Below are 115,343 nucleotides of genomic sequence, written 5' to 3' on the forward strand. Positions count from 1 at the left end.
GCTCATTCGGTAGTGATGAACTGTGAGATGGATTCGCCGATAGCAAGTAAAATCGATGGGGGACCGAGCAGCGAAGCGAACGATTTGAACGCACGTTTGAGACTCGGGCGGTCGTCCTCAGTGCCGAGGAAGAGAAGTGTTGGGTCTTCAGACACGACGTATACACTCATCTCGCGACCCTTTTCGGAATAGCAGGTGTCAGTCACCTCGATTACGCCAGCCGCTTCGAGATTCTCCAAATGATAGTGAACGTTCTGCAGGCTCTGGCCGAGTTGCTCAGCGATCCGTGCCGGTGTCGCTGGCGTTTCGTTGAGCAGTTGGAAAATCTCGTATGCAGTCTCCGAGGACAACGCTTCGATTACCTCTCGTGTCGTGTCGTCATCGAGACTCAAGACAGCGGGGTTATCGCTTCGTTCGACGGCGGCGTCAGTTTGTGTTGGAAGAAGTCGTGCCATGTGTGTGAGTAGCTGCTGTGGATCGAGAGCGTGGGATCTGGTCCAGTTGGTTGCCGTTCGAAACTATCATTTGTAATTGTTGGTAGGTGTTTATGTTGATTCCGGGACAGCAGTTAATCGCAGGTAATAGGCCGTGTAGACCGTATAAAAGTACGCGAATCCAACGGAAGACAGAGCGATTCCGAGCAGGAGCAATATCGGCATCGGAATCCCGATCTCAATCGGCAATACGTCAGCCGGTCCAGCGTCCGTCAGTGTCAACCGGAGGAGATATTCGGGGATGAAGAAGGCGTTCAACAGGACACTCCACACCAGTGAGAATCCAGCGACGCTTCTGAGATTTGAACGGACGAGTCCCACACTTTTTCGGAACGTATCAGTAACACTCTGGTTCTCGATGACAATCGCCGTATCGTAAAACTGCACGAACATAATGACAACGAGGATGGACAGCAGCCAGATGAGCATAGATCCGACGCCAGCAATGAAGGCAGCCATCTCGTTAATTGGGGCGAGTGCTATCGAGCCGATACCGAGGATGAACCCGATAAATCCGAGTCCGACAGCGGTCCCGAACACGATAAGTATGAACAACACAGTTGCAAGGAGAAGCGGGAAGTAATGTGTCCGCGCTTCAATAAAAAACTGGGTGAGCGACGTGTCCATTCCTTCGATCGCGGCCTGAGCGGTTCCGATGAAGCCACCGAGAACGAGCGGGAACACGATGAGCCATACGAGCGAGATACCCGCTGATAGTCGTGGTGATTCGATCAGGTGGTCCACGTACTGGAGTTGACTTACGGTCCCGATGAGGAGGCCGGCGACGAACAGGATCGGATTTTCTCGGAGGGCAACGGATCCGTCTTTGAATGCGGAGACTGTCACCATGCGTTCCCGAATTACTGTCGTCGCGTATTAGGCCGAGTGTAGTATCAAAATCAGATTTGAGCATTTTGCACGGTAGTACAGGCGACGAGCACAGATATCGCCAACGCTCCGTTGGGTAGTCATCGGGCCACCTTCTGGTGGCAGGACGGTGGAACCCAGTAGCTGTCGGATGGGGAGACTGTTAACCTGATTCACAAGTGTTTTTGACATCAAGCACATACCGATTAGTTGGGTTCTGGTCCCCACTCCACTTCCCCCTGAATCGTATCCGATTCACCGATCGGCTCGAATCCAGAACCCGTTGTCGTGGATGACAACTTCCGATGGTGTGTAGCACACCACTCCCCCCAGCTGCACATCATCTCTCCCAATCCTTTGCAGGTTGGACCAAAGAGTCGCGCAAGCGTGGCAGTGCCTAATTGAAGTTTTATCATCGAGTGAGCTGTGATACAGCGGAAAACCGACAGACAGCGTGAGGACATCACAAGCGCTTTCGTGGCTACTCGTCTCAGGATCAAGTGGGTTCCGTGCCGTGTCCAACCCATTGGGTGCACCCATCCCATCGATTGTTGCAGGGCTGAGCCCGTCGTCGAAGTAGACGACTTTGGGTGATGCATTGCATACCGCTTCTCCCACCCTAGCAACCCGCCATTCTGCTGGTGTACACAGCGGAGCCACAGAGTATTGTTGTACGTCCAAGCGCGTACGTCACTGGAAACATCGGTACGGGTAGTAGGGCTGGCTATTATCGTGGGGGATGAAGTCATGGTATTTGGTATCGTGACTCCACAAAGGCTATTTATGAGGCGTCTGTCACATGCGAGTGGGTTCTGGTCCCCGCTTCGAGCTCCCCTGACTGCTGGTCGTCTGACTGGGTTTCTCGGGTCCAGAACCCAGCCGTGCCTCTGACATAGCAAAATGGTGGGCGCTACGCAAGGTGCCCATTGCAGCCCACCATTCTCCCTCCAGACGAACGGGAAGTGTTGTATCGTATTCGTCCGATTGTAGCACTGTTGCCGTCACCATTGGCGTCTCCGATCATGAGTGATCACAGAGACCTGTAGGTGTCTCAGCATGGCACGAGTGAACGTCATCAGAACGGTGGCGAAGAATGTCAGTACCCGTCCCTTTCCCCTCACTTGAGACCTCCGCTCGACACGTCGGCGATGTTATTATCAGCGTCGATGTAGTACAGCTGGCACTATCCTATTCATTAAATCATCGATAAATGGCTTCATATAGTTAGAGAACGGTGGTTATCGATATGCTTCAGTGGCTCCGAGCACGTTTTACACAAGACTCTAACTCGGGTTCGGCAGCGACCATTGCTGTCGATACCTGTGTAGAGTGCGATGCACCAGCGCCACCTGGGGCCAGCCGTTGTGGCGACTGTTTAGATAACTGAGACGCTGTGCTCTGTCGCCCGGTACTGTTCAGTATCGACAGCCCACTCTCGAAGTAGTCGACAATCCCACTCAACCAGCTGATGCTACTAGAGCAGCTCAATGCGTTCATTAGTTGGACGACGGCGAACGAGTGGCATATCAAGTTGTGCTGACACTCGTTGTTTGTCGAAGTGGATAACACGGACGAATAGGTCGGCTACACCACGCGTTCGTCAGCGTGCTCAAGGGGCAACTGCCACCAAGCAACCAACCCAGCCCCGACGGCGAGGGTGACGCTCGCGGCTACCAGCATGATCAGTGCGGAGGTTCGGTCGGCGACGATACCGCCAACGGACCGGAAGCCGATCCCGGCGATCGCACTGACCATCGACACAGCACTGAGGCTGGTCGCACGTCCAACAGACTCAATTCGGTCGTTCAGGTACTGATGTTGAAGGGGGGTAGTAACGCTGTTTGCCATCCGGAGGAGGAAGATCGCCGGGAGGACGATAATCGGCTGGACGAGCACCGGGAGGAAAAAGAGTGCGACGATGAAAGGAAGTCCGAGAAACCACCGCCGGATTCCGACGTACTCTCGTATCAGGCCGGCGGCATTGCTTGCAACAGCGGAGACTACGTAGAACCCCGCATACAGCCAGCCGAATTGAGTGAGCGAGACGCCGACGGACCTGCTGACGGGCTGAGTGAACGTACTGGTCAAGTTCCAGAAGCCGAAAAACAGCGCTGTATATACGACGAACGATCTGAGCGATGCAGAGGAAAACAGTACGTGAAGCGCGGCTCGTGCCTCGCGGAGCGTGAATCGGTCGTCAGTATTGTCATCTGTTACGTCGGGTTCCGGAAACGTGTAGAGGACTGCAATGCTCACTACGAGGATGGCCACGTTCGCCACGAAGGGGTACACCCAGTTTAGGCCAGCAAGGTAGCCACTGAATAGCGACGTGATGGCAGTACCAACGTACCAGATTGCTTCCCCACGTCCCTTGACGGCAGTGAACCGATCTTCATCAAGGTCCTCGGAGAGAACGTCGTACAGCCACGCGCTCTCGGTGCCGGACCGAAACGCAAGTCCAACTGGCCAGACGACGTAGGCAAAAGCGAAGATGGGAAATGTCTCACCGAAGGCGAATCCCGAAAGCGCGAGAATCGTCAGCAGACTCCCGAGAACGAGGCTGTTGCGACGACCCAGTCGGTCGCCGACGTAGCCAGTCGGGATCTCGCTGACGACCCAGCTGCCCATGAAGATCGCACCGAGGATGCCGACCTCAGTGTAACTAATACCGTTTTCGACGAGGAACAGGATAATGATCGGGGAGACGAATCCCTCTGTCATCGTTGCCTGATAGAGGTAGTACTTTATTACGTCGTTATCACCGATAGGCAACAGATTGGCGGGGGCCATGGTAGAATTCACATAAGAAGTCTGAGATGGAAAAATGTCTACGCAAGGAATTTTGTGTAATAGAAATGTAATATCATCATGGCAACATTTATTTCGTTCCAGCTCGAATGTGTATTATTGACGACGGTTCCGAAAGTTCGAACGCGCTTCCTCGAGCGGCGTTTGCGGTCCTTAATCACCAGACCCGGGTCGACATCCTACTGACGCTGGTCGCCCCATGGGATGAGTCGGGGATTAACGACTACGCCCTCTCCTTCTCTGAGTTGCGTGAGGGTGTGGACTCACGACACAGCGGTCGGTTCAACTACCACCTCCAGCGACTGACCGATGACCTCCTCGTCCAGATCGACGGATGCTACGAATTCACTGACCTCGGCTGGCGCATCGCTCGGGCACTGACTGACACGACAGATGCCTCGCCGCCCGACGAGTCGTTCACAGTCGATGGCACGTGCTATCAGTGCGGCGGACAGTCACTTTCGGGACGGTACAGCCACGAGTGGGTCTGGATCAGGTGTTCGGCATGTGATGACTACGTTGCCGACATCCCGTTCCCTGCTGACGGGTTCACCGATCAAGATTCGTCTGCTGTCGCGGCAGCATGTGACCGGATCAGGCGTCGGTACACGAGGCTCGTTGGAGAGCGCGTCTGTCCGGAGTGTTTCGGTGGACTTGACCGCGAGGTCAGTGAGGTGGCACTGGGCGAGTGTACGTGGATTCGGTTTGTCTTCGAGTGTGCCGTTTGTGGCTACCAGACGAATCCACCCCTCGGTCGGCATCTCTTTGATCGCTCCGAAGTCGTAGCCTTCTATGACCGCCACGGCATCGACACGGAAGCAGAGCCATACTGGACATTCGGCCCAGCTGCAAGCGACGACTACACGACAGTCATCTCAGAAAGCCCGTGGCGATTCCGGACAGTGTGGCCCGCACCGAATGCGGAACTAATGATGGTCGTTGATGAGGAGATGACCGTCACCGAGGTCGTTGAGCGCGAGACGACTGAACACGACGTGGGCTATCCTGACTGATACAGCACTCGGGCAGGGTGTCATGAAACGATTCACACACCTCAGTAGCGCCTGAAAACCGGTGTCTGAGAGGCAGAGATTATTGCTTCTATTCAGAAACAGCAGTAGTAGTCTTCTCGACCGGTCTCAGAAAACCATGCCAACTGTTCTATGACACCCTGATAGATGGCAAGCGCAATTAACTCTATTCTGTCATTTGTAGGGTGACATCAGTCGTCTACGCTAGCCACCATGTGATACTGCGTCCTTTCGAATCCGAGCTTTTCGTAGAATGCGATGGCTCGGTCGTTGTCTACGTGCGGATCGAGACTGAATTCCTCACATCCGGCGTCGCGTGCCCAGTTTCTGATACGGTCGAACAGATCGTCAGCCAGTCCGGTTCCGCGATACGGTTCACTAACGTAGATATCACAGATGAACAGTCGGTCGGGGCGGTCGAAGACACTCGGCGCTTCGTCGATTTCGGCCGCGATATACCCGGCAAACTCACCATCGGTACCGGCGAGGGGAGTCCTGTCGGTGAATCCATCGACGGCGATCCACGTTCGGTACGCCTCCGAGTCAAGGCGATCGACGCGGAACGGAAGTTCCTCCGCAACGAGGTCGACATCGTCGGCGAGTGAGAAGGCATCGACAGTCGATTCGAGTTCGCGGTAGTACGGTAGCCAGAGCTCCTCGATAAAGCGCCGGACTGCAGGCTCTTTTGCTGAGAGTTCCACGATCTCCATACCTGTCCGGACCAGTCGCGGCACTATCTTTGTTACTCTCGGAGTCGACGATGACTTTGAGAGCAAGAAAGCAGAGACTGACAAATTCTTTGATTGTCTTGAGAAACAGCGTAGCATTGAACGTTTACTCCCGTAGCGGCTCTCTATGGACGGTCAATATGGCCTTCTCATGGAGCCGATGTTCTGTATAAGTAGATGGCACAGAGGGCGAGGGTTGCCTCAGCTACCTTCGCTGCGACAGCAAGCGGATTCAGGTTCCCTTGCATATAGAACGCGTCAAAGCTGAAACCCTGGAACGCAAACAGTGCAAGAATAGTGACAATAGCGTATCCCGCAGCGACAAGGTACAGCTCGGGTCGCCAGTATCGGCTACTGTATAGGAGGAATCCACCAAGAAATCCGAGCCCATTCAGAATAAACAGCGTCCCTACTGTCTGACTGAATCCCATGACACGTGGACCGAGCAGTAAGTGGATGCCAGCAGTGGTAAGAGTGGCTACGATTGCGAGGTATCCCACCGGATGCGATGGAAGCGTAAAAAACGAATCTTGCCGTTGTGTCGATTGAGCAACCATATCGAACAACTGTCACTGAAGTGTATTAAATCCATGTGCGTTTCTCGACATTACGGGACCAGACAGAACGCACATGATCGGCTGCGTTCCTGATTTAGCACTGGGAGGAAGAAGTCAGCTGTTCGTTCGACTGTCCCATCAAGTACGGAGACAGTCCAGCAAATCAGCACAATCCCTACCAGTACTGTGTTCGAGGCCGTATCTTCCTCAGCAGTAATACGTCCCGTTTTCTGCAGGAATCCCCTGTCCGTCATCAGCAGTCTCAATCCGAATCGCTGATTCGATCTCGATCTATCAACTCTGACCGTGACACTTGGATGAGACAATCGGAATGATATTCTGTTTCCTGTTGGAACACAATCCTACGGATGGTTTCCCGTCGAACGATCGCGCTCCTTCTCGGATCAGCACTTGTGATTGGCTATATCCAGTATGCTACTGTCTTTGGACCCGTCCAACCCACGCTGACTGTTGAAAATAACGACACGACAGCGTATCAACTGTCAGCGTACACTGTCGAAAGCAGCGAGCAGGCGATGTACCTGAACTTCGAGGTCACGACCAGGGATGGCGAACGCAGGCTCAAGACGCTCTCGCAGTTGGTCTGGCCGGATGGGGATCGAAACGTCACATTCGCCGACGAAGGGGTCCCCACACAACAGATCACCGTCGCTCCCGGCGAGACGGTGACGACCACGATTGATGGGTGGGTGCGTGGGGACGTGACGGTGTACCTCGGCGAGAGGATCGCCGATAACGAGACGCACGTCTATACAGAAACACGGACGTGTCCCCGAACTGGTCAGGAACACAGTGTGACCTTCAAGGAAGATGGCGGAATCAGTGCTAGCGCACTCTGTGCCTGATGATGTACTGGTAGGGATTTGCAAGAGAGACCACGAACGTCGTTACTAACTCTCGTCTGAGCGTGTGTCGCCCGATTCGATATGATCGTCTGGGATCGACACTGTCTCACGAGAGCCAGTCGAAAAGACGGTTCCGATCGCAACGGCGTGAATCGGTGCCACTACGGCAGTACTCAGAAAGCCGCCGGCGACCGGTACGGTCGCGAGTCCCCAGTAGGCGAGCCCAATACCGATGATGAGACCGGCGATGGTCATGCCCTGCCCTTGTGATCGATGATAGCTCTGCCTGAGCGCCGTCACAAAGCCACTGCCGGTGACTAGCAACGCAGGGAGCAAGAACAGACGGGTCAGGACGAACAGACCCACCGCCAACAACATCAGTCCAACCAGGAAATCAGGGATATCCACTGAGAAACCGCCCAACAGCTCCGGGATGGAGACGATCGCAGCCAGTGTGAGATACCTGCTCAACGCACGGGGGCCAGAGTGCGTATCGAGTACTCGTGTAATCGTCACCCAACCGGCGATTCCGACAGCGAGTGGAACGAGGACTTCGAGCCCGACAGCCCAGAGGAGATACCGTGTTTCGAGGTCGACCAACGCACCAACGTGTCGGACCGTTCGTGCAGTACCCTGGGGGAACACTGAATAGGTGACACTGACCGATTGACCGAGTGCGTCGGTCGCCACCGCTGGAATTGAATCGTGTTGGCGAAGCCAGTCGACGAGTGCAACCAGCATACCGATGACAACGAATGGGACAGCGAGCACAGGGTCGCGACGAATGCACCCGAGCGCAGACTTGAACACACCCAGGGTAGACAGTCGAGTCGTCGGGGATGGGTGTCCAAGCGAAGACACCGTCTCGCTTCCATCCTCCTCGTTCCCGGGCATTATGCTTCCTCCAGTGCGAGAACTCGGCCACGATTCGCCAGATACAGCATACCATCCCCGACCATCGGTGGCGAGAGGGGTACTTCCGAAGGATGGTACTCGAACTGTTTCTCACCCGTGGCGACGTCGAATGCCTCCAGTGCCCAGAGTGAATCCACGGCGTAGACGCGACCGTCAGCCACAACCGGTGTCGTTTCTCCGTCGAACGGAACTGTCCACCGTGTCTCGCCGGTTGCCAGCGAGAGTGCATGCAGTGACTCCCGCTCATCGGCAACGAATATCGTCCCGTTGGCTACTGCTGGCGTACTGTCGGTCACATTCCCGTCGAGATTGCGTTCCCACAGGAGTGTCCCATCGGATCGGGCACGCAACTGAACGGACTCACGCGTCGGAATGACGACGCCCTCGTCTGTCGCCACTGGCGGCAGAACTGTCATTTCTTCGAGTTCACGGTGCCAGTGTTGCTCACCAGTAGCAGCACGATACGCAGTGGCCTGTTGGGGCCACGCGGTGACAAACACAATGCCGTCGTCCACCGCGGGTCTGTTGTACGTCCCGCTGACCGACTCGTCTTTGTGATGCGTTCGCTGCCATAGAATCTCCCCATTGTTCGGATTCAGTGCTACGACCGAGTTCGTCCCAGGTAGTGCCGTGTATATCGTCCCGTTCGCAGTGACCGGAGTTGTTGACTCGGCCGGCCCGAAGAAACCGGGGCTAGACGATTGCGGTCCCGTCCATCGCTCGCCGCCGACGGTCATATTTGTGAAGGGGAGTTCCCGTCCACCATTCGCGTTAAGCCCGTAGATGCCGGCTAAACCGGCTATCCCGAGTGTCTTTGTCTGATAGATTGAAGCTGGGGCGATTGCTGGACTTGAGTGATACGGCCCCTGGAAGCTGAATCGTCGCGTTCCAGTCTCGGTATCGAGCGCAAGCAGTCCGTTGCCACCGACGTATAGCGTCTTCCCGCGGCGGATCGGTTGGGCACTCCCCCGAAACCAATCCGGTGCCCTGTGTGTCCACGCAACTGCCACATTGTCTTTTGGACCTGATACTGTGGGGTTGTACCCGGTTCCGGGAGGATCGTATCGGCCCATCGGCCAGTCGGAGGGTGTTTGACTACCAATATACTCCTGCGTCTCAGGAGACGTGAAGCCGCCTGAACCGATAATTCCCGGGGCGACTAATCCAAGAAATCGACGTCGTGTGGAGGGCATCGACTTGCTGGTACATTACAAGCAAAATTATTGCTGTCGGTCTTCTCACCGGATTCAGAAGCGGCTGAGTTTCGATAATAGGCGCTCTCTGGTAACTAACATCTGTTCGAATACCAAGCGTCGGCGGATACCATCAATATCCTCCCACTCAGCAAAACAGTTTCAGCCGGGCTTCAGCGGTCGATAACCTCGCCATCCCCAACAGCTAGTTCCGATTCGAGTTCGGCGATCAGTTCCGTTCCCTCGGCGTGGAGTTCGTTTGCCCGTTCCAGCGAGATGTCTCCGTTTTCGAGCTGTTCGATAATCTGTTCGAGCCGGTCGGTCTTGTTGGCGATTGTCTCGTCTTTCATAGTACCAAGATGTACAGGAGCAGAGCCACAACAAGCAGGCCCAGAGTGAGCAGGACGAGCAGCAGCCGTCGACGCTGGCGGCGATGGGCTGCAGCCTCCTGTTTTCGTTTCCGCTGCTGATCGTACTGGGTTCGTGCTTGCTCTAGCCGGTTCTCAAGGTCGGTCAGTTCATCGCGAACGTGCGTGTCGTATGTGCGGTCAAGCTCGACTTCGAGCGAGGACAGATCCGATTCGACTGTCCGTCTGTAGGCTTGGGTGAGTCGGTCATCCATCGTCTCTGTCGTCGTCTCGACGGTCTCTGTGTAGGCGGTGTTGAGACGCTCTTCGAGCGTTTCTAGTTCCGCGTCTAGTGTTGTCCGCTCCGGAACGATGTTACCCACCTCGGTCGGTGTCATCACCCGTTTGTCAGCCACTTCATCGGCCAGTGTGCGGTCATTCTCGTGGCCGACCCCAACTACGATTGGCGTCTCGGTTCTGTGGATAACACGGCAGAGTGGCGTTTCGTTGAACACCCGGAGATGCTTGTCGGACCCTCCGCCACGAGTAAGAACGATAACGTCGATCAGCGGATCGTCGTCGAGTTTACTTATCGCACCCATGATCGACATCATCGCATTGTCCCCCTGGACGCTCGTGTTCTGGACGACGATATCCACGTCGGGATACCGCTCGTGAATGCTGGTGATTGCATCCAGACGGGCATCGCTTGTCGCACTGGTGGCGATCCCGATCCGTTCTGGGAAGTCCGGCAGGGCTTGTTTGTGCTCCGGATCGAGCAATCCATCCGAGTCCAGCAGTTCCCTGTTTTGCTCGTAGATCTGCTGGTACGTGCCCTCACCGACCTCCACGATATCTTCGACGATGACGGACACGTTGCCTCCGTCTTCGTAATACGAGAGGGAACCTTTGACAGCTGCTTGCATCCCATTCTCGATCGTGGTGTCGATGGTCGCTCGTTTGTACCCAAAGAGCACGCAGTGGATCGTCGAACCACTGTGGACCAGATCGAGGTGGACATGGTCGTTCGAGGACACACCATAGTCGGAGATATCACCGACGACGTAATCGAAGGCGAGCTGGTCTGCACTCTCGACGACTGCACCGATATCCTCGTTCAGCGTATCGACGTAGGTAATTCGCTCCGTTTGGAGTGCTTCCTGCAGTGTCTCTAGCGACGTGTGCGTCGGTCCCGGCTCCGAACCCATTCGACTCCCCTGTAGTGCGGTTGTGTACTTAAGTCATGTACTATCTTGCTACAGCAATCCGGATACCCAGGCACAGCCCGCCAGCGGTGTATTCAGACAGCATTTTGTCGATTTGTATTGCTATTTGTACTGGGTAATTGAACCAATCGATTGAACTAGCTGATTGAACAGATTAGTTGAATCAGTTGGTTGAAACAGAAGTTTCAATCAATGGGTTATTTTAACTGGGGCTATAACAACCAGCTATGCTCTCATACAGCACCTACAGCGAGGCCGGCGGCGTCGGCAAGACGACGACCGCCGCGAACCTCGCCGTTGCACACGCCCGCGCCGGTCTCAAACCACTGGTCGTCCCACTAGATCCGCAAGAGGGAAACCTCTCACGGCTGTTTGGCGTCGACAAGGACCGCTCGAAGGACGTCGACCATCTCGCCCGGCATATGATCAACCGTCCCAAAGGTGACTTGGAGGACCTCATCGTCACTGCTGAACACGGCGTCGACGTCATCGCTGAACACAACCAACTCGCCGATCTCGGGGACTGGCTCCGCCGCGAACAGGATCAAGCCGCCGCTGTCGGGGATGCGTTCAATATTCACGCCGCGTTACTCAGCACGCTTGCCGATGCTGGCGTTCGTAACAAGTACGATGTGCTAATTTGTGACCCTCCGGCGACGGAAGGCCCACACCTACACAACGCTATCAACGCGACACGGTCGTTGGTTATCCCAGTTGAACCGAGTGCGAAAGGTCAAGCCGCTGTTGAGGGGCTAGAACAGCTCGTTTCCGGGCTTGAAGACACGCTTGAGATCGACGTGGGCGTCCTTGCCGCCGTCCCAGTCGGTGTGAAGGGGACGAACGACCAGAAGCGCGTCCTTAGCGAGATTCCGTACTCGACGCCAGAAATCTTCGGCGACCGTACCTCTCTAATGGAAGGGTCGTGGGCACAGCAGTGCTCGGCGTTCACGTATGTCCGGGATCATCGCGACCGCCGACGTGACTACGAGGTCGAAACGCTGGCGCAGTACGACCGGTTGGCTCGCTACCTCGAAGCGCAGGCCGGGATTGAAGCCCCGAACCCACCGGAACCCGGCGCTATCGAGGAGGTGGCGTAAATGGCGGGAATGAAAGAAGGTCCCGGAGAGGACCCGTTCGCCGAAGATACGACCGACGAGCAGGACGACCCGGCGCTGGACCCGACACCAGAAACGACAGCTGAATCTCAGACCGAATCCGAAAGCGACACCACCGACAGCATGAGTACAAACGAAATCCCGTACGTCATTCGCCGACAGACGGTCAAAGAAGACCGAGATAACGAACACGTCGCTTTCCTCCGTGACGAATACGCCGAATTAGAGGACCAAGTGAGAGCCGACGTGGCCGATGAACTCGGTATGCGCTCAAAGGATGTCTCGGTAACGGATCTGCGTGAGGCGTTCGTCGAACTGGCGGCAGAGAATCCCGACACTGTGGCGTCAATACTGGAGAGGTGGGGCTACGAGCACCTCAAATGAACGAGACCAGCCGCACTATTGGATACGCTGCTCGCACAAGAATGAGTCTCAGAGCGAGTGGATGACCCGCTGGTCGCTATTCACCGCAGCCGCCGCACAGACGATCGCTTGTTAAACAGACACTTTCCGTGCGACTCAGATCATCTAACCGACTCGCGGATGCAATTGTGTTTCTCGGTGAGTCGATGAAAAACACAGAGCGAGAGCGGTTCCATGACGGCTGAAACCCTCGATATCCAGCACCAGCATGGTATCAAAACCGATTGCCGAAACAGTTGTCACGACCTACCAACTAAGTGATGATTGCCTGTCAGCGTCGACGTCCAGTGTTACTCGAAGTTCCAGCATATCAGGGTGCCAACTCACGCGACTGCCTGCCCACTGCACGAAGGATCAGTGTTTCGACCACCGCGTCCATCGGTCGCTGGGTGCAAACAGTGGCCGTCACGACCTCTACGGTTCGTTGGTTTGGTATGAGCGACCGACACACTGCCGTTACTCCGTCGAGACTTGTTCTGAGGCATCCGCTCACTTCCCCGGAGGACCACAAGTCGGGACAAGGGGTGAGAAATCCCTTCGTATGATTATATGGGATTCATTAGTGAAATCAGCAACTACAATCAATTGGTCTTTGAATCCGAACAATAGACTATTTAAATGACACTTTCAGTTTAATACAGTCGAATGTCTATCGCCGATCCTAGGCTGTGACGAACGGTATGGAAATATATTTGAGAATTTCATATCCAAAAACACTTGTGACAGCGCTGATACAATTCTGCGAATGGAATCGCCCAACGAGCCACATGAGACGATGACATTCCCTGAAACGTTGCCGTCTCCTCAAGAGTCGATGCGCGTATTTCTCATCGGATTATTGATGGGCACTGCTGATGGCGTACCTGGCGTTTCAGGCGGAACAATTGCCCTCCTTACAGGTATTTACGGGCGGCTCTTGGCAGCAATTGCTGCTGTCACTCCCAGCCGCCTCGGAAACGGCGTCCGCGCAGTTTCTCCACTGTACGGTGGTATCTCACCAGCCCAAGTCGCCCGAGTTTGGAACGAAGTCGACGGGTGGTTTTTAGTCACCCTACTTGGGGGAATCAGTACAGCGATTATCCTCGTCGGTCAGGCAGTCGAGTGGGCAAACAGGCACACACCGGTTCTACTCTTTGGGCTATTCTTTGGTTTCATTGGTGCATCGGCAGTGATTCTTCTTCGAGCAGCTGCAATCCGTACGCTCCCTGAGATACTTGCAGCTATCACAGGGACTGTCACTGCCTTCGTGATCTCCGGGCAATCGCAAGCACTACTTGAAACTGGAAGTCTCCCTGTACTCTTCGTTGCAGGGGCTATTGCTATCAGCGCGATGATTCTTCCCGGACTCTCCGGCTCACTATTACTCGTGATCTTGGGCCAGTACACATACATGTATGCGAAATTGGGTGACTTCCTCGATGGTATTAGTACAGCAGTAACGACTGGATCTCTCGAGACACTCGTTAATGCGGGTGACGAGGTAGCGATATTCACCCTTGGAGGACTCGCCGGCCTCCTTACAGTCGCTAGAATAATTCGTCGCGCACTCGATGCGTACCAGCAAATAACCTACGCGTTTCTCATTTCGTTGGTCTTAGGCGCACTTCGAGCACCGATCACGACACTCAACAGCGCCGAATACTCGGTAACGTGGAGCGTTTCCACGATACAAACCTTTGCCATGACCGCGCTTATCGGCGCACTCATCGTGTTCATCCTCGACTGGTACGCCGTCGATATCGACCTCGAAGCCATCCGCTAGTCGCTATTGTCTTTATTATCCCTTTAAGTGGATGTGTTTCCTTGCGAGTAGTAGCGGGAGAATGGAAGAATGTATTTGTATCGGCATTTTTTAATCTTTACCTTCTATGTTTACTAGTATGAAAGAAAAACAGGGCCTCATAATTACTAGCTTAGGGTTCTTATTGATAGCAATTTTCTCTTTCTCTTTTAGTTCTGGGCACAAATATATCCAGATCGGGTATCTTGTTTTGGGCTTTTGGGCCCTTCTGAAATATATTAGGTTATGAGGAGTTCCGAAGATCAAAAATCCAAATTGGCGTTTGGAGAGTAATCTGAGGCAGTTTCTGTTCACTGTATCGGCCGAAATCGCGCATTACAGCCCCGCTAAACCCGCTGTAGTCTCAACTTCCAGAGCCACTGTTCCATATATCGATATACACTTTAAATCAGCATTTGCTGAACTACGTAGAGTCATAAGTCATCGTCTGACGCCGTGAAATTCGAGATCGCGCTCGCAGACAGTGAAGAATTGGACCTTGGGGTATGTCGGGCAGTCGGTTGCCTACCTAGCGATTGGGGTATGTGTCTTCCGGGTTGGGACAGCTAAAGCACGCGAACGGGGTGTTCTTGGGCACGATTAATGCGTGGGAGCAGTGGCCGATAGTGTAATAGATCCGAAGGTCGCATCTGTGCTACGTGATGACATGAAATATTTCCCCAACCTATGGCTTGAATTTACATGCCCAAACGACACTATCATGATATAACAGGCGTACGCTTGTAAGATACAATGATTGAATTGATTCTATCTAGCGGTTTCTCAATAGACAATATCGTCGAAAACGCCCTCCGTGAGCCGTAGTTCTCCGGAAGCATTTATAACGATCACAGTGTGTCCGAATTTTCACTCTCGCCAAGCAGTATCTCGGATCCGGATCACCGGAGTAATTACCTGATTCTCGACGGGTTTGCAGTGGGCTAACGCCATCACCGACTGGATGCCGGCACGCTCCACAAAATCCAACTCAATTCAGTCTCCATGTCCGCTGAGGTCGCTGGTTTCTGGCATAGGTATCAAGAAATCCGCCCGAGTTACGTTTCATCTTGGTTGAACACAACGCTTTGGTTAGAATAGGGTTACTTGAGGATGTCATAGAACCGTTCGCATACCAGCGATTACAGTAGATTTAACCAGCGATATAGAGTATAGGGGATAATAAGAAAGAACTATGAAGCGGATACAATCCGAACACCTCTCCACTGATGATGACATTCAGGAACGGTTCGATAGATGAGGAGGAACCAACACATAAGCTGGTTACGCAAAGTCCGTCAGGAGTCAAAGACTGGGACGAAGAAGGGATAATCGGTGTTGAGAATCGAGCTATGGAGGTCATATTGGATCATGGCTCGACCGTCCACGTTGAACTTGACCCCGCTCATGGACAGTTCGAAACTATCCAAAACAAGTTGACCCAGGTGCCGGAATCGGATCGGATCTTCGTCGCTTCAGAACACGAGCATCGGGCGGTACTCCCCGAGGATCGCACATCTGTCGACTCATTGCTAGAAATCCAAGCCGATGATACTGACGAGTGGTCTGACCGACTATTTAATATTGAGGCGTTTGCAGTTCTCTCCGACCAGTCCTGGACGTATCGTTCGGTCCCTCACGAAACGCATATTCGTGAGATCAATACCGCTGGCCACGACGGACTGGTCGAAGAACTGTGCAAAACGCTGGAGCAACTACGAGGCACGACTGTGAAGCCATTTGATGGTTCGTAGAAACACTCTCACGAAGGTTATCCCACGAATTGGCTACAGAATTGGGGGGGAGGGAGCCATCGAACGGTTCCCACAACAAAGAGCGGGGTGAACGCTGAGGTGGAATGGTCCCAGCAATCCTGCAGAGTCATCCTGCGGTAGACTTGTTCTTCAATATCGAGATGAAGACATTAGCGTTGTTTGAGTCCCTCCCCTTCGAGTTTCTCGAAGAGTTCGACGTGTTCGCCCCAGCGCAGACGGGGCGAACACGAGAGCACAAACTACCAGAGCTGATGCGTGGTTTCCTCCACTGCTATTACAAGGACATCTACGGTATTCGTCCGGTTGAGCGGGAGCTACAGAACACGCCGTCCGGCTGAGTTGTGGCTTCGATCGACCGCCGTCGAGAGACGCGGTCGATCGCTTCCTAACCGACCTCGAACACGTCGTCGACGAGGTCTTCAAACATCTTGTCGAGCAAGCCGCCCGCCGCGGTCTGCTCGACGTGACCCACTGTATCGATTCCAGCAGGGAAGCCAGAAAGGGTGACGCGGTACCCTCGCCCGATATGTTCCTATCCGAAGTACTGAGTTCAAAGGCAAGCGCTGTGAGCTTGCTGTGGACGGTCAACTGCCGCGAGAACTATACTACTTGCTCTGCCAATCTGAGTCCGTGGTCAAACACTGCAGCAATCAGAGGTATCGACGGTATTTTTGTAAAGGTGCTGACCACACAATTCATATCAATCTCAATATCCATAGCATCCTGAATACTGGCTGACGATACCGAAGACGGAATAGATAGAAGCACCCGCGCTACTTGTCGTCTTCTTTGGGCCGAATATCTCGAAGATCCAGTCGTCACTATCAGTATCGATTTTGGGCGGGACGAGACTGATCGCAGACGCGTGCCTGCCTGCGTCTAACGCAACAGAGATGTCACTGCTGGTGAATACATTCTTAATCGTACGAAGCAAATGGCCGTGCATGGGACTGCGTTGTGAGGTATTTGGACACGACTTCGGGGAGACGACGATAGAGGAGTCGTATGACGAAGGTAAGCGTGGCACTGTCCTAACTGTTCGGGAATACGAGTCTTGCGAGCGCTGTGAGCATATCCGAAATATCTCTGAGAATCAAGGCTTGATATCCCCCACAGAAGAATCGAGAGCGAATGGCGAGCAGTCGGACAAAGTCGAACACAGAACCGAAAACAAGAGGCCAGCGGGGGTGAAAGAGAATGCGGAGGTCAAGACTGAAGCGAGAGACACGGGGCAGGTAGCGGACGAAACGGAACCGAACGAACCACCCGCATCGACGGTGGCTGCGTCAGACAACGTGGCAGAAACATCCCCAGATGTGGAGGCGAGTGACGAGTCACCGTCGGTGACCGAATCGACGCTTCTGGAAACGACTGATGACGCCGTGATACTGTCGGAGACAGAGGAACCAGATGACGACAGCTACACGCCATCGAATAACGACGATGCAGTCATCATTGATGATGCTGCTACAGACACGACAGAACCGTCGTCTGAAACCCCCGAAGAACCGGGTATTGGAAACGATCGAGACAGGCGTTCGTACTCGGCGGACCGCTCAAAGAGTACCACAAACGACTCAGTTCCGATGTATCAGTGTCCGAGGTGCGAGTTCGAACTCCCCGTGAGTGAATCGTCATTCTTTACCGGTGACGTTTGCCCGCAGTGTCGGGTCGGCTACCTCGAGGACGTATCAGATGGTGAGTCGTAGGCGCTCGATTGGACGTAATTTCGTGGAGAGAGTCGGGGTCAGACAGTGTTTTCGCGGGGAGAGCCCGATCAGTAGTTTTGAAACAGCAGTTTTCGTACGTCGTCTTTCGTCCGGGCGCTCACCGTTGAACCGTCGGGAAGTGTGACTTCGTATGGTTCGTCGTTCTCGGCTGACCGGGTCCACTTCTCGTCATGTTCGGTTAGTAAGCGGTTAGCAGCGGAAAGGGTATCACTCAGAGTGTCGTCAGCTGCCGAGTTCGACTCGGCCGCGCCGGCGCTTTCGATGGTATCGGATGACGATGTGGTTTGTGTCGACGTATCGGGCTGTGCGACGCTACGTCCGTCGTCTGGCGTGCCCCCCAGCATAGTTGGGCCGGCGGCCACCTCCTCACCCCTCTCGTTCGCTCTTTTTTCAGGTTCGATATCCGCGAGGCGATCTGCAAGTTCACTCGTTCCAAGTGCTGCGAGCAGCTTCCCCCGCATCTCGTCGGCCTCAATACCGCTTCCGGGAACTTCCGGCACCTCGGACGCGATGTGTTGGAGTTCCGGATACTCAGCCGAGGCGATTCGTTCGTAGTCGGTACGGCTCAGGCCGTGCTCGTCTTCCAGCTGGTCCGGCGGTGTGTATGTATCGAGGAGGTAGTCAACGACATCTTGCGTACGAATGTGGCCGTACGTCTCGATGAACGCGTCTTCAAGATCCTCCCGGATCGACGTCAAGTCATCCTGTTGTATGTCCGTAATCTCGATCTCCGGCATCACCTCCAACATCGGTCGCCCACGGCATAACTCGTTCCCTAGACTGCGGTAACTGACGGAACCATTGTATAGCAGAGGCACGCATGGTCCAGTATGCGGTGTCCCCGCTGCAAATCCGATCTCAGCACGTATACGCTTGCGACCGCTGACCAGACAGCTATCGTCTGTGAATCGTGCGGCTTCGCAGACATCTCTGCGTCGCATCACAACGAGGCCTCCCCCCCAGAGTCCTGGGAGTTCGCTCTCGCTCGGTTCAATCAGAATCCTGATTCTAACCCCGGTAGACCCGAAAACACTGGCCGTACACCCAGCGTTCCGATTCCGGAACAGGACGAGCCCACAGACCGACCAGAGTTCTCGCTTGAACAGGCTGGTGTCGCGGTGGGAATATCTCTTGGATCAGACGTTGACAGGTTCCAGCAGGACGCGGCTGACGAATTGAACCGTGTTCTCGACGAGAGCGAAATTGAACAAGGCGAGGAGGTTACAGCCAAATCTGATGAGAACGATGGGAATAGCCAAGACACGGAGACTGAAGCCGACGAAAACGGGGAAGAAACTGAGTAGCATCCAGCGTCAGTTGTACTGCCCGGGACGGGACCAGTGGTATGTTCGACTGACGCCGGCCAACAGTGCTTATTCGAGCCCAGCCGTTATTCGGCTGTAGCGTCGGATTCTTCGGCCTGCTCGTTTTGCCCCTCGCGCTCTTCTTCCGACCGCGCTGCGACGAGTGCGCCCTGTGCGACACTATATAGTGGATTCTCGGCTTGGCGGACGTCGCTGATTGAGAAGGGTATCTCGGACTCGTTGATCCGTTCGGCGAACAACTCTTCGAAGCCGTCAGGACTGGATGTCCCACCAGTCACGACAACCGGGACATCCAGTCCCTCCTCGACATCTTCCTCATCGACTTCACTGATGATGTTCTCGATGACATAGTCGAGGAGATTGTCGTAATAGATACTCAGTGCACCTTCAATACCGCCGACGTCCGTCTCGAAATTGAGGGCGAAGTCCTCCTCCTTAACCGAGGTGACCTTATCGACGGGCGTGCCGGTCGCCTGTGCAGCCTGCTCGTCGATCCAGTCGCCACCGCGTGCGATGGAGAACTTCATTACGGGGACTGCATAGTACGACAGACAGACGTTGGTCATCCCAGCGCCAAAGCTGATACCGAGGCCGGTGAACTCACGGTTGGCAAGCTCGGAGTAGATGACGGCCATCCCCTCATTGATCGGTTCCGGGCTGTAGCCCATGTCAGTGAGTAGGGACTCAATCGTCTTTTGATGATATAGCGTCGAGACATCGGCATCGATTGGGTCCGCGGGAACCGAGAAAAACAGGCGCTCGTTCGGGAACTCCGGCTGTCCCACCACCTGTTCAGTAATGAGCTTAATCATCGGAATAGCTGACTGCTCGTCGCTTGAGAGAATCCCGGCTTGCATCGGGCGGCGTGTCTCCTCACTGAAGATGTTCGCGAAGTTCAGGGCGTCATCACCAACGATGTAGACCCGATCATCCTTGCGGATGTGGAGAACATCACTTCTCGACAGCATCTGTTCGGCCATGTCGCTGTAGTCAATTTCGACGAAGGAGTTCCGCTGCTGCACGAATACCGTTTCGTTACCATCTTGGCGTGCAGACAGGAGGTTCATCGTACCGACATCGAGACCTTGGGGCATACAGTTGTATTCCTCCCACCAAGTTGAAAAAACTATCTTGTTTTGTTGCAATAGGTTACATCTTATTTATGATAACGGACGGGATGGTTCGTAGGAACATATTAATACAATGTAAACCACACAACAAGAGAACCACCGCGGAGTGTCTAGTGAACAGACGACTTATTCAAAGAGCAATGACCGAAGACGAGCAACAATGCTTCGTTGCTCTTTGACACCGGTTTCCACATCGTCGTCTTCGCTCTGCTCGTTTCGAAACTGCGTGAGAGCGTTGACCTGTTCTTCGGTACCGGTGCTTCGTTCCGTCTTTGATTGGCCACCCTGTAATTGCCTGAGTCCATCTACTGCGTCATCAACGTCATTGCTGTCGGCTCGTGTCGTGGTCGCCTCGGAATTCTCGATAGCCGTCCGATCGAGATCAGAGTCTGTTTCTGGCATATCCAGATTTAGCCGCTTAGTTTTTGGCTGCTGTTCGACACCACCCCACGATAGTTCCGCTCCTTCTAGTGCCTGTTCGATATCGTCGTCCACATCTGCTTTGCTGACAGACTCTGACTCGCTCTCGACCGACTCAACTGGTTCAGCTGCATCGCTTGTGGTTGCCGCTTTCTCGAGGTAGTGTGCAACCAGCGCTGCTCCTGTGGAGGCCGCAAGCATGACTAAGCCAGAGGCGTAAACGCTGATTGTCCAGACACTACCGTTGATTCCGCCACTGTTCGTCCATCCATACGGAAAGACGCTAATCAGAATTATCGTTGCGGCGAGACAGAACAACGTGCCGGCGGCACTGACGACCCGGGTCTTGAAGCCGACTGGCAGGAGTACGACGACGCTCAACAGCACGGAGGGCAGTCCGACGAATCCGACGACGAGTGCAACCTCGCGAATCTGCCAGTACGGTGCGCTCCCGGACTCTAGAACGTTACTGTACAGAAAGAGGCAGAATCCGACGACGGCAAGCGTAACTCCAGCAAAAAAGAGTCCGAACCCAACATAGATATCTCGCTCTTTAGCTGGTTCACCGATATATTCGTGATAAATCGACGCAAGCGTGTCGCGATAGCCCGACACTGGGTCGGCAGACTCGGGGGACCTGTCCGATGTAGATGCAGAGCTCATTCCATTTGTTATTTGGTTCCGATGGGTGTTAAAGATGGGCTTACCCTATTTCGTTCGATCCTGCCTGCGGGGGACGATGGGGAGGCGACACGCTAGTTCAGGGGCGCGGGGGAGTCACCCCTTCCTTGATCGTGACCCCGTCGTTCTGAATGTGGACGAAGATCGTCTGTTCGGGCTCGTCGGAGACTGTCACGGCAGCGACTGACTCGTGTTGTCGATCGAGAACGGCCTTAACCCTGTAGCAGCCAGCCTGTAACAAGTTGACCGAACAGCCGGACTGGCCTGACAAGAGCTGATAGTGGGCTGTATGACAACACACCTCGCTGTCGTATATTTCTATGCGGACATCATGTTTGGTATCGCTGGTGTTTCTGATGTGGAGGTCTTCGTGCGCTAGACGCCACTGTTCGCTGTTCGTCGGGAAGAGTTTACGACTCCTGGAGGGCATATCGACATGTATCTATGCTGCAGTTACGAATATGTCTTATGGATGGACAGTACATCTCTGTGTCATTAGTCTAAATCCACGTGTAGTGTCAATGTGTACCGGTTTCCAATCACTATCCATTCACATTTAATCTGGCAAAGTAGATCCCCAGAATATTGGAAACGCAAGAATCCAAATGTCATCTGTGCCGTGCATCCTCTTCACGGATGACTCCACTGTCGTAGACACGGGCATCGCGTTGCGCCTTCCAAGCGGATATCCGCTGAAAAACTGGCGGTCCCTCGCGGTAGTTCTGGGTCTCGGCATGATGGCGGTGAGCGGCCCTCCCGGCCTCGTTGGGAAATCCTCAGGGCCCAGCGGCGCTGGCTACCAGTCACGTCCACACCGACAGCTTCGGCTCACAACTGGTGACGACGGTGACGTTCAACTCCATCGTAGACGATGAAATAGGACCGAGCCGGCCCGGCACCTCGGGGCGTTCTCCACGCTCAATCGGTGTACCAGTACGCCCAGAGGATCAACACGCCTTGCAGCGGCAACCGTGCCCAGCGGGCCAGCGCAGACGGATCGCTGCCACCCGTCCCCTCAATGGTAACCATGGAGACGGCCATATACACGTTCGCGGGAAAGATCGCGAGGAGCAATGCGATCGTCGCCCATGCAGCGTACGAACGCGTCCGGGGCACCAACAGGCCGAGCCCGACAGCGATTTCGGCGACACCGGACAGGTACACCAGCGCAAGTGGCGCCGGCAAGACCGGTGGCACGATTTGGACGTATAGGTCTGGCACGACAAAATGCAAACCTCCCGCGACGACATACAAGAGCGCCATCACGTAGCACAACGGCCGTTTGAACTGCCGCAAGCCAACACGCATCTACGGCCATGTATGGCGGCCAATGGAAAGCAAGTTGGGATTTGTCCTCCAGTCAGAACAGAGTCGCAGTCTCTCACCCCGGAAGAAAGAGATTAAGAATTGCGACGACCAACCCGGCGAGCCCCATCCGCGCTGCGGCAACGTACCACCGCTGGCCCGAAATCGAACCCATGTAAGCGCCGAACGCACCCAACACACCGATACCCAGGCCGACCGCGATGAGTGCCGCCTCTGCCATTGTGACAACGGTCCCCTCGACACCGAACGGGGTCAGTGGAATCAGAACACCGATGAGTGGCCCCAGGCCGCTCATTATGGCATGTACGAAGCGGGCACCGCTCTGATCGCGTTGAACGCGGGTATCGTCGAGATCTTTGAGCATCGCTCGCTCGATGCGCCTGATTTCGGCCCGGGTTTCAGCTCGTTCGATTTCCCAGACGCTCCAGACCGCAGAGGTCCCGAGACCGACTGCCGCGCCCAGCCCGATTTTGATTACAGTGTACCCATCGGGGACCCCAGAAAGGACAGCGCCGACGATGATGCCGATGCTCGTCAGCGTCCCGTCGAAGCCGTTCGAGATGAAGTACCGGCGCGAGATCGCACGGACATCTTCCTTCCCGAGAAGACGCCTGAGGAGTTGTCGAATGGACGCCACTGCGCATCAGGCATCCTGTAGCGTCCGTCGATCTCTCACGACGCTGTCACCGCAGGCAACCTGATCCACGGAGTGTACTGACCCACCGAGATTATCGATCGTTTCTTCGATCGCTTCGAAGTCCAGGTCTTCACTTTCGAACGTGAGCTTGACGTTTTGCACTTCCTGATCTAATTCGATCAGTGACGAAGTGACGCCCTCGACGCTCTCAATTTCGGCCAGTTGGTTGGTGAACGTCAGTAACGGCGGGTCATGTGGTTTCAGTACATCGATGACAAGGCGTCGGACTGCTGCCATATCACATCACGCGAGGGGGTACAGTAAAAATGTGAGGAGTGTTTAGTTTGTATCATTGTGCCAACCAGCAAGTTGGGCCAGTACACAATAATTGTTGATCGATATATGATCGGCTATAATCTCTCAAACAGAAGTCAAATTGCGCTGGCTTTAGTTGGCGGTTCACTGGCAATGATAATCATTATGAGTAGGATAATACGAGCTAATACATTAAGTGAATTTGGGCTTTGGAATTATTGGATGATAATTGGAATGATTTTTTTTAAATAGCATCCCTATATATTTGTTCTTGAAATACGTTCTAGTACTTCCTCTACTAGCCACAATTTTAATGATTGGACTTGTGCTGTGGAAAGATTATGCGGCGGTTGTCGATAGTCCAGCACCACTCTTCTTTGGGTGGTGGTTTGTACCGTTAGCAGTGGCGCTCGTCTTGGGTGTTGTTGAGTATCTCGCACGTGGGATAATCACATAGTACCATTCACCTGTATTTTACTGCTCTTTGTCGGCTGTTACGTGAATATCAATCAGGAAAGATGTTATTAGACCACACTGTGTAGCTCTCCGAACAGCATCTCTGAGAGACCATGCATCTGAAAAGACGTCGAAGGAACAGTTTGCTGCGCAGATAATGGCACAGCAGGATCTCAGAGACCACAATCGAGGCGGAGACGCAAGCAGGGAGCCCGCTCCGACCACCGCGCTACGTCCGCCACCGCGAAGATAGCTGACCGGCAGTCAAACAAGCGACTACCAGTATGTACGACACCATCCTGTTCCCGACTGACGGGAGCGACGCCGCAGAATCGGTCCTTGAATACGCACTACAGATTGCAGCCGAACACGAGGCGACGATTCACATCCTCAACGTCGCAGACACTGGCCGAGACAGCGTCACCGCAATCCGTGGTGAGGTCATTGACGTTCTCGAAACAGAAGGGGAGCGCATCGTGGCGGAAGCCGCACAATATGCGAAAGACGAAGGCGTCCCTGTCGTCTCTGCGGTCCTTCAGGGAGACCCGCACAAGTCGATAGTCGACTACAGCAAACAGTCCGACATTGACTGCATCGTTATGCCGACGCACGGACAGCGTGGGATCAAGCGAATCCTGCTCGGAAGCGTCACCGAACGTGTCATCAACACGGCAGCGGTTCCCGTCGTTGCGGTCAACCCTACCGAAGATCGACCATTCGTGTACCCCTCCAAGCACGTCCTCGTCCCAACGGATGGAAGCCGTGGCGCAGCACTCGCAGTGACAGAGGGGATCGATGTCGCGAGGGCAACGGGAGCAACCCTCCACCTACTTCACGTTGTCGAGACCGGCGGCCTCGGGCCGGATGCACGCTCTGTCTTGAGAGAGGGAGAGTTGACTGAACGGGCAAATGAAATTCTGGCCGAAGCGACCGAGAAAGTCGAGAAGACGTCGCTTGACTCGGTCACCAGCGTCATCGAACACGGGAACCCCGCGAAGGTGATTTGCGACTATATCGACGAGAACGAAATCGATCTCGCGATCATGGGGACACACGGACAGACTGATTTCAGCAGGTACGTCATGGGTGGTGTCAGCGCCAAGATCATCCGGCAGTCCCCGGTCCCGGTGACGTGGGTTCGCGAGCCCGAATCCGAATCAGATGAGCAATTCAGGTCGTGAATCGGCCAACTTGTTCCAGAGCACGAGCTTGATAAATCTCTCCGTGTGAAAGCTCGACAGCCCTCACGGTATGCGGGAGTGTTTAGTAACTATGGGGTGCATCTAAATCGGAACATGACCACAGACGACTCACAGTCCGGGGGGGGAACGAACAAGGTCGATGCCGTAATTCGAAAATACGATCTTGTCGGGATGGGTGCAGAACTCGAAGATCGGTGGGTCGGCGCCGACGGAGAGGAAGAAAGTACCCGAGACCTCGCTGACTATTTCAATCAATCGGTGCTCGAGTCCGCCATCGAAGGGAGCGACGCTCCGACATTGAGTGGGGACATCCAACAGGTCTATCAGTCACTTCGCGAAGACGACGCGGACGCCCCGCTCATACGCTCCCGTCTCGAACAGAGCGGGGTCGACATCGAATCGGTGATGGACGATTTTATTTCCCATCAGACGGTGTATCGCTATCTCAAGAACGACCGTGGGGCGGCCCGACCCGAGCAGACGCCCGCAGAACGGACAGAAAGCGCCATCGACTCAATACAGCGTCTTCGGGGCCGAACCACCGCTGTAACGAGGCAGACTATCGAGAGCCTCGAAAAGAACGACGCCATCTCGGCAGGCGATTTCAACATCATCAACGAGGTACAGGTGCTGTGTGAGGACTGCGGCCGTAGCTACGATATTGTGGCGTTTCTGGAACAGGGTGGCTGCGACTGCCACTCCGAATGAGGACTCGGGCCGTATTCTCAAAACGAAGCCGGTTCCCAAGTCAGTCGTTCTGTAAACCGACAATGCGCCACGCCAGCCAGCGGTCAGCCAAGCCTCGGGAACCGAGCAGTCTTACAGTCGACACCGCAGAACGCGTATTCCGAAACGTTGCCAGCACTATCTCTGGTCGTGACATTACGATACCGGACGTTTTCGTCAATTGATGCCCCGCAGTGATCGCAGTGTCGCGTTTCAATCGAGCTAATTACGATCCTGATAGATTGGCTCTCAACGCTTTCGGGCGTTGCACTCCGCGCCCGGTCTGCGTTTGCGATGTCTGCTGATTGTTGGCTACGGTACTCCTGCGTGTTTTGTGCGTTCATGATGTCGCTGATTATGGATTTGTAGTTAGTGTCGCAGCGCTTCGTGAGATGGGTCATCGCGACCCGAAAACCGTCGGCTGGTGTTTGGGAACCAGCCAGGACCGACGTTTTCCACCTGTGTGCCGGCGTTTGCCCGCACTGTGGTGGTCTACGTCAGTTTAAAATTTGAAAAATGTAAAAAACGTAAAGCCGGATGTGAAAGGATCTGCACCGATCAAGTGCCGGGACAGCGGGCTTGCCTGCCAAGCCATACAGTCAACGCCCGGGTTCATGTGCTTATCTTTAATGGATGTACACTTAATAGTTCTGTGAGTGGTGTTCACACTCGACGAATATAATTGGACGAGACCTGTGAGTACAGCAAGGCTGCACAACGTAGCCAGGGCCTGTAGCGGTCATCTCTCTAAAACGCCTGGCTCGCTTTGAGCTTGTGAGCGAGCCCATCTCAGTGGCGAAACCATAGGCACTAACCAAATGATTAAATACAAAAGTTCCGTACTGGACAGTATGGAACCGGGTACCAAAACGGTAGAAACGCCCCGGAAAGCGAGCCAATTAGCGACTGTAGCGTCCGGTTATACGATCTTTACACCTTTTCCCTGATAACCCACGTAGACCACCACAGTCCGGGCAGTAACCCGGTATAGGTGGAAAACGTCGGTGAAACGACAGTAGCGGCCCCAGAGTACTGTGTAACAGTAGACGGAACAAGTCTGACCCTGTCAACAACGAATCGCTACAAACAATGAATGGACAAACTGAGCTGGAGCAGTCACTAGCGACTGTTCGTTGCGCTATGGAAGCCAGCAGCAACACAGCCGCCGAACTAAATATCCAAAACAAGTCAACTCGAATCTTGGTCGGCGGGTCACCGAGCTACCGCTGTGATTACTGTGGACAAGTGATCAGCGAACAGATGCAGTTCAGCGGGGTTACGATACGTGATCCTGACGGAGGGCTAACAGAGCATTTCTTCTGTGAAGAGAAGTGCATGACATCACAGTACCCCGACATCTAACCTACCTGTTTTGATTGCGACCAGACCAAATCGTAGATATTCGACGATATGGTACATAATTCAAGATTTTCGGATTGTGTCCGACGGTATAGAAAAATCAAATGATAGGAAGTAGCAGCGTACAGTACAATAACTGAACTTTGTCCTCAAATAATAGGTCGAGTGCATCCACAGCTACACTAAATCTAAACAGATACTCTATTGCCTCGTTCTGAAACATTGGTCGATATATAAATATTCTCGAAATGTTAATATTGGACGGTACAGAATAAGGGACGGCTTTATGTATTTCCATCAGCCATGACAGTGCATGACATGCTACAACGCGAGCAAAGGAATTCTGTACGAAAACCTTCCAACAGACGTACCGAGACCCGAAGAAGAGGAGAACAAGCTGAGCGCCAGTGACGGTGGCGCAAGCCAAACGGTCGCTAACGACTGAATCCGGAACGTGTATGGTGTCCGACGCTGGGGACTAGCTTCGATCTCTACCTACAAAAGAACGTAGTGGTCACTCAGCGGATATTCTGTTCCGGAGTTGTTGTTTACCTCAGTAAACATTATCGGATAGGCTATAGATGGGTATATATACATCGATTTTGAGGGTAGATCTGGTTCCTGAGGTATCAATATCGACAAGTCAGTTTTGTCTGTGGATCGCTTTCCCTCTCGCGTTCTGTGCGGCTTCCATTACCGCTTCACTTAGTGTTGGATGCACATGGACGGTGGAACCGATGTCCTGAAGCTTTGCACCCATTTCGATCATGGCCGCGATTTCTGCAATCAGTTCGGATGCCTCCGGACCGACAATCTGTGCACCGATCACACGCTCAGTTTCTTTTGCGGCGACAATTCGGACAAAGCCTTCTGTCCGATTTGCTGTTAGTGCCCGTCCAGACGCCTGGAACTGGAACTCACCTGTAACTGGAGTAATACCCTCGTTCGCAGCTTCGTCCTCCGTCAGCCCCACAGTTCCGATTTCCGGATCGGTGAACACCGCAGCCGGGAGTGCACGGTAATCGACTGCGGCGGGCTCGCCGGCGATTACTTCCGCTGCAACTTCTCCCTCTTTCGATCCCTTGTGTGCCAGCATCGGCTCACCCGCAACGTCACCGACCGCGAAAATATGCTCCTTGTTCGTCCGACATCTGCTATCCGTTGGAATGAATCCCTGAGCATTGGTTTCGACGCCGGCATCGTCGATACTGAGCGTATCAGTCACCGGGCGTCTGCCGACGGCAACGAGTATTCTGTCGGCAGTGAGTTCTATCTCGCTATCATGCGCTGTCTCCTCCGCGGGAACAGCAGTCAGGACGGCCCCACCCTCCGATTCTTCCCAGCTGTCCGCCGTGTACCCGAAGTGGAAGTCGACGCCGAGACGCTCTGCTCGCTCCCGGACTATCGAGGCAATATCTTCCTGATAGCCGGGAAGCGCTTGCTCTAGCATCTCGATTACCGAGACGTCGCTCCCGAGTCGGCTGTAGACTGTCGCTAGCTCCATACCGATGTATCCGGCACCAACGATCACGAGTTCGTCGGGTACCGTTTCGAAGTTCAGAGCGCCATCGGAGGAAACGATACGGTCGTCGTCGAAGTCGAACCCTGGGACTTCAATCGGCCTGGACCCCGTTGCGATGATGCAGTGGTCGAATTTCAGTGATTCAGAGCCCTGCCCCTCTCCCTGATGGACGATTCTGATCTTGTTTTCATCAGCAAATTCGGCTGTTCCTTTCATCAGATTCACGCCGGCTGCCGTACATAATTGCTCGATACCGCTCGTTAGTTGGTCGACGAGTCCGTCTTTCCAGCTAATCATCTCGTCGAGCGCAACTGTTGGGTCTGCGTAAATCCCCAGTTCCTCCGCCTGGCCCGCCTCTGTTGCCAGTTCTGAACCGTTGAGCAGCGCTTTAGAGGGGATACAGCCACGGTTGAGACAGGCCCCCCCATACTCACCCTTTTCAACGAGCGTGACATCGAGATCAAGCTGTGCAGCACGGATTGCGGCAACGTATCCGCCAGGGCCCGCGCCGATAATCAGTACGTCAGTCGAGGTAGTGACATCTCCGACGACCATTATTCTAGTAGTAGCAGGTTTGGATTTCGTAGGTACTTCTGTACGGAGTTCGTGAACCGTGCGGCGTCTGCACCGTCGAGTACTCGATGGTCGAACGAGAGCGATAGTGTCATCACGTGACGTGGTTCTATCGTCTCTTCACCATCGGCTTCGACGACCCGTGGCTTCTTTTTGATCTCTCCCAGTGCCAAGATGGCGCTTTCCGGCTGATTGATGATCGGTGTTCCGTACTCCCCGCCGATCCCGCCGATGTTCGAGATAGTGAACGTCCCGCCACGCATTTCCTCCGGCGAAAGACTCCGTTCCCTCGCTCTCTGGGTTTTTTCGTTAGTTTCCGATGCGACTTCGAGCAGGCCTTTCGCATCAACATCCTCGACAACGGGAACCAGCAACCCGGCATCAGTTGCTGTTGCGACACCGATGTTGTAATACTGCTTTTCGACGATTTCTTCGTTTGCTTCGTCGAGGGAGACGTTTATCTGTGGGTTCTCTTGCAGGGCCGCGGCACACGCTTTCATCACGAACGGCATGTATGTCAGTCGGATATCGTGCTCCTCGGCCTCCTGCCTAAGGGTCGAACGAGCGTCGACCAGCGCAGTCACGTCGACCTCGTCCTGATGAGTGACGTGTGGGGCCGTAGATTTCGACTCCGTCATCGCGGCTCCAATCGTCTGCCTGATCCCGTTGTACGGCGTCCGAGACTCCGGGCGTGCCGACTCGTCAGCCGCTGCCCTCTCGGCGACTGCTTCTTTATCCTTTTTCTGTGCCTGCTGTTGGGCCTTTGCGTACTCTTGGACCGCTTCGAGCGTGACAAAGGGTTCTCCGTCCTTTCGTTCATCAGTGGGGACAGTATCGAGATCGATCCCTTCCTCCGCTGCGACGTGTCTGGTTTTCGGGACGGCCACCGTCGTCGCCCGGTCTGTCGTTTCTCTCGCCTGAACTGAGCTGACAGACTGCGTCGAAGGTGCCTGCTGTTTTTGTCGCTCTGCAGCAGCGGTCTGCTGGTTTGACTGCTCCTGAGTTGAGGAGTGAGAGCCCGTGTTCGCGTGCGCGCGAACATCTGACTCCGTTATGCGTCCCAGAGACGAGTCCGCAATGTTGGAGATATCGACGCCCAGTTCGCGGGCCAGACGCCGTACAGACGGCGGAGCGGCGACCTGGACGCGCTGTGTCACCGCTGGTTCTGACTGCGTATCTTCGGCTGGCTGTGTTGGTGCTTCGTCGGTTTGGTGCCCGCTGTCCGCAGTGGCGTCGTCTGCAGGCGTTGGTTCAGTTCCGTCCAGTTCGTCTTCACCATCGAGCTGGAAGACGATAATCACATCACCGACGGGGACGGTCTCACCTTCCGCAGCACGGAGTTCTTCGACGACACCGTTTACCGGAGATGGGACGTCAACGACGGCTTTGTCAGTCTCGACTTCCGCTACTGGCTGGTCTTCCGAAACTGAGTCGCCCGGCTCGACCCGCCATCGAAGCAGTTCGCCCTCAGCGACGCCTTCACCGACATCGGGTAGTTCGAATTCACGTACCATATTAGAACTCGACTGTTTCGCGGATGCCGTCCTGGATACGGACCGCCTGTGGTAAGTAGTAATCCTCTAGCGAATGGAGTGGCATGGGGGCATCGAAGCCGGCGATTCGTTTGATTGGCGCTTCCTGATGAACGAGCGCTTCTTCCTGAATCGTCGTTGCGATTTCCGCCCCTAGTCCCCCGGTCTTCGGCGCTTCGTGTACAATCGCGGCTCTTCCGGTCTTTTTGAACGAGTCAGTAATCGTCTCTGTATCGAGGGGTGACAGGGTCCGCAGGTCGATGACTTCGGCATCGATGCCGCGTGACTGGCTGAGATTCTCCGCAGCGATCAGGGCGGGGCGGGTCATTGCTCCCCACGTGTAAACTGAAATATCGCTCCCGTCACGCCGGACAGCAGCCTCACTCAGCGATACTTCATACGGTTTCGTCGGGACATCTTCACGGAAGGCGCGGTAGATCAACTTCGGTTCCAGGAAGATGACTGGATCCGGGTCGTGGATAGACGCCGCAAGCAGTCCCTTTGCATCGTAGGGCGTGCTCGGCGAGACGACCTTGAGGCCGGGCTCGTGCACGAAGAACGCTTCCTTTGACTCGGAGTGGTGTTCTGGGGCGCGAATCCCGCCGCCGTATGGAGCCCGTATGACCATCGGCACTGAATACTGCCCCTGGCTACGGCTCCGGAGGCGCGCAGCGTGACTGACGATCTGGTCGAACGCAGGGTACATGAAGCCCATGAACTGCATCTCGGGAACAGGCTTCATACCGGTCTGGGAGAGACCGATCGATGCACCGACGATGCCGGCTTCTGCCAGTGGCGTGTCGATGACGCGGTCTTCGCCGAACTCTTCGTACAGCTGGTCGGTGGCTCTGAAAACACCACCGTTCTTTCCGACGTCTTCGCCCAGAACGACGACGCTATCGTCCTGTGCCATCTCTGTGTACAAGCCGTCCTGTATCGCCTCCACGAGGGTGAGACTCTGGGCTTTCTGGCCCGCCTGTGTACTGGCTGTCGAACTCATTCCAGCACCTCCGAGAACGCGCCGTCGTCATACTTCTCGCGCAGCCTGTTCAGTTCGTCCCGCTGTTGTTCGAGCCGCGCTGGAACGTCCTCGTACACGTGCTCGACGATATTGTCCGGACTCGTCTCCGTCTGCTCCGCCGTTTCTATCGCCTCGCTGACTTCCTGTTCGATTCGGTCTTGGATCTCACTCTCGAGGTCGGAGTCGAGGATGCCCTCGTTGTACAGATACGTTTCGATGCGGTCCACAGGGTCGCGGTCCCGCCAGACTTCCTCCTCCGATTCGTCTCTGTAAACAGACGGGTCGTCCGCAGTGGTGTGCGCACCGAAGCGATACTGGACGGACTCAATAAGGGTTGGGCGTAGCTCCCCGGGACCCGGATTCCGGGCCTTCTCCAGTGCCTCACTGGCGACTTTGTAGACCGCCAGCGGGTCCAGCCCGTCGACTCGAACGCCGTCGATACCATATGCCTGTGCCTTTTCAGCGATGGTTTCGCTCGCGGTCTGTCGCTCTCGGGGGACCGAAATCGCCCATTGATTGTTGTTGCAGACGAACACTGCGGGGACGTCGAACACCCCGGCGAAGTTCAGTCCTTCGTGGAAATCTCCTTCGGAGGTCGCACCATCACCGAGATGACACAGGACAGCCGTATCGGTCTTTCCCTGTAGCTTGTGTCCCCACGCCATTCCCATGGCCTGTGGAACCTGGGTCGCAATCGGAATATACTCCGGCATCACGTTGACGTCCTCGGGGATTGCGTATCCTTCTCGATGACCCCTCAGTGGCTCGAAAAGGGATGCAAGGTCCATCCCGTGTGCGTACTTCGCTGCGTGTTCCCTGTAGGTCGGGAACAACCAGTCTTGCTCGGCAAGTGCCAGGCTCGTAGCGACCTGTGACCCTTCTTGTCCGGTCATTGGTGCGTACGTCGCTAGCCGCCCCTGTCGCTGGAAGCTGATCGCTCGCTGGTCGAAGTGACGAGCGAGCTTGATTGTCTCATACAGCTCAAGTAACTGCCTGTCTGAGATATCCGGAACAGACGCCTGTGGTAAGACGTCGCCTTCAGCATCCAGTATCTGGACGATATCCGAGTCTTCTCTGACGGCCGCTGGCACGTCCTTGCTTCCTGCTTCGTTTTTCATGTTCATTGTTTTCGATGATGTTTTATGTATTTGACAGCCGCTCCCTCAACAGACCCTGATAACCCGAACAGCCGCTGAGTACGGCTCTCCGAGCGTGTTCAAGGCTGGCGTTTTCCACCGGGCACAGGGACCACCTGTGTGCCGGCAGTCTACGCCAGTTTAAATGTCGAAAATGTAAAAAATGTAGCTGTGGAAGAGGGCAGTGCCCAATCCATTAACTGCCGGGACAGCTGACCTGCAGGGCAGGCGATAGGGTTCAAGCCCGGATGCATATGTGGAGTCTGACATGGTAGATACTTATTGTTTGTGCGATACTCGTTCACACGCCACAGTAGCTATCCCAGCGTGAACGGTGATAGATACTGGTCCGAGGAGTCGTGGCGACAGGAATACGTAAAATATAGTTGACTATTATATCCGCGTGTCCTATCTTGTGATGATGGTAACACAACATATATTCAGACGCTAATACGGCTAGGTCGATATAACGAGGTGCTGTGAAGAATTAAATACATTCAAACGTCTATAATTTCACGGGATCCGGATCCGCAGTATGGAAATCGGCTTGCTGATTATGGACCGTCAAGGACTCAACGACCCATCCGGCTCAACGGTCCGTACAGTTTCTCGCGTAGACCCTCTCCCGTGGCAATTGGCAGTTTCCAAGCCAGCGCTGGAGTACAGGAGCTACCCACCGAGGAAGTCCTCGCGAACCTGTTGGTCGTTGAGAAGTGCTTCACCACTGTCTTCGTGTCGGTTTTGTCCCTGCACGAGGACATACCCTCGGTCGCACCGCCGCAATGCCTCTTTGGCGTTTTGTTCGACGAGGAGAACGGCGGTTCCGGCGTCATTAATCTCGTCGATGCGGTCAAACATCTCATCGACGAGGTCTGGTGCGAGGCCTGCGCTGGGCTCGTCAAGCAGTAATAGATCCGGATCGAGCATGAGCGCACGGCCCATCGCTAGCATCTGCTGTTGCCCTCCGGACAGCGTCCCTGCCTTCTGCTCTGATCGCGTTTCGAGTATCGGGAACCGGTCGTAAACCGCCTGTAGCCGCTCTTCCGGGAACTGGTCCAGCGTGTATGCACCCATCTTGAGGTTCTCCGTGACCGTCAGCGGCTCGAACACGTTGTTGCTCTGAGGGACGAAGCTCAACCCATACGAGATGATATCTTCCGGCTGTTCGCCGGCGATATCGCGGTCATCGAATACGATCTCACCCCCCATATACGTCGTCAGTCCGAACACTGACTTCATCACAGTGGATTTGCCCGCACCATTAGGGCCGACGATGGTGATGTACTCCTCCTGCCCGACCTCCATATCGACGTCTGTGAGAATCTGCAGATCACCGTACCCGGCGTCAAGTTGCTGTACTGACAACAGACTCATATTTTCACCTCTTCTCCGAGGTAGGCATCAAGCACTTTGTCGTTGTTCTTGACTGCGTCCGGTTGTCCCTCTGTGAGAACACTCCCCTGATGCATCACGATGACCGTATCGCAGTTGTTCATGATAACGTCCATGTCGTGTTCGACGAAGAGGAAGGTGTAGCCCTGCTCTTTGAGCGTATGTAACCGGTCGATGAGTTTCTCCTCGAGCGTCGGATTGACTCCCGCAAGCGGTTCATCCAGCAGTACCATCTCGGGGTCGGTCATGAGCACACGCGCCATCTCAAGCAGCTTTCGTTGCCCCCCTGAGAGATTGCCGGCAGATTCATGCGCGACGTGCTCGATCTCGAACAGTTCGAGCATCTCCCAGGCCTGTTCTCGGAGTTCCTTTTCCTGTTCGACGACCTGTGTTCTAGCTCGTGGGAGGACCGCTCGCCAGACTGCTTCGCCAGCCTGATTCTGTGGTGCCAGCATCAGGTTTTCCAGTACGGTCATCTCCGATAGCTCTCGTGCGATCTGGAAGGTTCGGACGAGGCCCTGGTTTGCGACCTGATCCGACCGGTACCCCGTTATCTCCGTGTCGTTGAACTCGACTTCCCCTCCATCCGGACGTTGTACACCGGTAATCAGGTCGAACGTCGTCGACTTGCCAGCCCCATTCGGACCAATCAGACCGGTGATCGACCCCTTTTCGACGTGGAAAGAGACGTCAGCGACAGCGGTAATACCACCAAACGTCTTTCGTAGATTCTCCACTTTGAGTATCTGTTCTTGCTGTCCCTTCTGAGTCTGGTCGTTCCGTGCTGAGTGCGCGTTCTTACTCATTGTCGTCCTCGCGAGTCGCCTGTTGTGAGAGGGCAACGCTCGATGCGATTGCTTTTCGGTGGCCAAGCAGGCCGTCCGGATGCCGTTGCATGAGATACACCAGAACGATACCTAATAGCATGAGACGGAGCGCGGAGATGCTCACGTCTTGCACAGAATAGGCCAGCAGCGGCGTGATATCAAGGGTCCCCAGTTCGGCAAGCGCACCGACAAGCGTGTCGGGGGCGTTGCTGAGCTGGAGGTACTCTGCCACGACCCGGCGGATGAACGAAGGCCCCTCGAAGAGCAGGCTCGCAAACAGGGCACCGCCGACGATACTCCCCGTTGGTGACCCGGTCCCACCGATAAACAGCGCAATGAAGATATAGAACGTCTGTATCGGTTTGAACATCCGTGGCGATGCATAGCCCCCGGAGAGCCGCCAAAGGATGGCGATCAGGCCCATGAGCGCACAGCCGAGCGCGAACGTCTTGATCTTGAACAGGCGCGTGTCTTTTCCCAGCGCCTGCGTGACCTGCTGGTCCTCGCGGATGCTCTTGAGGACCCGTCCAAAGGGAGACTTCCCGATACGGATCATCAGCCAGTACAGAAGGCCGAGACAGAGACACAACGCAACCACGTACGCCCAGCCGATGACCAGCGTCTGCTCAATTCCCAGTGGTTCCACGGCGCTGAATATCGCTGCACCTAGGGCATTTGGCGCTGGGGCTGTTGCGGCCGGATCTGTGTAAAAGAGAATCCGGATCGGGTTCGATGGCAGGGACAGCCCCGTCGCACCGCCCGTTCCGAATGCAACGCCGGCGATGCGAGTGTTCGCAAACTCCGGCGCACGGAGTGTGAGGCGGACGATTTCCGAGAACGCGACAGTGACAATCGCAAGATAGTCGGCACGAAGTCGGATCGCAGGCAACGCTGCGAGGCCGCCGACGATCCCAGTCACGAGGATAGCACCCACAATCGCGACCGGGAGCGGTAGCCCGAAACCGGGCGGACTGGCCGTCACTGGGGCGGTCAGTATCCCCATCGTGTACACACCGATTGCCATGAACCCGGCCGCTCCGAGATTGAACAGGCCCGCGTATCCCCACTGGAGGTTCAGTGCCAGCGCTAACATTGCATAGATCGCCGAGAGGAACGCGACACGACGGAGCGTGTTGACTGTGCCATTCAGCTGGAATCCAAGCACGACACTGAAAAGCGCGTACAAGCCCCCGATCGCGAGTGCCAGGGCGATGAGCAAGCGCACGTCGTTGTTACCAAGCCAGCCCTCAGCCCACGTCTGGAGAGAGCCAGTACTCATGCCGTCGTCCTCCCACTGAACAGTCCCGACGGGCGTACGAGCAGCATGACGATCATGATAACAAACGCCGCAACCAGCAGGAAGCTGGCTGGAATCCAGACGAGCGCGAGTCGGCTCGCGATGCCGAGAATGACGCCGCCGACCATGGCGCCGTAGATCGAACCGACACCGCCGAGGATGACCGCTGCGAACACCAGTAGCAGCAGGTCCCACCCCATCGTCACTGTGAGCGTCCCCTGCTGTAGTGCGATAAGAAAGCCTGCACACCCGGTAAGCCCACCGCCGATAATCCAGGTGAGTTTGACAACGCGCTCCGTCGGGATGCCCGTGACTTTTGCGAGATCCTTGTTCGCAGCCATTGCACGCATCGCCGTGCCGATTTTGGTGTACTGGAGCAGAATGTGAGTGCCAAGCATCAGAAGTGCGGCGACGACGACCAGCGTAATCTGGTGTCCGCCGAACGTGACGCCCGCAATAGTGAACTGGGGGACGTTGCCACCTGTCAGCCCACGGCTGTCAGTCAGGAACGAGTAGGTGAGGAAATTACGGAGGAACAGTGCGACGCCGACACTGGCAATCATCAGCGTCACACCATCGGCACTGCGCATCGGTTTGAACACGATACGATCCAGCAAAAGCGAGAGGGCGGCTGTCAGGACCGCAGCGACGAGTAAGCCAGCCAGAAGCGCCAGTGGGGTATTGACGACATTGATCCCGAGCTCGTTCGAACCGACTGCGATTGGGCCACCGATAAGGATGAGCGATTCGATAGAGAACTCACCGAGTCCGGCAATCAGAAAGGCCGTCGCCCAGCCGGCGAACGCACCGCTCGTAATCAGATCACCGTGGGCAAAGTTCGCGAAGTTGAGAATACTGTATGTCATCGAGAGGCCGACGCCGGCCAGTCCAAGTGACATTCCAAGCACCAGCCCGTTCCAGAGATAACTCACGAGGTCTGTGACGGCAATTGTTCCAGTGCCTAACTGTCGAAAGATGTCGAATACGAGAAACACGCCGATAACTGCGAATATAGCGAGTACTGGGCGGTTGTATACCAGATTCTGTCCACGGCTGTAGTAGTCTCGTGCCGCCATACTTTGGTGCTCTGTACCCAGTGTTAAAAATCTTGATGTAAAATCGTCATAGAATCCCATGGAACCGAAGATATGCGTCGATTTCATGCTAGTATTACACACGGTACCAGTTGACACTACTAGACAGGTGACAGATAGATCAGACGGGCTTTGCAACCGCAGGTGTCGATAGCAGGATTTGGTGCACGATTGCGTACGCATACGCCCGCGACGAGAGATATGACACCGCTCATCGGATGACGAATATGAAACCGCTTGCTGGAGGGAAAGTCAGTCGCGACTCCCTGGTGTTGCCCTACAGAGAGTTCGTGACCGTTCGCATCACTTCCAGCGCCTCTTTCAGTTCAGCTGTGCTCGTGGCATACGAAATGCGCGCCTGCCCCTTGCCACTCGGCCCAAACGCTTCGCCGGGGACGACGATAACATCGTTGTCCAGCATCTTCTGAGTCCATCCGGCCGGGACGTGGGGCATCGCGTAGAACGCGCCCTTCGGCACTGGCGTGTCGAGACCGATGTCCTCTAACCCATCGAGAAGGACATCTCGGCGCTCCTCGAAGGCCGACACCATCTCCCTCACCGGTTCCTGTGGGCCGGTAAGCGCCGCTTCGGCAGCGTACTGTGATGGGGCACTGGCACACGCCTGCACGTACTGGTGCACCCGGAGCATCCGTTCGATTCGCTCCGAACTGGCCGCCACCCACCCGAGCCGCCACCCTGTCATCGAGTACGTTTTTGAGCAGGCACTGGCCTGAATTACCCTATCGGAGCTAGCGAATTCCGCCGGAGAATGGTGTTCACCATCGAAGACGATCTTCTCGTAGACCTCATCGGAGAGGCAAATGACTTCGTGTTCATCCGCTATCCGCGCGAACTCTGCCATGTCTTGCTTCGATTGCACTGCACCGGTGGGGTTCGCGGGGCTGTTAACGATAAACAGAGACGTGTTGTCCGTAATGGCATTCTCGACAGCAGCGGGGTCGAGGGTCAGGTCATCTCTGAGTTCGACCCGCTTTGGCTCGCCGCCAGCGAGTAGCACCAGTTGTTCATAGGCCAGAAACCCGGGGTCGGGGCAGAGCACTTCGTCGCCTGGCTCGACGTGGGCTTCGATCGCGACGTGAATCGCCTCGCTTGCGCCGGCAGTGGCGATGATGTTTTCCGGCGGTATGTCCTGACCGTTATCAGTTGCATAGCGGTCACTGATGGCCTCTCTGAGTTCTGGAATGCCCTTGTTGGACGTGTATGAATCACCCATCCCGTCCCGAATCGCACTCACCGCTGCCTCCCGGGCGTGTTCTGGAGTTGGGAAATCAGGCTGACCGAGACCCAGATTTATTGCGTCTTCGCCTGCCGCCTCGAAGACTTCTCGGATGCCGCTGATATCCATCTCTTCGACGCGTGCTGCGTACTGAGACATCAGTTCATGAGTATAACGGTATTTGATTATAGTCTTTCGGTTGTACGACAGGTACCGTCCCTCCACCTTGCCAGACGGTATGATGATAGTTTCTATCTGAGGTACGACAGTGGTACAAAGGCCACCTGAGTTGTCGTATCTGAAGAGTAATTGTAGTCAGGAGTGGGAACGCCCAGCGGTACTTCGATTACACCTCCACCTGCTCGATATTCTCTGTGCCGTCCTCTGTGTACCTGAAGTAGTTGTACACGGCGCTTGCCAGGTCCCCATTGTCGTCAAACTCAACTGGGCCCGAGACACCCTGATAATTGATTTCGTTTCCGTCAGCCGCCAGTGAAACGCCCTCCCCCAGGTTTTCGGGTCCGACTGTTTCGCCACCGGGATCTGTGACTGCCCGCATTTGATCGCGAATTGCGGCCCCGGCATCTTCACCGGCTGCCGCGCGTGCCAGCATCAGAACCGCCGCAGCATCGAACGACTGCTGATTGAACGGCCCCGGTGCAGAGCCGTACTCCTCTTCGTATGCAGATCTGAAGTACTCGATCCCCGGTCCGGCCGAGGACGGATTGGTCCCGCGGACGTTTGTCATATCGTGACCCACATTCCCAGGCAAGTCATCCGCTCTGAGTCCGTCCGGCACCAGGATATCCATGTCCGCTCTGTCGAAGTTCTCGTAGAAATTCCGGAAGATCTTGTTCCCGCTCTCCGGGTAGCCGATAATCACGAGCGTCTCCGGGTCACCGTCAAGGACGTTTTGCAACTGTGACGTGTAGGAGGAACGACCCGCCGAGTACGAGACCTGATTCAGGACCTCCCCACTGTATTCCTCTTCAAACGTCTTCGTGAATCCGTTTGACAAGCCGTTCCCGTACGCGTTATTCAGAAAGAGAATAGCTGCGCTCTCTTTCTCGAGCCGTTCGGCCGCGATCTGTGCCAGTAGCGATCCCTGCAGCTTGTCCGTTGGCGGCGTTCGGTACACGAAGTCGTTATCTTCCAGTGTGGAGACATCCGGCGACGTCGCCGATGGCGAACACATCACGGTCTGATTCGGAATTGCGACATTCTCTGCGACCTGGAGTGTCACCGATGACGCCAATCCCCCGCAAATTATCGGATACCCACCGTTCACGAGGGCTTCTGCGCCACTCACACCCCGGCTCGGCTTGGTCTCCGTATTCTCAAACTGCGTATCGACCGAGAACCCGTTGTCCGCGTCTCGGACCTGTTTGACAGCTAGTTCTGCTGCATCCCGAATTGCGGGGCCCACTTCAGACAAACCACCCGTTACCCCCATTAGGATGCCCATTCTGATGGTGTTGTCACTACTACCACCGTCTGTCGAACAGCCTGCAAGTCCGACAGCGCCTGCAGCACCAATGCTCTTCATCACAGTTCGACGGCTGACTGTATCGTGCATCGCAACACTCCCCATGACACAATCTTTCGTGATAAACGTTATTATGAACCGTAGCGGTTCTGTGCAGATACGAAACGAGCCCCGAGAGGGAACGAGTCCGAGCCAGTCTCGAACACACCGATACGTAGACGATCATCATCTGACGGACTCGTGTTGTCCACGCTGTCGAGTGCGTGCCGCACCAATCCCGATACTCGTTCGAACTATACGAACGGTGTCGGGACAGGGCGTCGTACGTGCCCTGTGGTCTCGACAGCGCGCTTCTAGCCCACATAGGCACAGGTATCCGATACGAGAGTTCTGATTCGACCGTGTAATCGGTCACCAGCGCTGGACTAGCTATGCCGAACGCGTAGTCCGGTTCTCGCATCGGAATGCAGTCTCAGATTCGGCGATCCGTCGTCACTCTCCGCTGGTACAGGTAATTATCCGGAGGACTCTGGTATATAAATCAATCGTAGAGCATGGTGGTTCGAATCAGTAGAACGAACAGACAGCCAGACCCACTGTATCCCCGTATGTAACTTGATGGCTGAGTTCCATCTGCTACGGGCCCCTCGAAACCACTACGAGTCTTCGTAGTAGAATGTGTTACATCTATATGATTGTAACACCGTGCGAAGATCGTGGGACAAACACTGTTACAGTAGTAACGGTGTAACCCACCGGCCGACTGTCCGATGCTCCAAGATGCAGTTGTCTTACTCAGCAGACCATATTTTACTTAGAAGGGCTTTACCGACCCTCAGTCGATTTATTACTCCAACAATATACGAATATATGTGTGCTACGTTGGGATTTGCTCTGTTCTAACTATTAGAACATTTTTGTGGGCAATAACAGAGAGTACGAGCCCCAGAAAAGTTGTGTCCGCTAGAAACTGGTACTATGGCAGGATCGAATTACTTGAACCCCCGACAGTACATCTTGTTCCGCAGGGCTCCGGGTGTATGGTTACCCAATCATGATTGCTGTAGCGTTGCACCCCAAACTCTATATCTTGGGAGTTACCCACAGTGGGACGTAACGCGATAATAGATAATGACTCCCAAATTCACTACCCATGACTGAAACAGGAAAGCGCCTTGTCGAAGAACTGGACGAGCAAGGCGTCGAGTACGTCTTCGGATATCCCGGTGGTCGTGCCATCGAGATTCTCGACCACGTTCCTGATGCCGACGTCGAGATGGTCCGACCACGCGATGAGCGCGAAGCCAGCGTCATGGCCGAGATGCACGGCCGACTCACCGGCAATCCCGGGGTCCTCGCAGGACAAGGGCCCTGGATCGGGAGCCTCGGTGCAATCGGCCAGATGGAAGGGAAACTCGCTTCCTCCCCAATGGTCGTTATTACCGAGGCAAGCGAGCGTGGCGACTATTCCACGCTCGCGCCGTACCAGCAGGCTCGCGGTGACTACGGTGGGCTGGACCTGCCGTCAGCACTCGATGCCTACACTAAGGAAAACTGGTTCCCCCGCTCACCAACCGAGACAGTACGCAGCCTCCAGCTCGCGTTCAAACACGCGACTGCCGGCCGGCCGGGGCCAACGGCAATCATCCTTGACGGCGACGCCGTCACCGAGGAGATGCCCGAAGACCCGATTCCCCCGGTCTGGGACGGCCACGATCAGGTACAGAACTGGGAATCGCGACCAGCCCGCGAGGATGTTCAGACAGCGATAACAGCTCTGAGCGAAGCTGACCGACCGGTCATCATCGCCGGCAACGGCGTTCACGCGGCCGACGCCTACGACCAGCTCGAAACTGTCGCTGAGGCTACTGATGCCGTCGTCACGACCTCCTATCTCGGCAAGTCGACGTTCCCCGAAACCCACGACCTGGCTGCGGGCGTTATCGGCTCCTTCGGTCACGAAGGGGCAAACCAGGTTGTCAGCGAAGCGGACGTCCTCCTCGTCGTGGGCTGTCGCATGAACCCGATGGACACGAACTGGCAGTCCCCGGAGTTCATCCGGCCCGACGAGCAGACCATCATCCACGCTGACATCGACACACGCAACGCTGGCTGGGTCTACCCCGCAGATGTCGCACTCATCGGTGATGCCGCACAGAGTCTCGACGACTTGGCGGCGACCCTCCCTGAGAGTGCTGGAAACGACTGGGCACGCGATCGTGCGGCCGCAGCACAGGAGTCGTTTTACGCCCCTAGATGCGAGTCGGATGCATCGCCGATTAAGCCACAGCGTGCGGTCAAAGAGATCGAGGCCGTCGTTGATTCAGAGACGATAGTCACCGCCGACTCCGGAAACAACCGATTCTGGTTGCTGAACTACCTTCAGACACCGGACACCGGGACCTACTACGGGAGTGGTGGCGTCGGCGCGATGGGGTGGGCAACGCCGGCCGCGGTGTCCGCCGCCATTACCACGGAGAAAGATGTCATCGCCGTCGCCGGCGACGGTGGCTTCACGATGACGATGACCAGTGTGGAGACAGCCGTCGAGAGCGGCGTCACGCCCACGTTCGTCGTCCTCAACGACACCAGCCTGGGGATGGTCCGGCAGATGCAACACGAGGAGGGCGACATCGCTGGCGTCGAGTTCCACGACACCGACTTCGTGAAGGCAGCCGAGGCCTTCGGCGCTGAAGCGACGCAGGCAGTGACTCCTGCTGAACTCGCGGCTGCACTCGAAAACGGGACTAGCGCCGATGTTCCGTTCGTCATCGACGTTCGCATCGACCGTGATGAAGAGATGGTGGAGTCCCTCCAATCATCGTTCTACAAAGAAGTCGGCGGGCTCCACGAATGAAGTCCCGAACACGGGTCAGCAAAGAATATAAATCAAATACCGACCACACATTGATACGACAATGACAGATACGACAGTACTCGTCACTGGCGGAACCGGCTTCCTCGGCTCGTATGTGGTCGAGGACCTCATCGAACACGGCCACGACGTCGTCGCCTACGACCTCTCGACGGACGACCACATCCTCTCGAAGTTGGGTGTCGCCGACGATGTGACCATCAGGCGCGGTGACGTCTCGGAGGCGACGGACGTGATCCGTGCGGTCAAAGAGACGGGGACGACACACGTCGTTCACCTTGCGGCACTGCTGACGAACACAGCACGGGACAACCCCCGGGCTGGCCTCGATGTCAACATCAAGGGGACGAACAACGTCTTCGAGGCCGCGCGCACCCTCGACGACCAGATAGAGCGTGTCACCTGGGCTTCCAGCGCTGCGGTGTACGCGCCGCCACACAACTACACTGCCGAATACGTCGACGAGGACGAACTTGTCTATCCCGATACGCTCTACGGCGCGACCAAAGAGTACAACGAACATCAGGCCCGTGTCTACCACGAGGATTACGGGGTTGACCACGTCGGACTCCGTCCGACTGTGGCGTATGGCCCCTACCGCGAGACCGGCGGGTCGGCGTTCCTCGCAAACATCATCGAGAAGCCGGCACTCGGTGAGCCGTTCAGCGTCGAATACGGCGACCAGGTGATCGACTGGCAACACGCCCGCGATATCGCACAGGCGTTCCGGAAAGCGACGTTCGTCGACGAGGACCATCTCAGCCAGCGAATCTACAACGTCCGTGGCGTCCTCGCGACGATCCGTGAAGCCGCCAACGCTGTCCGGGAAATCGTCCCGGACGCCGACCTCGATGTCTCCGACGAGGGCGAACTCCCCTGGACCCAGAATCTCGATATGACCGCCGCGCAGGAGGACCTCGGCTACGAGGTCGAGTACAACCTCGAATCCGGGTTCCGGTCCTACATCGACACGCTCCGGGAAGAAAACGGGCTCGAACCGCTCTGACACACCTCCGACCGTCGAATTGTGACATGTGTCTCGTTGGTGCTCGTTTTTCGCGCAGTGGATCAGAATGAACCCAGTGTTTGATTAGGGACCTCCCTGTACGCATAGGTGATGTACGAGCGCGACTTCATGGAAGGAACGCGTGGCACCATGGCCGTCGACTGGGAAGAGCGGATCGACGTCCAGCGGATGCGACGCGAGCGGAAAGAACGAGCCCTCGACCGGCTGCAGGACTCCGAACTCGGGTCGATGCTGCTGATCAATGACCCGAATGTCCGGTATATCACCGGGCTGGCGATGACCGGCGGGAGCGGGGCAGACCATTACACGCTCCTGACTGAAAACGGCGACGTGGTCCACTGGGACACTGCGGATCACGCATCGAACCAGCGGTTCAACTGTCCCTGGCTCGACGACATCCGGTATGCCTGTCCCGGACTCGGAAACGTGCCCCGGGCGTCAGGCAGCGCTTCCGCGCGCGACTGGCTCAAAGACAAGATGGCCGAGACGGTGTACACGGCCATGGAGGAGTACGGTGTCGACCGGGAACCGATGGGCATCGACGTGGGGAACGGGACGCTAATCCAGAAGTTCGAGGACCGCGGCGTCGATGTCGACAGCAGCGCGGCGACCGATATCATGCTCGACGCGCGGAAGACCAAAACCCGCGACGAGATCGAGTGTCTGCGACAGGTCGCTGCCATCTGTGAGGCAGGCTTCCAGAAGATTACGGAGAGTGCAAAACCGGGCAAGCGCGAATCAGAAGTCTGGGGCGATGCGGTCGGCGAGCTCTGGGGGCACGGCGCAATGGCCCAGGGTGGCTACGTGACTTCCGGCCCGAACACCTGGCCGAAACACCAGGCGAACACGACCGATCGAATGATTCGGCCGAACGACCTCGTCTACGCGGATTTCTACAACATCGGCTATCTGGGCTACCGCTCCTGTTACTACCGGACGTTCAGCATGGGCGAACCGACGCAGGCACAGAAAGACGCCTACGAAAAAGCTCGTGACGACCTCTATGACGTCCTCGAACGGATCGAGCCAGGGGCCACGACCGACGAAATCTGCAAGGGCTTCCCCGACAGAGAGGATGAGCATATGGACTGGTACGACGCCGACGAGTTCTGGCAGATGACGACCAACCACTGGGCCCATGGGCTGGGGCTACAGCTCTACGAAACGCCGCTCATCTGGCGCGGACTCTCGCCGGACCACCCGATCGAAATCGAGGAGGGCATGACGATGGCTGTCGAGACGATGCAACCCGCGGAGCGGCAGGGCGTCCGCGTCGAAGAGATGGTCGTTGTCCGCGAGAACGGCGTCGAGATCCTTAGCGAATGGCCCGTTTCGGAGATTACGCGGATCGACTACTGACTGACAGATATCGCGGCCGGTCTCACGTACTGTTCGGTTGCCGGCATGCCACTACCGTTAAGTCGGTTGCGCCGTAACGGAAATTTATGCAACTGGGAACAGGCCTGTTTACCTGTCAGCAGCGCCCGGACGACGACCGCGAAACCAGCGAGATTTACGACGAAATGCTCGAACTGGGGGAAGTTATCGACAACGCGGGCCTCGATAGCGCCTGGGTCTCAGAGCATCACTTCCTCGACGACGATTATCTGTCAGGGGTCACACCGGCACTCGGGGCGTTGGCTGCAGTCACCGACAACATCGAAATCGGGTCCTGTATCGCGCTCGCGCCGCTGTATGACTCAATCCGGCTCGCTGAGGATATCGCGACGGTCGATCAGATCTCCGGTGGGCGAACGACGCTCGGGATGGCCATCGGCTCCAACGTCTCCGAGTTTGACGCCTTCGGGATTCCCGACGACGAACGGGCTGAACGGCTAGCCGATACGGTCGACACGCTTCGCGGTGCCTGGTCCGACGGGCCGCTCGACTACGAGCCGGAATTCCACGACATCTCGTCGGACGTCACTGTGACGCCGAAACCTGCAGACGACGTTCCCCTCATGCTTGGTGGGGCATCGCGTCCTGCCGTCCGGCGGGCCGCCCGGACCGCTGACGCATGGTGTGCCCCGTCGTCGCTGTCAGTCGGTGGCGTCCGGAAGCGCGTCGAAGACATCCGAAACGTCCGTGACGACGAGGATATCGAGGGCGACTTTCAGATATATGTCCTCCAGCACGGGTTCGTCGGTGACTCCCGCGAGGACGCATGGGCGCAGATGCGCGACGGCTACCTCTACATCCAGCGCCGATACGAGGAGATATTCTCCGGCGAGACGGTTGCAGAACTCGACGAAGAGAGCAAACAGGAACTCAAAGAACAGGCTATCTTCGGGACGCCCGAACAAGTCACGGCGGAACTCGAAGCGTACCGTGAGGCACTGGGCGACGACATTCACTTCATTTTCCGGACGTACCACCCCGGAACCGGAACGCAGGAGATGGCCGAGTGCATCCGGCGGTTGGGTGAAGAGGTGCAGCCGAAGATCAGCTATAGTAGCCATTGAAATTCAATGCACACCCGATCGCACGACGGCAGTGCGATCGGTGTGTAAATCGTTTCAATTGTTACTATAGGACTGGCACATGATGTCGGTGACTGTTGGAACATCAGATACCGTCTGACCCGAAGGGGATGCGACACCACAAGCGCCAGTAACTCCCTCGGTGCCGCCCGTGTGTTTCGGACCCTCCTGAACACCAATACTTATTTCCCCAGGTGAAGAACCGAATTGATGAGTATGGACATCGAAGCATTCTTCCAGAACATGCCGTTTGCCGACCTGCTCGATATCGAGATAACCACTGTCGATAACGGGCACGCCGAAGGCCATATCGAAATGCGGGAAGAACTGTCGTGGAACGAAGAGCAGATAATGGCTCACGGTGGCGTTACGTTCACCCTCGCTGATACCGTTGGCGGAGCCGCTCTCGTGTCCCTCGTCGACCAGCCGGTGCCGACCATCGATATGCGCATCGATTACCTCGAAGCCGGAACAGGAGACCTCAGAGCGGAAGCAGATGTAGTTCGTCACGGTGGTGACGTTGGCGTCGTCAATGTGGAAGTGTACGCCGAAGACGGTACACAGGTCGCAGATGCGCGCGGCGTCTACAAGACGGGATAGCTCGATTGCAGCGACTGCACAGCTTCCGGACACTGTCACAGCCACGTGAATCCAATGTCAGACTCACTCACAGCACTCGAAGCGGTACAATACGAGCCGAGCGAGGCGTTCGTCACCCAGAGCAACGTCTACGCGTTCATGCAAGAGCACGGCATCGAGAACTTCGAAGAACTCCACAGACGGACAGTCACCGATATCGACGGTGAGCCGGCGTCCGGACTTGACTGGTTCTGGGATGAGATAGTCGATTATCTCGATCTGGAGTTTTACAAGGAGTACGAGCAGGTCCGCGATGACACAGACGGCCCGCAGTTCACGGACTGGTACGTCGGTGGGGAACTCAATATCGCTCACAACGTCGTCGACCGTCACGCAGCCCCCGACTCTGAAAACCGAAATACAGTCGCGACAATCTGGGAAGGAGAGGACGGAACAGTCCGTGAGGTCACCTATCACGAACTCCACCAACAGGCCAATCGTGTCGCTAATGCACTCGAAGAGCGCGGTATCGGAATTGGTGACACCGTCGGGCTATACATGCCGATGGTCCCGGAAATCGTCCCACTGCTGTATGGCTGTTTCAAGGTCGGTGCGATTGCCGTCCCTATTTTCTCCGGCTTCGGAGTCGACGCAACAGCAACCCGCATCGAAGACGCCGAGTGTTCGGTCCTGTTCACCGGCGATGGTTTCTACCGCCGGGGAAGCGAAATCGACCTGAAGTCGGCCGCGGACGAGGCTATCGAGGTGGCCGGTCACGTCGAACACACCATTGTCTATAATCGGCTTGGTTCTGCGGAGTCTGCCCTCCCGTGGGACCCCAATCATGACGAATGGTGGGCGGATGCAGTCGGGTCCCAATCCGCCGACTACGAGACCCAGTCACTCCCCGCCGACCACGAGTCGATGTTGCTGTACTCATCCGGGACAACAGGCAAACCGAAGGGCATCGTCCACACACATGCTGGCGGGCTCGTCCAACCGGCGAAAGAAATCTTCTTTTCGTTCGACCACAAGCCCGCAGACCGGTTTTTCTGGGTCTCGGACATCGGCTGGATGATGGGGCCGTGGACGCTGATCGGCAATCACGCCCACGGTGGTACCGTCTTCATGTATGAAGGGGCACCCGACTATCCCGAGCCGGACCGGTTCTGGGAAATGATCGACACCCACAATCTGTCGGTGTTCGGGATTTCACCGACAGCGATCCGTTCGCTACAGAAGCACGGCGACGAGTGGCTCAATGGGCACGACCTTTCGACGCTGCGCCTACTAGGCTCGACCGGCGAGCCGTGGGACCCGGACTCCTGGGAGTGGTTTCTGGAGAACGTCGGCGACGGCACGACACCGATTATGAACATCTCCGGGGGAACGGAGATCTTCGGCTGTTTCCTCCAGCCGACGCCGCTCCACTCGCTGAAGCCAGGGACGCTCGGTGGCCCGGCGCTCGGCATGGACATCGACGTCGTCAATGCACAGGGGGAGTCCGTTGCCGAAGCCAACGAGAAGGGGTATCTGGTCTGTCAGTCGTCAGCGCCGTCGATGACAAAATCGCTGTGGAGCGGTGACGAGCGGTACCTCGAAGAGTACTGGTCGCGGTTCGGCGATATGTGGGACCACGGCGACTGGGCGCAGAAAGACGAGGACGGCTTCTGGTTCTTACACGGTCGGTCGGACGATGTCCTCAACGTCGCCGGCCGGAAGGTCGGCCCGGCCGAAGTCGAGAGCGCACTTATCGAACACGATGCGGTCAACGCCGCTGTTGCGATCGGAGCGGACGACGAAACGAAGGGGACTGCGGTTGTCACATACGTTATCCTCAACGAGGAGTACGAGGAGTCAGAGGACCTTCGCGAGACATTGCGCACGCGAGTCGGGACAGCGCTTGGCAAGCCATTCCGTCCGCGTGAAGTTCGCTTCGTCGATGAATTTCCGGAGACCCAGTCCGGGAAGATTGTGCGGCGAATCATTCAGAATGTCTACGAGGGCGCAGAGCTGGGTGATCTCTCAAGTATCGAAAACCCCGACGCAATCGACGGAATCGACAACGCGCGGTAAAATACTTCCCTGTCTGGTTGTGACTGTTTTCGGACATAGGCAAAAGCGAGAACGCAATCGACCTCGCTACGATACTATCGAACCACGGCGGAGGACGGAAGCGCGGCCGGCGTCTACGTAAAGCTCACACCGACATCGTGCATATCCTCGTTGTATCGAGCGATGTTGATGAGCAGTGGCGTCAGACTCTCGACTTCCGCGGCGTTCGAAAGCGGCCCAGCAGGGATCGGTCGGACGCCCGCAAGATCAGCAGTCAGCGACACGACTCGGTCACTAACCGCCGAGTCGTCCGCGACTACCAGCGTATCCACATCGAGCGTGGCCTCTAGATCCGACAGCCGATCCGCTGCGAGGTTGTGGAACGCACCAGCCACTGGAACAGATTCAGGCGCCCGCTCCGCGACAAACTCGGTAACGCTCCCCGTCGATGGTGGTCGGTAGTGAAGTCCGTCCCCATCGCCGTTCATCCCGACAGCGGGGCTAATGAGCAGTTGGTCCGAGAGCGCGTCATCTTCTGCCAGTGCTTCAACTGTATCGCCGACGTGATGTGGCGGAATGGCCAAGATAACCACGTCTGCACTGGCCGCGGCGCTACTGTTGTCCGTCCCGTTGATTTCAGTCTCGACACCGTGAGCGGCCAACCGTTCTTCATACGTTCTGGCTCGCTCGCTGGCTTTTGCAGCGTCCCGCGAGCCGATCGTAATCGCATGGTCCGTGTCGGCGGCAAACCGCATCGCGAGTCCCTCACCGATGTCACCAGTACCGCCCAGTATAGCTAACTCCATGCACTCGCATAACGCCCCGTGAAACAAGAAGCTTTGTCCTGTCACCGAAATCGCTGGCTGCCGTGGGCTGCTGCCAGCAGACGGGAATCGAGCGCGTCAGCAATAGAAGCACCACCCAGTGGCAAACGCGAACGGTTATTCGATCCAGACCGTCTTTTTGTTGACGAACTCTTTGATTCCCATCTCCGAGAGTTCACGACCGTAACCGGCGTCTTTGATGCCGCCGAACGGGACCCGTGGATCTGATTTGGTCATCTCGTTGATGTAGACACAGCCCGCGGAGATGTCTCGTGCCAGACGCTGGCCGCGTTCCCGGTCCGCCGTCCAGAGGCTTGCACCAAGGCCAAACCGGGTGTCGTTCGCGACTTCGATTGCTTCCTCTACATCAGCGACCTCGTAGACGGTCGCCACTGGGCCGAACGTCTCCTCGGTGTCAGCGGGGCACCCTGAGGGGACGTCAGTCAGTACTGTCGGTGGATAGAAGGCCCCCGGCCGGTCAAGCGGTTCGCCGCCAGTCAGCACCGTTGCACCGGCGTCAACGCTGGCCTGTACCTGATCGTGGAGTTCGGCCATCAGGTCTGGGTCAGCCTGCGGGCCGACATCGGTTTCGTCGGACATCGGGTCGCCGACAGTGAGGTCTTCGAAGGCAGCGACGAGCCCATCAACGTACTCCTCGTAGACGTCCGTGTGAACGATGAAACGCTTGGCGGCGATACACGACTGGCCGCCGTTCAGTGTCCGTGCTTGCACCCCAGTTTCGAGGGCCGCATCGAGGTCTGCGTCGTCGAGGACAATAAACGGGTCAGACCCACCGAGTTCCAGGACGGTCTTTTTCAGATGTTTGCCGGCCGTTTCGGCGACGGCACGGCCGGCGGGGCCACTTCCGGTCAGCGTTGCCGCACGGACACGATCATCTGCGAGGATGCCGTCAACGTCACTGGAGCCAACCAACAGCGTCTGGAACGCGCCGTCAGGGTAGCCGGCTTCGGCAAACACTTCTTCGAGCGCGAGTGCACACCCGGGAACGTTCGAAGCGTGTTTGAGGAGGCCCACGTTGCCGGCAGTGAGATAGGGCGCGGCAAAGCGAATGACCTGCCAGAACGGATAGTTCCAGGGCATCACTGCAAGCACTGGCCCGAGCGGGTCATGGACCGTTTTTACTTCTGTCCCTGGCGGACTGGGGTGGTGCTCCTCGGAGAGATATTTGTGCGCGTATTCGGCATAATGATCACAGGCCCAGGCACACTTTTCGACTTCAGCAACAGCCTGCGTGATTGGTTTCCCCATTTCCCGGGTCATCAGCTCAGCATACCGCTGTTTGTTCTCCCGTAGGACCTCGCCGGCGTTTACCAGCAATTGCTCGCGCTCGCGCAACGGGACATCGCGCCAGTCCTCGAACGTCGACGTGGCACGGTCCAGTTTTCGTTCGACTGCCTCGTCATCGTCAGGGTCGTACACGTCCAGCCGCTCGCCCGTAGCCGGGTTGACTGCCTCCATATCGGTTCAATCTTCGGCGTCATGCATACATTAATCTTTACTGGCCTAAACACTCTGACAGGAAACAACGTTAGCTTTTATACTCATAGGTCAGAAATGTGCTGATGATGTACAAGCACGTAGCTCTGTTAGTCAGACAGGACGGTATGTCTCACGAGGAGTTCGTCGACTACTGGCAGACCAATCACACGCCGATCGCGAAGGACATCGAGGGCGTGGTTCGCTACCAGCAAGTCCTTCCAACAGAGCCATCACATGCCGAATTTGACGGGCTGGCGGAGCTGTACTTCGAGACGCTTGAAGACCTGCACGAGGCGCTGGGCAGTCCCGGCTCCCGGGACTATGATCCTACCAAAGAGATCGCCGCAAAGGCCCGCGAAGACGTGAATAACTTCCTTGCTGTCGAGGAGCGGCCGCGTATCATTGGCGAAGAGATCGTGCAGAAAGACGAGGTCGGTGGCGACACTGACGGTCTCTACAAGCACTCGGCGTTTCTCGTCCGGCAGGACGACATGACCCACGAGGAGTTCGTCGACTACTGGCAGACCAACCACACGCCGATCGCCCGTGAGATCGAGGGTGTCGTCAAGTACAATACGGTCATCCCAACAGACCCCGCGAACGCCGAGTTCGACGGCGTCGCCGAACTCTACTTCGACGACCTCGAGAAGCTATACGACGCACTCGGCAGCGAAGGATCGCGGGATTACGCACCGGACAGAGGGAAAGCGAAAGCGGCCCGCGAGGACGTGGATAACTTCTTGGCTATCGACGAGCGGCCCCGGTTTATCGGCCAGGAACAGCTCGTCAAGGACGAGGGGTAGTATGCCCGACTACGAGGCGCAAGTCACGGAGGCGTTCCCGGAACTCGACTACATCTCATCGGACGACCTTCGTAGCAAAGTCATCGAAGCGTGGACACTCGCCCTTGAACGAGGTGGCTGGCGCGACATTACGGACATTCCCTACGCCTGGAATATCCACGAGGTAACCAACGTCAGGCACGTCCGCGGTGTTACCAGAATCGCACGAGAGTCCGCTATCGAACAGCAGGAGTTCCACGGGGCCGACCCCGATATCGACGTGATCGTCGCGGCGACATTACTCCACGACGTCGGAAAGTGCTATGAGTACGTCGACTTCGTCGAGGACGAGAAACTACTCGACCCGGACCCGAGATACGCAACCGAAGAGGTCCCACACTCCCTATCAGGCTATGCACTTGCGCACGAGGTCGGCTGTCCGCTGGCGGTCCAGCGAGCGATTCCGCACTTTATCGGCGAGATCCCGACGCGGACACTGGAAGCCGAACTCGTCAAGAGTGCGAACTCCGCGTCCTCGAACGCGATTACGCAGTCAACGATGGGTATCACGCTCCAGGAGTGGGTTGATGAGTACTCCCAGACGTAGCCACTGGCGCGAACGATAGCACCCCTGCTGAAGAATCGATCGGCGGAGTCAGTCCTTCATAGGCACGGATAGTAACTGCGTAATCTAACGCCTTGTTGACCGTCGGTAGTTTCGAGATCGCCAGTACCGAAGACACTATCCACTGGTTTCCCTCGCCCGTATTTTGAGTATAGCAGTTTATTTCTACTCGTTTAGCAGATATTTGTGTCTAAACATAGGAGGTGTGCCTCCATAGAACAATACTTATTGACATAAACAGCTCTAAAACAGTGATATCTACCCAAACACACCTAAAAGAAAATTAAGATTATTATTAATACGCGTGTGTGGGAGAGGATACAACTCTTTGAGCCAAATACGTGTACATTGCGGGTATGCTGTTACTTAGGTGCTAAACTCAATGTACGACTTGATAGTATCCGGCGACTCCTCGAATGCATCCGCAAACTCCAACACAGAGCACTGGGTCGTCATGATAGACGCAAGGAACCAATCCGGGTATTCTGCAAGAGTGTTACGAGCGCGTTTGTAATGCCGGATATTGGAATTCACGCTCCCGAGCAACGCTTTGTTCTGGAGGACCAACTGCCTGTGGAGCGCCCCACCGTTGACAGTAAATTCCCAGTCCTCAGGGATGCCGAGGAGGACGCCGACTCCGTTCGCACCAAGTGCCTCGACCGTCGAAAACGCGTGTTTTGCGTGCCCCGTCGCCTCGAACACCAGATCCATCGGCTCGTGGACTGTAGGGATTTCGTCCACGGCCGTCTGTCGAGAATTAATGTAGGTGGCCCCTAGCTCCTCGATAATATCGATGGTCGGGTCCGGCCGTTCACGACGGCCGAGACAGTACGTTCGCTCACACCGGTCTGCAAGCATCGCCAATGTAAGCAGTCCCAGCGGTCCGTTTCCGAGGACGAGTCCAGCAGAGTTCTGCCACTCGAAGGTCGACCTGGACCGCTGTGCCAGCTCGAGTGCTTTTTCGACATTGCTGATCGGTTCGACCAGAAATCCGACATCCGCAAGCGATTCCGGGATCGAAACGAGAAACGACTCGGGTGTAGTGAAGTACTCGGCCATGTAGCCGTGCGCGCCCGCAATCCCCCGTTCGACATACTCACCGGGTGGAGCCATATCAGGCTCGTTGTTCTCGAAGAACCGACTCGACGTGTTTGCGGGCCGACGGACTGTCGGGACGACAATCTCTCCTTCGTTCAGCGCGGTCCCGTTCGAGGACTCGACGACGCCGACGGCCTCGTGGCCCAGTATCTGGTAGTCGCTACCCTCGGGAAACTCGCCGTGTGATCCCGATAGCACCTCGAAGTCCGTTCCGTCGATGCCAACTCGGAGAGTCCTCACGAGGACCTCTCCCTCGTCCGGTTCCGGGCGCTCGATGTCGATCCGTTCTGGCCGAGTCTTCTCCCGCTTGACAGCGATTGCATCCATTGTTGTAGGTATTCCCGTGAGTGAAACGCACCATCCATCAACAGTTGAATGTTTCGACCAGGAGACAAAAGTACCTCGTCGAGGGCGTTTCACATTATGAAAAATTGTTTGGACACTGGAAGGATACTGAACGAGAGCGGTGGAAAGGAAAGCAGGTGAAAGAGGCTCGATTCAGCACCGCTACGGTACGATATGTGCATATCTAGGAGGGCCTGGGTTCAATTGAGCGAATCGGGATAATAAGTGTACGGCTGTTATGCCATTCGCAGCCCGCTCTCGAATTGTTTCGCTAAAAGAAATACTCTATTTCGGATGAAAATATTTGTTGAGATATGTATGGCAATGCTGAAACTGCCAGCGGCCAAATAGGACCGGAGCTGATGCGGCCGTACTGAGCTTTGCCGATTCCAGACTATCCTGATAGTGCTTCCGTGAACAGGAATGCTGCGATCGACTCAGATCTGCTCCGCATTGAGTTGTCTGACGGCGCTCAGGATCATCCCGGGGACATCCTCCTGTAACCGTTTCCCGCCCAGTCGTTCAGCGTGTCCCGCCACGTACACAGCTGCGGTCGTGGACTGGTCCTGAATCGGAACCGCAACGCAATTTACGTCCGGATACTGCTCACGGCGCTCGAACGCGATCCCCCGGTCCCGGATATTATCGAGTTCGGCGGTAAGCGTCTGGCGGTCCGTAATCGTGTTTTCGGTCATCGCGGGCAGATCAGTATGGTCTAAAATAGCATCGACCTCCTCTGGACCAGTCGCTGCGAGGATTGCCTTTCCCGGAGCGCTGCAATGAAAACACGGGGAGTTTACGTGTCTCGGAGAGTCGTCAGCAGCGGTATGATAGACATCGGCGATTTGCTTTTCGCACTTGATAACCAGTCCGGCAGACTCGCCGGTCGTCGCTGATATCTGGTCTATCTGGGGCTTCGTGTCGTGGTAGATGGGTGCCTGTGATTTGACGTGTTCGCCGATATCGGCAAACTGTAACGTCAGCTGATAATCCCCTGTACTCTTTGTAACGTAGCCTGACTGCAACAGCGTATTCAGGTGCTTGTACGTCGTACTCCGAGTGTACCCGAGTTGTTCGGCCACCTCTGAGACGCCAAGCGGCCCGTCGGCATCTCTGAGCACGTCGACGATGGCGAACGTCTTCATCGGTGCAGAAAGTGTTGCTGTCTCAGTTTCGTCGGGCATAAGATTACTACTCCCGTCTATATCTTAAGTTTTTATTATTATGAAACAGTCGTTACCAGTCGGCGACGCTGCCGTCCTCGTGCCGCCATATCGGGTTGTGCCAGTCGAGATCGGCTTCTGCCTTCTCCCGAACCACGTCTAGCGCGACGTCGATACCCAGTCCCGGGCCGTCCAGCGTCTTCAGGTAGCCGTCGTCGAACGCAAACGGGTTCGAATTCAACAGATCGTGTGCGGGACTGGTCGTCTCAGAGTGGACGTCGAACCCCTGATCTTGGACTAACAGGTTCGGAACGACTGTATCGACCTGGATCGACGCGGCCAGCGCAATTGGACCCAGTGGGCAGTTCGGTGCAATGGCGACGTCGTGTGACTCCGCCATGTTAGCCAGTTTGACCATCTCTGAAATACCGCCGGCGTGAGAGACATCGGGCTGAATCACGTCAATCGCCCCCGTTTTGAGGAGATCTTTGTAATCCCATCTCGAATACAGTCGCTCACCTGCTGCGATGGGTGCGTGTGTCTGGGCCGCGATGTTCGGAAGGTGTTCGATGTTTTCGGGAAGCACCGGCTCTTCAATGAACATCGGTTCGACGGATTCGAGGCGGTTGGTAAGGGTCTTGGCCATCGATTTTGATACTCGGCCTCTGAAATCGATCCCGATATCCACTCGGTCGTCCACCGCTGTTCGAACGTGCTGAATTCGTTCTGTGATCTCGTCGAGTGATGCCTTCGTTTCGATGAACCGGGTCTGATTCGTCGCATCCATTTTGAGTGCAGTGTAGCCAGCCTCGGCCAACCGCGTCGCTTCTGCAGCGACATCCTCCGGCCGGTCGCCGCCGATCCACTTATACACTCTAACCTTGTCGCGGCTTTTCCCACCCAGCAGTTCGTACACAGGTGCGCCGAAGTGTTTCCCCTTGATATCCCAGAGTGCCTGATTGATACCAGCGATGGCAGACATCAGGATCGGGCCGCCGCGATAAAATCCGCCACGATACAGCGCTTGCCAGTGATCCTCAATTCGAAACGGATCCTTGCCGATGAGGTACTGATCCAGCATCTCCTCGACCGCCGCTCGAACTGTTTTCGCTCTGCCTTCGATAACAGGCTCACCCCAGCCCAGAAGCCCAGTGCTGGTTTCTAGCTTCAGGAAAACCCAGCGGGGAGGGATTTCGAACAGTTCGTATCCGGTGATTTGCATACTGCTGCATCGTATCCGGAGTGTGATTAATCTTCATAATATAACGACATAATCCAGCTCCCGCCGAGATAAAATATCGGTTGTACGGCTGTGTATCGTGACGTTCGTCACCGCTGGTGGGATCTACAGGACGCCAGAGGATCGAAAAGATAGCAGTGTCGATCAGCAGCTTCGATTCAGTGTTTCCCATCGACGATTGACATGTGTTATCGCCGTGGTCGCTGATCCAGCCCGCTACCCCAGTGCACTCCACTCGATATGTTTCGAGAGTTCCGGTGGATCGTCCGGATTGTATCCCTTCTTGACAGCCGTCTTGTACGTGAGCGATTGCAGGATCTTTAACGGCACTATCGGGTGATCTGGCGAACGGGACGGGAGTTCGATTGAGATATCTCCACCGTAGTCGTTCGTCGGCCGCCGCAGGACAATTGTGGTCACTCCGGCGTCGCGTAGCTTTGAAACGACCTCGCTGGTCAACGATGCCTCCGATTCCTGGGTAGCAATGACGAGTGCCGGCTCACCGGCAGCGTTTGCGATGGGTCCGTGGCTGATTTCCGGTGTCGGGAGTGCCGTCGTATGCAACAGTGCACCCTCGCCGAACTTCGTCGCCGCCTCGCCTGCAAGCCCATATTCGATCCCCTGTCCGAGAGTGTAGAGTGTCTTGGCCTCCGCGAGGACAGCGACGGCTGTCTGAAAGTCCTGTTCGACGACGTTCCGGCACATGCGTTGTAGTTCGCTCGGTGTGTACTCACTGTATTTGCTTTCGAGTAGCGAGAACGTCAGCATCAACGCGGCATCGACGGTTTTGGTAGCGAGGACTGCTTTCTCGGTCCCCGCTGGCGTGACGAGGACCACGTCCGCTACTGACCCGAGCGACGAATCATCGGTGTTTGTGATGCCAATAACGAATGCACCCTTCTCCTTTGCTCGTCGAGCGGCTGTAACGGTTTCAGACGTCTCGCCGGACTGGGAGTAGGCGACGACAACCGTTTCCTCAGTAATCGGCGGACCGGCGAACAGGTATTCTGACGCGGCGTACGCCGTTGCGTCGATGCCGTTCTGAAAAGACACATACTGACCGATCACACCGGTCCAGTATGAGGACCCACAGCCGATGAAGTGGACCCGGTCAGCGTGTGCAATACGCGTGCGTGGCTCGGAAAGGTCGCGCGTGCTCATTTTGAAGTCATTCAGTCGGTCGATACCGGAACGGATCTCGTCGTAGACTGCGTGTGTGGTCATGGTTTGATGTTCATAGGGCGGCACTGTGGTCAGTTGTTTCAACGACAACGCCAGCAGAGGCTCCAGTCAGCCAGCAATCATCCGACTGATCGGAGTCTCTCTGCGATCACTTAGATTACCGATTGATGGCAGTAGATTATAAAACCATACGATAGGTATTTGTGATAGCTCATGGGACCGCACCGTTGCGAAGAATGTCCTAAACAATTAATTATATATACCACCTAGGTCGTTAGTGATAGCATATGTCAGACAATAGTTTGCGGAGCGGCCAGCGACGTCGCTTCATCAAAAGCGCCGGAGCGGCAACGGTCGCGCTGCTCGCGGGCTGTGGCGGCAATGAAAGTTCGGAAAGTACCGCCGGGGACGACGGGGATGGCGACTCCGGCGCGAGCACCGGGGAGCAATCGAACGATATAACCACCCTCACAGTCCGGCACTTCGTCAATGACCACATTGAGACGTTCTACGAGAAACACAATCCCATACTGAAGAAAAAACACGGGATCAAGGTGGATTTCGAGACGATGGGTTGGGGCGTCGCTCGGAAGAAGCAAAACAACAGTATCTCCACCCGGACCGGTCCAGACGTCGAAGAGATAGCGTCGACGTGGATGCCACAGCAAGTCAATTCCGACGGCTGGATGGACCTCGAAGAAGCCGGCGTCTCGATGCCGACAGACAATATCTACGAATCGCCACTTCAGATAGGGAAATTCGACGGCGTCCGTGCTGGGTTCCCCTGGTTCTGGGGGCCCCGCGGGCACATTTATTATAAATCGCTGTTCGAGGAAGCTGGTATCGATGGTCCCCCGTCGACCTGGGACGAACTCGCGAATGATGCGTCGAAGTACAACAAGCAGGCCGAAAAGTGGGAACAGGAAGGCTACAACACGAGGTACCTGTTCGGCATTCCTGGTGCGAACAACTGGGCAGTCGTCCAGTACTATATGATGCTCATCTGGCAAAACGGTGGGAGTGTGATTGACGGGTCCAAGCCGACATTCGACAGTGACGCGGCGGTAGAGGCGTTGAATTTCTACAAGGATCTGTCCACGACGCACAAGGCATCCCCACAGGCCTCAGTCGAGTGGAACGGCGTTGCACGGAACAACGCGTTCAGCAGCAAACGGATAGCTTCGACGTGGCAGGGGCTCAGGGTTGCAAACGATATTGACGCCGAACTCGGCGTTGGCAAGCCGCCGGCCGGTCCCCGGGGAGAGTCGTCGACTTTCTTCGGAGTGAACCTCATGGGCATCCATCCCTGGACGAAGAAAAAGAGCGAAGCCGCGACGTTTATCGAGTATCTGATGCAGCCAGCGGTCAACGCAGAACTCGCGAAGGGGTCTGGCTTCTTGCCTACGATCAAGAGTAGCTTCGAGCAAGAGGCCTTCCAGGGAGAGCTGTATCAGTCCTTCAGTGAAGACGTTCTGAACAACACAAACGCCAAGACAGCGCCGCAAGTCGTGGGCTGGGGTGATGTCTCCGGTGCGATCAAGGGAGCCGTCACCAAGGTACTCACGAAGGCAGCAACGGACTCCTGGTCCGAAGGCGATACCCAGAAGGCACTCCAACAGGCTGCGATGCAGGCAGAGAACGCGCTTCAGGGATAAAATCCGAAAACAGGTCGTTTCAGTGTGGTTCTCCGCTTGTCCGGCCGAATAGCTACTAGCTTTGTGTCGGGACCGTGTCACTCTAGCGTCGTACAGAACGATTAAATACATTGCATAATAATCGATTGTGTATGCTCCTGTCCGCGTACCAGCGAGTCAAACGTCGACTCCCAGCGGTTCATATCCCGTACGTTAGCTCGTTACCTGCAAGCCAGCGCTTCGGACTCAAGCTCATTGCTCCGGCTCTGGCAATGATGCTTCTCGTCCACGGGATTCCGGTCATCCTCGGATTCGTCATGAGTTTCTACGAGTTCCCGTCGCTCAGATACACCGACTGGTTCCGCCCGGAGACGTTCGTCGGGCTTGACCACTTCGCGAAGGTCTTCCAGAAGGATACGATCTATGGCGCACAGTTCTGGAACTCGCTCAAAGTCACCATTCTGTACACGGTTGGATCGGTGATAGGGACGTACGTTCTCGGACTTGTAACCGCACTCACCCTCGATAAGCAGTTCCGGGGCAAGCTCGTCGCGCGAACCGTGATCCTGATTCCGTATGTGACACCGGTTGTCGTCACGCTGCTCACCTGGCGGATGATGTTCCGGAGCGATACTGGAGTTATCAACGCGTTACTCCGTCAGGCCGGACTCATCGAGGGGTCCCTGTTCTGGCTTCTGGGCCCAAACTCGCTGTATGCCATAATCATCGCGAACGTCTGGCGGAACTTCCCGTATGCGGCAATCATGTTGTACGCTGGATTGCAGTCGATTCCTGAACAGTTGTACGAGGCTGCCGAGATTGATGGGGCCGGCAGATGGGGGAAACTGCGGTATGTCACACTGCCACAGTTGAAGCCCGTTTCTGCTGTCATTCTGCTGCTATTGATCCTCTGGACCTTCATCAATTTCCCCGTCCCGTATATTTTGCTGGGTGGGTCACCCAGCGAATCGGGGAACGTCCTGATGTTGCTCATTTACTCCTTTGGCTTCAAACAGAGTGCGTACGGGATCGGGTCAGCTCTCAGCGCGATGTTGTTCCTGTTCTCGATGACCATCGCATACGTCTATTACAAGCGCGTTGTGGCCTCCAGCTACGACGGAGGTGCTATCTGAGATGTTCAGTTCGCTCATGGCTGCTGTCGGCTCAGAAAGTACGATCGTCCCGGACGAAATGCGGCTAACCGCGGATGGCAAAGAGCTCGTGTACCAACTGCTCTGGCGCTCCGTGCTCATCCTCGTTCTCATATTCGCGATATTCCCCGTCTGGATGATGTTCACGACATCGTTCAAAACCCGCGATGAAGTGCTGCAACTCGGGCTCGATATACTCCCAGCAGACCCCTATGTCCAGAACTACTTCCTGATGTTCCAGCGGTTCCCGCTTGTCGATTACTACGTTAACAGCCTGGTCATTTCGAGTGTGACCACCGTCCTCTCGCTGCTTATTGGTGGACTGGCCGCCTACTCGTTGTCGCGATACGAGTTCCCCGGCAAGGAGAAGTTCGAGATGGGGGCACTCGCAACGCAGATGATCCCCGGCGTACTCATCCTCATTCCGATGTTTCTGTTGTTCATCGTCATGGACCAGTCCGCGAACATTCCGATGAAGGACACGTACCATGGGATGATCTTCCTCTATACGACGTTTACCGTCCCGTTTACGATCTGGATGCTTCGTGGGTATTTCGATACGATTCCGACAGCGCTGGAGGAAGCGGCCCGAATCGACGGCTGTACGCGGACACAGGCCCTGTTCCGCGTCGTGATGCCGCTTGCAGCACCGGGCCTAGCCGCGACTGGGATGTTCGTGTTCTTGCTCGCATTCAACGAGGTGCTGTTCGCGTCAGTCCTAGCGACTGACAACGTGACGCCGTTCTCTATTGGAATTCAGAACTTCCAGCAGCAGGATCAGACGATGTGGGGCCAGATGATGGCTGCCTCGACCCTCGCCGCTGTCCCACTACTCGCAATCTTCGTCGTGTTCCAGCGACAGATCGTTTCCGGACTAACTTCCGGGAGTGTCAAGCAGTAATCTTCGGGCCCAGTTTTGTAGCAGTTTGTGGTCGCAAACGTAGTTTTATATCCCTAGCACCTCGGATGTTGTTACATGTCGATGCAGACAGTAGCGAGTATGCCATTGGAACAGAAGGTCGGCCAGTTATTCATGGCTGGATTCGATGGCTCCGAACCGACTGATGGGATACGAGAACTGATTCGTGAGTACAACCTCGGAAACGTCATTTACTTCACCAGAAATATCGCATCTCCATCGCAGGTGACAGCGCTCTCAGCGGAGTTGCAGTCAGAAGCCACGGCAGTCGGCGCTGGCCTTCCACTGTTCGTCGCTACCGATCAAGAGGGGGGTGTCGTCTCACGGCTCGACTGGGGCACACAGCTACCGGGTCAGATGCTCATCGGGGCCTGTGATGACGACGCGGTGGCCCGGAAAGCAGGTGCGACCGTCGGACGGGAGCTGCGGAGTCTCGGGGTCAATCTGAATCTCGCGCCGGTCCTCGATGTCAATAACAATCCAGAGAACCCCGTAATCGGTGTCAGGTCCTTCGGGGAAGATCCCGAGCGTGTGGGTGCACTGGGCGCAGCCATGGCGCAGGGCCTCCAGTCCGTGGATGTCGCTGCCTGCGGGAAACATTTCCCCGGTCATGGCGACACGGCAGTCGACTCACATCTCGATCTGCCGGTGGTTTCCCACAAGCGTCCCCGACTGGAGCGCGTTGAGTTCCCCCCGTTCGAAGCTGCAATACAGAGCGGCATCGACGCGATTATGACCACGCACGTCGCTTTTCCGGCGATAACAGGGGACAAGGAACTGCCGGCGACGATATCTTCAGCAGTCCAGACAGCACTTCTTCGGGAGCAATTCGGGTTTGATGGATTACTCGTCACGGACTGTCTCGAGATGGATGCGATCGCTGACGGCGTCGGCACCATCGAAGGGGCCGTCCGCGCAATCGAGGCCGGGTGTGATATCGTCACTGTTTCACATACGCTCAAGCGACAGCGTGCAGCGATTGAAGCCGTGGTTACCGCCGTCCGAACGGGACGGCTTACCGAGGAGCGAATCGACCGGTCGTTGCATCGTATCCAGCGGTATAAACAGCAACGAGTGGGTACATCGGAAACTGCCGAAGCGCCGGAGTGGAATCGCTATGCAACCGCGTCGAAACAGCTTGCAACTGAGATTGCAAACTGTGGGATAACACTCGTCAGGGACGACAGCGAGACACTCCCGTTCGATACGTCACGTCACCTGCACGTGGTCAGCTTTACCGGGACGCGGGGGTCGCCCGCCGAGGACGACCGATACGACCCAGAAGTGGTCGCTGCTGCGCTCAGAGAGATCGGATTCGAAATTACGACACGCACCATGGCTGGCGGTGAGACTGTCGATATAACGCCAGCAGACGAGCAGATTGTGGCCGTCAGTTACGATGCTCTGTCGAACGAGGCACAGGCAGAGACACTCCAGACACTCGTTGCGCACCATGACCAGCTGGCTGTCCTTGCTGTACGGAACCCGTACGACCTCGCTGTCTGTCCAGACGCGGCGACGTTTTTGACGACATACGACTACTCGCCAGGTGCGATTCAGGCAGCGGCGAAAACACTGGCAGGGACAGTCGAACCAACTGGAATGCTCCCGGTCACGATTCCCAAGTGAGGTATCTTCAAAGACAGCGCTCGTGAAGTGCCCGAGAGGCTATCCGAGGAATTCCTGTGCAGATTCGTGGAGCGGGACGAACCCCTCTGCGCTGCGGGCACCAGCCTGTTTCCCGAACACGAGATTCTCGGCGCGAAGTCCGTCGATGAGATTGTCGAACTCGGCATCGATGCCCCCGTGCTCGACGAGGAACTCCACCTGTGACTCGTGTTTCTTGATTGCTGTGACCTTTTGTTCCAGATACCCATCGATATCGATGAACATGGAGGGGGTAAACTCCGATGTCGGCTTGCCGAAGTAGTAGATGTTATCCGGATCGCAGGGTTCGAAATCCGTCTCAACGAGGGGGAGCGACGCCATGTAGTAGGCGTCCGTAACTAACCGTGAGGTCGCCCGGTGGTCTGGATGCAGATCGTCTTTGTAATGCGTGAGGATGATGTCCGGGTCGTACTCCCGGATTACATCAACCATCTCGACACGGTGCTCTAGGGAGTAAGTGATCCGCCCGTCTTTGAACTCGAGAAAAGCGACTTCTGACGCGCCTAATACTGCTCCCGAGGCGCGAGCCTCCTGTTCGCGGACTCGCCCGACCGCTTCCTGTGAGTCCGTTCGCAGCCCGCCGTATTCTCCCCGAGTCATGTGGACGATACTGACCTCGTCACCACGTTCAGCGTGCTTTGCTATCGTACCGCCACAGAAGACATCTGCGTCGTCTGGGTGGGCAACTACTACGAGGACATTCATACTATGCTATGGTATTGTAAGTTATTATTTATATTTTTTCTTCGTCACAGATGTGTGAGCAGGCGGTCGACGACGTACGCAGCACCGTCTTCATCAAGGCACATTGGGTTGAGAACAATCTCTCCCCCGTCGATACGATCCTCACCGACATACACGCGGGGGTCCTCCCGCTGAAGCTCTGAGACCAGCGTCGCTGCCGAGGGGGTGGATTGAGAGTTGGGGATGTCCACAATAACGTGAGGTGCCACACTCTGCTCACCGCCAGCGACAACTGTGGTCGCCACGCCCGCTGACTCAAGCTGGCTCGCCATGCTCTGGGCGAGATTCTCCCACTCGGCAACAAGCGCTTCCTGATCCTCCTCGATGAATAGTTCCAGCGCGCGAATGAGGCCGACAAGTTCCTCCTTACCAACCTTGAGCGACCGGCCGATACCCTGTCTGGGGACTCCATCGAATCGTTCCGTGTCGATAAGCGAACTGGGTGGGTTCCAGACCCGGCGATCGACGTGCATATCTTGATGTTGGACGGCGATTGAACGGATATACCGACGTTTGCCGGCGATGAGACCCGTCGTCTGTGGACCGCGGATTCCTTTGCCACCGCTGAACACCACTATGTCCGCTCCCTGCTCGACGAAACGAGAGAGGTTTTCAATGGGCGGAACTTCGGCGGCAGCGTCGACAATCACGGGTACATCGTGTCGGTGTGCAATTTCCGAGACAGTAGAGAGTTCGGGCTGCGTGTATGTTTTCTGGATGTACGCAACCCCAGCAGTGTTTTCGTCGATGGCGCTTTCGATTTCCCAGGGTTCAACGTTTGTTGCACCGGTTCCGAGGTGGTAATCGTTTGTTCCGACATCGACGATGTTTGCGCCAGCCGCCCGCAATGCGTGGTCGTACCCCGTTCGGTGAGTCCGGGGCATCACAATGTCGGTTGGTGCGTCTGTCGGATGGGGCAACTCCGACATAGTTTTCGGGTCGTCCCCCGCGATCGCGGCAGCTGCGGCCAACAACAGACCGGCTTCAGCACCCGGCGAAACGTATCCGGCTTCCGCCCCAGCGATTTCAGCGATCTGTTCGGACGCCTTCGCTTCTAGATCACTCAACTGAACGAATTCGTCGGCAGCAGCGCGCATGGCGTCTGCGGCTTCCTCTCGAATAAGGCTGCCACCGATCCGCGTTTTCGTTCCCGCTGCATTGATGACCGGCGTGACACCCAACTGACGATACACCGACTCTGACTCTGTTGTGAATGGAACCATAGTTGTACTCTTTTCACTACCGCTAGTCCTGTATACGAACTCAAATCCGCTCCAGGTATATGAAAGGTTCCCATCTATAATCAGGAACACAAACTATTATATATCTCTGTGAAGCAATAACGGGTATTGCATGGCACAGTTAGCGCTCGATAACCTTGTCAAGACGTTCTCCGACGGGAGCGACGAGGTTGTCGCTGTCGATACGGTGGACATGTCGCTGAACGACGGCGAGTTTCTAGTACTGGTCGGCCCATCCGGCTGTGGAAAATCGACAACCTTGCGGATGGTTGCCGGGCTTGAGACGGTGACTGAAGGCGATATTTTGATCGGAGACGAGTCCGTTATTGGCACCGAGCCCCGGGATCGCGATATCGCGATGGTGTTTCAGAATTACGCGCTCTATCCACATATGACCGCAAAGGAGAATATGTCGTTTGGCTTGAAGATGACGACAGATCTGGATACGGAGACAATTGAGCAACGTGTAACCGAGACAGCCGAGATGATGGGCATCGAGGACCTGCTTGATGATCCGCCAAAGGAGCTATCTGGCGGCCAGCAACAGCGAGTGGCGCTCGGAAGAGCAATCGTTCGGGACCCGGCAGTGTTCTTGATGGACGAACCGCTAAGCAATCTGGATGCCAAACTCCGGACCAAAATGCGGACCGAGCTAAAGAGCCTCCAGAACGAACTTGACGTGACAACGATTTACGTTACCCACGACCAGACGGAGGCAATGACGATGGGAGACCGTATCGCTATTCTGGACGACGGCGTGTTACAGCAGGTTGGAACGCCGCTTGAGTGTTATCACCGTCCAGCCAATCGGTTTGTCGCCGGATTCATCGGGTCGCCCTCGATGAACTTCATACCTGCCGCTGTCGAGGACGGATCGCTAGTGCATCGGGAGTTTACCTACGCGCTGTCCGCTGAAACCGCCGCTCAACTCGACGGGTACGAGGAGGTCATCCTCGGTGTCCGGCCCGAAGATATTCAGCTCAGCACCGCGACAGGCCCGGAGCAGACAGTTACGGCGACCGTCGATGTCGTCGAACCACTTGGAGACCTGTTTCATGTGTACGTGACTATCGACGGGCAGCAGTACACGGTTACCGTCGAGGATGGGTCGAACCTCGGGAACGGCGTCACGGTCGGATTGCGGTTCCCAGAGGATGCCATCCATCTCTTTGATGCGGACTCCGGTACGGCAATCAAAAACAACGAAACGGAAATCGACGAAGAGAGTCCGGTTGCAGCCTGATTTTTTCTGATTCCGCCCCGCTCGATAGCACGTGTATTGAGAATAACCGAGAAGGGTGCCCAGTGGTAGTAACAGCCGAGAAGGAAACTGGGAGAAGGCGGCTCGGAACCGACCCATTGTAACAGTTCTCTGAGAGCAGAACTGCTGATGCTATGATCTGATACCTGCTTGCCCAGTATTCAATATTCCCTCTCTGCGAGGGAGTTCGGGAATTCGTGTCGCAATATGAAATTTATTCACGCAACCACCAGGAGTAGCTAACAAGGCGGAGCGGCTTGCTAGGTGAACCATTATCGTTGTGAGGCATCAGGACCGCAACAGCGCTCTGTTTCGTAATACGACATCTCCGGGACCGTCAGATAACAGGCGTACAGATATTATCGGGGTGGTCGACTGATCTACACTGTTCACTAGACGGCCGAGAGTAGCGGAGAGACAGATGCAACCCTGACTGAGATTCAACACCTGTGAACAATCCTCACTGTCGGTTGGATGGTTACACTGCAGATCTAGAGCCCGCATACCTCAACGGGACGTCCACAGAATAACATGCGTACGGCTGTTATTCGAGTTGGAATCAGTCTGAGAGTGTCCGGTTGTAAGTGATAGTATCGGCGTTGGAGTGAAGACCAGTATCGAGGCATTATTAGAGGTGGTTCACGAGGAGAGTGCTGAGTCCGAACAGGGCAAATCGAAACAGACGGGGAGATCGTGACAGGATTGGTCCTGGTAAGACTGCTATCCGCGTCACGGTTTTACTTGCATTTCGTATGCTGGGACCTAGTTCAATCAGATTGAACAGGGTAATGATCGAGAAAGTGTCAGAATCCGAGATTTGCATTGGCCGGAACCAGAACACCGGCATGATGCCGCCTTACTCCGTTTTTGAGGGACATACCGTGGTCAATGGGGACGCAAACGGAACAGACGGAATTTCGCAGGGTTACCGGATTGCCGAGTTTTGGGTAGGTATATCATGGTGCAGTCGCCGCCACGCCACTGAGAATACACCAGCGATCACAGCCCCCGGACATAGAGTTCAATCTTGTTGAATAATTTTATAAACAGGTAGCCAAATATACGCGTATGACAGGACAAGGCCCGATAGAGTCCGCCGGAAGGGTGCTGGATATTATTGAAGCACTGAAAACGGAACAGGCACTCGGCGTCACTGAGCTGGCAGAGCGGGTGGAGATGCCCAAGAGCACAGTCCACGTTCATCTCTCAACACTTCAGAGCCGAGGCTACGTCGTCCAAGATCAGAACAAGGCGTATCGGCTGAGCTTACGGTTTCTGGATATTGGGATGAAAGTCCGCGAGCGACAGGAAATGTACCAAGAGGTCGCCCCGAAACTGAACGAGATAGCCGACGAAACTGATGAAAAAGCGTGGTGGATCGTCGAAGAGAACGGAAAAGCGGTCTTTCTGGCCAAAGCGCTCGGCAGTCGGGCGATTCAGACAAATTCACAGATCGGCCAGTACACCGAACTGTACAGGCTCGCTGGTGGCATGGCAATCCTCTCAGTGTTGCCGAAACACCGGCGGGAAACAATCCTCGGAAGCTACGACTACCCCCTCCCCGACGGTCGGGATCGGCAGGAACTCGAAGCAGAACTCGACGAGATTCAGGACCGCGGCGTCGCCTACGGCATTGACCAGTTCCTCGAAGGCGTAGCCGGCGTCGGTGCTCCGCTAGTAGACAACGCCGGCAACACGTACGGTGCCATCAGTGTCTCGGGACCAGCGAACCGGTTAGACTCGGACCGCATCGAGAACGAACTGACCGACCTCATCCGTGGAATCTCCGGCGAGCTACAGGTGAATCTCTCGTATCAGTAGTTCTACTGACTTGAACACCGTTGATCTGGGCAAAGACACCTGTGAGACCACTCGATTCCCTCCGAATAACGCTGTGACACGATGGGAGCCAATTCAATAGAATAGAACGAACCGTGTGATGTGTTCACATTCAGACTGTCGATACCGCTCGGTGCTTAGAGCTCGAATTATCGTCGGTAAACCCCGTCTCGAACGGGGCGTTGCGCTATACGGCCCAGTGACCGGGATCTGGTCGTTGTCTACCGATTGTCGCCATAGTCAGTCAGTGACACCGACGCCGAGGTGTCTGTCGAGTACTTCCTCGTTGTTCTGGATCTCCACCGCAGTCCCCTGATGGACGATCTCACCTTTTTCGAGGATGTACGTGTACTCTGAGACCGCCAGTGCGACCGGAATGTTCTGCTCGACGACCAGCACTGTGATCCCCTGCTCGTTCAGTTCGAGGATGAGGTCCTCGATCTGCCGGACCACGTATGGTGCGAGCCCTTCGGTCGGTTCGTCAAGCAACAGCAGATCCGGGTCGGCAGTCAGTGCACGGCCGACCGCGAGCATCTGCTGTTCGCCACCCGAAAGGACTGACCCGTCCTTGTGTTCTCGCTCTGCGAGGTTCTCAAACATATCCAGCACGTCGTCGACTGACGGACCGTCGGGGGACTCAGCGCCGATCTCACCCATTCTGATGTTCTCTCGGACAGTCAGCTCGGGGAAGATCCGACGTTCTTCGGGAACGAACCCGATGCCGCGTCGGATCGTCGCTTCGGAGTTGAGTGTCGTGATGTCCGCGCCGTTGAACGTTATTGTCCCTCCAGTCGGGGTAATGTTGCCGACAATTGAGCGGAGCGTCGTTGTCTTGCCGACGCCGTTTCGCCCGACCAGCGACACAACGCTTCCACGTTCGACATCCATCGAGACGCCCTGTAGCACCTCGGTCATCCCGTACCCGGCCCGGACACCTTCGAGAGAGAGTAGTGAGTCGGTCATTCTCGGACACCACCGAGGTACGCATCGCGGACGTCTTCATTATTTGCGATCTCTTCGGGCGTCCCGCTTGCGAGTTCCTCGCCGCGAGTAAGGACGGTAATCCGGTCCGAGACACGCATCACGAGGTCGATATCGTGTTCAATGAGCATCAGCGACCGGTCTGAGAGGACCTCATCAATAAGATTCATTGTGGCCTGTGTTTCCTCGCTACTCATTCCGGCGGTCGGTTCGTCAAGCATGACGAGGGCGGGGTCTGTCGCCAGCACGAGACCCAGTTCGAGTCGGCGCTGGTCGCCGTACGCCAGGGCCTCCGCGTGCTCGTCGGCCCTGTCTCGGAGGCCGATCTGTTCCAGCACTGTCCGGGTTTGCTCCGCAATCTCATCGAAGCCGTTCTTGTCGCGAAACAGCGCTTCGCCGGGGTTGATTTCGTCACTGTAGACCGACTGTGCTGCCAGACGCACGTTTTCTCGAACGGTGAGACCGCCGAAGACGTTCGTAATCTGGAACGACCGTCCCAGTCCGCGGCCGACCCGTTCGTGTGGCGCGACGTTAGTAATATCCTCACCCTTGAACCGCACGGCGCCTTCTGACGGCGATAGTGCGCCAGTGATGAGATTAAACGTCGTTGTCTTCCCGGCCCCGTTTGGCCCGATAACACTCCTGAACTCACCATCCGCAACCGACAGCGACACGTCGTCAACAGCAGTGAGTTTGCCGAACCGCTTCGTCAGTCCGTCCGTTTCGAGTACAGTCTCAGTCATCGCTTCTCACATCCGGCTCATCCATATCTACGGCACCATCCGCGTTGTTGGCCGTCTCCAGTCGCTGTGCGACGAGGGACGGAATCGATACGATACCGCGTGGGACGAATAGCACGAACAGTATAAACATCGTCCCGATGATAAGCCGCCACTGGTCGGTGTACGACGAGAGGAATTCCTCGGCCCCGAAGAAGACGCCGGAGCCGATCATGGGACCGTACAGTGTGCCCATCCCACCGAACAGCGCAATGACGATGACCTCGCCTGAGTGGATCCAGTTGAGTGTCTGGTCCGGTGAAATGATGACAGTCGACGGACTGACGGCGAGGAGGCCGCCGGCCAGTCCAGCCATGCCGCCGCTGATGACGAACGCTCGGCGCTTGTACCTGTTGACGTCGTACCCGATGAACTCCGCTCGCTCTTCGCTTTCCCGAATCGACTGCAGGACACTGCCAAAGGGCGCGTTCATCATGCGCCGAGCGAACAGGAACGACAGGACGGCAATGAGCAGGGCGAGATAGTAGAACACGAACTGCTGTCCGAGTTCGTAGCCGAGAAGCCCGAACTCGATATTCGAAAGCGACTCCCCGACAGTACCGAGTCCGAGGAGCGCCTCGAAGCCGAGCAGGCCGTCGCTCCCGCCGGTAAAGTCGAACTTGAACACAGCACTGTAGAGCAGCTCCGCGAACGCCAGCGTGATCATGGCGAAGTACACGCCGGAGACCCGAATCGAGAGGCTGCCGACGACCCAGGCCAAGACAGCACAGATGAGAATCGCCCCGAGTAACACGATAAAAACCGACTGCGAGTAGTGCAACATGATGAGCGCAGCAGTGTATGCACCGACACCGTAGAACATCGTGTGGCCGAGCGGGACCAGCCCGGCGTATCCCATCACGATATCCAGACTCAGTGCGAAGATAGCCCAGATGAGTATCTCGTTGAGGACGACGAGGTAGTACTGATCCCCCATGAACAGAATCGCGATCGGGGCAAGCGCGAGCGCGACAACGGCGATACCACCGAGCCGTACCCGTGTGCTGTCTGCCAGTACCCCGCCGTACCCGCCGACGAGAATCTCGCCTTCGCCGTCCGACTCTTCACCCCGCGTTCCGAACAATCCCTGCGGTTTCACCAGCAACACCGCAATCATAAGCAGGTACACGGTCAGGCCTTCCAGATTGGGGACAGTCAGCGTTGTGTCACCGAACGTGGCCAGAACGCTCCCACTGTAGGCCCGCATCAGCGTCTGGACGACACCGACGAGTAACCCACCAAAGACGGCCCCTCTGAAGCTACCGAGGCCACCGAGGACGACGACAACGAATGCTGGAATGATGACGCTGTTCCCCATGCCAGTGTTCACGTTCTGGTAGCCGCCGAGGACAATCCCGGCGACGGCAGCGAGCGCCGCACCGACACCGAAGACCAGCGTGTAGTACTGGTCGATATCGATACCGACGTTGCGGACCATCTCACGGTCCTGTGACCCGGCACGGATGATCATCCCGTACTTCGTCCGGTTCAGCAGGTACCACGTCACTACCGCGAGCAACGCGGCGAAGACGATCATGAAATAATTGTACACGGACACCTGCACGCCCAGTATAGACACAGGCTGGCTCAGATACTCCGGGACGGCTAGCTGTCGTTGCTGTGTCCCCCAGATAAGACGGATCACGTCGTTGGTCACGAGCACGAGTCCGAACGTCAGGAGAATATGATACAGCGGGTCTCGGCCATACAGTGGCCGGACAGTCGTTCGCTCGATAGCGGCACCGATGAGACCGACGGCAACCGGTGCAACCACTATCGCGATCCAGAACCCAGTCCCTGCACCGAACGGCGCAATGATGCTCAGAGAGAAATACGCACCGAGTGCGAACAGCTCGCCATGGGAGAAGTTGATCACGTCCATCACGCCGAAGATGACCGACAGTCCGGCGGCTAGCAGGACGTAAACCATCCCCAGGGTGAGGCCATTCAGCAGTTGTTCGATGAAGTCGGCAGCAACCATCGTACTACCTACATCTCACAGCCGAGGTCACTGGCCGGTGGCAGCGTCTCCGAACCTGGGACCTGCTCAAGGAGTTCGACATCCGCTGAATCACTACCGCCTTCAACGAGTTCAGCCATCCACGTCGGATTCGTGGCTTGATGGTCGCTCTCTCGAAGCGTGATGTCCCCCAGTACTGTCGTGAACGTCCCACCTTCGAGTGCGTCCCGGACATCCCCCGGTTCGGTGCTTCCGGCTTCGTTCATTCCCTTGGCCATCAGCCGCATCGAGTCGTAGCCGACGCGTGCGAAGTTGCCGGGGTCCCTGTCGTTCTCGCTGGCGTAGGCCTCGACGAATGCCTGATTGTCCCCGGTTTCGATCGAGGGGTCGTACCGAGCGCCACCGAATGTACCAACGCTGTTCGACCCGGTCCCGGCACGGACGCTCTGGAACGTCTGGGTCGGGCCGACAACAGCCATCTGGTCGGTGAGACCCTGGTCTGCAGCCTGGTTAGTGAAGTTCACCAGATCACCACCAGTCATCCCCAGCATGACCACGTCAGCCTCGGAATTGCTGATCTGCGTAATGAACGAGCCGTAGTTGCTTGCACCCAACTCCGACGTTGATGTCCCAACCTCGGTGTAGTCGTCGCTAGTGTTCTCCATGCGCCTGCTTGTTCGGTTGTATACCGAGTCGCCGTACGCGTAGTCCGCGTAATGGAACCAGACGTTGTTCCCCAAATTGTTGACTGAATACGCCGATATCGCCTCGGCAATCTGTGCCGTATTCGTCTCAAAGCGGAACACCCATTCGTTGCAGGCAGACCCGGTGATCGGAACCGCCGCACCGCCGGGGAAGTAGATGTGCTCAGATTGAGCGGCAAAGTCGTTCAGCCCGAGCGCAACGGAACTGGAAATCGCACCGAACACGAACTCGGCACCCTCCTCCTGAACGACGCGCTGTGCCTCAGACTGTGCGGCCCCAGCTTCGGTTTCTGTGTCGCCCGTCACCAGCTCGAACTCGAAGTCGTAGTCGTCGTTGTTGTTTATTTCCGCTACAGCGAGCTCAGCCCCAGTTCGCTGGCCCGGTCCAAGAGAGCTGTACGGGCCAGTCATTGGATTCAGGCTCGCAACAGTCACTGCCTCCTCGCCTCCTGTGGACCCGCCCTGACAGCCGGCGAGGCCAAGCACGCCGACCGCGCCGGCGGCGGCGATGAACTGTCTCCGTGAACGGTCGATTCCCACACTACTGTCTGGTGAGGTACCTTCGCTCGACATAGGTTCATTATCTATTGTTAAGCAAATCATATTAAAGCCTTGCCCCTGTCGGCGCGTATCGCGCTGTTCGAGGGGGACAATAGCTGTATTACCGCCTCTCGTGGCTCCTGGTTCCCACCGTAGTGGTGGCTAGCTGGTGGTGTCGTTCTGTCTGTACAGCCACGCCAGCGCAGTCCCGAGTACGGCGGTCGTCCCAGTGAGTGTCGTGAAGCCGGGGCCACTGGCGGCAGTCCCAGTATTCGTCTCCGTCGCTGTGTCCGTGCCCCCTGTCTCAACAGGAGTTATCGCTCCGCCAACAACAGTACTTTCGTCTGTCTCAGTGCCCTCACTCGTCGGCGTGTCATCGGTGCCACCGTCAGCCGGGCTTGCTGGCATCGTCAACTCACGGGTTTCAGTCGTTGCGGACTCAATTGCGGCGTCAGCGAACAACAGCTGTTTGTACTCGAAGTTCTCGAACATCGCCAGCTGATCGTCGTAATGTTCGCCGGTAGTGTCATCTGGGGCGACGTAGCCGTCGTTTCCGGGCGGAAGGATGTTCTCTGCCTGCGGGTCGTCGCTGAGCCGGACGACGTGATTCTCAGTCCCGCGGTTCAGCAGCGCCGTGTTCCCAGCGGACGTGACGCCGATAGGCATCCCGAACAGCGCGAGGTTATCGAACTCGTGCAGGGCCGCCTCACGCCGCCAGCTTGCCGGGTCACCGTCGTATTGCTCGGCGAGTTCGTTCACGGCGGTTTGGAACGCGCTGACCAGCGCGTTCGTGACATCTCCATCGGCATACTCGGCCTGCGTTGCCAGTGCTGTCTCCGCCGGATTGAGGACCCTCATCAGGGTGCCGCGACCGTAGTCGTAGCCAAGGAAGTACGATGCCGGGCCGTAGGCGCTCCCGAACGTCTCGCTGAAAACCTCCTCCAGAATGTACGGGAACGTCGCATCCCAGATCGTATACCCGGCGGAGTGGCGTCCCTCGTTGTCTTCGCCGTCGGCCTGTGCGAAGTGGTCCCACGAGGCCAGTTCGTCGCGTGCTTGCTGTTCGGTATCGGAGAGATCTGCATCCGCAAGCGCGTCAAGCAAATGGTCTTTGTACCGAATCGAACGCAAGTCAGTAAAGGAGATGTCGTAGATAACAGTCTTCAGGAACTCGTAATCGACTGTTCCCTCCTGTGCTAACCGCTGTTCGACCAGATTGATGATCCGTTGCACGCGGTGGTCGGTCGACCACGAATAGCTCAGGTCACCGTTGTTCCAGTCCGGTGCGGGTTTGTTGTTCCACTGTGCCGAGTACCCCGGGGCGGGATTGATCGCGTAGGGGACATCACCGTCAGCCGCACGTAGGTAGTCCGCCGACGTGAGTTCGTATTGTGTTCCATCGGCTGGCAACCGAGTGTCCCAGTCGACTGCTTCGCTATCCGGGTACCGACCCAGATGCACATACGCGATGTCACCGTCCTTGTCGGCCCACATGAAGTTCAACGCATAGTCACAGCGTTGTGCTGACTCCCGGAACTCCTCGGCGTCCGTCGCGAACTGACACTCGTAGAAGGCCCGCCAACAGTTCATATGCCGGCCGGCGTATGACTTCGTCTGCGCCAGTGCTTCCCCGTTGTCGGAGTCCCACTGGGTCACAACGCCGTGGCGTGTGAACCGTTCAGTGTACGTCACGTCCTCGCCATCGGCGACGGTGATTGTCTGCTCGGCCGTTTCGACCTCGTACTCCTCGCCCTGGAAGGTGTACGTGTCCGGTCCCGACGAATTGGTCGTGATCGACTCCGTGAACATCTGGATGCAGTTGTCGATTCCGGCAGTCGAGGTCATCGCCCCGTTGCGATTGTGTCCGAACATGATGAACGGATACCCGGTGACGGTGACGCCAGCGACATCGAAATCCGACCCATGTAGGCTCGCCTCGTACATTATCGAGGGCGTGTTGAACCCCATCTGTGGCCCGCCCATCAGTAGCGCATCGCCACTAGCCGTGATATCCCCCTGAACAGCAAGAGCGTTGCTGCCGTACTTGATCGGGAGGCCGAGGCTGTCGAGTCCGGACGCAAGCGTCCGCATCCGCTCTATTTCGCCTTCGTGCATCCCTTCAGCGTCAGTTGGCGGTGTATAGTCCCCGCCAGTTACCAAGTTGCTCGGTGTCACAGACGGACCGCTGGCCCCGCGCGTTGCCCTGTCTGTCTGCTCGCCCCCAGCCGCGTTGGGTGTCGACCCTGCGCCTACGTCAGTATAGGGAGGGGAATAGGCATCTGACGGCTGGACCGTCGAGGTCGGGCAGCCGGGATCGTTGCCCCACTGTAGATCCTCGAATAGCTCCCTCGCCCGCTGTTCGCTACCGGTTTCCTGCGTGAGTGCGTCGAGAACAGTCGCACCGAGCGTCTCCAGCTGGAAGCCACTGAAATACGCCATACTGGCGACGAACATCCCGGCGGCGTCCGTCGTGGTAAACTCCTCGGGCTCGAACCCGTGCTCCTGAAACGCCTGATGGAATTCCAGTTCCTCGCTGTCACGAACTTCGGTAATGTACCGGTTGATGCCGTCGGTAAACGCCTGCAGGACCGCTCGCTGATCCGACGTCAACTGTTCAGCAGCCTGCTCGTCGAGAGACGGCTCGCCGGCGGTGTTGCGCCGCGCCTCGATATCGAACTGTACCCAATCGGTGTCCCCGTCACCTGAACCGAGAACCGCCGCGACAGTCCCGTGATAGTATCGCCGGTACAGTTCTAGCTGGTAGAGCCGGTCGGCCGCAGTTGCGTATCCGAACCCATAGAACACCGGGGCACGGCTGTCAGCGTCGCGGGCGTAGATGTGTGGGACGCCGTAGTCGTCTCGTCGTATCGTGACCGTCGCGTCATCTTCCTGTGCGTACGCTAACTCCGTCTCCACGGCTCCGATACCGGTCATGCCGGTAACCGCTGCGCCTGTCTTCAGAAGCGATCGTCGCGAGAGGTGCTGCCATGACTGCTGGTGCTGTGCTGGCATCCCGTAGTTGACAGTCTGGATATTTAATAAATATTTGGGAACATTTCAGAGGGAGCCGAGTGTGTCTGTTCACATTCGTTAGTAGTCGGGTAGCGCGGGAACCTGTGCGATGACGGGAAAGATAGCGCCCCGTTGAGATCAATACATACTGTCCGACCCAAGCATATAATTGGGAGCCTAACACAGTCCTCGCCATGTCTCAGGAGACGCCGATCCGTGTCGATCACATCGGAATCGCAGTCGAGGACATCGACAACGCTGAGCCGTTTCTGTTTGCACTCGGTTGTCGGAAACTCATCGAAGAATCCATCGAGGGGCGGTTTCGCTGGGCGCAGTACGATTTCGATCGGAACGCGTCACGGCTGGAACTCATCGCACCGGAGGCACCGGACACGTTCCTCACGTCATATCTCGAGGACCACGGTCCGGGCCTACACCACGTCACGCTCGAAGTAGCTGCTGTCGACGCGGTGAAAACAGTACTGGAGCGCAACGGATACAGCGTCGTCGAGTACCGCGAGTATCAGGACTGGACTGAGGCGTTTGTGCCACCAGCAAACCCGACCGGAGCGCTCTTTCAACTGTTCGAGTATCACGACAGCTACGACGCTGATCGGCCGCCTGCCGGGAAGCTCTACGTCGATGGCAGCCGACTCGATGGCTGATATCTGCAGCGATTCGATCTCAGGAGACTGGTTGAGAGGGAACAACAGGAGCGACGCTATCGGTCGTCTCTTTCGTCGAGTTGGACCGTTTCCTCGACAATAACTCGGGGGCCAGCCTCCAGGTCGATAAACTCAGCCGCGTCGGCCTGAACTGTCTCGGCAAGGTCTGAGTCAAACGCGTCGCTGAGTGCGTCCATGTCCTCGAAATACAGCTCAAGCACGCCGTCGTACGCTGCACGCTCCGGGTCTGTCGGCACAGACGTCACGTAGCGTTGCAGTCCCGGCAGATCCTTCGCCAGTTCCGAGTGATCGCCTTGCCATCGGTCGGCGAACTCCTCGTGAGTGTAGCCATCTCTCCGGACGAGCAAATCGACGATTTTTGTCATGCGTTCCCGGTATCGTCACGGGTTGGCTTTTACCTACCGATCTGACAGGGCCACTCCTGATTCAAGCTACTCGAACAAAACACTTGTAAGCCGATTGATCATGTGTGTACGTATGGCAATCCCGCCCGCTGTCAACAGGCCGGTCGGAACAATCGAGAGAGCAATCGAGATCATGGAGTATCTCAAGGAGAACGACACGGCCACAGTGTCAGAGATGACAGACCACCTCAACTGTGCGAAGAGTACGACGCACAGGTACATGAAGACGCTCGCGGCCAACAGTCTCCTCGTCGAGGACGGCAACGAGTATCAGCTCGGGATCCGCTTTCTGGACTACGGCGAAGTGGCACGGAACAAATACCGGCTCTACGACGAGGCGAAGCCGAGAGTCGACGAACTCGCGGAGGAGACCGAGGAGAAGATCTGGTGTGCAGTTGAAGAACACGGCCGGAGCGTCCACATCTACGGCGCACAGGGCAAACACTCGGTACAGACGTACGCCAGGGTCGGCCATCGGAATTATCTCCACCAGCACGCCGCGGGGAAGGCCATACTCGCACACCTTCCGGATAGTCAGATCACAGAGACCATCGACAGGCATGGCCTACCCGGCCGGACGCCACAGACGATCACCGATAGGGACGAACTCTGGGAGGAAATCGAGGCGATACGTGACCGCGGCTACGCGTTCAACTTTCAGGAGTCTGTGGAGGGGCTGCATGCAGTCGGGGCCCCAATTACGGACGAAAACGACGTTGCCATCGGGGCGATCAGTGTCTCCGGCCCGGCAAGCCGGCTTGAAGGCCCCATCCTCAGAGACGAACTGCCGACGCTGCTACTGGGCGTGGTCAACGAAATCGGGATCAATATGGCCCATCCATGAGGCCACCAGCGTAGTTCTAGCGGGGCAACTGGCTGTTTTTGGACTGTTCTTCTCTGTGCGTGGTAGCAGCCAAACTGGGTACCTCGTTCTGGGATCGGGGCGCGCTCACTCGCTGGTCCACTCCGGCTCTCTGTCTTCGAGGAACGCGTCGATCCCTTCATCCTTGTCGCCAGTGGCGAACAGTTGTGCGAACAGTTCGGCTTCGTACTCGATGCCGGCTTCGAGGTCCATTCGGGAGCTGGCGCGGACGGCTTTCTTCGCGAGTTCGAGCGCCGCTGGGCTTTTTTCTGCAATCGACGACGCGATGTCGTAGACCCGCTCATCGAAGGAGTCGTCGTCGTGGACCTCGTCGACGAGGCCGATATCGGCGGCCTCCGTCGCGTCGATGAGTTCGCCAGTCAGGATAAGCCGCATCGCGTGGCCCTCACCGACCAGACGCGGCAGTCGCTGTGTTCCGCCACCACCGGGCATGATGCCGAGGTTGATTTCCGGCTGTCCGAACTTCGCATCCGTATGCGCGATCCGGATATCAGCCGCCTGAATCAGCTCACAGCCGCCGCCGAGGGCGTGCCCGTTGATACGGGCGATGACCGGCATCGGGCACTCGTCGACGTACTCGTAGACGCGAGGTCGCTTGCTTGCCTCCCGTTGCTCTAGCATATCCCGGTCGCGGAGTTCCGTCACGTCCGCACCCGCAACGAATGCGCCGGTGTCTGCCGCGCCAGTCAACACGATGGCGCGAACGTCGCTGTCCGGGATTGCGTCGAAGACCTGCTTGAACTCCGACCGCAACTGGGTGTTGAGCGCGTTCCGGGCCTCTGGGCGGTGTAATTCGACGGTGGCGACGTTCTCCACGCGATCCCCGACGCTCACCGAAACCGTTTCACAGTCCGCCGCGGCGTCAGCGAGGTCCGTCATGCGTTCCCCCAGTCGCCGCTGGTGCCAACGATGTCACCGTCCTCCCAGACGTAGAACCCCTCGCCGGATTTCTTGCCGAGTTTTCCGGCTCGGACCTTCCGTTTCAGGATCTGTGGCGGACGGAACCGTTCACCGAGTTCCGCACGCAGATATTCGAGGATATCGAGTCGGACGTCGAGACCGACGACGTCACCGAGTTCGATCGGTCCCATCGGATGATTGTAGCCGAGTTCCATTGCGGTGTCGATGTCCTGCGGTGTCGCAACGCCTTCTTGCACCATCCGCATCGCTTCGACACCCAGCGAGACGCCGAGGCGGGAGGAAGCAAAGCCCGGTGCATCGGCCACCTCGATCGGTGTCTTGTCGATTCCATTCACGAACTCGCGGGCGCGCGAAACGGTCTCAGCACTCGTCTGTTCCGCGACGACGATCTCGACGAGTGCCATGATGTGAACCGGGTTGAAGAAGTGAAGGCCGATAGCCCGTTCGGGATAGTCGAGGACGCTCGCTATCTCAGTCAGTGACAGCGAGGAGGTGTTTGAAGCGATAAGCGTCGCCGGGTCGACGTGGGATTCGACCTCGGTGAGCGTTTCGTGTTTGATCGCCATGTCTTCGGGGACTGCTTCCACGACGAGGTCTGCCCCGGTCACAGCCGCCTCCAGCGATGTTGTTCCAGTCAGGCGGTCCAGGGTTGCCTTGGCCGTGGATTCGGTCACTTTCTCCCGGGCGATACCCTCTTCGAGATTCGACTCGATGGCGGCCAAGCCGTCATCGACGATATCCGCCTCGATATCGCGGAGAGAAACGTCGTGGCCGGCCATTGCCGACACCTGAGCGATACCGTGGCCCATGGTACCGGCGCCTAGGATAGCTACGTGCATCATTTCTCAGCACAGTAGCGAAGGATAAAAACGTTGCTTGCGTCTCACCAGTAGGGTTTAGTTAGTAGCACTGTACCATCAGGCGAAGCTCTGCAATCGGTTTTTCCAGGGTTCCGGGTCTACGTGACTAAAACAGTGTGACTACGACGACGTTTGACGCTTTAGATCCTGAAAAGCCTGTTCGGCAGCGTTTCGATTGCCGTGGCGACACATCTGAAATCGAAGTCTAACTCGTCGAGTGGTAGTTTGGAGTATTGAACGCCATCGGCAAGAAAGACAGCAGTTTCGACATCGAGTTTGTGCCGAAGTTCGCGCGGGAAAGTTTCTGTGAGGGTGGTCGAAGTCGTCGTAAATTGCCGGACATGAAGCGGTTCGTTCGACTGGGGATAGGCGGCGTTCACAAGAGCACAGCTCTTGTGCAGCCCATCAGAATGGCAGAGCCATTCTGAGGACGGCGTACAGCCAGAATTGCTGATCGGTATACGAACCACTGTTTCGTCAAGCGCGATCTGAGTCGATGACTTACCCGAGTCTGACTGTAGATCGGCCTTCTGAACCCAGTCGTGGACGGCTTTCGAGTTCGCTGGACACCCAGTATGTGAAGTAATTCGACGATATTCGACAACTATTCCAGAATCACGACGGCAACAGGAAGAGAAATCAACAAGGCTCAATGGTATCTCCGGATAATCTTTTAAGTTCTGTTTTGGTTACGAGATAGCGGGCATAGTGCTCAGCGTCATAAACTGATTTGCCCTTTTCCCAGGAATACGGCCGTCTAGCTTTGATAACGACACCTCGATTTGTTTGATTTATTACTGTTGCATCTGGACCGGCAGTAAACGATCCAATGTCCCAACTGTCAAGGCAACTGGCATTTTTGAGACGAGTGGACACATAGCTTGTTTCAGCCTCTAGCGCACGCTCCTTTGCTTCACTTATATTTAGTTGTACATCGGAGGTTAGAGATACTTGGCTATCAGTTGATATCGGTGTTGCTGTTGTTTGCTCATTATTTGATAACATGCATCCCGACAATGGCAGACTAAGGACAATAGCGATAAGCAAAATTCTCCGACATCCCATATATGTTTGTTTTTTGTTAGTATTAAATATTTTCGGGCTTTCAAAGAGTCGTGTATGGCTCTCAATATCTCCAAACTGCACTTCAACGAGCAGGGCTCCGATTTCAGATGTGTCGCCACAGAAATCGGAACGCTGTCAAGCGGATCTTTCGAGAGCTCAAGCGACGAACCGCGTCGTTTTCGAACTGTTTCAGCCACGTCGAACCGAAAACTGGCCCCAGAGTTTCGCTCGCTGGCACAACGCTCTAAACTAAACGCTACCGTCTCACCCCAGTGTGGCCTGCATTTAATACAGCGGCCACGATAGGAGTCGGTGAGGATGACTGCTTCCGACTCGCAAGCCGTTGTTGTCGACGCCGTACGAACGCCACAGACACCGAAGGATGGCGCATTGGCTGGGACACATCCCGAAGACCTCGTCTCCACCGTGCTTACTGCACTCGTTGACCGGACCGGTGTCCCGGCCGTCGAGTGGGACGACTTCCGGCTCGGGTGTGCAAACCAGGAGGAGGAGCAGGGACGGAACCTTGCCCGGCAGTCGATACTCGCCGGCGGGTTTCCCGAGACCGTACCCGGGGCGACAACGACCCGCCTGTGTGGCTCTTCGTTGACGACGCTCGTCGACGCCGCTCGCGCCATCGAGGCGGGCGATGGTGCGGTGTATCCGGTCGCCGGTGTCGAACACATGAGTACTGTCCCTTTTTCCGACTGGCTGCATCCCGCTATCGAACAGCGGTACGACTCTGACAGGCTGCCGATGGGGCAGACAGCCGAAACTATCGCACGGGACCACGATATCAGCCGTAACGCCCAAGACGAGTTCGCGCTGCGGTCACACGACCGTGCGGTCGCTGCCATGGAAAGCGGGCGGTTCGATGCAGAGACCGTGCCAGTCCACACCGACGAGACAACGATAGAGACCGACAAAACGCCACGGGCAGATACGTCAGTCGAGCAGTTGAGCGAACTCCCAACGGTGTTCCGAGACGACGAGGCGGCGACGGTCACGCCGGGAAACGCATCGCCGCTGACCGACGGGGCCGCTGGAATGCTTGTCACTTCGGCGGCGTACGCAGACCAACATGATCTCGATGTCCTCGGCCGGATCGAGACGCGGTCTGTCGCTGGTGTCGATCCGCTGGTAATGGGGCGGGGACCGATTCCGGCAACGCGTGCTGCACTGGACGACGCCGGCCTGACAATCGGCGATATCGATCTCGTGGAACTCAACGAGGCGTTTGCCGCGCAGAGTCTCCACTGCAAGCGCGAACTGGGGATTCCGGCCGAACGGCTCAACGTCAACGGTGGGGCTATCGCGCTCGGCCATCCGCTTGGCTGTTCGGGGGCACGAATCACGACAACGTTACTGCACGAGATGCGGCGGCGGAACGCGACCCACGGACTGGCGACGATGTGCGTCGGTTTCGGTCAGGGTGTCGCGGTTGTGTTCGAACGTGATTGACAGCGGCGGCTACCGGCGCTGACTGGCGACCTGTGCTTTGAAGCCGTATCTGATGACGCCCTCCTGCGTGTAGATGCGCCGCGTTGTCAGCACGACAGGTGTGCCGATCGTGACTTCGGCTGTTGTGTCAAGCACCTGTGCAGGGACGCTTACGGTCTGCTCGCCCGATGGACTATCGAGCGCGACGATAGCACTGTCGAACTGGCCGCTCTTGGACTGCTGGGCGACGAATTCGGGCGGCGCACCGCCCTGTTCGATAGTCGTCACTGCCTCGACCGTCCCTGTCCCGGGTAGTTCGACAGCCTCAAAATCACTGGTGCGCTCGTGACAGTCCGTGCAGGCCCCGGTCGGCGGAAAATTCAACGCCCCACACGCGGAACACCGGCCGGCGACGAGCCGATGGCGTTGCGGAATCGTCCGGTGCCAGGACGGGACGCTAACGTACGCTCCGCCACCTTCGGGTTCGTCGCGTGTGATCTCGCCACGCCGCCTGAGGTACTCGGCGTAGGACAGGGAGACGGTACCGTCCAGCGCGGTTTCAACCGGAACGGGACCAGTAACGACGAACAGCGTCGCACTCGCGCCGCTGCCGTACGCGGCGATCAACACGCGTTCGGGGTCGTCTGCAAACGCTGTCGCCGCCCCGAGAAATGCGCTTGCCGCGCCGGTGTCCCCGAGCGTACTGACTGTGTCCGCGGCGGCGATGGTCCCGGCGTCGACCCCGAGCGCACCTGTCGCCCGATACGGGAGCTTGCCGTCCGGGGACTGGACCGCTGCCGCATCGACTGTCTCCATCGGCACGTCCAGTCTGTCCGCCGCACTGTCGAGCGTGGTCGTGAACGCGTCGCGGTCGTACTGCGTAACACCCAGCCCGGTCGTCCGGTCGTCTCCGCCGGTTCTGAAACGCGTTCCGGGGTACGCCTCCGTGTGTGATGCCCGCTCAAGTACGGTTCCAGGACCGTCATCGTCGACAACGAGCGCGACACTCCCAGCACCGGCGGCGTGTTCGACCTCGCTGTCAGGGTCGCCCCGCGGACAGTCGCCGATGATGACGAGGCCGATGTCCTCCCCGAATGGCCCGCCATCCATGGTTGCGTCCAGTGCCTGGGCACCGGCGTGCGTAGACCCGGTCATCGTCTGCGTTTTGGCATCTTCCGGGACGTTGAGAATGCTGCAGAGGCGCGCCGCAAGGTCTTCTTCGGCCATCGGCGGTGTCGTCGTCGCGAAGGCCAGATGCGCGACATCCGTACCGGACGCGTCGGCCGCAGTGAGCGCACGGCGGGCCGCTTCGACACCCATCGTGACGGCGTCCTCGTCGGCGTCGGGGACCGCCTTCTCGTCGATCCCCGCTGCATCGAACCGACCCCACGCGGCTTCGAACTCCGCGGCATCGATCCGCAGGCGAGGCGCGTACGCGCCGATGGCCGCGAGCCCCGACGCAGTCATCGTGCAGCCTCCCGTTCGAGGATATGGACAACAGCGCTGCCGCCGCTCCCACCCACGTTGTGAGTCAGCCCGTACTTCGGGGCTGGTAGCTGCCGGTCGGCAGCGCTGCCGGTGAGCTGTTTGAACGCCTCGACGATCTGTCCGGCACCGGTTGCGCCGATGGGGTGGCCCTTCGATTTCAGCCCGCCGGAGAGATTGACCGGCATCGCTCCATCAGCGTCAGTCGTTCCCGCTTCGAGCAATTGCGGTGCCTCGCCGCGGTCACAGAACCCGAGGTCCTCGTATGCAAGCAGTTCGGCGATCGTGAAGCAGTCGTGTACCTCAGCGAAGTCGAGGTCGTCAGGGCCAACCCCGGCACGGTCGTATGCTGTGTCAGCAGCCTTTTTCGACGCGGAAATCGCGGTGTAGCTGTCTCGCTGGAAGAGGCCAACGCGGTCGCTGGCTGCGCCGACTCCAGCGACCCGGACCGGATCGTCAGTGTACTGCTCGACGACATCCTCACTGGCGACGAGCGCGACCGCTGCGCCGTCAGAGGTCGGACAACAGTGATAGAGGTTCAGCGGGTCTGCGACAACCGGAGCGTCGACGGCGTCTTCGAGGGAACACTCGAAGCCCAAGTGAGCCTTCGGGTTCTTTGCGCCGTTCCGGTGGTTCTTGACTGCCACCATTGAAAGGTGCTCCTCACTCGCTCCATACTCCCGCAGATACGCACTTGCCATCTGTGCGTAGACACCGGAGAACGTCGTCCCGGTCAGCCGTTCCCACTCTGTTTCGCCGGAGACACCGAGCCAGTACTTCGTCACATCGCTGCTCATGTCTGTCATGACTTCGACGCCGCCAGCCAGCGCCACGTCAGCCATCCCGCTTTTGACCGCCTGCACTGCCTGTCGGACGGCGTAGCCGGACGCGGCACAGGCGTTTTCGACGCGCACGCTGGGGACGCCGTGCAGCCCAGCGTGTTCAGTTGCTGCCGGTCCCGAGAGACCGAGTTGTCGACCGCCCACGCCGAGTGAGCCAACGACCGCTTCGTCTATCGCATCCGTATCGATGCCGTGGTCGACACTGTCGATAGCTTCGCTGACTGCGTGGTCGAACAGTGATCTGTAGCTCTCTTCGGGCATCGAGCCAAACGGCGTTTGTCCTGCACCAATGAGATACGCATCCCGCATACATGGAACTCTGAGGGTACTGAAAAATAGCTTTGCATCACGTTCCGACAGTCACACAGCAAGCACGACCGGTGGTCGGAGTGGTCAATCCCAAACCATTTTATCATTATCATTCCACTCTATCATTGACGATGGTGTACAAGCAACTGGAGACGGCCGACCGCGCAGAGCTGCGTGCGTTGCAAACCGACCGATTACAGGGGATTGTTTCGCACGCCTACGAGAACGTCCCCTTTTACCGGGAGAAGCTCGACGAAGCGGGTGTCTCGCCCGAAGACATCCAGAGTATCGACGACATCACGAAACTGCCGATGACGACGAAAGAGGATTTCCGCGACGAGTACCCCGACGGCCTGTTCGCCGTAGACGATGAGGACGTCGCCCGGATCCACGCATCGTCCGGGACGACCGGGAAGCCGAAAATCGTCTCCTACACGGATGACGACCTCGACAACTGGAGTGAAGTCGTTGCACGTTCGCTGGCTGCGAGCGGGACCGAACCGGGCAACACCGTCCAGAACGCCTACGGATACGGGCTGTTCACCGGCGGACTGGGACTCCACGACGGAGCCGAGGAGCTGGGGGCCACAGTTATCCCTATCGGGAGCGGCCAGACCCAACGACAGGTCGAGTTGATGACCGACCTGGAGAGCGATGTGTTCACCTGCACCCCGTCGTATGCGCTGTACCTCGCCGAAACGGCCGAGGAAATGGGCCACGACCCCAGCGACCTGCCGATCTCGACGATTATCTTCGGAGCGGAACCGTGTACCGATCCGATGCGGGCAGAAATCGAAGATCGGCTGGGCGTCGACGGCATCGACGTTTACGGACTCTCGGAGATCATCGGTCCCGGCGTCTCGTGTGAATGTCACGAAGCGCAGGACGGGCTTCACGTCTGGGAAGACCACTTCTACCCGGAAGTCATCGACCCACAGACGAAGGAGCCGGTCGAGGAAGGCGAGGAGGGCGAACTCGTTCTCACAACACTCACCAAAGAAGCGTTGCCGGTCTTCCGATACCGGACTGGGGATCTGACGACGCTGAACTACGACGAGTGTGCGTGTGGACGGACGATGGTACGGATGGACAACGTCACCGGTCGGACAGACGACCTCCTCATTGTCCGTGGCGTGAACCTCTATCCCAGTGAAATCGAACACGCTGTATTGGATATCGACGGCGTCGCCCCGCACTACCGGATTGATCTCTACAGAGAGGACAACCTCGACATCCTGGAACTCACCATCGAACGGACTGCGGAGCAAGGGCCGGGCGACAAAGCACTCGAAGACGAGATCATCGAACGGCTGGAGAACGTGCTCGCGTTCACCCCGGACGAACTCGAACTCGTCGCGCCCGGCAGCATCGAACGAACGCAGGTCGGCAAAGTAAAACGCGTCTACGACCACCGTGACTGACTGTCAGGGCCGGTAGACTCGTCCGCGAAACGTCGCGATGCGCTCGCCATCCTGCGCAGTCACCGTTACCTCGTACTCCGCGGTGCTGTCCGCGAGATGCGTCTCCTCGGCGACCGCAGACAGCGTTTCACCGGTTTCTACGGCGTCTAAATACGAGATGTTTGTCTCCAGTGCGACTGCCGCCTCGCCATGAGAGTTCGACGCCGCGGCGAACGCCGCATCAGCAAGTGAGTAGATCGCCCCGCCATGCGGTGTTTCATGAAAGTTCAATAGGTCCTCGGTAATCGTCAATTCAGTCTGGGCGTACCCCGAGCCGAGTTCAACGACATCGATACCAAGGGTTTCGCAGTACGCATCCGATTCGATACGCTCTCTGACTTCATCGGCGACACCAGACATACGGGTCGTGGTTCCATCAGTAATAATAAATATATACCGGTCACTGCTGCTGTCAGCGAGGTCATGTTTAATTAAGCGTGAAAAGTGAGACGGAGAATTCTGGCTGGGCTATGGCAGAAATCGCTCGTCTCAGCGATACTGATGTGTGGATTGATTTGGATTTCGTGGAGCGTGAGCGGATACCCGAAGCAGCGGTGGCGCTAGATATTCAAACGCATGTTGCGGAGCTATCGCTGTCGAATACCGTCGGTTTACTCGGTACGTTGTGTCTCCAACGATCGTGGAAAGCGATTGAACACTACCGGACATACAGACACAAGTTGCACACAATATCGTTGCTGAACTCATTGTGGTCAAAGAGTCAATGGGTAACCTGCAAAATCCCGATAGAAAGATCCACAGTTGACTCAGGTAAATCCCGAGATTGTAAGGTGACAATATGCACGGCCTCGTCGTATTTTGTCGAGACCCTCTGATTTCTGACAGTGATAGCGAGAGTTTTTTATGTGTCAGAAAATAGTTACATGTCGATGAAAGAGTATTCATACGTTGTAAACATTGATGGAATCGTTGTGAATGATAATAAATATTTGTTGATAGAAAGAGGGGCAGACGAAGAGCATGCAAGCGGTGCGTTAGCGTTTCCTGGAGGGAAACTTGAAGCAGAGCCAGGGAGTCAGAATGCCATCGAAAATACGGTCTCGCGCGAGATTCATGAAGAGGTCGGAGTTACTATCGGCGATATCCAGTATCTGCACAGCAATACGTTCGAAACTGAGGATAACACGAGCTGCATTAATATTGTGATGCTTTGTGAGTATGCAGGAGGCGATGCCCACCCTCGTGCGAAAGACGAAGTCGCAGGTGTTCACTGGATGTCGTACGACGAGATCAAGTCCCACGACGACGTTCCTTCTTTTACTGAACGGTTCGCGGACGTAGCCGAAAAGAACCGAACTCAACAAGATGGGTCTGGTGACTCGCAGAACGGCGACGGCTTCCACCGTCGGGACTAGTGAGGTGAAGCGGGAGAGCGCCCACACCAGCGGTGGTGTAAAGTGGATTAATTCGGATTTTGTGGAGCGCGAGCGGACATCCGAACACCAATGACGCCGTCAGCGAGACGGCCTCCGATTTCAGAGATATCACCACGGAGATTGGAACGCCGTTGAGCGAGTTTTTCGAGAACTCAGACAATGAACCTTGTCGTTCTCAAATTGTTTAGCTCAGGTCACACCAGAAACAGCCGAAAATTGGTTGCAGAGTTTCGCTCGCTGGCACAATGCTCCAAACTAAACACTACCGTCAGCGGAGCGTAAAAATATAAATGGCTGCTATTAGATGAAAAAATATGGCATACAGCTACGAGCCACACCACTTCGAAGACTTCGAAGAGGGACAGGAGTTTATCAGTGTCGGCCGGACGGTTACTGAGTCGGATTTTGTTATGCACTCTGCCCTGTCGGGAGACTGGACAGAGCTGCATACGAACAAGGAATACGCGGAAGAGCAGGAGTTCGGTGAGCGGATCGCACACGGACCAATGACGTTCGTCCAGGCGACCGGCTTCGTCTACCGGACCGGTATCGTCGAGCGGACGGCATTCGCGTTCCTCGGGATGAACTACATGGACCTCCCGAACCCGGTCCACATCGGCGACACGCTCCAGTTGGAAATCGTCGTTGACAACACCAAGGAGGTCGGACGTGACGACGCCGGATTGGTCGTCCTCGACACCGAAATGGAAAATCAGGACGGGACCGTCGTCTTCGAAGGCGACATGAAGTTCCTGATCAAGAAGCGCGAGTGAGTCCACTGACGCGTCCGAAAGCGATGCATCGGTAGCGGATAGTACCGCAATTTTGCGACTTGAAACCCCTATATAGCGCTCTCGTCGCTCAGACATTAATAATCAATAATAACAACTAAGACGCCGCGCACTCCCTCTGTTATTGCAATGGAGTACACCGGCCCGACAGACCTGTATATCGGTGGAGAATGGCGAGAAGCGACCAACGGCGACAGCATTGAGACGGAGGACCCGGCAACTGAACGTACCTATGCGTCGGTACAGAAGGCCGAGGCGTCCGATATCGATGACGCGGTGCAGGCGGCACAGGCGGCCGTCGCAGAGGGTTCCGAGTGGGCGACGATGGACCCCGGAACGCGCCGGGAAAAGATCCATGCGATGGCCGACGCCATCGAAGAGATGAAAGACGAACTCTCCATGGTTGAATCCCACGACAACGGGAAAACGCCGTTCGAAGCCGGGCTGGAAATCGACATGGTCACCGATACGTTCCGCCATTACGCCGGCTGGACGGACAAGATCCGCGGTGACGAGATTCCTGTCGAGAACGGCCGGCTCAACTACACCACTCGTGAGCCGGTCGGTGTGACCGCACACATCGCGCCGTGGAACTATCCCTTCCAGCTCGCCGGCCGCGGCCTGGCACCGGCGCTGGCGGCGGGGAACAGCGTCATCCTCAAACCGTCCGCTATGACGCCGCTGTCGGCGCTGTACTACGCGAAAGCCGCCGAAGAAGCGGGCCTTCCGGACGGCGTCGTCAACGTCGTTCCCGGGAAGGGGTCCGAGGCCGGCGACGCACTCACCGGACACGAGGGCGTCGATCACGTCACCTTCACCGGGAGTACAGGTGTCGGAAAGACGGTTCAGCGCAGTGCTGCCGATGCGGTCGCCGACGTAACGCTCGAACTCGGCGGGAAAGGGCCAGCAGTCGTGTTCCCCGACGCTGACCTCGATGCCGCCGCCCGCGGCATCCAGTACGGAATCTTCATGAACGCCGGGCAGATGTGCTGGGCGAACTCGCGCATCGTCGTCCACGAAGACGTCTACGACGAGATGGTCTCCCGAATGGCTGAGATCGCCGAGAACATCCCACTCGGCGGCGGCATCGACGACGATGGTCAGATGGGGCCAGTCGTCAGTGCGGGCCGGCAACAGGAGATTCTCGACTACATCGAGACCGGCAAGGAGGAGGGAGCGACTGTTGTGGCCGGCGGTGGCGTTCCCGCGGACAGAGATACCGGTCATTTCGTCGAGCCGACTGTCTTTGCCGACGTGGACAACGAGATGACGATTGCACAGGAGGAGATCTTCGGTCCCGTGCTTACTGCAATCGAAGTTAGCGATGAAGAGGAGGCCATCGAGGTCGCGAACGACTCGCCGTTCGGCCTCACCGCCTGTGTCTGGACGACCGATCTGACTCGCGCCCACACCGTCACAGATAGCTTGGACTACGGGATGGTGATGGTCAACGAGACGCCCAACACCTGGCCACAGACTCCCTTTGGTGGGACGAAACAGAGCGGCCACGGCCGCGCACAAGGCGAGCAGGCCATCGAGAGCTACACAGAAGTGAAAAACGTCCATATAAACCTCGGCTGAAGCTCCCGCTGACGCGTCGTGGTCACGCCGCCAGTCAAGTGCCATCAATGGCACCACCGATCTGTGTCACACTATGAAACTACGACGCAAAAAAGAGAGTAATAACTGCTTACTCGAACTTCTTGAACTGCTGCAGACACTCGTTGCAGTAATGGATCGACTGACACCGTGACGGGCCGCGTGGGTGTTTCCGCTCTGTGTCGGTCGAACCACAGTACGGGCACTCCGCGCCCGTCTGTTCGCCGCTGGTCGTGACACTGGGGTCCGGTTCGCTCATCCGTCGAAACTCATTCCGAAGTCCCGCAGTGCTTCTTTGCCCTGTTCGGTGACCAGATCAATCGACCAGTCCGGGGCCCAGACCAGTCGGACCGACGCGGTCTCGATTCCGTCGACACTCTCGGCGGCCTCCTCGACCTCATCGAGGATGATCTCGCGCGCCGGACAGCCGCTGTAAGTGAGCGTCATGTCAACCGTGGCTTGGCCGTCGGACACGTCGAGGCCGTATATGAGGCCCAGATCGACGATGCTGACCGGCATCTCCGGGTCCTCGACCTGATACAGGGCCGCCCACACGTCGCGTTCGATGCCCTCGGCGTCTTCGCCCGTGGCTGGCACGTCGTCCGCCGCGTGGTCTTTGGTCTCGTAGTCAGTGTACGAGCACGCGGTGGCATCAGCGTCTGCCCGTGGCCGGTCGTAGTCACTACTCATCGTCGTCCGCCATTATCAGCGTCGCTTCGTCGCGTCCCAGATTCCGGTAGCTCGAAGTCATTTGTTCGTGCAGGTCATGCCAGTGGTCGGTATGTTCGTTGTCCCGGCCTGCCGGCGTTGCGGGAGCGGCATCGGTCGGTACGTCGAATCCCAGTTCGGTCAGGAACGATTCGACGCGAGTCTCCCACTCGGTGCGCATCTCGTCGAGAGTCATCGTCCGGATGCCCAGCCGGTCGATGTCGGCCTCCACGTCGCCGACGGGCTCGAACAGCGTGAGGGCGTACGGATAGAGTTCATCGATAGCCGCCTGGACGCGTTCGCTGGCCTCCTCGTCCAGAGCCATCCGGTCCAGCCAGCTCTCGGCGTGTTCGAGATGGTAGCCTTCCTCGCCCTGGATGCGACTCGTTCTGTTCCGGATGATCTCGTACGATGAGTCCTCGAGCGCAGAGAGGCGGATGTCTTCAGCAACGTCGTAGAGGTACGCTCTGACGATAGCATCGGCCCAGTCACCTTCCGCAAACGGTAGCTCGACGAGCGTACTGTGCTGGAAGTCGCTAGGGTCGCTCTCGTAAATGAGCGATTCCTCGGAGTAACCGAGTTGCTGTACCGCATCGTACCACAGTCGTGCGTGGCCCAGTTCGTCCTGTGCGTTGTTCGAAATCGAGAGGTCCGATTCCAGTGTCGGCGCACGCACCTGCCAGAACGTGTAGCGTTCGGCCTGAATCAGCTCATCGTCGGCGAGACGAAGCAGTTGTGCCTCGACTGCGCGCTGTTCTTTCTCCGAAAGGTCTGTTGGACCGCCGAGGTCGGATTCCGTTGTTGCCATTATATCTCACCTCGCTGTTTCTCGGCTTCTATCTGTTCGGACTCGGAGGCTTCGACCTCCTCAGCAGCCGGGTTGACGTTGTACGTCTGTGCGAACCGGTAGGACTTGTTGGTCGTCCCACCGAAGCTCACGTCGTCCTCGGTGACTTCGCCGATGTACTGGTGCTGGACGACCCAGAGACTGTTGGGGTCGTCGTCAGTGAACGCTGCAATCGCCGCCTGTTCTGCGCCGGCGGTGCTGGCAGCTTCGACATCACCGCAGTGCGTGTGATACCCGCCGGGCTGGTCCTGCCGGAAGACGGCCCACGGTTTCTGGGGACCGTTTCCAGTCTCGTCACGGCGCTCTGCGTCGGGATCGACCTGCGTGATTTTCTCCTGCGGGGCAACCCAGAGTGCATGGGTTGGCTTCCGTCGTCCGTGCTGGATGACCGAGAACTGCTTCGCCATCTCTCGGTCGGGTGCGTGGACGTCCCGGCAGTGAACGAAATCCGCGTCCGGACTCTGTTGTCGGAATACTTCCCAGATCATCGTTCTCAGTCCGCTGCCTGTGTCTGCGGGCCGCTGTTCGTCGTCGTCTGGTCGTCCATCATGTCCCGGACCCACTGAACCGCTTCCTGAGCCTGCCGCCGACCGGAGATCTGCTCGATACTGCCGTCGTATTCGTTCTGCGAGACGGTGAAGAACTCGTCCCAGTCGAGGTCGTCCTCGACGACCTCGTAGGTCCCGTCACCGTTGTCCCGGATGCGTGGCTCATCGGGCATCTCCAGCCCGTACTTTTTCGCCTTCGGGATGTACGTGTTGAGGAACGCGTTCCGAAGCTCGTCGTTCGTACACGTCTTCAGCCCGACTTCCGCGGCGAAGTCGTGATGGGTGCTCTGGTCGTCGGTTGGGCCGAAGAACTGCAGGATTCGGGGCCACCACTCCTCGAAGGCCTCCTGAGTCATGCGCTGTTCCCTCCGGGAGCCGTTCATCAGTTCGCGGAGGATCGACTCACCGTGCTTGACGTGCATCCCCTCTTCGAAGCAGATCTTGTCCATCGCGTGGGCGTATGGCTCCCAGCTGGACTTTTTCAGCGTCGCCTGGCGGCGCATCGCCGCCCCGTCGACGAAGAAGGCGATCATCGGCGTCTCGACGTAGCTCTCCATCGGGTAATGGAAGCAGTTCAGGAACTTCCCGTCCCCGTTTGCCAGATCGTCGAGCATCTCTTCGCGGGTCTTGATCCCGAGCGATTCCGCCGCACGGTAGAGCATCTGCCCGTGACCGATTTCGTCCTGCACCTTCGCGCTGAAGGCCATCTTTCGCTCGATGCTCGGCGCTTTTCTGATGAAGGGCCGTTCGAGGTACGCCCCCATGATCTCGCTGTTGGCGTGGAACTCGAGCATCCGCGTGGCTGCCTTCCGATACTCCTCGGGAAGGTCGTCTTTCGGGCTGAATTCCCGGGGTCCAGCACAGTCTTTGACTTCGTCGACGTTCATATCTATCCCAAAAATCGTGAGGAATGTTATTACTAATTTGCCCCTATATAGACGGGTTTTATATACACGTCGGCATATACACGAGGCAATGATAGAGGAGTGTCTCATGGTCGAGTTTCGCATCGAGGGCGACGACTGCCCACTGGCGGATGCGAGCAGTGCCACTGGGACACCAATCGAGGCGGCTCCGCCACTCCTCCGCGATGACCGTAACGTGTTGCTTCGGTTCAGTGCACAGGCAAGTGACGATCTTATCGACTACCTCGATAGTGACGACCGGATCCGCTATCTCTACCAGTCAGTTACCGACGGTCGGTACAACTACCGGTGTCTGTCGCTCCAGCAGTGTGTCGTGCACAAACTCATTAGCGCGGGGTTCATGGTGGAATCGCTGACGTATCGGGACGGGAACGCGATCTTGACTGGTGCTGTAGTAGGCCACGAAATTCTCCAGACTGTCATGGAGACGGCCGGTGAAACCGTCGGCGTGAAGCTACAGCGGGTGTACGCACTGCGTGCAACAGAAGACGCGTCTATCGCACAGCAGTGGGACCTGACCCCGGCACAGGCGGAGAGTCTCCGGTACGCAGTCGAGATGGGCTACTTTGTCGTCCCGCGACAGACGACTGCGAGCGAAGTTGCTGCGGAACTCGGTATCAGCAAATCCGCCTTCCTCGAACGACTCCACCGCGCACAGCACTCACTGTTCACACAGCTGTTCGGCGGCGTTGGCGACGGCCGCCCGGGTGATGGTGGAGAGTAGCGGCGAGAGTCATCCGGGAGGCGTTGGAGCGTAACCGCGACACCTGTCTGGGCGACGACGGACAGTAAAGTACCCGCGCGTCTGAGTACGACCATGCGCGTTGAAGACGGCGCTGTTCGACGGATTGTATTCGATCGTCCCGATATAAAAAACGCGATGACCGCGGCGGTCGCAACTGAGTTAGCCGATGCGCTCGACGACCTCGACCCAGCAACGCACGACGCCGTCCTCCTCACCGGCGACGGTGATTCGTTCAGTGCTGGCGGGGATATCGAGGCGATGAGCAAGCGCGAGGAGACAACGACCGAAGCCTACGAGCGAGTCCAGTCGACGCTGGGCCGAGTGGCCAGCAATATCCTCTCAGCCCCGGTTCCTGTCGTGGCGAAAGTCAACGGCGACGCGGTCGGTGCCGGGCTCTCACTCGTAGCGGTCGCCGATTTCGCGTACGCCGCCAGATCCGCGCGATTCGGTGCATCGTTCATCAACGTCGGCCTCGTCCCGGACATGGGCGCAACCGCCATCCTCCCACGGCTGATCGGGCTCAGGAAAACGAAAGAGCTCGCGTTCACCGGGAAGCTGATCGACGCCGAGAGCGCCGCCGACATGGATCTGATCAACGAGGCTGTCGAACCGGCCGAACTCGATGCGCGGACGGCCGACTTGCTCGAAACGCTTCAGGCACAGCCGACGGAGAACCTCGGGCTGGCGAAGGAAGCGATCCACGACAACATTGGCCAACCCCTAGAAACCGGGCTGCGTCGAGAAGCACGCATTCAGTCACTGGCGTACGGTACGCCAGCTCATTCGCGTGGTGTCGAGGCGTTTCTGGACGGCCGAACCCCGGACTTCGACTAGAGGTCGAAAAAGTCCTGCGCGTTTTCGAACAGAATCTTCCGCTGGACGTCCGTATCAAAGTCAGTGTCGCGAGCGAACGATTCGAGCCACGTGTCGGGGTCTATCATCGGATAATCGGTGCCGAACATCACCTTGTCTTTGAGGACTGTGCCGGCGTAGTGGAGCACCTGATCGTCGATATACTTCGGTACCCACCCGGAGAGATCCATGTACACGTTGCCTTTCTGCTGGCAGATCGCAAGCTGCTCTTTCTCCCACGGGAAGGCGGGATGGGCGATGAGGATGTCGAGGTCCGGATGGGCGGCTGCCACGTCGTCGATGAGCATCGGGTTGCCGTACTTGATTTTTAGGCCACGGCCGCCGGCGCTGCAGGCACCCAGTGTCGAGTTCCCGCCGTGGAAGACAACGGGAACGCCGAGATCCTCGATGGTACTCCACAGGTGGTCGTGGCGTTCTGCGGAGGGGTCAAAGCCCTGTGCGATCTGCTGGAACTTGAACCCTGAGAGATCCAGATCCTCGACGCACCGGATCGCCTCCTGTACGCAGTCGTCTTTCAGTGGGTCGACGCTCCCGAACCCAACGAAGAAATCGGGATACTGGTCCCGGACCTCGGCGACGTAGTCGTTCGGGACAGGTGGGTTCCCGGTGTTCGTCTCCGCGTCCCAGCCAAGCAGGACAGCGCCACCGACACCCGCCTCGTAGTACTCCTCGAGCATCTCTTCGTAGTCCCACGTCTCCAGATCAGTGCCGAACCGATCGGCGGCGTCTTGCATCATTTCGCCGCCGGCGTCGTGGAGGAACTCACTGGTCGGCTGATGCGCGTGCGTGTCGAACAGTTGTTTGTCGGCGACACCAGGGAGGTCAGTTGTCACAGAGAGAGATTTTACCCAGTGTCATAAAAATCCATGCTGTTTGTGCTGTACAGCAGCCCCGTCGAAGTGACCGGGTAGTCATGGCACCGATAGATGATTGGAGACACCGGTGATTCTGACTGCGACAGGCGGCCGAGTCACCGGCGCACGGTCACTCCGGATATGGCCAGGCGGTAATCCCCTACCATCTTACTGCTGGGGGGTGAAGGCACAACTATGGTTCGTCGCAGTGTTCTGTTTGCGCCGGGTGACAACGCGGAGTTGATGCGGAAAGCAGCCGACGGCGACGCTGATGTCGTCGTCTTCGACCTCGAAGATGCGGTCGCACCGGCCGATAAAGAGCAGGCACGTCAATCCGTTCAATCAATGCTCTCGACTGTCAGTTCGGACAGTCACGTCTGCGTTCGTATCAATCCCGTGGGCGTTAGCGCCACAGCCGATCTTGCCGCGATACTGACAGACACCAGTCCCGACAGTGTGATGCTCCCGAAGGCCAGTTCCGCCGACGACATCTCAGCACTGGAACGGCTCCTCGATGAATACAGCGCGGATCTCCCGGTGCTTGCGCTGGTCGAATCAGCCGCTGGCGTCCTCAACGCGGCTGAGATTGCAGCCGCTGATTCCACTGATGCGCTCCTCTTTGGGGCCGAGGACCTCGCGGCCGACATCGGTGCCAGTCGGACCAGCGAGGGGCGGGAGGTACTCTACGCACGCCAGCGGGTCGTCGTCGCGGCCAGCGCCGCGGGAATCGACGCAATCGACACGATCTACCCCGACTACGGCGATCTGGACGGCCTCCGCGAGGCGACTGAGTTCGCTTCCCAACTCGGGTACGACGGGAAGATGGCGATCCACCCGGATCAGGTCGCGGTCATCAACGACGCATTTACGCCCAGTGATGAAAAGATAGCATGGGCCGAACGCGTCGTCACAGCCGCCCACGAGACAGATGCTGGGGTTTTCGAGGTCGACGGAGAGATGATCGATGCACCGCTTATTACACAGGCAGAGCGTGTCCTCGAGCGCGCTGGCGAGGCTGGTAAGCGGTAGGCAACGGCAACATCTATCCGAGTCCTGACTGTGCTGTCGTGTATGAAAGCCGTCGTCCGGCAGAACTTCGATGCCAGCGTCGACGCCTACGCGACCTACGAGCGGCGGACCAATCGGTTCACCTCGCTCGCTCGTCTGCTCGCCGCTGAGATGAACGCTCGTACTGACAGCGGACTCGGGACAGTACTCGATGCGGGCGCAGGAACTGGCGTGAGCACGCGCGTTTTCGCCGAGACGGCAGCGGATACTATTGCGCTCGACATCAGTCGCGAGATGCTGCGGGAAATCGAGTCCACGGCCCGAATGCAAGCCGATTTCGACCACCTGCCGCTCAGCGATCGGTCGGTCGACGGCGTCGCGTTTACTGCCTCCCTCTTTCTGGTCCCTGAGCCAGCGACTGCAGTACGAGAAGCCGCCAGAGTGCTCCGCGCGGACGGCGTGGTCGGGGCCGTCGCACCACTTGGCTGGTTCCGGCCTGACGGCACAGAGGTATTCGAACAGTTCGAGCGCGAGTCACGCTCCCCGACTGGCACATCAGCTGTCGAAGACGCCATCGCTGGTGAGTTCTCGACGACGACAGGGACCTGGAATTTTTCGACGACTGCCGAAAACATTCGGCTGTTTCACGCGATTCCCGCGATGGCCGCACGGCTCTATCCGAAGCTCGATACGGAAACACGAGTGCGACAAGCCCGCGAACTCCTCAGCGCTCTCGACGGGACGTTCGAGCAACGATGGCGATGGGTCATCGGTGTTCCAGAATAGAGGACTGGAATCTCGACTTCGTCAGTCAAGCAGTCCCGGCGTCACTCGGCGGTATCACGTTTCAGCGACAACACGGTGCGGTCGAACTCACACACGAGGACGTCGTCCGAATCTGTGAGTTTGAACACCTCGACGTGCATCGTGACGACCCCGCGGTCACCGTCGCTGGTCTCGCGTTTGTCGGTCACGGTCGATTGTACGCGGATCGTATCCCCGTGAAACACCGGATTGGGATGCTCGACGTTGTCGTAGGAGAGGTTCGCGACGATAGTGCCATCGGTCGTCTCCGGGATGGTCAGTCCGACAGCTAAACTCATCGTGTAGAGCCCGTTGACCAGACGCTCGCCGAACTCCGTCTCGGCCGCGAACTCGGCGTCGAGATGCAACGGTTGCTGGTTCATCGTCATATCGCAGAACTGCTGATTGTCGCGCTCGCTGATCGTGCGGCGCTTCTCGTGTTCGATGGTCTCGCCGACCTCGAACTCTTCGTAGTATAGTCCTGTCATAGCTCAGAGGATGGTTCCGTGTTTCTTGTCCGGGAGGTCTTTCTCGACGGTCTCGTAGAACGCAAACCGGTTCACCAGTTCCGTTCTGAGGTCGCTCGGCGGGACGATGTCGTCGACGACGACTTCGCTGGCCATTCGATGAATGTCGATATCCTCGCGATAGGCCTCACGGAGTTCTTGCTCCTTTTGCTGCCGTTCGTCCTCGTCATCGATTTCGGAGAGCTTGCGGGCGTAGACGGCGTTGATAGCCGCTTCAGGACCCATGATCGCGATTTCCCCGCTCGGAAGGCCGATCGTCGACTCGGGGTCGTACGCGGGACCGGACATCGCGTAAATGCCCGCGCCGTAGGCTTTCCTGACAACGACGGACTGCTTGGGCACTGTCGCCGAGGACGTGGCGTATATCATCTTCTTGCCCTGTTCGAGGATGCCCTCCTTCTCGACACCTGACCCGGCCATGAACCCAGGCGTATCACAGAGATACAGTAGCGGGATGTTGTAGGCGTCACAGGTCCAGATGAACTGGGCGGCTTTCTCCGCCGCGTCCGGGAAGATGGCACCCGCGCGCTGGGCTGGCTGGTTGGCGATGACCCCAACCGGGCGGCCGTCGATCCGGGCAAACGACGTGATGATCTCCTTGCCGTACTCGGGCCGGAGTTCGAGCGTCGATCCGGCGTCGACGACCCGCTCGATCACGTCGAACATGTCGTAGCCCTTGTTGGGCTTCTCTGGGACGACGGAATCGATACCCTCCGGCGAGCGCTTCGGGGCCGTCCCGCTGGTCTGCGGTGGGTCCTCGTCGGCGTTGTCGGGCAGATAGCCGATGAGTTTCGCGACGAGTTCGCGGGCGTGTTCCTCGTCGTCGGCGATGAGGTCCGCACTCCCGGAGTGCTGTGCGTGTACGTCAGGGCCACCGAGCTCTTCGAGACTAATCTCTTCGCCGGTGACCATTTCGACCATCCGGGGGCTGGCGATCGCCATGGCGCTCATATCCCGAACCATGACGGTGAAGTCCGCGAAGACTGGCGTGTAGGCCGCGCCGGCGATACAGGGACCGTACAGCACACAGATCTGTGGGACCCGCCCAGATAGCATCGAGTGGTTGTAGTAGAACTTCCCGATCCCTTCGCGGTTGGCGAAAAAGCCCGTCTGCTGGTCGATACGGCCCCCCGAGGAGTCCATCAGGTACAGCACTGGTCGCCCGGTTTTCAGTGCCCGCTGTTGCATCCGGAGGAACTTCTCGACGCCCTTCGCGGCCATGCTGCCGCGTTTGACCGTGTAATCGTTGGCCATGAAATGCAGGTCACGGCCCTCGAACTCCGCGGCCCCCGTGATGAGCCCGTCGGCCGGAAGCTGGTCGTCGGCGTCGAACTCCGCAAACTTCCCGTCCTCAAACAGGAAGTCGTCGCCGAACCACAGGTCGATACGGTCCCGGACGAACAGCTTTCCCTCCTCGGGCAACTGCTTTTTGTACTTTTCCGGCCCGCCTTCGAGGATGTCTTCGATCTCCTCGCGCAGGGACTCCTCGCGTTCGGTCGGACCGAGGTCGTCGTCGATCGGTTCCGTGGATTCGTCCCGTCGATCGCCGTCGTACGTGGCACTGCCGACCGCTTCGCCGCTGTCGACGACAATAGTAATGTCGTCCTCGAAGTGTGTCGCCAGCGCCTCGGCGATAGCCTGTGCTTCAGATTCGGTCGCGCCGTCTGAAATTCTGACTTGCATACTTACTCCTCCAGTACAACCAGAGTGTCACCCATGTCTACGGAGTCGCCCTCCGCGATCGGGACGGACGCAACGGTTCCGCCCGTGGACGCCACCACGTCGTTTTCCATTTTCATCGCCTCCAGCACGCAGACGACATCGCCCGCAGCGATATCGTCGCCGGGCGTGACTTCGGTCGAGAGAATCGTTCCCTGCATCTCGGCCGTGATCGCACCCGACGTGGTCACGTCCGCGGTACCGCCACCGGACGAGTTGCCGACTGCAGCGCCACTGCCGGAGCCGCCAGTGGCGTTTCCATCACGGGAGACGCGGGGCAGTCCGTCCGTAACGACGACATCGAAGCGCTTCCCATCGACTTCGACAGCGATTTCCTCCGTCGATGCCGACGAGGCGTCGCCGCCAATCTCGTCAGTCCCCCATCGCTCGACAGCCGCATCGAAGGCATCGTCGGGGAGTTCCTGATCGAGGTATTTCGTCGTGTGGGTCCCGGCGGCGAAGGTGTCGTCGTCCAGCATCAACCGATGGAACGGAATCGTCGTATGGACTCCCTCGACGGTAAAGTGGTTGAGAGCACGCCGCGATCGGTCCAGACAGTGCTCCCGGTCCTCACCGGCGACGATGAGCTTCGCGATCATCGAGTCGTAGTCGCCCCCGATCTCGTCGCCCTGAGAGACCGCGTGGTCGAGCCGGACACCGATACTGCTTGGCGGCGCGTACGTCGTCAGCGGTCCCGGCGTCGGCGCGAAGTCTTCGGCCGGGTTCTCCGCGTTGATCCGGTACTCGACGGCGTGGCCGTCTATCGACACGTCGTCCTGTGTGAAGTCCAGTTGCTCGCCTGCGGCGACCCGGAGCTGCCAGCGAACGATGTCGATCCCGGTCACTGCTTCGGTGACGGTGTGTTCGACCTGGATTCGGGTGTTCACCTCCATGAAATAGAATTCCCCGTCTTCAACGAGGAACTCCACCGTGCCGGCGTTCGTGTACCCGGCTTCACTGACACCGCGTCGTGCGGCTTCGCCGATCTCCGTACGTAGTTCGGCATCGAGCGCCGGACTCGGGGCTTCCTCGACGACTTTCTGGTGGCGACGTTGCAGCGAGCAATCGCGCTCCCCGAGGTGGCGGACATTGCCGTGTTCGTCCGCAAGCACCTGTACTTCGACGTGTTTTGGCGCTTCGAGGTACTTCTCGACGTACACCGAATCGTTGCCGAAGTAGGCTTCGCCCTCGCGCTTCGCGCTTTTGAGCGCCTCCGCAACTTCGGCCTCGCTCCGGACGATCTTCATGCCGCGACCACCACCGCCACCTTCGGCTTTTATTGCGATTGGGTAGCCGTACTCTGCACCCAGTTCGCGTACTTCCTCCGGCTCGTCGACCAGATCCGTCGTACCGGGGACGACTGGGACGCCAGCCTCCTGCATCACTGTTCGGGCTTTCGTCTTTTCACCCAGCGTCTCCATCGCGTCGCTTGGCGGACCGACCCACGTGATGCCGTCGGTAGCCTCGACGCGGCCAGCGAACTCGGCGTTTTCGGCGAGGAAGCCGTACCCCGGGTGGATCGCGTCGACCCCGGCCCGCTCAGCGACATCGAGGATCGCTGTCTGGTCGAGATACGACTCGCTTGCAGGTGCCGGGCCGACGTTGTATGTTTCGTCGGCGTACTCGACGTGGCCGGCGTTGCGGTCGGCGTCGCTGTAGACGGCGACCGTCTCGATACCCAGCTCTTCACACGCAGCCATCACACGAACCGCGATTTCGCCACGGTTTGCGACAAGGACTTTTTCGAACATTAGTAGGATCTGGGGAAGCCGAGGTGCTGCCCGATATGGTTGTACGCCATCTGCTGGGAGACCGGGGCTAGCCGCGTTAGGTTGATTTCACGCCACCACCGCTCGACGTCGTACTCCTTCGCGTAGCCCCAGCCGCCAAACGCCTGCATCGATTGCTTGACCGCTTCGATACCGGCACTGACGGCCGTCGCCTTCGCGACGTTTGTCTCGTATCCACATTCCTTGCCCTGATCGTAGAGCCAGGACGCCTTCTCGCGCATGAGTGCCGCCGTTTCCATACGGGCGTACGCCTTGGTGATCGGGAACGAGACCGCCTGATGGGTCCCGATAGGCGCATCGAACACCTCTCGGTCGCTGGCGTACTCGATAGCAGTGTCGGCGGCTAGCTTGCCGATACCGGTCCCGGCGGCCGCAAAGCCGATGCGTTCCGGATTCAGCATATCGACCAGAGTCCACCAGCCGTCGTCTTCCTCGCCCAGGAGGTTCTCCTCGGGGACCCGAACGTCCTCGATAAAGACCTCGCAGGACTTCGAATAGTTGATACCGTGTTTGGGGATCGGCGACACGTCGATGTCGGAGTCGTCCATATCGACGATAAACAGGCTTATCCCGTCGGTCCCGCGCTCTACCTCGTCACGTGGGGTCGTGCGCGTGACGAGGATCATGTTGTCAGCCCGGTCTGCGAAGGTAATCCAGGCCTTGTTCCCGTTCAGCACGTACTCGTCACCGTCTTTCTCGGCACGGGTCGCAACATTCAGCGTGTTCGTCCCGGCTTCGGGCTCCGTGATACCGATAGAGAAGTTTCGCTTCCCATTGGCGATGTCTGGCAGATAGGTCCGTTTCTGTGCTTCGGTTCCGTGGTCCCTGATACCGACAGCGGCCATACCGGCGGTGAGCACCAGATACCAGGTGCCCGCCATGCCACAGCCTTCGGCACAGAGCGTCTCCATGACCAGCCCCATCTCCTGTATCCCCATATCGGCCCCTTCGTACTCCTGTGGGACCAGCAGGCCGTGGAAGCCGGCTGCGGCCAGTTCGTCCCAGAACTCCGCTCCGAACTCGCCTGCTTCTTCTTTCTCGCGCCAGTACTCCGGTCCGTACTCGGCCGCCACGTCCGCTGCGGTCGACCGGATCATCGAACGTTCCTCTGTAGCTTCGAAATTCATTGGTGGTTGTGTCTGCGTTGGCACTCGTACTGCTTGATACCCTATGTCAGGATTCGACTTCAGCTTCTGCTTCGGCGTCGTCGTGAAGTTCGGTTCGGCGGATCTTCCCGGTCACGGTCTTTGGCAGTTCCTCGCGGAACTCGATTTCGCGTGGGTACTCGTGTGCTGAGAGCTCTTCTTTCACGTAGCTCTGGATGTCTTCTTTGAGGGGCTCAGATGGCTCCGCGTCCTCGCTCGGCACAACGTAGGCCTTGACGATGTTGCCCCGCGCTTCGTGTGGCTTGGGAACGACGGCCGCCTCGGCGACCGCTTCATGCTCGCCCAGCGAACTTTCGACCTCAAACGGCCCGATGCGGTAGCCCGAGGAGAGGATCACGTCGTCTGCCCGGCCCTCGAACCAGAAATAGCCGTCCTCGTCTTTGTGTGCCAGGTCGCCCGAGAGATACCATTTCCCGTCTGGCCCGTCGATGAACGCCCGCTGGGTCTTCTCGGGCTTGTTCCAGAATTCGGCGAAGAAACACGGGTAGTCGCCCCGCTGTGCGATCTCTCCCGTTTCGCCGGGTTCCAGAACCGCACCGCTCTGTGGGTCGACGATATCGGCCTCGATTCCGGGGAGTGGTTTCCCCATCGATCCGGGCCGGAGTTCCATCGTGGGATAGTTGTTGATAATCATGTTCCCAGTCTCGGTCTGTCCGTACGTGTCCAGAATCGTGACGCCGAGTTCGTCCTCTCCCCACTCGACGACGCCGGCGCTGAGCGGTTCGCCGATGGAGAGGGCATGACGCAGATCGAGGTCGACATCGGCAAGGACCTCCTCGTTCTCCCGAAGCATCCGGTACGCCGTCGGGACTGAGAACAGGACGCTGATCGGGTATTCGTCGAGCAGGGCGGCCCACTCGTCGGTATCGAACTCACCCTCGTACGTGAACAGCGACGCTCCCCAGAACCAGGCACCGAGCGTGTTGATTGCCCCGGTCAGCCAGCCGAGGTCGCCGGTCGACCAGTACAGGTCGCCGTCCTGAAGATCCACGGCGTACTTCTGTGTTGCCGCGACACCGGCGATCCAGCGCTGTTTGTGGAGGACACCCTTGGCCAGCCCGGTCGTTCCCGAAGTGTAGTACAGCAGTGCGTCATCTTCCCCGCTGGTCTCGGCGGCCTCGTACGCCGTGCTCGCACCGTCCAGCGCGGTATTGAAGACCACGTCACCGGCGGGTGCGCCGCCCCCGCGGTCAACGGTAATCACGTGTTCGACCGCGGGCGCATCGTCCAGTGCGTCTTCGACCGTGTCGCGATTGTCGGTCGTGGTGACGACGACCTTTGCGTCGCAGTCGTCCAGACGGTACGAGATGCCGTCGGGACCGAACCGCTCGTTGACGCTCCCCCAGACAGCGCCGTGTTTGAGCGTCCCGACCAGCGCCACGTAGTGCTCGGGGATGCGCGGCATGTACGAGAAGACCCGGTCACCCTGTGCAACCCCAAGGTCGTCGAGGACGTTAGCAAACTGGCTTGAGCGGTCGGCAAGCTCCCAGAACGTCATTTTCGACAGCTCTCCGTCGGTCCCGACCTGATAGAGTGCGACCTGTCCCCGGTCGGTCGCGTGTCTGTCGGCGACTTCGTGCCCGATGTTCAGGTCGTTCGGTGCGTCCCAGTCCGCTGCCGCGTAGATATCGTCCCAGGAGAACTCGTTCCGCGCTGTGTCGTAATCCGGGAGGTTGTGGCTGGTGACCATACACCGCTCGGAATACCGGATTCTGGTATAACTGTATCGGTTATTTTTTGCAAAAAATATATTGTATGTATTTTATTTCTATTTCTTACGTAGGTATTATTTGGACACGGTAAGGCGAAAACAGAACTGATTACAACATATTTGAAGATATATACATGTGAGAGACATATTTAATCGGACGATTCGTTTGCAGTCGTCTCTCCGGGAGCGGTGGCGAGTTCGTCCCACAGGACACGAGCTACGTCGCGGACGTCGTTCGGGAACGAATTCTCGAACGTGACTCGCGGCGCGATGTAGGTTTCCTTCCAGCGTGGGTCCCACGCCGCATTCACGTACAGGCGCGAGCCGGTCGCGTTGTCTCGTCGATAGTGAGGGCGTGTCGCCGCCGGTGCATCCGGTTCGCTGAACGTCCAGTCGCGGGCCGGATGGGATTTCAGCCAGATATCAGCCAGAACGCGGCCGAAGTCCTCTGGCGGAACGTCTTCGTCGACGATAACGACTGTGTCGAAAAGCGACGAGAACGAAAAGAGGATGTTCGCGAGTTGCCACTCGAAGCCGCCATAGAGCACGTCACTCGCCACGAAACAGATCCCGAGTTCAGCTTCTGCCGGCAACATAATCCATTCGACTGGCGAGATGCCCCAGTAGTTGTTGAGCCGATGATAGAGCGCTGCGGCGGTCGCGAGCCCCGTGAGACGGGTGCCATCCGCGAGTGGACGACCGACGGGAGAGATGGGGATGACTGGGTTTTCAGTAGTGCGGACGCGCTCGACCGACAGCGAGAGCGGGCCGCTCTCGACGACGTACTCCCAGCCCTCTCGACGGTCGGAGCGGAAGTCCGGCTGGCGGTCCACGACCGTCGTCTCCATGACGACCTCCGTCGCACTCGGGACGAGTCCGCCGTTGGTCGGGACGAGCGGGATGGTTCCGGCCACCCCACAGGACTGGATCGGCGTGGCAGTTTGCTCGGTGACAGCGAGCAGGTATGCCGTCGTGATCGCCGCCGGTGGCACGCCGAGCGCTATCGCCATCGTCGTCCCTTCACCGACAAGCGACGACAGAGGGTCCGGAACCCGCACTCTGAGCGTGTCGCCACCCACGACCGAGCCGTGAACCGGTGCCCAGTGTGTACCGTCAGCGGTCGAGACCGAGGCGACGCCGAGCGTCACTGCGGGCCACGTATCGGTTTCGCCCTGCGGGAACTGCAGGTCCTGTGCGTCGATATCTGTCCCCGAGGCCGCCTGACCTGTGTACGTCGGTTCCGGATTCTCGCCGACCGGGCCGAGAGTGCTGATCGTCTCTAGTAGCTCAACGAGCGTGGCTTCCGGATCGAGTCCGAGCCCGAGCGACAGCCGCGACCACGGTCTAGCCTCGCGCTGCTGGGTCTGGTCCGGGCCGCTGAACACACCGCTAACTAGGTCACTGCCGGCTGATCGCTGGAATCGAAGTGCCGGCCCACTCGCACGGAGCGCCTCCGCTGCAAGCACGTCCACCGGGACCTCAAACGGGCCGTCGAGTCGGACGAGGTCGTCGTCACCGGCCAGTCCGCGGACGTACTGCGTGAACGGTATCACTGTGACTGTTCCTCCCGCTCGTCGGGCCGGTCGAACCGCGCAGCGGTTAGTCCCGCTTCGACCAGCCGTTCCTGCGCTCGCTTCCGTGTTTCTGGGGTCGCCGCCATCTCCGCCGCGTCACCGTCGGTCGTTGCGTCAATGTAGGCTTTGGCCGTCTTCGCCTTCGAAGTCCCTACGTCCGCACTGCCCTTCTCATCGGGCGTCTGGTAGATGTTGAGCGGGACTTTCGGCATCCGCTCGACGCCGAACTGGTGGAAGTCAGCGTCCGGATCGGCCTCAAGTGCGATGGCCGTCAACACTGCCCGCGGATCGAGCGGGTCGACAGCAGCGTCGACAAATACGAAGAAGTCGATGTGGAGCATTCCCCACGTCGTGAAAATAAAGTTCGCCAGTTCGTGGAGATAGCCTGGATACGGTCGATCCGTCGCGATGACCCAGACAGTGCGAGAGGTGAACCGCCACGGGACCGCCATCGCAACGTCGAATCCAGCAGCCCGGAGTCCGACAGTCGCGTCGGGACCGGCTGCGACGAGCCGAAGCGTACTGGTCGAGTTCTGCCCGTATCCGACACCGCTCCCCTCGACACAAAACGGTATCCGCGGTTCGTTGCGGTGGGTGATCGCATCGACCTCGAACACCGGCATGGAGCGTCGCGGACCGTTCATATATCCGAAGTAGTCGCCGAACGGTCCCTCATCCAGCCGGTCGTCCGGCCGAACGTGCCCTTCGAGAACTAGCTCGGCTGTCGCCGGGACGTACAGGTCATTGGTTTCGCACTGGACGAGATCCACGGGCGCGTTTTTCAGGCCGCCCGCGAAGGCCGCTTCGCTCCGGCCTGTCGGAATCCACATATCCGCAGTACACTCGACAGTGGGTTCCGAACCGATAACGACCGCAACTGGCATCGGTTCGCCACGTGGCTCGTAGTCGTAGTAGTAGCGGTTGGGAACCTGCTCACCAGCCAGTAACAGCAGACTAGCCCGGGAACTGTCGTGGATCATCATGCGATGGCTCGACCAAGTCCCCCACTCCGTGTCGGGGTCCGGTGCGACGATGGTGTGGTGGTTCGAGTACCGTCCCCCGTCGCCCTCGTGGATATATGGCCACGGGAACGACAGGAGGTCGACCCCGTTCCCCGTCTGCACTGTTTCTTTGCAGGGGGCCTCGTTGCTCGCGACAGTTCGGGGCGCTTGCGGCGCGTTGAGGCGATCGATCACTCGGTCGTAGTACGCACGGCCCGAAAGGCCAGCTGGGAGTCCCAGCGCGCGGGCGAAGTGATTCCAGGGGCGCGTCTGGGGGCCGCGGTACGGATCGCCAACCAGTTTCGACTCCGTCTCTAGCCCCGCGATGGACTCGAACACCGGAATCGGGCCGTCACGGATATTGGCAAGCATCGTCGCTGCACTTGCTTCGAGGTCCCACGACACCGGCTGGTCAAAAGTCCGGAGCCAGCCGGTCGTGTCGAGCAAATCGAGGTACTCGCGGAGCGAATTAACTGACATCTGTCACTCCTGTTTTTCGAGGACACGCCTCAGTGGGTCGTCGTCGAGTTCGCGGCGGACCTCCGCGTAGGCGTCAAGCAGGGCCGGTCGTTCTGTGGCGAGGTGGTCGAACGCGATCTCGCGGAGCGCATCAGACGTTGACTCGTACTCGCCAGTCTCGACGAGATACTGCAAGAGAACCTTCAGATCGTCGGACCGAGTGTTGAGGATGTTCGACGCCGTCTCCTGTTCGGCCGCCAGATGGGTCACCAGCTCCTGATCGAGACCGGTCGTATCAGTCTCGTCGAGCAATTCGACGTATCTGGTCTCGCTGACGCTCTCGTGTGGCCCAGCGACGATTGTTAACGGTTCCGGGTCAGTGAGTGCATCGGGGTCTTTGGCAATCCGAACGCGTGCCTCGAAAATGCGTTTCGTTTGGGCATCCGTGATCTGTAGTGTAGTTTCTGTCTGTGCTTCCTCGGGGAGATGGTCTGCTGACGTGATGTAGTGGCTCGACATTACCTGCCCTCAGTTGTTTTGCTGATGTTCTTAGCAACCTCTTGTCCCAATGGCATATATGTACCGTCGTCAGTCCACCGTTTCACTGACCCGTACATCCCGGGCACAGTTTGTCGCTCGAATCGCCCCCTGTGTGAACTGAAACGTACGGACCACTAGTGTCGAGAGAGTGTTAATAGCTGGACCAAAACGAGTTCGCACCATCGTACGCAACGATTCGATAAAACACGTCGGGACGAACCGCTCAGTGGTGACGACAGTCAGAGCACGTCATCGATACCGGACAGGCCCCGCATTCGTTAGCTTTCAGTGGCTTGTCGTTCGCGGTCCGGAATTGCGTCGATAGTCTATTTTTGCTCTCCGTCTAACAGCGGAACCAGTGGGGTGGCTAACAGCGGAACCAGTGGGGTTACGGGCTTTTTTTCAGGAGTTCTGACAGCCCTGTTTTGATCGAGCTGATGGATTGCTCTAACTCGAATTCCTTGTACTTGCCACCGCCTTTCCCTCGGTTGTACTCCGCTGAGGACACAATGCCGAGTTGTGTGAGTTCACCGAGATAGTCACGGACCGAACGCTCTGAAACCGGGTCCAGTCCCTCATCACGTGCTAACTCCTGATACGCGCCCAGAATGTCTCGTGTCCGGGCCGGGGTGTCGTCGTCTTCGGCGAGCCCGGTGAGCGCATAGAGAACGAGTTGGCCGTGATCGGAGTAGTTACGGATACCTTCAACGACTTGGTCGGTTTGAAGCCGTTGCCGGGCTTCGCGCACGTGATGTTCCGTTACGAGTTCATCGTCGTACTCCCGAGCAAGGTCTCCGGCCTCAAGCAGGAGGTCAAGCGCCTGGCGGGCATCCCCGGAGTCTTTCGCGCCGTACGCAGCACACATTTCTATGACACCGTCATCGAGGACATCGTCCTGAAACGCGACGGCCTCACGCTGTTTCAGAACGAGTTGCAGCTCGTTGGCGTTGTACGCCGAGAAGGACACTTCCTTTTCACAGAGACTCGACCGGACTTTCGAGGACAGTTGGTTGCGAAAGTCGAGATCGTTTGAGATGCCGATGACGCCCAGTTTCGCTTCGGAGATATCACCGTTCGATCTGGCGCGGGGAAGCTTGTACAGCAGCGAATCGTCCTCGATGTGATCGACTTCGTCGAGAACGATGAGTACCGTTCCGCCCAGATCATCGAGTGCGTCGAAGAGGAATTGATACACCGAAGCCTGTGGATATCCGGTGTTTGAGATTTGATTCGCTGGGTCACGAAGTGTGTTGACGATTGCGACCGCGGCCTGATAGCTCGAATTGAGTCCATCGCAGTTGACTTCGACCGTACTGAGGTCCAGTCCGTCGACATCTGCTGCATCGCGTTCCAGAGCGGAGAGAAGGTATCGAGTGGCAGCAGTCTTCCCGACACCGCTTTTCCCGTACAGAAAGATGTTCGACGGGGTTTCGTTGTTGATGACTGGCTGCAGAGCAGCGTGATACTGCTGGAGTTCCTCGTCACGTCCGACGAGCTCCTCAGGGGTCCACTCTTCGAGTAGTGCCTCGCGTTGTTCGAATATTGTGGAGGTGGGCGAAAACGTAATATCGCTCATTTGTGTGTAGTTGCAACACGGAGTGTCTTAACCTTTGGTTCCGCTGCTTCCGCTGTTCGGTTGAGTATATAAATGAACGACCCCGTCACTTCCGCTGTTAGATGGGAGGGAACACCTGACTGACCACACCCCCACCCCACCGGTTCCGCTGTTAGATGAGAAATGGGATAGTGACCCTCCTACTCCCCCTACCCCACCACTTCCGCTGTTAGCACGGTAGCAGAGAAAGGCCCTCCTCGATGGACAAGATCGAGTAACCTCAAGTGGTTAGACAGCGAGATTTAGTGGGATTTCACCGGTAGGTCGACACACCCACCCCACTGCTTCCGCTGTTAGTTCGATAAGAGCGGACATAGGCTGCGGGAGCACGCTATTTCTCCAGTCTGAATAGATCGAGTATCTTGGAATACCCCTTTCTCGACCCCTACCCCCACCCCACTGCTTCCGCTGTTAGCACTGAAAGTTGGTGGTGACCTATCCAGATCACAGCCTCAACATTTCTAGAGCTAGTGAATAACTTCAAGTATATCGGCGGAAAACGATACCCGCAGACCGTTATCACAAAATAGCAAAGCACCCCCTCCCATGGGGGTGGTGCCGTCTATTTATCTCCTAACAGCGGAAGCAGTGGGGTGGGGGTGTGCACCCATTCTGTTACAGTCGCTAGGCCAGGTCATCCACAACTCCCAGTCGAGTCAGAGAGTCGGCCCGTCCCTCACCGCGGTTCGAAGACGTGGACTGGCCAGTCGCTCTCGTAGTCGAGTGCGACCTCACGCTCTGTGGCCGTCGGCTCTCGTACCGTGAGTTCGACCGCGTCGCCGATAGTAACATCGGCATAGTCGGCGGTGACTCGCCCAAGCAGGCGGCCACCGTCCGCGAGTTCCACGACGGCAACCGTGTAGGGCGCGTCCGCTGCGAACGCCGGCGGCGGCGTGTGGACCTCCGTGTACGAGAAGATTTGGCCCTCGGGAGACTGCGGTTCGACGTCGACGGCGCGGCTACCACAGGCGTAGCAGGCCGGTCGCGGCGGCAACAGGACCTGTCCACAGTCCACACAAACCCCGCCCAAGAGTTCACCATCGGCGAGCGCATCAAAAAACCCCGGTAGTGTCCGCGGATCGGTCGCATCGAGGTCGCTGTCAGACATTGTGCTTCCGCTGGCGTCGAGGTCGCCGTCAGTCATTGTGCCTCCGCCGTCGTGAGGACGTGGCCAACGGTAACCGCATCCGCGACGCCCCCCTCGTTGAGCAACAGGGCTGTCTCGGCATCCTCGACTGCCCGGTCGCCTGCGGCACCTGTGAGTTGTTCGTAGGCTTCGAGCGCCTGCAAGAGTCCGGTCGCACCGATGGGATGACCGCGGGCCTTCAGTCCGCCGCTCGGGCTCAACTGCACGTCCGTCCAGCCGTCAGCCCGCTCCGCTGGCGGCTGGTAGCTCTGATAGCCCGTTCCTGTGGGAGCGAAGCCAGCCGCTTCCGCGAGGAGCGCCTCACAGACGGTGAATGCGTCGTGGACCTCCGCGATGTCGACGGCCTCGGCGTCGATGCCTGCTTCTTCGTAGGCCGTCTCGGCAGCAATGCGGGCGCCCGCGATGTCGGTCATGTCCCGCTCGGCGACCGCGATGTTGTTCGCGGAGGCCCCGCTGCCCGCGACGCGCACCTGTGGCTGGTCGAGATCTGCCGCCATCTCGGCGGTCGTCACAAGAACGGCGGCGGCACCGTCCCCGACCGGCGCACAGTCGTAGAGCTTCAGCGGCGGAGCGACGGGGTCCGATTCCAGCACGGTCGCCACGTCGATTTCTTTCGGGAACTGCGCCCGGGGATTGCGAGCCGCGTTGCCGTGGTTCTTCACTGCGATCTCGGCAAGATCACGTTCCGTGGCGTCGGTCTCGTGGAGGTACCGCTGGGCGAGCAGTGCGTATTGGCTGGGTGCGGTGATGCCAGAACGTTGCTCGATGGCGCGGTCGAACGCCGCCGAGAGTGCGTCCGTCGCGCCGCTGGTGCCTGCGGACGTCATCTTCTCGACGCCACACGCGAGTACTGCCTCGTGTTCACCGTTGCGGACGTCCTTGACTGCATGACGCAGCGCGAGCGCACCCGCGGCGGCACACCCTTCGACACGCTCTGCGGGGACGTGACGGAGGCCGGCCCACTCGGCCAGCAGCGTTCCCTGCATAATCTGGTGTTCGTAGGTCTCCGACTGGTTGCCGACGTACACCGCCTCGACGATGTCGGCGGGATCGGGTAATTCGTCGAACGCCTCTGCAAGGGCGACCGAGAACAGGTCCCGGCCCGGAAGGTCTGTGCGGCCGAGCGTTGAAGCCCCAACCGACGCGATGACTGGCTCTGGCATCTGTACCTCCCACGTCGCAACGTTCCTAGTTAGTCGTTCTCATTTTCATTTTATCTGAACATTTCATCTATCGAACTACACACCATTTTCTATCGGCTGGTAGAGACGAAGCGATATGGAGAAGAGAGAGGCGGAGCTTCTTGGCGTGCAGTTGCCTCTCGTCGGCCTGTTTCTGGTCGTACTCTTCGAAGGAGTCTTTCCCTATCCGACTACTGGGCTGGTGTTCGGTGCTCTGGGAACGGCAGTTTTCTTGACGGCGCTGCTTTCAGATACGTGGCCCTAACAACTATGACCACGGTGCTGAGCGATCCGTCTCTCTGAAAGTGAGAGAAGACTGTCTCAAAGTAACTACTGGGACTCGGTTCGGTATCGACCGCACCACACCATGCGATCGTACCGGTACACAGTTACAGCAATCCGCTCAATCGTCTGCCGAGGTACCCTCTTTCTGCACCTCATGCTCGGAGAGTGCAGCGGACGGAGCGAGGAACTCAGCAGGGTCGAACGTGGTCAGTTCCTCGCCGGCTTCGACTTTATCAGGCCAGTCCGGATTAGCGAGTGCGCTCGTCGCCAGCGTTACGAGGTCGGCACCGGCATCGACCTTCTCGCGTGCCGCGTCAGGCGTGCCAAGCCCGCCGTTGTCGATGATGACCGTCTCATCGTCGCCGTACTTAGCCGCGGCTTCGGCCAGCGTCGGTCCGTCGTCGCCAAACGCTGGCGTGGTCGCATCGGGTTCCGTAACGTGGATATAGTCGGCACCAGCCGCCGACAGTTCATCGAAAAACACCGCTGCGGCGTCCTCACCTTCGGGCCACCGGTGGGTCTCGTCAAGGGCGGTCGACTGTGAGACACGGATACCAACGACGAAATCGGCGGGTGTCGCCTCGTCAATCGCGGCGACAACCTCACGCGGATAGCGCACCCGGTTTGCGGGCTTACCGCCGTACTCGTCGTCACGCTGATTGAACTCTGCTGAGAGGAATTCGTGAAGCAGGTACCCGTTCGCACCGTGGATTTCGATACCGTCGAACCCCGCGTCGATGGCGTTTTGGGCCGAGTTGACGAACGAGTCACGGATACCGGCTAGCTCATCGACGGTGGCTGCTTTGGGCGTAGGAAATTCACCGCTCCCGCCGTAGGCTTCGGCCTTTTCTCCCTCCGGTTGCACCGCCGACGGGGCAATCGTCTGGTCCCCGTCGACATGTGGATTCCCCTGACTCTGTGCCCCGGCGTGCATCAGCTGGGCGAAAATCGGGACACCAGCGTCGTGGACCGCCTCGGTAACCTGTTTCCAGGCCGCCGCTTGCGTGTCGGTTACCAGTCCGGGCTGGTTCAGATATCCTTGGCTGTATGCATCGTCAGGATACGTCCCCTCCGTAATGAGAAACGAGAAGCCGCCTTCGGCGAACCGCTGATAGTACTGTGCCATCTCCGCGGTAGCACGACCGTCGTCAGTGGCGCTCACACGTGTCATCGGTGCGAGACCGATTCGGTTGTCAAACGACAACTCATTGAGTGTAGTTTCGTCGAACAGTGTCACGTCGACAGATAAGCGGATAACACAATTAACGGGTGGTTCAGCATATGCCGAATAGTGCCAGCCGTTATCAAATATTGTCTGCCGGCGGAGCGGCTGCAATTCGCTCCCCTCCGATATGGCGTGACCGGACGGAAACTCCCGCAGTGCATCTCAGGGCCGACAGCCATTTACGAGCCGCCATCGCAACTGACAGCGCCTACTGTTCTGTCACGATACCTTTGTATACATATTGGACAGTATAGAGAGCAATTATAATCATTCATCTTTCATGCATTGCTGGCACCGGATATGGTTCACAGTGGTGGCGGGTACGACCATGTATCGCGGCGGTCAGTGCTGAAAGCATCGGGGGCTGCACTCACGGTGGGGACCGTGGGTCTAGCCGGGTGTAGCAGTAGCAGCGGTGCCAGTGTCAGGCCGGTCAACGAAGACAGCCTCACTATCTGGCATGCCATGGGTGGGACCAACGGTGAGACGCTGCAGGGGCTGGTCGACCAGTTCCAGTCCGAGACGGGCATCGAAGTCAACCTCGTTTTTCAGGACTCCTACGAGGGAGTGCTGACGAACACACTGAGCGCGCTCGACTCTGGCGAGGTCCCCGATGTCTTCCAGATAGACAGTCTGTTCGCCCAGCAGGTCCTCGATACGGACGCGGTCGAGCCCGTCGAGAACTTGCTCTCCGACGACTATCCGGTCGATGACTTCCTGTCAAACGTGACCTCGTTTTTCACCATCGATGATACGCTCACATCGATGCCGTTCAACAACTCGAACGCCATCCTCTATTACAACCGGTCGGCGTTCGAGGAAGCCGGGCTCGACCCTGACAGTCCGCCGACGACACTGGAGGAAGTGCGTAGCTACTCACAGACGCTCGTCGACGAAGGAGTTACCGAAGCCGGGATCACCTGGCCAAACCACGTCTGGTTCATCGAGCATTTTTATTCCGTCGACGGGCAGACGCTACTCGACGCTAAGAACGGCCATGCCGGCCAGCCGACGACGATGCAAACTGACACCGAGACGGCCCGGTCCCTGTATAAGTGGTGGCACGAAATGGCTGACAACGGCCTGTTCAGTAACCCTGGAATCGAGGCCTGGGGGGAAGCAACGTCCACATTCCTTACCGGGAAAGCCGCTATGTTGATGACCTCGACGGCGTCTGTCACTGGTATCCGATCC

102 protein-coding genes and 7 pseudogenes (1 of these 109 running past the window's edge) are annotated in these 115,343 nt (G+C 57.5%); 42 read left to right on the forward strand and 67 right to left on the reverse strand.

Annotation, left to right across the window (positions count from 1 at the left end):
- Positions 1 to 2 precede the first annotated feature (2 nt).
- The 3 genes from C443_RS19690 to C443_RS19700 all read right to left on the reverse strand — a co-directional run bounded on the left by C443_RS19690 (position 3) and on the right by C443_RS19700 (position 4,151).
- Positions 3 to 455 (reverse strand): ArsR/SmtB family transcription factor, encoded by a 453-nt coding sequence (locus C443_RS19690; RefSeq protein ID WP_005538629.1) that lies wholly within the window; start codon positions 453 to 455, stop codon positions 3 to 5.
- A 90-nt stretch (positions 456 to 545) separates the two neighbouring features.
- The gene (locus tag C443_RS19695; RefSeq protein WP_005538630.1) at positions 546 to 1,343 is read right to left on the reverse strand and encodes a DUF7847 domain-containing protein; all 798 of its coding nucleotides are present in this window, start codon (positions 1,341 to 1,343) and stop codon (positions 546 to 548) included.
- 1,602 nt (positions 1,344 to 2,945) lie between these two features.
- Positions 2,946 to 4,151, reverse strand: coding sequence for an MFS transporter (locus C443_RS19700; RefSeq protein ID WP_005538634.1), 1,206 nt, complete (start codon positions 4,149 to 4,151; stop codon positions 2,946 to 2,948).
- 107 nt (positions 4,152 to 4,258) lie between these two features.
- Here C443_RS19700 and C443_RS19705 point away from each other — a divergent pair, with 107 nt between their 5' ends.
- Entirely contained in the window at positions 4,259 to 5,182 is a 924-nt protein-coding gene (locus C443_RS19705) for a DUF7351 domain-containing protein (RefSeq protein WP_005538638.1), read from the forward strand.
- 209 nt (positions 5,183 to 5,391) lie between these two features.
- Here C443_RS19705 and C443_RS19710 read toward each other — a convergent pair whose 3' ends face one another.
- Positions 5,392 to 5,910 carry a GNAT family N-acetyltransferase gene (locus C443_RS19710; RefSeq protein ID WP_005538641.1) on the reverse strand — a complete coding sequence of 173 codons (519 nt, stop codon included), beginning with the start codon at positions 5,908 to 5,910 and terminating at the stop codon, positions 5,392 to 5,394.
- A gap of 167 nt (positions 5,911 to 6,077) precedes the next feature.
- On the reverse strand, positions 6,078 to 6,485 hold the full coding sequence (locus C443_RS22425) for a DUF7475 family protein (RefSeq protein ID WP_005538643.1): 408 nt from the start codon (positions 6,483 to 6,485) through the stop codon (positions 6,078 to 6,080).
- A gap of 368 nt (positions 6,486 to 6,853) precedes the next feature.
- Between C443_RS22425 and C443_RS19720 the strand changes: the two genes are divergently transcribed.
- Positions 6,854 to 7,351, forward strand: a complete 498-nt coding sequence (locus C443_RS19720) for a hypothetical protein (protein WP_005538645.1) — start codon at positions 6,854 to 6,856, stop codon at positions 7,349 to 7,351.
- A gap of 45 nt (positions 7,352 to 7,396) precedes the next feature.
- Here C443_RS19720 and C443_RS19725 read toward each other — a convergent pair whose 3' ends face one another.
- From C443_RS19725 to xseA, 4 genes are all read right to left on the reverse strand, one after another.
- Entirely contained in the window at positions 7,397 to 8,245 is an 849-nt protein-coding gene (locus C443_RS19725; RefSeq protein ID WP_005538647.1) for a hypothetical protein, read from the reverse strand.
- Entirely contained in the window at positions 8,245 to 9,003 is a 759-nt protein-coding gene (locus C443_RS19730) for a PQQ-binding-like beta-propeller repeat protein (protein WP_005538648.1), read from the reverse strand. Before C443_RS19730 ends, C443_RS19725 begins: the two co-directional genes overlap by 1 nt.
- A 629-nt stretch (positions 9,004 to 9,632) precedes the next feature.
- Complete coding sequence (gene xseB, locus C443_RS19735; RefSeq protein ID WP_005538651.1) at positions 9,633 to 9,809, reverse strand: exodeoxyribonuclease VII small subunit; 177 nt, start codon at positions 9,807 to 9,809, stop codon at positions 9,633 to 9,635.
- Positions 9,806 to 11,014, reverse strand: coding sequence for an exodeoxyribonuclease VII large subunit (gene xseA, locus C443_RS19740; RefSeq protein ID WP_005538652.1), 1,209 nt, complete (start codon positions 11,012 to 11,014; stop codon positions 9,806 to 9,808). Before xseA ends, xseB begins: the two co-directional genes overlap by 4 nt.
- Positions 11,015 to 11,259: 245 nt before the next feature.
- Between xseA and C443_RS19745 the strand changes: the two genes are divergently transcribed.
- The 6 genes and pseudogenes from C443_RS19745 (at position 11,260) to C443_RS19770 (ending at position 17,831) form a co-directional block, all read left to right on the forward strand.
- Positions 11,260 to 12,129 carry a ParA family protein gene (locus tag C443_RS19745; RefSeq protein ID WP_005538654.1) on the forward strand — a complete coding sequence of 290 codons (870 nt, stop codon included), beginning with the start codon at positions 11,260 to 11,262 and terminating at the stop codon, positions 12,127 to 12,129.
- Entirely contained in the window at positions 12,130 to 12,531 is a 402-nt protein-coding gene (locus C443_RS19750) for a hypothetical protein (protein ID WP_005538656.1), read from the forward strand.
- Positions 12,532 to 13,315: 784 nt separating this feature from the next.
- A complete protein-coding gene (locus tag C443_RS19755; RefSeq protein ID WP_005538658.1) occupies positions 13,316 to 14,332 on the forward strand; it encodes a DUF368 domain-containing protein in 1,017 nt (338 codons plus the stop codon).
- 1,244 nt (positions 14,333 to 15,576) lie between these two features.
- Positions 15,577 to 16,101 (forward strand): hypothetical protein, encoded by a 525-nt coding sequence (locus C443_RS21935; protein ID WP_005538659.1) that lies wholly within the window; start codon positions 15,577 to 15,579, stop codon positions 16,099 to 16,101.
- 104 nt (positions 16,102 to 16,205) lie between these two features.
- Positions 16,206 to 16,609 (forward strand): annotated as a pseudogene (locus tag C443_RS19765) (IS5/IS1182 family transposase); the annotation flags it as partial.
- Between the two features lie 457 nt (positions 16,610 to 17,066).
- Positions 17,067 to 17,831 (forward strand): DUF7093 family protein, encoded by a 765-nt coding sequence (locus C443_RS19770; protein WP_449271423.1) that lies wholly within the window; start codon positions 17,067 to 17,069, stop codon positions 17,829 to 17,831.
- A gap of 68 nt (positions 17,832 to 17,899) precedes the next feature.
- On the opposite strand, the gene C443_RS19775 is transcribed toward C443_RS19770, so the two are convergent.
- Positions 17,900 to 18,589 carry a hypothetical protein gene (locus C443_RS19775; protein WP_311241346.1) on the reverse strand — a complete coding sequence of 230 codons (690 nt, stop codon included), beginning with the start codon at positions 18,587 to 18,589 and terminating at the stop codon, positions 17,900 to 17,902.
- 93 nt (positions 18,590 to 18,682) lie between these two features.
- Between C443_RS19775 and C443_RS19780 the strand changes: the two genes are divergently transcribed.
- Positions 18,683 to 19,156: a hypothetical protein gene (locus C443_RS19780; protein WP_005538665.1), complete on the forward strand. Its 474-nt coding sequence runs from the start codon at positions 18,683 to 18,685 to the stop codon at positions 19,154 to 19,156.
- A gap of 86 nt (positions 19,157 to 19,242) precedes the next feature.
- On the opposite strand, the gene C443_RS19785 is transcribed toward C443_RS19780, so the two are convergent.
- From C443_RS19785 to C443_RS19810, 6 genes are all read right to left on the reverse strand, one after another.
- Positions 19,243 to 20,271: a hypothetical protein gene (locus tag C443_RS19785; protein WP_005538666.1), complete on the reverse strand. Its 1,029-nt coding sequence runs from the start codon at positions 20,269 to 20,271 to the stop codon at positions 19,243 to 19,245.
- Between the two features lie 162 nt (positions 20,272 to 20,433).
- The gene (locus tag C443_RS19790) at positions 20,434 to 21,390 is read right to left on the reverse strand and encodes a DUF7139 domain-containing protein (protein ID WP_229727338.1); all 957 of its coding nucleotides are present in this window, start codon (positions 21,388 to 21,390) and stop codon (positions 20,434 to 20,436) included.
- A gap of 97 nt (positions 21,391 to 21,487) precedes the next feature.
- A complete protein-coding gene (locus C443_RS19795; RefSeq protein WP_005538668.1) occupies positions 21,488 to 21,838 on the reverse strand; it encodes a hypothetical protein in 351 nt (116 codons plus the stop codon).
- Positions 21,839 to 22,326: 488 nt separating this feature from the next.
- Positions 22,327 to 22,716, reverse strand: a complete 390-nt coding sequence (locus C443_RS19800; RefSeq protein ID WP_005538669.1) for a DoxX family protein — start codon at positions 22,714 to 22,716, stop codon at positions 22,327 to 22,329.
- Between the two features lie 73 nt (positions 22,717 to 22,789).
- Positions 22,790 to 23,371: a VIT1/CCC1 transporter family protein gene (locus C443_RS19805; RefSeq protein ID WP_005538670.1), complete on the reverse strand. Its 582-nt coding sequence runs from the start codon at positions 23,369 to 23,371 to the stop codon at positions 22,790 to 22,792.
- A 6-nt stretch (positions 23,372 to 23,377) separates the two neighbouring features.
- On the reverse strand, positions 23,378 to 23,668 hold the full coding sequence (locus tag C443_RS19810; protein ID WP_005538671.1) for a DUF211 domain-containing protein: 291 nt from the start codon (positions 23,666 to 23,668) through the stop codon (positions 23,378 to 23,380).
- Positions 23,669 to 24,426: 758 nt separating this feature from the next.
- Between C443_RS19810 and C443_RS19815 the strand changes: the two genes are divergently transcribed.
- Both C443_RS19815 and rdfA read left to right on the forward strand, forming a co-directional pair.
- Positions 24,427 to 25,323, forward strand: coding sequence for a universal stress protein (locus C443_RS19815; protein WP_005538672.1), 897 nt, complete (start codon positions 24,427 to 24,429; stop codon positions 25,321 to 25,323).
- A gap of 114 nt (positions 25,324 to 25,437) precedes the next feature.
- A complete protein-coding gene (rdfA, locus tag C443_RS19820; RefSeq protein WP_005538673.1) occupies positions 25,438 to 26,052 on the forward strand; it encodes a rod-determining factor RdfA in 615 nt (204 codons plus the stop codon).
- An 83-nt stretch (positions 26,053 to 26,135) separates the two neighbouring features.
- Here the strand turns inward: rdfA and C443_RS22495 are convergent, their stop codons facing one another.
- A complete protein-coding gene (locus C443_RS22495) occupies positions 26,136 to 26,471 on the reverse strand; it encodes a DUF7576 family protein (protein ID WP_080505503.1) in 336 nt (111 codons plus the stop codon).
- A gap of 1,271 nt (positions 26,472 to 27,742) precedes the next feature.
- On the opposite strand from C443_RS22495, the gene C443_RS22270 reads away from it, so the two are divergent.
- Positions 27,743 to 27,874 (forward strand): hypothetical protein, encoded by a 132-nt coding sequence (locus tag C443_RS22270; RefSeq protein WP_268237885.1) that lies wholly within the window; start codon positions 27,743 to 27,745, stop codon positions 27,872 to 27,874.
- Positions 27,875 to 28,072: 198 nt separating this feature from the next.
- On the opposite strand, the gene lpdA is transcribed toward C443_RS22270, so the two are convergent.
- The 10 genes from lpdA to C443_RS19870 form a co-directional block, all read right to left on the reverse strand.
- The gene (lpdA, locus tag C443_RS19825; protein ID WP_005538676.1) at positions 28,073 to 29,506 is read right to left on the reverse strand and encodes a dihydrolipoyl dehydrogenase; all 1,434 of its coding nucleotides are present in this window, start codon (positions 29,504 to 29,506) and stop codon (positions 28,073 to 28,075) included.
- Positions 29,506 to 31,038: a dihydrolipoamide acetyltransferase family protein gene (locus C443_RS19830; RefSeq protein WP_005538678.1), complete on the reverse strand. Its 1,533-nt coding sequence runs from the start codon at positions 31,036 to 31,038 to the stop codon at positions 29,506 to 29,508. Before C443_RS19830 ends, lpdA begins: the two co-directional genes overlap by 1 nt.
- A 1-nt stretch (position 31,039) precedes the next feature.
- On the reverse strand, positions 31,040 to 32,056 hold the full coding sequence (locus C443_RS19835; protein WP_005538679.1) for an alpha-ketoacid dehydrogenase subunit beta: 1,017 nt from the start codon (positions 32,054 to 32,056) through the stop codon (positions 31,040 to 31,042).
- Positions 32,053 to 33,201, reverse strand: coding sequence for a pyruvate dehydrogenase (acetyl-transferring) E1 component subunit alpha (gene pdhA, locus C443_RS19840; RefSeq protein ID WP_005538680.1), 1,149 nt, complete (start codon positions 33,199 to 33,201; stop codon positions 32,053 to 32,055). Before pdhA ends, C443_RS19835 begins: the two co-directional genes overlap by 4 nt.
- 681 nt (positions 33,202 to 33,882) lie before the next feature.
- The gene (locus C443_RS19845) at positions 33,883 to 34,587 is read right to left on the reverse strand and encodes an ABC transporter ATP-binding protein (RefSeq protein ID WP_005538681.1); all 705 of its coding nucleotides are present in this window, start codon (positions 34,585 to 34,587) and stop codon (positions 33,883 to 33,885) included.
- Positions 34,584 to 35,411 (reverse strand): ABC transporter ATP-binding protein, encoded by an 828-nt coding sequence (locus C443_RS19850; protein ID WP_005538682.1) that lies wholly within the window; start codon positions 35,409 to 35,411, stop codon positions 34,584 to 34,586. The genes C443_RS19845 and C443_RS19850 overlap by 4 nt, the downstream gene beginning before the upstream one ends.
- Positions 35,404 to 36,711, reverse strand: a complete 1,308-nt coding sequence (locus tag C443_RS19855) for a branched-chain amino acid ABC transporter permease (protein WP_005538684.1) — start codon at positions 36,709 to 36,711, stop codon at positions 35,404 to 35,406. Before C443_RS19855 ends, C443_RS19850 begins: the two co-directional genes overlap by 8 nt.
- On the reverse strand, positions 36,708 to 37,805 hold the full coding sequence (locus C443_RS19860) for a branched-chain amino acid ABC transporter permease (protein ID WP_005538686.1): 1,098 nt from the start codon (positions 37,803 to 37,805) through the stop codon (positions 36,708 to 36,710). The genes C443_RS19855 and C443_RS19860 overlap by 4 nt, the downstream gene beginning before the upstream one ends.
- Positions 37,806 to 38,100: 295 nt before the next feature.
- The gene (locus C443_RS19865; protein WP_005538688.1) at positions 38,101 to 39,219 is read right to left on the reverse strand and encodes a pyridoxal phosphate-dependent aminotransferase; all 1,119 of its coding nucleotides are present in this window, start codon (positions 39,217 to 39,219) and stop codon (positions 38,101 to 38,103) included.
- A 187-nt stretch (positions 39,220 to 39,406) separates the two neighbouring features.
- Positions 39,407 to 40,606, reverse strand: a complete 1,200-nt coding sequence (locus tag C443_RS19870; protein ID WP_049944181.1) for an ABC transporter substrate-binding protein — start codon at positions 40,604 to 40,606, stop codon at positions 39,407 to 39,409.
- Positions 40,607 to 41,699: 1,093 nt separating this feature from the next.
- Between C443_RS19870 and C443_RS19875 the strand changes: the two genes are divergently transcribed.
- The 6 genes from C443_RS19875 to C443_RS19900 all read left to right on the forward strand — a co-directional run bounded on the left by C443_RS19875 (position 41,700) and on the right by C443_RS19900 (position 49,583).
- Positions 41,700 to 43,403, forward strand: coding sequence for a thiamine pyrophosphate-binding protein (locus C443_RS19875; RefSeq protein WP_005538690.1), 1,704 nt, complete (start codon positions 41,700 to 41,702; stop codon positions 43,401 to 43,403).
- Between the two features lie 61 nt (positions 43,404 to 43,464).
- Positions 43,465 to 44,427: an NAD-dependent epimerase/dehydratase family protein gene (locus C443_RS19880; RefSeq protein ID WP_005538691.1), complete on the forward strand. Its 963-nt coding sequence runs from the start codon at positions 43,465 to 43,467 to the stop codon at positions 44,425 to 44,427.
- Between the two features lie 111 nt (positions 44,428 to 44,538).
- Positions 44,539 to 45,807: a M24 family metallopeptidase gene (locus tag C443_RS19885; protein ID WP_005538692.1), complete on the forward strand. Its 1,269-nt coding sequence runs from the start codon at positions 44,539 to 44,541 to the stop codon at positions 45,805 to 45,807.
- Positions 45,808 to 45,893: 86 nt separating this feature from the next.
- On the forward strand, positions 45,894 to 46,910 hold the full coding sequence (locus C443_RS19890) for an LLM class flavin-dependent oxidoreductase (protein ID WP_005538693.1): 1,017 nt from the start codon (positions 45,894 to 45,896) through the stop codon (positions 46,908 to 46,910).
- 234 nt (positions 46,911 to 47,144) lie between these two features.
- Entirely contained in the window at positions 47,145 to 47,528 is a 384-nt protein-coding gene (locus C443_RS19895) for a PaaI family thioesterase (RefSeq protein WP_005538695.1), read from the forward strand.
- Positions 47,529 to 47,582: 54 nt separating this feature from the next.
- Entirely contained in the window at positions 47,583 to 49,583 is a 2,001-nt protein-coding gene (locus C443_RS19900; protein ID WP_005538697.1) for an AMP-binding protein, read from the forward strand.
- Between the two features lie 113 nt (positions 49,584 to 49,696).
- Here C443_RS19900 and npdG read toward each other — a convergent pair whose 3' ends face one another.
- Together npdG and C443_RS19910 are read right to left on the reverse strand one after the other, a co-directional pair.
- Positions 49,697 to 50,368, reverse strand: a complete 672-nt coding sequence (gene npdG, locus C443_RS19905; protein ID WP_005538699.1) for an NADPH-dependent F420 reductase — start codon at positions 50,366 to 50,368, stop codon at positions 49,697 to 49,699.
- Positions 50,369 to 50,503: 135 nt separating this feature from the next.
- Entirely contained in the window at positions 50,504 to 51,865 is a 1,362-nt protein-coding gene (locus C443_RS19910; RefSeq protein ID WP_005538701.1) for an NAD-dependent succinate-semialdehyde dehydrogenase, read from the reverse strand.
- Positions 51,866 to 51,972: 107 nt separating this feature from the next.
- On the opposite strand from C443_RS19910, the gene C443_RS19915 reads away from it, so the two are divergent.
- Positions 51,973 to 52,689, forward strand: a complete 717-nt coding sequence (locus C443_RS19915; protein ID WP_049944182.1) for an EthD domain-containing protein — start codon at positions 51,973 to 51,975, stop codon at positions 52,687 to 52,689.
- Position 52,690: 1 nt separating this feature from the next.
- Positions 52,691 to 53,275 carry an HD domain-containing protein gene (locus C443_RS19920; RefSeq protein ID WP_005538704.1) on the forward strand — a complete coding sequence of 195 codons (585 nt, stop codon included), beginning with the start codon at positions 52,691 to 52,693 and terminating at the stop codon, positions 53,273 to 53,275.
- Between the two features lie 384 nt (positions 53,276 to 53,659).
- Here C443_RS19920 and C443_RS19925 read toward each other — a convergent pair whose 3' ends face one another.
- The 4 genes from C443_RS19925 to C443_RS19940 all read right to left on the reverse strand — a co-directional run bounded on the left by C443_RS19925 (position 53,660) and on the right by C443_RS19940 (position 58,363).
- The gene (locus tag C443_RS19925; protein WP_005538706.1) at positions 53,660 to 54,718 is read right to left on the reverse strand and encodes a glucose 1-dehydrogenase; all 1,059 of its coding nucleotides are present in this window, start codon (positions 54,716 to 54,718) and stop codon (positions 53,660 to 53,662) included.
- Between the two features lie 455 nt (positions 54,719 to 55,173).
- Positions 55,174 to 55,920, reverse strand: coding sequence for an IclR family transcriptional regulator (locus tag C443_RS19930; RefSeq protein WP_005538707.1), 747 nt, complete (start codon positions 55,918 to 55,920; stop codon positions 55,174 to 55,176).
- 52 nt (positions 55,921 to 55,972) lie between these two features.
- Positions 55,973 to 57,121, reverse strand: coding sequence for a galactonate dehydratase (dgoD, locus tag C443_RS19935; protein ID WP_005538708.1), 1,149 nt, complete (start codon positions 57,119 to 57,121; stop codon positions 55,973 to 55,975).
- Between the two features lie 234 nt (positions 57,122 to 57,355).
- On the reverse strand, positions 57,356 to 58,363 hold the full coding sequence (locus C443_RS19940; RefSeq protein ID WP_005538709.1) for an SIS domain-containing protein: 1,008 nt from the start codon (positions 58,361 to 58,363) through the stop codon (positions 57,356 to 57,358).
- A 245-nt stretch (positions 58,364 to 58,608) separates the two neighbouring features.
- On the opposite strand from C443_RS19940, the gene C443_RS19945 reads away from it, so the two are divergent.
- From C443_RS19945 to C443_RS19960, 4 genes are all read left to right on the forward strand, one after another.
- Positions 58,609 to 59,976: an extracellular solute-binding protein gene (locus tag C443_RS19945; RefSeq protein WP_049944160.1), complete on the forward strand. Its 1,368-nt coding sequence runs from the start codon at positions 58,609 to 58,611 to the stop codon at positions 59,974 to 59,976.
- A 251-nt stretch (positions 59,977 to 60,227) separates the two neighbouring features.
- A complete protein-coding gene (locus C443_RS19950; protein WP_005538711.1) occupies positions 60,228 to 61,088 on the forward strand; it encodes a carbohydrate ABC transporter permease in 861 nt (286 codons plus the stop codon).
- A gap of 1 nt (position 61,089) precedes the next feature.
- Complete coding sequence (locus tag C443_RS19955) at positions 61,090 to 62,007, forward strand: carbohydrate ABC transporter permease (RefSeq protein WP_005538712.1); 918 nt, start codon at positions 61,090 to 61,092, stop codon at positions 62,005 to 62,007.
- Between the two features lie 99 nt (positions 62,008 to 62,106).
- The gene (locus C443_RS19960) at positions 62,107 to 63,654 is read left to right on the forward strand and encodes a glycoside hydrolase family 3 protein (protein WP_005538713.1); all 1,548 of its coding nucleotides are present in this window, start codon (positions 62,107 to 62,109) and stop codon (positions 63,652 to 63,654) included.
- A 39-nt stretch (positions 63,655 to 63,693) separates the two neighbouring features.
- On the opposite strand, the gene C443_RS19965 is transcribed toward C443_RS19960, so the two are convergent.
- Both C443_RS19965 and C443_RS19970 read right to left on the reverse strand, forming a co-directional pair.
- A complete protein-coding gene (locus C443_RS19965; protein WP_005538715.1) occupies positions 63,694 to 64,398 on the reverse strand; it encodes a PIG-L deacetylase family protein in 705 nt (234 codons plus the stop codon).
- Between the two features lie 44 nt (positions 64,399 to 64,442).
- Positions 64,443 to 65,660, reverse strand: a complete 1,218-nt coding sequence (locus tag C443_RS19970; protein WP_005538717.1) for an aminotransferase class V-fold PLP-dependent enzyme — start codon at positions 65,658 to 65,660, stop codon at positions 64,443 to 64,445.
- A 130-nt stretch (positions 65,661 to 65,790) separates the two neighbouring features.
- On the opposite strand from C443_RS19970, the gene C443_RS19975 reads away from it, so the two are divergent.
- Both C443_RS19975 and C443_RS19980 read left to right on the forward strand, forming a co-directional pair.
- Complete coding sequence (locus C443_RS19975; RefSeq protein ID WP_005538719.1) at positions 65,791 to 66,921, forward strand: ABC transporter ATP-binding protein; 1,131 nt, start codon at positions 65,791 to 65,793, stop codon at positions 66,919 to 66,921.
- A gap of 1,086 nt (positions 66,922 to 68,007) precedes the next feature.
- Complete coding sequence (locus C443_RS19980) at positions 68,008 to 68,760, forward strand: IclR family transcriptional regulator (protein WP_049944162.1); 753 nt, start codon at positions 68,008 to 68,010, stop codon at positions 68,758 to 68,760.
- 258 nt (positions 68,761 to 69,018) lie between these two features.
- Here the strand turns inward: C443_RS19980 and C443_RS19985 are convergent, their stop codons facing one another.
- The 5 genes from C443_RS19985 to C443_RS20005 all read right to left on the reverse strand — a co-directional run bounded on the left by C443_RS19985 (position 69,019) and on the right by C443_RS20005 (position 76,754).
- Positions 69,019 to 69,741 carry an ABC transporter ATP-binding protein gene (locus C443_RS19985; protein WP_005538723.1) on the reverse strand — a complete coding sequence of 241 codons (723 nt, stop codon included), beginning with the start codon at positions 69,739 to 69,741 and terminating at the stop codon, positions 69,019 to 69,021.
- Complete coding sequence (locus tag C443_RS19990) at positions 69,738 to 70,502, reverse strand: ABC transporter ATP-binding protein (RefSeq protein WP_005538724.1); 765 nt, start codon at positions 70,500 to 70,502, stop codon at positions 69,738 to 69,740. The genes C443_RS19985 and C443_RS19990 overlap by 4 nt, the downstream gene beginning before the upstream one ends.
- Positions 70,495 to 72,519: an ABC transporter permease gene (locus C443_RS19995; protein ID WP_005538726.1), complete on the reverse strand. Its 2,025-nt coding sequence runs from the start codon at positions 72,517 to 72,519 to the stop codon at positions 70,495 to 70,497. The genes C443_RS19990 and C443_RS19995 overlap by 8 nt, the downstream gene beginning before the upstream one ends.
- A gap of 8 nt (positions 72,520 to 72,527) precedes the next feature.
- A complete protein-coding gene (locus C443_RS20000) occupies positions 72,528 to 73,775 on the reverse strand; it encodes an ABC transporter substrate-binding protein (RefSeq protein ID WP_049944163.1) in 1,248 nt (415 codons plus the stop codon).
- Positions 73,776 to 73,904: 129 nt separating this feature from the next.
- On the reverse strand, positions 73,905 to 76,754 hold the full coding sequence (locus C443_RS20005) for a penicillin acylase family protein (RefSeq protein ID WP_049944164.1): 2,850 nt from the start codon (positions 76,752 to 76,754) through the stop codon (positions 73,905 to 73,907).
- 194 nt (positions 76,755 to 76,948) lie between these two features.
- Here C443_RS20005 and C443_RS20010 point away from each other — a divergent pair, with 194 nt between their 5' ends.
- Positions 76,949 to 77,419 (forward strand): VOC family protein, encoded by a 471-nt coding sequence (locus C443_RS20010; protein ID WP_005538732.1) that lies wholly within the window; start codon positions 76,949 to 76,951, stop codon positions 77,417 to 77,419.
- Positions 77,420 to 77,475: 56 nt separating this feature from the next.
- Here the strand turns inward: C443_RS20010 and C443_RS20015 are convergent, their stop codons facing one another.
- Positions 77,476 to 77,805 carry an EthD domain-containing protein gene (locus C443_RS20015; RefSeq protein ID WP_005538733.1) on the reverse strand — a complete coding sequence of 110 codons (330 nt, stop codon included), beginning with the start codon at positions 77,803 to 77,805 and terminating at the stop codon, positions 77,476 to 77,478.
- Between the two features lie 112 nt (positions 77,806 to 77,917).
- Between C443_RS20015 and C443_RS20020 the strand changes: the two genes are divergently transcribed.
- Entirely contained in the window at positions 77,918 to 78,688 is a 771-nt protein-coding gene (locus C443_RS20020; RefSeq protein WP_005538735.1) for an IclR family transcriptional regulator, read from the forward strand.
- Between the two features lie 105 nt (positions 78,689 to 78,793).
- Here the strand turns inward: C443_RS20020 and C443_RS20025 are convergent, their stop codons facing one another.
- The 4 genes and pseudogenes from C443_RS20025 to C443_RS21880 all read right to left on the reverse strand — a co-directional run bounded on the left by C443_RS20025 (position 78,794) and on the right by C443_RS21880 (position 81,654).
- A complete protein-coding gene (locus C443_RS20025) occupies positions 78,794 to 79,606 on the reverse strand; it encodes an enoyl-CoA hydratase/isomerase family protein (protein WP_005538737.1) in 813 nt (270 codons plus the stop codon).
- Positions 79,603 to 80,487 carry a 3-hydroxyacyl-CoA dehydrogenase family protein gene (locus tag C443_RS20030; RefSeq protein WP_005538738.1) on the reverse strand — a complete coding sequence of 295 codons (885 nt, stop codon included), beginning with the start codon at positions 80,485 to 80,487 and terminating at the stop codon, positions 79,603 to 79,605. Before C443_RS20030 ends, C443_RS20025 begins: the two co-directional genes overlap by 4 nt.
- Positions 80,488 to 80,565: 78 nt before the next feature.
- A pseudogene (locus C443_RS22275) lies at positions 80,566 to 81,112 on the reverse strand (hypothetical protein); the annotation flags it as partial.
- A 35-nt stretch (positions 81,113 to 81,147) separates the two neighbouring features.
- Entirely contained in the window at positions 81,148 to 81,654 is a 507-nt protein-coding gene (locus C443_RS21880; protein WP_167321085.1) for a hypothetical protein, read from the reverse strand.
- Between C443_RS21880 and C443_RS21345 the strand changes: the two are divergent.
- Positions 81,621 to 81,826: pseudogene (locus tag C443_RS21345) on the forward strand (IS6 family transposase); the annotation flags it as partial. The gene C443_RS21880 and the pseudogene C443_RS21345 sit on opposite strands and share 34 nt — an antisense overlap.
- 65 nt (positions 81,827 to 81,891) lie before the next feature.
- Positions 81,892 to 83,034 (forward strand): thiolase family protein, encoded by a 1,143-nt coding sequence (locus C443_RS20040; protein WP_005538740.1) that lies wholly within the window; start codon positions 81,892 to 81,894, stop codon positions 83,032 to 83,034.
- Between the two features lie 9 nt (positions 83,035 to 83,043).
- Here the strand turns inward: C443_RS20040 and C443_RS20045 are convergent, their stop codons facing one another.
- Both C443_RS20045 and C443_RS20050 read right to left on the reverse strand, forming a co-directional pair.
- Positions 83,044 to 84,480, reverse strand: coding sequence for a zinc ribbon domain-containing protein (locus C443_RS20045; RefSeq protein WP_005538741.1), 1,437 nt, complete (start codon positions 84,478 to 84,480; stop codon positions 83,044 to 83,046).
- The gene (locus C443_RS20050) at positions 84,477 to 85,649 is read right to left on the reverse strand and encodes a thiolase domain-containing protein (RefSeq protein WP_005538742.1); all 1,173 of its coding nucleotides are present in this window, start codon (positions 85,647 to 85,649) and stop codon (positions 84,477 to 84,479) included. Before C443_RS20050 ends, C443_RS20045 begins: the two co-directional genes overlap by 4 nt.
- A 131-nt stretch (positions 85,650 to 85,780) precedes the next feature.
- Between C443_RS20050 and paaK the strand changes: the two genes are divergently transcribed.
- Positions 85,781 to 87,070 (forward strand): phenylacetate--CoA ligase PaaK, encoded by a 1,290-nt coding sequence (gene paaK / locus C443_RS20055; RefSeq protein WP_005538745.1) that lies wholly within the window; start codon positions 85,781 to 85,783, stop codon positions 87,068 to 87,070.
- 3 nt (positions 87,071 to 87,073) lie between these two features.
- On the opposite strand, the gene paaI is transcribed toward paaK, so the two are convergent.
- The gene (gene paaI, locus C443_RS20060; protein ID WP_005538746.1) at positions 87,074 to 87,469 is read right to left on the reverse strand and encodes a hydroxyphenylacetyl-CoA thioesterase PaaI; all 396 of its coding nucleotides are present in this window, start codon (positions 87,467 to 87,469) and stop codon (positions 87,074 to 87,076) included.
- A gap of 110 nt (positions 87,470 to 87,579) precedes the next feature.
- Here paaI and C443_RS22280 point away from each other — a divergent pair.
- The 5 genes and pseudogenes from C443_RS22280 to C443_RS20075 form a co-directional block, all read left to right on the forward strand.
- Positions 87,580 to 87,771: pseudogene (locus C443_RS22280) on the forward strand (IS6 family transposase); the annotation flags it as partial.
- A 228-nt stretch (positions 87,772 to 87,999) separates the two neighbouring features.
- Positions 88,000 to 88,485: an NUDIX hydrolase gene (locus tag C443_RS20065; RefSeq protein ID WP_049944165.1), complete on the forward strand. Its 486-nt coding sequence runs from the start codon at positions 88,000 to 88,002 to the stop codon at positions 88,483 to 88,485.
- A gap of 100 nt (positions 88,486 to 88,585) precedes the next feature.
- Positions 88,586 to 88,765, forward strand: a pseudogene (locus tag C443_RS22285) (IS6 family transposase); the annotation flags it as partial.
- A gap of 55 nt (positions 88,766 to 88,820) precedes the next feature.
- Positions 88,821 to 89,279, forward strand: coding sequence for a MaoC family dehydratase (locus tag C443_RS20070; protein ID WP_004594295.1), 459 nt, complete (start codon positions 88,821 to 88,823; stop codon positions 89,277 to 89,279).
- 147 nt (positions 89,280 to 89,426) lie between these two features.
- Positions 89,427 to 90,878 (forward strand): aldehyde dehydrogenase family protein, encoded by a 1,452-nt coding sequence (locus C443_RS20075; RefSeq protein WP_005538753.1) that lies wholly within the window; start codon positions 89,427 to 89,429, stop codon positions 90,876 to 90,878.
- Between the two features lie 109 nt (positions 90,879 to 90,987).
- On the opposite strand, the gene paaE is transcribed toward C443_RS20075, so the two are convergent.
- From paaE to paaA, 6 genes and pseudogenes are all read right to left on the reverse strand, one after another.
- Positions 90,988 to 91,155, reverse strand: coding sequence for a 1,2-phenylacetyl-CoA epoxidase subunit PaaE (gene paaE / locus C443_RS21885; protein ID WP_004594293.1), 168 nt, complete (start codon positions 91,153 to 91,155; stop codon positions 90,988 to 90,990).
- Positions 91,152 to 91,586, reverse strand: coding sequence for a 1,2-phenylacetyl-CoA epoxidase subunit PaaD (gene paaD, locus C443_RS20080; RefSeq protein WP_005538757.1), 435 nt, complete (start codon positions 91,584 to 91,586; stop codon positions 91,152 to 91,154). The genes paaE and paaD overlap by 4 nt, the downstream gene beginning before the upstream one ends.
- Positions 91,579 to 92,412, reverse strand: a complete 834-nt coding sequence (gene paaC, locus C443_RS20085; RefSeq protein WP_005538759.1) for a 1,2-phenylacetyl-CoA epoxidase subunit PaaC — start codon at positions 92,410 to 92,412, stop codon at positions 91,579 to 91,581. Before paaC ends, paaD begins: the two co-directional genes overlap by 8 nt.
- Positions 92,412 to 92,711: pseudogene (locus C443_RS22430) on the reverse strand (PacF protein); the annotation flags it as partial. The pseudogene C443_RS22430 and the gene paaC, both read right to left, overlap by 1 nt.
- A gap of 54 nt (positions 92,712 to 92,765) precedes the next feature.
- Positions 92,766 to 92,939 (reverse strand): annotated as a pseudogene (locus C443_RS22435) (PacF protein); the annotation flags it as partial.
- A gap of 5 nt (positions 92,940 to 92,944) precedes the next feature.
- Positions 92,945 to 93,886 (reverse strand): 1,2-phenylacetyl-CoA epoxidase subunit PaaA, encoded by a 942-nt coding sequence (paaA, locus tag C443_RS20095; RefSeq protein ID WP_005538763.1) that lies wholly within the window; start codon positions 93,884 to 93,886, stop codon positions 92,945 to 92,947.
- A 106-nt stretch (positions 93,887 to 93,992) separates the two neighbouring features.
- On the opposite strand from paaA, the gene C443_RS20100 reads away from it, so the two are divergent.
- Together C443_RS20100 and C443_RS20105 are read left to right on the forward strand one after the other, a co-directional pair.
- Positions 93,993 to 94,649 (forward strand): helix-turn-helix domain-containing protein, encoded by a 657-nt coding sequence (locus C443_RS20100; RefSeq protein WP_005538765.1) that lies wholly within the window; start codon positions 93,993 to 93,995, stop codon positions 94,647 to 94,649.
- 93 nt (positions 94,650 to 94,742) lie between these two features.
- The gene (locus C443_RS20105; protein ID WP_005538767.1) at positions 94,743 to 95,504 is read left to right on the forward strand and encodes an enoyl-CoA hydratase/isomerase family protein; all 762 of its coding nucleotides are present in this window, start codon (positions 94,743 to 94,745) and stop codon (positions 95,502 to 95,504) included.
- Here C443_RS20105 and C443_RS20110 read toward each other — a convergent pair.
- Positions 95,501 to 96,376 carry an amidohydrolase family protein gene (locus C443_RS20110; protein ID WP_005538769.1) on the reverse strand — a complete coding sequence of 292 codons (876 nt, stop codon included), beginning with the start codon at positions 96,374 to 96,376 and terminating at the stop codon, positions 95,501 to 95,503. The two genes, C443_RS20105 and C443_RS20110, sit on opposite strands and share 4 nt — an antisense overlap.
- A gap of 216 nt (positions 96,377 to 96,592) precedes the next feature.
- On the opposite strand from C443_RS20110, the gene C443_RS20115 reads away from it, so the two are divergent.
- Together C443_RS20115 and C443_RS20120 are read left to right on the forward strand one after the other, a co-directional pair.
- The gene (locus C443_RS20115; protein WP_005538770.1) at positions 96,593 to 97,426 is read left to right on the forward strand and encodes an HpcH/HpaI aldolase/citrate lyase family protein; all 834 of its coding nucleotides are present in this window, start codon (positions 96,593 to 96,595) and stop codon (positions 97,424 to 97,426) included.
- A 42-nt stretch (positions 97,427 to 97,468) separates the two neighbouring features.
- Positions 97,469 to 98,191 carry a class I SAM-dependent methyltransferase gene (locus C443_RS20120; RefSeq protein WP_005538771.1) on the forward strand — a complete coding sequence of 241 codons (723 nt, stop codon included), beginning with the start codon at positions 97,469 to 97,471 and terminating at the stop codon, positions 98,189 to 98,191.
- 41 nt (positions 98,192 to 98,232) lie between these two features.
- Here the strand turns inward: C443_RS20120 and C443_RS20125 are convergent, their stop codons facing one another.
- From C443_RS20125 to C443_RS20175, 11 genes are all read right to left on the reverse strand, one after another.
- Positions 98,233 to 98,697, reverse strand: a complete 465-nt coding sequence (locus tag C443_RS20125) for a MaoC family dehydratase (RefSeq protein WP_005538772.1) — start codon at positions 98,695 to 98,697, stop codon at positions 98,233 to 98,235.
- A gap of 3 nt (positions 98,698 to 98,700) precedes the next feature.
- Positions 98,701 to 100,419 (reverse strand): acyl-CoA carboxylase subunit beta, encoded by a 1,719-nt coding sequence (locus tag C443_RS20130; protein WP_005538773.1) that lies wholly within the window; start codon positions 100,417 to 100,419, stop codon positions 98,701 to 98,703.
- A gap of 2 nt (positions 100,420 to 100,421) precedes the next feature.
- On the reverse strand, positions 100,422 to 102,206 hold the full coding sequence (locus C443_RS20135) for an acetyl/propionyl/methylcrotonyl-CoA carboxylase subunit alpha (RefSeq protein WP_005538774.1): 1,785 nt from the start codon (positions 102,204 to 102,206) through the stop codon (positions 100,422 to 100,424).
- Positions 102,206 to 103,372: an acyl-CoA dehydrogenase family protein gene (locus tag C443_RS20140; protein WP_005538775.1), complete on the reverse strand. Its 1,167-nt coding sequence runs from the start codon at positions 103,370 to 103,372 to the stop codon at positions 102,206 to 102,208. The genes C443_RS20135 and C443_RS20140 overlap by 1 nt, the downstream gene beginning before the upstream one ends.
- Before the next feature lie 46 nt (positions 103,373 to 103,418).
- A complete protein-coding gene (locus tag C443_RS20145; protein ID WP_005538776.1) occupies positions 103,419 to 105,101 on the reverse strand; it encodes an acyl-CoA synthetase in 1,683 nt (560 codons plus the stop codon).
- 170 nt (positions 105,102 to 105,271) lie between these two features.
- A complete protein-coding gene (locus C443_RS20150; protein ID WP_005538777.1) occupies positions 105,272 to 106,675 on the reverse strand; it encodes a UbiD family decarboxylase domain-containing protein in 1,404 nt (467 codons plus the stop codon).
- Complete coding sequence (locus C443_RS20155) at positions 106,672 to 108,177, reverse strand: UbiD family decarboxylase (RefSeq protein ID WP_005538778.1); 1,506 nt, start codon at positions 108,175 to 108,177, stop codon at positions 106,672 to 106,674. Before C443_RS20155 ends, C443_RS20150 begins: the two co-directional genes overlap by 4 nt.
- 3 nt (positions 108,178 to 108,180) lie before the next feature.
- A complete protein-coding gene (locus C443_RS20160) occupies positions 108,181 to 108,675 on the reverse strand; it encodes a hypothetical protein (protein ID WP_005538779.1) in 495 nt (164 codons plus the stop codon).
- Positions 108,676 to 109,084: 409 nt separating this feature from the next.
- Complete coding sequence (locus C443_RS20165) at positions 109,085 to 110,272, reverse strand: orc1/cdc6 family replication initiation protein (protein WP_005538780.1); 1,188 nt, start codon at positions 110,270 to 110,272, stop codon at positions 109,085 to 109,087.
- 715 nt (positions 110,273 to 110,987) lie between these two features.
- Positions 110,988 to 111,419, reverse strand: a complete 432-nt coding sequence (locus C443_RS20170; protein ID WP_049944183.1) for a Zn-ribbon domain-containing OB-fold protein — start codon at positions 111,417 to 111,419, stop codon at positions 110,988 to 110,990.
- 32 nt (positions 111,420 to 111,451) lie between these two features.
- Positions 111,452 to 112,621, reverse strand: a complete 1,170-nt coding sequence (locus tag C443_RS20175) for a thiolase C-terminal domain-containing protein (protein ID WP_005538782.1) — start codon at positions 112,619 to 112,621, stop codon at positions 111,452 to 111,454.
- Between the two features lie 115 nt (positions 112,622 to 112,736).
- Here C443_RS20175 and C443_RS21555 point away from each other — a divergent pair, with 115 nt between their 5' ends.
- Positions 112,737 to 112,904, forward strand: a complete 168-nt coding sequence (locus tag C443_RS21555) for a hypothetical protein (protein WP_160163373.1) — start codon at positions 112,737 to 112,739, stop codon at positions 112,902 to 112,904.
- Positions 112,905 to 113,042: 138 nt separating this feature from the next.
- Here C443_RS21555 and C443_RS20180 read toward each other — a convergent pair whose 3' ends face one another.
- A complete protein-coding gene (locus tag C443_RS20180; RefSeq protein ID WP_005538783.1) occupies positions 113,043 to 114,161 on the reverse strand; it encodes an oxidoreductase in 1,119 nt (372 codons plus the stop codon).
- 453 nt (positions 114,162 to 114,614) lie between these two features.
- Between C443_RS20180 and C443_RS20185 the strand changes: the two genes are divergently transcribed.
- Positions 114,615 to 115,343, forward strand: the 5' portion of a protein-coding gene (locus C443_RS20185) for an ABC transporter substrate-binding protein (protein WP_005538784.1). It continues 468 nt past the right edge of the window; 729 of the gene's 1,197 nt are visible here — the first part of the coding sequence; its start codon is at positions 114,615 to 114,617; its stop codon lies beyond the right edge, outside the window.

It is taken from the genome of Haloarcula argentinensis DSM 12282 (assembly GCA_000336895.1).
Classification (GTDB): Archaea; Halobacteriota; Halobacteria; order Halobacteriales; family Haloarculaceae; genus Haloarcula; species Haloarcula argentinensis.

Excerpts from the sequence above, each read along its gene's own strand:
- C443_RS19770 (WP_449271423.1), top strand. The coding sequence starts at position 17,067 with ATGGGACTGCGTTGTGAGGTATTTGGACACGACTTCGGGGAGACGACG.
- C443_RS19775 (WP_311241346.1), bottom strand. The coding sequence starts at position 18,589 with ATGCCGGAGATCGAGATTACGGACATACAACAGGATGACTTGACGTCG.
- C443_RS20175 (WP_005538782.1), bottom strand. The coding sequence starts at position 112,621 with ATGCCAGAGCCAGTCATCGCGTCGGTTGGGGCTTCAACGCTCGGCCGC.
- C443_RS20070 (WP_004594295.1), top strand. The coding sequence starts at position 88,821 with ATGGCATACAGCTACGAGCCACACCACTTCGAAGACTTCGAAGAGGGA.
- C443_RS20155 (WP_005538778.1), bottom strand. The coding sequence starts at position 108,177 with ATGTCAGTTAATTCGCTCCGCGAGTACCTCGATTTGCTCGACACGACC.
- C443_RS20100 (WP_005538765.1), top strand. The coding sequence starts at position 93,993 with ATGGTCGAGTTTCGCATCGAGGGCGACGACTGCCCACTGGCGGATGCG.
- C443_RS19800 (WP_005538669.1), bottom strand. The coding sequence starts at position 22,716 with ATGCGTGTTGGCTTGCGGCAGTTCAAACGGCCGTTGTGCTACGTGATG.
- xseB (WP_005538651.1), bottom strand. The coding sequence starts at position 9,809 with ATGAAAGACGAGACAATCGCCAACAAGACCGACCGGCTCGAACAGATT.
- C443_RS19990 (WP_005538724.1), bottom strand. The coding sequence starts at position 70,502 with ATGACTGAGACTGTACTCGAAACGGACGGACTGACGAAGCGGTTCGGC.
- C443_RS19895 (WP_005538695.1), top strand. The coding sequence starts at position 47,145 with ATGGACATCGAAGCATTCTTCCAGAACATGCCGTTTGCCGACCTGCTC.
- C443_RS19920 (WP_005538704.1), top strand. The coding sequence starts at position 52,691 with ATGCCCGACTACGAGGCGCAAGTCACGGAGGCGTTCCCGGAACTCGAC.
- C443_RS20050 (WP_005538742.1), bottom strand. The coding sequence starts at position 85,649 with ATGCGGGATGCGTATCTCATTGGTGCAGGACAAACGCCGTTTGGCTCG.
- C443_RS19970 (WP_005538717.1), bottom strand. The coding sequence starts at position 65,660 with ATGGTTCCATTCACAACAGAGTCAGAGTCGGTGTATCGTCAGTTGGGT.
- C443_RS19815 (WP_005538672.1), top strand. The coding sequence starts at position 24,427 with ATGTACGACACCATCCTGTTCCCGACTGACGGGAGCGACGCCGCAGAA.
- paaK (WP_005538745.1), top strand. The coding sequence starts at position 85,781 with ATGGTGTACAAGCAACTGGAGACGGCCGACCGCGCAGAGCTGCGTGCG.
- C443_RS20145 (WP_005538776.1), bottom strand. The coding sequence starts at position 105,101 with ATGGTCACCAGCCACAACCTCCCGGATTACGACACAGCGCGGAACGAG.
- C443_RS19930 (WP_005538707.1), bottom strand. The coding sequence starts at position 55,920 with ATGCCCGACGAAACTGAGACAGCAACACTTTCTGCACCGATGAAGACG.
- C443_RS20135 (WP_005538774.1), bottom strand. The coding sequence starts at position 102,206 with ATGTTCGAAAAAGTCCTTGTCGCAAACCGTGGCGAAATCGCGGTTCGT.
- C443_RS19780 (WP_005538665.1), top strand. The coding sequence starts at position 18,683 with ATGCGGTGTCCCCGCTGCAAATCCGATCTCAGCACGTATACGCTTGCG.
- C443_RS20125 (WP_005538772.1), bottom strand. The coding sequence starts at position 98,697 with ATGACAGGACTATACTACGAAGAGTTCGAGGTCGGCGAGACCATCGAA.
- C443_RS19790 (WP_229727338.1), bottom strand. The coding sequence starts at position 21,390 with ATGAGCTCTGCATCTACATCGGACAGGTCCCCCGAGTCTGCCGACCCA.
- C443_RS19725 (WP_005538647.1), bottom strand. The coding sequence starts at position 8,245 with ATGCCCGGGAACGAGGAGGATGGAAGCGAGACGGTGTCTTCGCTTGGA.
- C443_RS19900 (WP_005538697.1), top strand. The coding sequence starts at position 47,583 with ATGTCAGACTCACTCACAGCACTCGAAGCGGTACAATACGAGCCGAGC.
- C443_RS19845 (WP_005538681.1), bottom strand. The coding sequence starts at position 34,587 with ATGAGTCTGTTGTCAGTACAGCAACTTGACGCCGGGTACGGTGATCTG.
- C443_RS19855 (WP_005538684.1), bottom strand. The coding sequence starts at position 36,711 with ATGAGTACTGGCTCTCTCCAGACGTGGGCTGAGGGCTGGCTTGGTAAC.
- C443_RS19925 (WP_005538706.1), bottom strand. The coding sequence starts at position 54,718 with ATGGATGCAATCGCTGTCAAGCGGGAGAAGACTCGGCCAGAACGGATC.
- rdfA (WP_005538673.1), top strand. The coding sequence starts at position 25,438 with ATGACCACAGACGACTCACAGTCCGGGGGGGGAACGAACAAGGTCGAT.
- C443_RS19865 (WP_005538688.1), bottom strand. The coding sequence starts at position 39,219 with ATGTCTCAGTACGCAGCACGCGTCGAAGAGATGGATATCAGCGGCATC.
- C443_RS22495 (WP_080505503.1), bottom strand. The coding sequence starts at position 26,471 with ATGACCCATCTCACGAAGCGCTGCGACACTAACTACAAATCCATAATC.
- C443_RS19890 (WP_005538693.1), top strand. The coding sequence starts at position 45,894 with ATGCAACTGGGAACAGGCCTGTTTACCTGTCAGCAGCGCCCGGACGAC.
- C443_RS19830 (WP_005538678.1), bottom strand. The coding sequence starts at position 31,038 with ATGGTACGTGAATTCGAACTACCCGATGTCGGTGAAGGCGTCGCTGAG.
- C443_RS19910 (WP_005538701.1), bottom strand. The coding sequence starts at position 51,865 with ATGGAGGCAGTCAACCCGGCTACGGGCGAGCGGCTGGACGTGTACGAC.
- C443_RS19795 (WP_005538668.1), bottom strand. The coding sequence starts at position 21,838 with ATGCCCTCCAGGAGTCGTAAACTCTTCCCGACGAACAGCGAACAGTGG.
- C443_RS20040 (WP_005538740.1), top strand. The coding sequence starts at position 81,892 with ATGACTGCTTCCGACTCGCAAGCCGTTGTTGTCGACGCCGTACGAACG.
- C443_RS20025 (WP_005538737.1), bottom strand. The coding sequence starts at position 79,606 with ATGACGGACCTCGCTGACGCCGCGGCGGACTGTGAAACGGTTTCGGTG.
- C443_RS22270 (WP_268237885.1), top strand. The coding sequence starts at position 27,743 with ATGACATGCTACAACGCGAGCAAAGGAATTCTGTACGAAAACCTTCCA.
- C443_RS20005 (WP_049944164.1), bottom strand. The coding sequence starts at position 76,754 with ATGCCAGCACAGCACCAGCAGTCATGGCAGCACCTCTCGCGACGATCG.
- C443_RS19745 (WP_005538654.1), top strand. The coding sequence starts at position 11,260 with ATGCTCTCATACAGCACCTACAGCGAGGCCGGCGGCGTCGGCAAGACG.
- C443_RS20015 (WP_005538733.1), bottom strand. The coding sequence starts at position 77,805 with ATGACAAAAATCGTCGATTTGCTCGTCCGGAGAGATGGCTACACTCAC.
- C443_RS19940 (WP_005538709.1), bottom strand. The coding sequence starts at position 58,363 with ATGACCACACACGCAGTCTACGACGAGATCCGTTCCGGTATCGACCGA.
- C443_RS19835 (WP_005538679.1), bottom strand. The coding sequence starts at position 32,056 with ATGAGTTCGACAGCCAGTACACAGGCGGGCCAGAAAGCCCAGAGTCTC.
- paaC (WP_005538759.1), bottom strand. The coding sequence starts at position 92,412 with ATGGCAACAACGGAATCCGACCTCGGCGGTCCAACAGACCTTTCGGAG.
- C443_RS19750 (WP_005538656.1), top strand. The coding sequence starts at position 12,130 with ATGGCGGGAATGAAAGAAGGTCCCGGAGAGGACCCGTTCGCCGAAGAT.
- C443_RS19945 (WP_049944160.1), top strand. The coding sequence starts at position 58,609 with ATGTCAGACAATAGTTTGCGGAGCGGCCAGCGACGTCGCTTCATCAAA.
- C443_RS19700 (WP_005538634.1), bottom strand. The coding sequence starts at position 4,151 with ATGGCCCCCGCCAATCTGTTGCCTATCGGTGATAACGACGTAATAAAG.
- C443_RS21935 (WP_005538659.1), top strand. The coding sequence starts at position 15,577 with ATGATGACATTCAGGAACGGTTCGATAGATGAGGAGGAACCAACACAT.
- C443_RS19985 (WP_005538723.1), bottom strand. The coding sequence starts at position 69,741 with ATGACCGACTCACTACTCTCTCTCGAAGGTGTCCGGGCCGGGTACGGG.
- C443_RS19730 (WP_005538648.1), bottom strand. The coding sequence starts at position 9,003 with ATGACCGTCGGCGGCGAGCGATGGACGGGACCGCAATCGTCTAGCCCC.
- C443_RS19710 (WP_005538641.1), bottom strand. The coding sequence starts at position 5,910 with ATGGAGATCGTGGAACTCTCAGCAAAAGAGCCTGCAGTCCGGCGCTTT.
- C443_RS19915 (WP_049944182.1), top strand. The coding sequence starts at position 51,973 with ATGTACAAGCACGTAGCTCTGTTAGTCAGACAGGACGGTATGTCTCAC.
- C443_RS20140 (WP_005538775.1), bottom strand. The coding sequence starts at position 103,372 with ATGAATTTCGAAGCTACAGAGGAACGTTCGATGATCCGGTCGACCGCA.
- C443_RS19705 (WP_005538638.1), top strand. The coding sequence starts at position 4,259 with ATGTGTATTATTGACGACGGTTCCGAAAGTTCGAACGCGCTTCCTCGA.
- C443_RS19785 (WP_005538666.1), bottom strand. The coding sequence starts at position 20,271 with ATGCCCCAAGGTCTCGATGTCGGTACGATGAACCTCCTGTCTGCACGC.
- dgoD (WP_005538708.1), bottom strand. The coding sequence starts at position 57,121 with ATGCAAATCACCGGATACGAACTGTTCGAAATCCCTCCCCGCTGGGTT.
- C443_RS20120 (WP_005538771.1), top strand. The coding sequence starts at position 97,469 with ATGAAAGCCGTCGTCCGGCAGAACTTCGATGCCAGCGTCGACGCCTAC.
- paaI (WP_005538746.1), bottom strand. The coding sequence starts at position 87,469 with ATGTCTGGTGTCGCCGATGAAGTCAGAGAGCGTATCGAATCGGATGCG.
- C443_RS20115 (WP_005538770.1), top strand. The coding sequence starts at position 96,593 with ATGGTTCGTCGCAGTGTTCTGTTTGCGCCGGGTGACAACGCGGAGTTG.
- C443_RS19850 (WP_005538682.1), bottom strand. The coding sequence starts at position 35,411 with ATGAGTAAGAACGCGCACTCAGCACGGAACGACCAGACTCAGAAGGGA.
- C443_RS19875 (WP_005538690.1), top strand. The coding sequence starts at position 41,700 with ATGACTGAAACAGGAAAGCGCCTTGTCGAAGAACTGGACGAGCAAGGC.
- C443_RS20160 (WP_005538779.1), bottom strand. The coding sequence starts at position 108,675 with ATGTCGAGCCACTACATCACGTCAGCAGACCATCTCCCCGAGGAAGCA.
- C443_RS19885 (WP_005538692.1), top strand. The coding sequence starts at position 44,539 with ATGTACGAGCGCGACTTCATGGAAGGAACGCGTGGCACCATGGCCGTC.
- paaD (WP_005538757.1), bottom strand. The coding sequence starts at position 91,586 with ATGAGTAGTGACTACGACCGGCCACGGGCAGACGCTGATGCCACCGCG.
- C443_RS19960 (WP_005538713.1), top strand. The coding sequence starts at position 62,107 with ATGCCATTGGAACAGAAGGTCGGCCAGTTATTCATGGCTGGATTCGAT.
- npdG (WP_005538699.1), bottom strand. The coding sequence starts at position 50,368 with ATGGAGTTAGCTATACTGGGCGGTACTGGTGACATCGGTGAGGGACTC.
- C443_RS19695 (WP_005538630.1), bottom strand. The coding sequence starts at position 1,343 with ATGGTGACAGTCTCCGCATTCAAAGACGGATCCGTTGCCCTCCGAGAA.
- C443_RS20170 (WP_049944183.1), bottom strand. The coding sequence starts at position 111,419 with ATGTCTGACAGCGACCTCGATGCGACCGATCCGCGGACACTACCGGGG.
- C443_RS20105 (WP_005538767.1), top strand. The coding sequence starts at position 94,743 with ATGCGCGTTGAAGACGGCGCTGTTCGACGGATTGTATTCGATCGTCCC.
- C443_RS19975 (WP_005538719.1), top strand. The coding sequence starts at position 65,791 with ATGGCACAGTTAGCGCTCGATAACCTTGTCAAGACGTTCTCCGACGGG.
- paaA (WP_005538763.1), bottom strand. The coding sequence starts at position 93,886 with ATGAACGTCGACGAAGTCAAAGACTGTGCTGGACCCCGGGAATTCAGC.
- C443_RS20165 (WP_005538780.1), bottom strand. The coding sequence starts at position 110,272 with ATGAGCGATATTACGTTTTCGCCCACCTCCACAATATTCGAACAACGC.
- C443_RS20065 (WP_049944165.1), top strand. The coding sequence starts at position 88,000 with ATGAAAGAGTATTCATACGTTGTAAACATTGATGGAATCGTTGTGAAT.
- pdhA (WP_005538680.1), bottom strand. The coding sequence starts at position 33,201 with ATGAACATGAAAAACGAAGCAGGAAGCAAGGACGTGCCAGCGGCCGTC.
- C443_RS19965 (WP_005538715.1), bottom strand. The coding sequence starts at position 64,398 with ATGAATGTCCTCGTAGTAGTTGCCCACCCAGACGACGCAGATGTCTTC.
- C443_RS20030 (WP_005538738.1), bottom strand. The coding sequence starts at position 80,487 with ATGCACGTAGCTATCCTAGGCGCCGGTACCATGGGCCACGGTATCGCT.
- C443_RS19860 (WP_005538686.1), bottom strand. The coding sequence starts at position 37,805 with ATGGCGGCACGAGACTACTACAGCCGTGGACAGAATCTGGTATACAAC.
- C443_RS19720 (WP_005538645.1), top strand. The coding sequence starts at position 6,854 with ATGGTTTCCCGTCGAACGATCGCGCTCCTTCTCGGATCAGCACTTGTG.
- lpdA (WP_005538676.1), bottom strand. The coding sequence starts at position 29,506 with ATGGTCGTCGGAGATGTCACTACCTCGACTGACGTACTGATTATCGGC.
- C443_RS19755 (WP_005538658.1), top strand. The coding sequence starts at position 13,316 with ATGGAATCGCCCAACGAGCCACATGAGACGATGACATTCCCTGAAACG.
- C443_RS20020 (WP_005538735.1), top strand. The coding sequence starts at position 77,918 with ATGGCAATCCCGCCCGCTGTCAACAGGCCGGTCGGAACAATCGAGAGA.
- xseA (WP_005538652.1), bottom strand. The coding sequence starts at position 11,014 with ATGGGTTCGGAGCCGGGACCGACGCACACGTCGCTAGAGACACTGCAG.
- C443_RS21555 (WP_160163373.1), top strand. The coding sequence starts at position 112,737 with ATGGAGAAGAGAGAGGCGGAGCTTCTTGGCGTGCAGTTGCCTCTCGTC.
- C443_RS19950 (WP_005538711.1), top strand. The coding sequence starts at position 60,228 with ATGATGCTTCTCGTCCACGGGATTCCGGTCATCCTCGGATTCGTCATG.
- C443_RS22425 (WP_005538643.1), bottom strand. The coding sequence starts at position 6,485 with ATGGTTGCTCAATCGACACAACGGCAAGATTCGTTTTTTACGCTTCCA.
- C443_RS20010 (WP_005538732.1), top strand. The coding sequence starts at position 76,949 with ATGTCTCAGGAGACGCCGATCCGTGTCGATCACATCGGAATCGCAGTC.
- C443_RS19980 (WP_049944162.1), top strand. The coding sequence starts at position 68,008 with ATGACAGGACAAGGCCCGATAGAGTCCGCCGGAAGGGTGCTGGATATT.
- paaE (WP_004594293.1), bottom strand. The coding sequence starts at position 91,155 with ATGAGCGAACCGGACCCCAGTGTCACGACCAGCGGCGAACAGACGGGC.
- C443_RS20075 (WP_005538753.1), top strand. The coding sequence starts at position 89,427 with ATGGAGTACACCGGCCCGACAGACCTGTATATCGGTGGAGAATGGCGA.
- C443_RS20000 (WP_049944163.1), bottom strand. The coding sequence starts at position 73,775 with ATGTCGAGCGAAGGTACCTCACCAGACAGTAGTGTGGGAATCGACCGT.
- C443_RS19880 (WP_005538691.1), top strand. The coding sequence starts at position 43,465 with ATGACAGATACGACAGTACTCGTCACTGGCGGAACCGGCTTCCTCGGC.
- C443_RS19870 (WP_049944181.1), bottom strand. The coding sequence starts at position 40,606 with ATGAAGAGCATTGGTGCTGCAGGCGCTGTCGGACTTGCAGGCTGTTCG.
- C443_RS19955 (WP_005538712.1), top strand. The coding sequence starts at position 61,090 with ATGTTCAGTTCGCTCATGGCTGCTGTCGGCTCAGAAAGTACGATCGTC.
- C443_RS19690 (WP_005538629.1), bottom strand. The coding sequence starts at position 455 with ATGGCACGACTTCTTCCAACACAAACTGACGCCGCCGTCGAACGAAGC.
- C443_RS19995 (WP_005538726.1), bottom strand. The coding sequence starts at position 72,519 with ATGGTTGCTGCCGACTTCATCGAACAACTGCTGAATGGCCTCACCCTG.
- C443_RS20130 (WP_005538773.1), bottom strand. The coding sequence starts at position 100,419 with ATGCAAGTCAGAATTTCAGACGGCGCGACCGAATCTGAAGCACAGGCT.
- C443_RS20045 (WP_005538741.1), bottom strand. The coding sequence starts at position 84,480 with ATGACTGCGTCGGGGCTCGCGGCCATCGGCGCGTACGCGCCTCGCCTG.
- C443_RS19810 (WP_005538671.1), bottom strand. The coding sequence starts at position 23,668 with ATGGCAGCAGTCCGACGCCTTGTCATCGATGTACTGAAACCACATGAC.